Source organism: Nocardiopsis sp. B62, assembly GCF_018070675.1.
Lineage (GTDB): Bacteria > Actinomycetota > Actinomycetes > Streptosporangiales > Streptosporangiaceae > Nocardiopsis > Nocardiopsis prasina.
The window spans coordinates 111,972-227,314 of the sequence record NZ_JAGPXK010000001.1 but is presented as its reverse complement, the minus strand read 5'-3'; the positions used below and the strand labels follow the sequence as shown (position 1 = coordinate 227,314).

The following is a 115,343-nucleotide window of genomic DNA, read 5'->3' as shown; positions in this document are numbered from 1 at the left end:
GTTCCGGACACCCAGGGGTCATCGTCCCGTCGACCGCACCCCGAACCCGGCACGACACCCCCCTTCGCGCCGCTCACACACCCCCGCGAACGCGACGTGGCGCCGCCCCCACCAGGGAGACGACGCCACGCGAACCCCCACTCGGAGCCCGGTGCGGGGACGGGCCCCGCTCACTTGCCGGGGGAGTGGTCCTCACCCTCCGAACCCCCACCGGGCGGCTCCTCACCCTCGAAGCCCTGCGATCCACCGACGGCGGCCGACACCGAGCCCGTCCCGGCCACCCGGTCCAGCTCCTCGGGCGTGGCCCGCCCCTGCACACCGAGCACCCGCCGACTGGGCGGGTTGGCACCGAACACACGACGCGCCTCGTAGGCCAGCACCGCCACCACCACGGCCGCGACCGTCGCCCACAGCGCCTGACGGTGCTCGGGCAGGGTCGCCATCGCCAGGAAGATCGCCACCAACCCCAGCAGGGTCACCCACGTCAGATAGGGAAAACCCCACATCCGCAACGTGAGCCGCTCGGGCGCGTTACGCCGCACCCGCGCCCCCACGACCAACTGCGACGCGCAGATCGTCAGGAACAACACCAGCAGGATCGCGCCGATGGAGGCGACCAGGAACGCGAACACCTGCCCCGGGAACAGGTAGTCGGCGACCACGGCCGCGTACCCCACCACGGTGCCCAGCAGGATCGCCCGCACCGGCACCCCACGGCGGTTGGTGCCCCGGAGCACCCGGGGAGCGTCCCCCTGACGGGTCAGCATGAACAGCATCCGCGAGGACGTGTACATGGCGGCGTTGAGCACGCTCAGCACCGCGATCAGCACCACGATCTCCATGATCAGCGCCGCGCCCGGAACACCCACGATCTCCATGACCACCACGAAGGGGCTGCGGTCCAGATCGGTGGAGTTCCACGGCACGACCATCACCACCACCAGGATGGAGGCCACATAGAACAGGCCGATGCGCCACAGCACGTTGGTGATGGCCGACGCCACCCCCCGCTCCGGCTCGGCGCTCTCACCGGCGGCGATCGTGATGATCTCCACGCCACCGAAGGCGAACAGCACCACCACCGTCGCACCCAGCACCGCCACCCAGCCGTTGGGCGCGAACCCGCCCAGGTCCCACAGGTGGGAGACCGTCGCCCCTTGCGCACCGGTCCACAGCCCCAGCGCGTACAACCCGCCCACCAGCAGGAACGCCACGATCGTGGCGACCTTGATGAGGGAGAACAGCGACTCGGTCTCGGCGAAGACCCGCACCGAGATCAGGTTGGCCACCGTCATGGTGAGCAGCACGATCAGGGCCAGCGCCCAGGGCGGCACGCCCTGCACCCACTGGCTCAGGATCGCGGCCCCGGCCACCGACTCCGCGGCCACCAGCACCGCGTACATCCACCAGTACAACCAGCCGATGCTGAACCCGGCCCGGGGTCCGAAGGCCAGCCGGGCGTAGTCGGAGAACGAACCCCCGGCCGGCACCGACACGACCATCTCGCCCAACGCACGCAGGGTCAGGAACACCAGCGCCCCGGCCAACGCGTAGGACACCACCGCCGCAGGGCCAGCGGTCTGGATCACCGCGCCGGAGCCGATGAACAGCCCGGCCCCCACCGATCCGCCGATCGCGATCAGTGCCATGTGTCGGCGGCGCAGCGAGTGCGCCAGCCCCGACCCGTCGTCTGTTTGTGTCGCCTCTGGGGGCGACTTCTCACTGCCTGTCACGGCCCCACCCTAGGACGCAAGGTTCACCACCATCCTCACTGACCCCACGAAACAACCCATCAACCAACGAATGTGAGGCAGGCCATCTCACGCACGCCCTACCCCGTGCCCCCACACCACCACCGTCACACCACCCCCACCTCACACCCCGCAACCCCGGCGGCCGCCCTCACTCCCATCACCCAAGGACGCACCAGGACACCGAGATCGCCACCCGCACCCACCTGGGAATCCAGACCGTAAAACCCACGCATCCAGCCCCCTCACCGAACGCGGCACACACGACCCCACCCAGACCACCATCGCCGCCCCGACTCCAACCCCATCCGACCCGACCACCAGCCCCCGGAAACCCACGACACACCCACGAAACCACTAACAGAGAGCAACAACACTGTTACTTTCGGCAATCAAAGGTGGCCCAACACGACCCACACCACCCCGGGGAGCACACCCATGTCCAGCACGCCAACCATCGACCTCGACCTCATCACCACCCTCTACACCACCCACCGCGACGACCTCGCCCGCGTCCGCGACCAACAACGCCAGCACTACGCCGACGCCGACCCCGCCATGACCCCCCAACTCGACGACCTCGAAGCCGAGATCACCTACCTCCTCCTACGCCACCACCGCCCCGCCAACGTCGTCGAGATCGGCACCTACTACGGCTGGTCCACCTCCTGGATCCTCTCCGCCCTCCGCGACAACGGCACCGGCCACCTCCACTCCTTCGACATCGTCGACCACGCCACCACCCACGTACCCCACACCCTCGCCGACGACCGCTGGACCTTCACCAAGGGCGACGTCCGCGCCAAGATCACCCACATCCCCTCCAGCACCGACTACCTCTTCATCGACGCCGCCCACAACGGCTGGTTCGCCCGCTGGTACATCCACCACCTCCTGCCCACCCTGCCCGCCCACATCCCCGTCAGCGTCCACGACGTCTTCCACCAGCGCTACGCCCTGCCCTTCACCGAAGGCGCCGTCGTCCTCAAATGGCTCGCCAACAACACCACCAACTACTTCACCGCCTCCGCCGCCCGCGCACCCCACCACCACCAGGCCCTCACCGACCTCAAGACCGAACTCGGCCTCAACACCCCCGTCCGCGACTCCGCCCACAACCCCATGATCTTCTTCCACCTGCCCGAACGCCCCCGACCCGGCCAGGCCATCCCCAGCCCGCCCCGCCCGCGCGCCCACAACGACGACCCCACACATGACCCCACCCACAGCTGAACACCACCCCACCCACCACGAAGGGGGGCGGCGGGCCACCACGGCCCACCGCCCCCCTTGTCACACACGGCCCTCAGACCCCGTCCGACTCCAACTCCGACGGCGGGGAATCGATCACACCCTCACGCGCATCCGAATCCAGCCCGGCCCGCGCCTCACGCACCCCCACCACGTCAGCGGCATCCGACACCATCCGCGAGAAGATCACCGGCTGATCCAGACTCACCATGTGCCCCGCACGCGGAACGTTCACCAAACGCCCCTCCACGCACGCGTCGAAGAACGCCTTCTCATGGATCCGGAAATGGTCCCGCGCCCCGTTCACCAACCACACCGGACCCCCGTACGCCGACAACGCCGACAACGCGTCGATCGTCGCCAACTCGTCGATCACCGCCGTCGCCGCCTCCACGGCCAGACCACCGTCGACCACCGCGTCAGCCGCACCATCACGCAACGTCAACCGATGGAACCGCTCATTGACCGCCGCACCCTTGTCCGGCAACCGCTCCATCAACACCGCAGGAATCCGGTACACCTGCGCCAACGACTGATCCGGCTGCGCCGTACAACTGGCCGCCACCAGACCGGCCACCCGACCCGGAGCCGCCCCCGCAGCCGCGATCGACACCAACCCGCCCATGCTCAAACCCACCAACAGGGCCCGACCACCCACGGAGTCAATGGCCTCCAACAACGTGTCCACCGCACGCCCCACCGAGAAGTCCTCACCCCGACGAGACCCGTGAGCCGGAAGATCAGGAGCCACCACCGTGCGCCCCTGCGCCTGCAGGAACTCCACCTGCGGCCGCCACATACTCGACGACGAACGCAAACCGTGCGCCAACACGATCGGAACACCCATCACCGCACCTACTTCCCGGCCCCGTAGGACACCGTCACCGGAGCATGGTCCGACCACCGCTCCTCACGGCTGGGATAACGCTCCACCCGCCCCGACAGTGCCCGAGCAGCCAAACCCGGAGTCGCCACCTGGTAGTCGATCCGCCACCCCGTGTCGTTGTCGAAGGCACGACCACGATAGGACCACCACGAATACGGCCCCTCCTGGTCCGGATACAGAGCACGCACCACGTCCACGTACCCCGCCTCGTCGAACACCCGCGACATCCACGCACGCTCCTCCGGCAGGAACCCCGAGTTCTTCCGGTTCCCCCGCCAGTTCTTCAAATCCGCCTCGGTGTGCGCGATGTTCCAGTCACCACACACCACCAACCCGCGCCCCCGCTCCTCCACACGCGCACGCCGCTCCACCAGGTACGGCAGGAACGCCTCCATGAAGCGCTCCTTCTCCTCCTGGCGCGGCGTGCCCACCTCACCCGAGGGCAGGTACAGGCTGGCCACACTCACCGCACCGAAGTCCGCCTCCACATACCGGCCCGACTCCGCGAACTCCTCCACACCGAACCCGACCCGCACCTCATCGGGCTCCGCACGAGAATAGAGCGCCACCCCCGCACGCCCCTTGGCCTGGGCCGGACACAACACCACGTGCCACCCCGGCGGAGCCACGACCCCCTCCGGAAGCTGATCGGCCTCCGCGCGGGTCTCCTGCAAACACACCACGTCCGCCTCAGAAGCCGACAACCACGACCCGAACCCCGGATCCTTCTTCGCGGCCGCCCGCAACCCGTTGACGTTGACGCTGGACACAACAAAACTCGACTGGTTCACGCCCCACAGCGTAGCCACCCCCCACCCCCACAAAGGCCCCACGGACCCCCTCACCCCGCATCGCCCACCTCCTCCCGAGCCAGCCGACGCAACACCCCATACGTCCGGTTCGACCCCGCGGCCTCACGCTGCGCCCGCGCCGTCACCTCGATGTAGGCCTGCGACGAAGTCACCGACGAATGCCCCAACAAATGCATGATCTCGGTGACCGAGGCACCGTCCTCCGCCAACCGGGTCGCGAACGTGTGCCGCAACGCGTGCACCAACGTCCCCCGAGCCACCCGATCGTTCACCCCCGCATGCCGGTAACACTGCTTCACCAGATACTGCAACCCACCCCGACGCAACCCCTCACCCCGGTTGTCCACCAACAACGGATCAGCCCCCCGCACCGGAGCGTCGAACCGCACCCGACGCGACTCCAGATAGGCCTCCAACAACGCCTCCAACGGCACCTCGATGGGCAGCACACGCTCACCACCCCCCTTGCCCACCACCCGAATCCGCCGCTCACCGGGCCGCCCACCCAACGACTCCACCCGCAACGACAACATCTCCGCCGAACGCATCCCCGTCAGCAACGCCAACGCCAACACCGCCAGATCCCGCTCCGGCCACGGATCACGCGCACGCCGCGCACCCCGCGCCAAGGCCTCCAACAACCGCTCCGGGGTGTCCTCACCCATCAACGGCTTGGGCCCCGAGGGCTTCACCCGGGGCCGCGGCACCGCCGACATCGGATTGCCCGCCACCACGCGCTCCGACACCCAGAAGGCGAAGAACCCGTTCCACGTCGACCACGCCCGCAACACACTCGAGGCCGCCCGCTCCTCGGCGAAATCAGCGAACGCCTCCCGCAACACCCCCGCGTCCAACTCGGCCAACCCCACCCCGGACGCCTCACGCCCCAACGCCCGCCCCACACACCCCAGGACCCCCACCAGGTCACGCCGATAGGCCGCCACCGTGTGCGGCGAGGGCTTGGCGGCCCGCCGCGCCACCAGATACCGCTCGATCGCCCGCTCCACCGACACCGCATCACCACTCATGCCCCCAGCATTCCCGATCCCGGCCCTGTCCGCGCCCCCAGACCCACCCCGAACCCGCCGCACCAACACCACCGACCCCACTCACCTCGACACCCTGGCCACCGAGGCGAGCACACCACCGCCAGCCAGGACCGGGGCTTCCACGCCCACCGCGAGCAAGCTGTTCGGCACCGCCGCAGTGGCGGGCCTCCATGACATGCACAGGCCGCACGCACGCGAGATCGACGACGCCCTGCTTGGGCCGGTGGACGGGGGAGCGGCAGGGGGACACGACCGGGGCGGGCCGTGCCGCTGTGCCACGCCGCTTTGGGGCCGGCGGCGCCGATCCATGGACGGGGACTCAGGGACTCGGGGGTGGGGGAGGACGGCCATTTCACCTGGTGTGTACGTACGTCCAAGCAGTTCGACCCGATGCCGCCGCAGGGATGTGAGAACGACAGCGGGGGAGTGGGGCGACAGTTACCCCCTTCTGAACTGCGATTATGCGACCGGGGCGGGGGCAGGGGGCTCCTGGCTTCTCCTTCACTCTGGTCGCCGCGTTCGACCTCACCGTCCCGCTCTGGGCGGTGGGACTCGGTGGCCTTCGCTGGCGGGGTGCCCGTGGGCAGGCCGCCCAGGCCTCCACCAGGGACCTACGGGGTTGCGACGCCAGGGGAGTGGGCGGCTCTCGGGTCCCCATGTGAACCGTGCCGAACGGTGTCTCTCGGCTGACCCAGGGGAGTGGTAGCCCGGTTCGTACAGGTGTACAAGCCCTCTCATGAGTCGCAGAAAGGGAACAGGTGTTCGATACGCGGGCACACAGGCACGGGAAGTCGAGGAGCGGAGGCGTGCCAACGAAAGCCGACACGAGGCTCAAAGCAAGCCATCTCGGTCATGTGTCGTCAAACAACCCCAAAAGGATGCATAACACCGTTTATGCATGAAACATGAAGGGGTCCACAGGCAGAAGGGGCTCTGGATCGCCCCGCGCCCATGGGTGAGAAAACACAGTTCAACCAGCATGCGAGCGGAACGAGGCCCGCGCGTCAGATCCCGGGCCTGACTCCCACGCGCGGAGAAACCCCAGATCAGGCCGAGTGCACAGGCAGGCGAGTGGCCCCAGCAAACATCGCCTGAGGGCCTGCCAATCCGACCCTTGGAGCCGGGGAACACGGACGCTGGAGCGAATCCAACAGCGACCCGCCAGGGGGCGGCCTGGTGCGGCGAGCACGCACGGCGCGGTTGTCCACAGGCAGCGACCCTGGGAGTTGTCTGTGCGGGCCTGTGTGACGCAAGCTCGAATTCGGGGGCATCAGGCTCCGCCAGTGAGCGCCCACAGCGCCCCCGAATCGACGCTAACCCGAAAGCACCCAGGGCCGCCAGCGACCATCCGGCTGCCTGTGGACAACCCGACCCGCCCAGCGCCACACACACGCCCGCTCAGCGTTCGGGCTTTTGGGCCCCCGGAGCCCTCGGGATCTCCACGCCGCGGCGCCCACCAGGGGCCGGTGGTGCGCTCCAAGAGCCCCAGTGGCCGCCCACGGCACGAGAACCCCTTCCCCGCAGGCATTTCCGTATCGCCGATAATGCACATTATGTCAAGTAGAGCTTGCTGAGTGCTCCCCGCAACCACCAACACGCCCTGGGCGCCCAAGAAACGGGAAAATCCGCCGAACCGCCCACGCCTTGCCCGTCCACGCCCCCAACGGACCCGATCCACGCCCCGGCCCCGCTTGGCCACTCACTCTCGCGCAGCCCTCGAGGAAACGCCCCACACGAAGCGTGCCCACATGACCACTCAACGCACCCGCCCGCCTCGCGCACCTCGCACCACAACGCATCCGGCACCTGTCCGCCGTGGCCCCCCTTCTGCTGTTCCGGTCTCCTGTCGAGCACCACGCTCGGCCAACCTCACGCATTAGAAGGGGTCGAGACCCGAACCCCGACCACCACCGCAGTCCCCCGTTCGAGCCGCCCGAACTCCGGTCCGGCCCGGACGCCTGCGGGGCATCGCCCAAGCCACACCCACCAAGACCCGCAGGCCTCCCCACCGACCGCCTGACGATGCGGACCTTCACCCGCAGGCCCGCAGGCCCGCAGGGACATCCCCACCCGCCCAGCACCGCTCACAGCACCTCCCTCACCACCTCCTGCGCGTCCTCGCCTTCCAGACCCCGCACCTGATCAGCCAGCTCCACCATGTCCAGGTCGGGCATCTCCATCTCCGGAGCCCCGTCCTTCGACTGGGGTACACGCGCCGTCAGGTACGCCAGGACACCGTCCTCGACCTCCACCAACGCGTTCATCGAGGGGATGGGGGCATCGGAGCCGTCGAACACCGTCACCGATCCGTGCCGCTCGCACCCGTACTGCTCATCGCCCTCCGAACACTTGACCCAGTAGGGAAGCCCCGACTCCCCCGCCTCCTCCACGACCGTGCTCACCTCCAACTGGAACCCCCTCTCCCACACCACCTCGCGAGAAGGCTCGTAGATGATCTTCACCGGAGCCTGCTCGTCCCGCACATGGACCGCCACCGGCTCCCACCCCGGAGCCTCCAACGCCGCGATCGGAGACTCCACAGCGGCCACCGCCCGCCCCAGTTCCTGGTTGTCGCGCACGTCCTCCACGCGCTTCTGCCACCAGGCCACCCCCGTCACCACGGCACACAAAGCCAGCACCACACCGACCGCGACCACCACCCGCATCACTCCGGGTCGCATCGTCCACACCACGGCCGCGCCCGAGTACGCCAGAACAAGACACCAGAACACTGGCGCCACCGGGTTGATCTGCTCCGCCACCCCCCACTCCAGCCGCAGTAACCCCACGAGCACACCGACCACCACGGCCGTCAGCACCACCAATGGCAGCTCCCACGAGCGTGCCGCCCCCTGGCGCCGCATCCACGCACGAAACCCGTACAGGGACCCCACGGTCACCGAGATGCCGACCAACCCGACCAGCGCGCTCACACCGTCCTCATGGGTCAGGCCGAGCAGGCCCAGCACCACCGCGACCGGGATGAGCAACGACCACAGCGGCGCCAGCACCAGAATCCACACCGCCCCCGTCCCCGACGGTGCGGTCTCGCGAACCGGTGCCTCCTCCCCCGCAGCGGCCCACCCAGCACGCTCCTGCGGGTTGGGGCCCACAGCCAGGTGGTCCCTCGGGTTCTCCGCCGCGGGATCGGGATCGGGGTCGGTACTCAACGTCGGTGCTCCTCACGAGTGGGGTCCCTGGGTCCGATGCCCAACCCCCTCGCCGAGTTCGCGCTCCGTTCCCTCACCTCACCTCCGGGCGCCCAGCAGGACCGGCCGACGCTCCTACACTCGAACACACGCCCCGCGGTCTCCACCGCCAACGACCGCGCGGCCTCGCACCCCGAACGTCACACCCTCACCACGAGCAACGGCAGGTCATGGACGACAGCTCGAACACCCACGGCGACCACCCCCACAGGAACCAGTACCTGTCCGCACTGTCACTGCGCCGCACCCTGACCGCGGCCCAGTCACTGACCCACGACGCGTCCGAACCCAGCGGTCCCGGTCAGCCCAACCCACACCCCCGGGGGCTGCCACTCCCCCTGGTCGTGTCGGGCCTCGCCGTCGCCCTGGCCGCCACGACCACCACCCTGTGGGCCCTGAGCCCCTGGCTGCCCTGGTGGGCACTCGCCCTGATCGCACCCCTGGCCGCCGTCCCTGGCCTCGTCATCGGCACCATCGCCATGATCCCCGTCATGGTCTCCACCACCCGAGCGAGCCAGGGCTTCCCCACCGGCCGCGACTGGGTCTCCCCTACGGCCCTGACCTTCCTGGCCTGCACCGCCCCGCTGCTGTCTCCGCTGCCCGCGTGGTGCGGCGCCCTGGCCCTGTGGGCGCTGCTGATCACCGCCGCACTCCTGAGCACCTACCGGGCCCTGCCCGCCTTGGGCCGCGACATCGACCTCGAACGGGCCCGCGCCGCCTGGGACACCCACCCCGACTGAAGCCGCCCCCGCACTCCCGCAAACCCCTGGCCTCGCCCAGCGCCCCCGAGGCTCCCTGGGCACATGGGCCAGCACGTGTGGAACACCAACGGGCACGAAGCCACGACGACGCCTTCGCACCCGACTCCGCATCAGGCCCTCCCACCCGCCGTCGACTTCCTCACCAACCACGCCCTCGGCACCCCCACATCGCGCTGCCGCTGCGCACCCTTCCCCTGAGCAACCAGGGCGCCCCGTCACCGGGATCGAACTCCCCCGCCCAAGGCCGAGCAACCACGCCAAACCCCGCGACGACACCACCCCCTCCCCCTCGGAAGGCATGGCCACCACCCGCGCCCCGGCAGGTTCGGGTCGTCCACGCCGTCCACAACGCCATCACCTGCCCGTTTTCACCCCACCCAGGTCAGGCGTGCGGGCCCACCGTGACGGCACCGAAGACCAACCGCGCCCGCGCCTGCTGGACACGCCCCAACTCCTCCACCCGCGCGGCCACACCCTCACGCTGAGCCGCCGACAGCCCCACCACCGGCTCCACCCGCACCTCCAACCGGTTCCCCGAACGCCTCTGGTGCCACACCCCCGCAGCCCGCCCCTCCAGGAACAACACCGGATAGTTGCCCGCCTGACCTCGCGCCAGCGCCCGCTCGTGTGCCCGGCCGGGAAAGACCACCTCACGAGGGTGCGACCCCACCGTGTACGGATCGAAGTAGGGCAACAGCATCACCTCGGGCACCGGCTCCACGGCCGGTTCGACGTCACCGGCCACCCGCCAGAACCGCTCCCCACCCACCGAGACCGGCTCGACCACCCCCGCCAGGGACTCCAACAGCCGATCCGTCCACCCGCACGGGGCCGCCGCCCACCTGGCCAGGTGCGCCGAACCAGCCGGACCGTAGGCACGCAGATACCCGGTGACCAGGTGCGCCAGCCCCTCCCGCTCCGAGGCCAACACGAAGTCCGGCACCCAACGACGCACCCCCGTGAACGTCACCGCCCGACCTCGGGGCCGACCGAAGCACAGCACCCCGCGAGTGGCCAGCTCCTGAGTGGCCCACCGCCACCGGGGCCACCACCCACCGAACGCGGGCATCACCCGCTCACCCGCCCAGGCACCCACCCGCGCCTCCAAGGCCAGGGTGAGCTCGTCGACGGTCAACTCGTCCTCTTCCAGGACCTCCCCCACCGCCGCCACCAACTCCTCCACCTGCCCCGGTTCGAGCGGCACACCCCCACCACCGCGAGCCCGCTCCACCGCGCCCAGCGCCGCACACCACAACCCCAGATCACGCGAGGGCAACAGGTGCACGGTCCCGCGCGGCCCGTAGGTACGCACCACCTCACGCCGCTCCCACAACGCCTCCCGCACGCGCTCCCGGCTGGCCCCGCCCAACCGCAACCCCACCGACACCTCAGCCGCGCCCGCGATCTGCGCGTGCGCCCCACACATCGCCCCCACCACCTGGGCCACACCCGTCCCCGGACGGCTCAGAAAATGGCGCTCACACCGGCGGGCGATGGCCTCCGACCAGTCGGGCGAACCCGTCGCAGGGGCGTCGGGGACAGGGGACACGGCAGGACTCCTCAGGGTCGACGCTGACATCCGACCACCGTAGACACGGTCCAGGCCAGGAACGGTCCGCCACTCGCCCCCACACACGAAAGGGGGCCCACCCCAAGGTGGACCCCCGCACCCGCCGCGGCTCACGGCAGCCGCAACCACCCCGTACACACCCTCAACCCCGCACCCGACTCCAACCGCTCCAACGCCGCACGCTCCAACCGGGTCCGACGCGGCGCACGCTCCACCTCCACCCGGGGCATCCCGAACACGAACCGGAACACGTCACCCTCCCCGGGCGCCCCCTCGTCCACCAGCGTGAACCTGCGCTGGAACCGCACGATGTTGGACCCCTCCCCCAACGCCCGCTCCCACCACGGATCCAACAGCCACGACGTGCACGTGGCCACCCGAGCATCCACCCCCAACTGCTCCCGCGCGAAGGGGCCCGCCAACGCCAACGCCTCACTCACCGCGTCCGGATCCAACCCACCCGAAGGGATGTGCAACCGCAGCACCGGATCACCCGGAGCCAACCCCGCACCCATCGCCGCGGCCTCCTCCTCCGAATACCAGCGCACCGGCCCCTGATCCCCCAACAGCGCCGGCTCCAGCTGAAGACCCCCCACCCAGAACAACCGGCCACGGAACTGCGCCGCCACCCAGGCCGCCGTCTCCACACTCAACCGACCGAACAACCACCGCGACCGCCGCACCTGTACACCCACATCGGCCAGGGACGCCACCGTCACCGACCGGTCGATGCCGCGCAACGCGTGCCGCCGAAGCTGCTCGGGCACCATCGCCACGAACGCCCACAACGACGCCACCCGCACCCGAGCGTCCTCGGCCTCCACCAGCGTCGGCCAGGGACGCCACACCCCCACCGGCAGATCCGCGTCCGCCCACAACCGCCGGTACATGCACCCCACCAGGTGCCACAGCTCCTCAGGCCACCCGCCGTCCACGCCCGGAGTCCCCGGCCACAACGCCTCCAGCTCCGCACGGTCGTCCTCGGCCAGGACGAACATGTCCAACACCTCGGCGGCCTCTGCCCTCGAGGGCACCCTCAACCCCACCTCCGGCTCCGGCAACCCCTCGCAGGCCTCCAGCCACTCCCTCACACCCGCGTCGAGCCCGAACCGATCCACCACACGCGCACTGTCCATGCGACACATCCTGTCGCCCCCACCCACCCCAAGGGAAGAAGCACACCAACCCCAAAAACCCGCAAAAACACCAAACCACCCGCGCCTCACCCACCCCCGATGAGACCAGACCCACAACACCACACCAGGTGCGCATAGTGTTGTGGTAACCCACCAAGCAACACCACACCCACCGAAAACGAGGAACACCACCGATGTCCGACCCAGCGCAACTCCTGCGCGACTGGATCGCCACCTACGACACCCCCACCACGTCGGTGGCCCACCTCCTCTGCGACCGCCACGACCCCGACACCATCGCCACCACCGAAATCGGCCCCACCCTCGAACCCACCACCCTCACCTACGGCCAACTCCGCGAACGCTCACAAACCCTCGCCACCGGCCTCGCCCACCGCGGCATCCAACCCGGCGACCGCATCGCCACCCTCCTCCCCAAGGGCATCGACCTCACCGTCACCGCCCTCGCCACCTGGCGCCTCGGCGCCGTCCTCGTCCCCCTCCTGTCCTCCTTCGCCCCCTCCGCCATCACCCAACGCCTCACCGACTCCAACACCCGCCTCGTCATCTGCGCCGACGAATACCGCACCAAACTCGACCCCACCCCCCACACACCCGCCCACCCCACCTGGAACATCGCCACCACCGGCACCCACCCCCTCCGCGACGGCGACCACACCCTCACCACCCTCAGCCAACACCCCCCACACACCACCCCCCACACCACCACCGGAAACGGCGACATCGCCACCGTCTACGTCTCCAACCTCATCGGCCCACCCCGAGGCGTCCGCGTCCCCGCCCGCGCCCTGTCCGCCATGCACGCCTACCACCACTTCGGCCTCGGCGTGGACGAAGACGACGTCTACTGGAACACCGCCGACCCCGGCTCCGCCTACGGCCTCTACCACGGCCTCATCTCCCCACTCCTCGCCGGACACAACTCCCTCGCCCTACGCGCCGGATTCTTCGACCCCGAACTCACCCTCGACGTCCTGGGCCTCTACCAGGTCACCAACTTCGCCTCCGACCCCACCACCTACCGCACCCTGCGCGCCGCCACCAAGACCCTCCCGCCCGAGATCGTCGTCCAACGCATGGCCAGCGCCGGAGAACCCCTCTCCCCCGACGTCATCGACTGGGCCACCGACCTCTTCGGCGTCCCCGTCCGCGACCACTACGGCCAGACCGAACTCGGCTGGTGCGCCGGACTCCCCAACGGCGACCTCCCCGACCCCGCCACCACCACACCCCCAGGAGCCATCGGCCCAGCCCTGCCCGGCTGGAACATCCAGGTCCTCGAAGCCATCACCGACGAACCCGCACCCCTGGGCGCCTACGGCCGCATCGCCATCGACCACGCCCAGAGCCCCCTCGACTGGTTCGACAGCTACCTCGGCTACGAGAACACCATCGACATCCGCTTCTCACCCGAACGCACCTACCACCTCACCGGCGACACCGGCATCATGGACCGCCAGGGCAACCTCCACTTCTCCACCCGCGACAACGGCGCCATCATCACCCGCAGCTACCGCATCGGCCCCACCGAGGTCGAAGCCGTCCTCAACGCCCACCCCGCCGTCGAGGAGAGCGGCGTCTACGCCATCCCCGACGACCTCGCCGGACACCTCGTCGGCGCCCGCGTGGTCCTGGCACCGGGACACACCGCAACACCCGAACTCGCCGAGGAACTCCGCGAATGGGTCCGCGCCCGCTTCGCACCCCACGCCGCACCCCACACCGTGGAATTCACCGACGAACTCCCCCGCACCGCCTCCGGAAAGATGCGCCGCGCCCGCCTACGCTGACCACCACCGCACTGGCACGACCCCCGCCGCGCCCCAGTCGGGCCCAGACGGCGGAGGGTCCCCCACCGCGACACCGCGGGAACACCCACGGTGAGCGAGCGCACCGGCCGCGCCACCACATCCCCCTCGCCGCTGAGCGGCACCAGTGGTCCGAGCGGCACACCCACGCCCCCGGGGCGCACCCCACCTGCGCTGTGAGCCCCCACCACCAACGCAGCCGAACGCACCACCCGTACCTGGTGGCGCCCACTTCGCGGAGATCGGCGACACCGTCGCGGCGTCGCCCCCACCCTCCTGGCCGCGCTCCCCGACGCCGTGTCCCGCCCCACCCCTCGCAGATGTGTGCCCGTCCCCGCCCCCAGGTGGCCCCTCAGCGACCCGGCGAACGCATCGGCCCGCCCCGGGACACACCGCGGCCCGGGCAGCCGCCCCTTGAGGCAGCCCCCGGGCCCGGTGTCGCGCTCAACGCACCGGACGGGAACTCACTCCGCCACCCGTGCGGTCCCCTCGACCAACTCGTCCACCCGGGCCGCCAACGCCATGTCCTTCTCCGTCACCCCACCCTCGTCGTGCGTACTCAACGCCAACGAGACCGTGTCGTAGCGGATGTCGATGTCCGGGTGGTGCCCTGCCTGCTCGGCGGCCTGCGCCACCTCGTTCACCAGTGACACCGCCTCCAGGAAACCCACCAACCGTACGGATCGACGGATCACCGACTCCTCGGTGTCCCACTCCCAGCCCACCAGTCGACCCAGCCCGTCCCGGATCTCTTCCTCACTCAGAACAGCCATCGCTCCCCCAACACACTCACCACACGGTCCGTGCCAGGCCCTTACCCACACCGACCCCACCCCCAACAAACGTTGGCCGCCAGAACGGCCCAGGGAGCCCCTGACCACACTGGGCTCGCACGACGGGCCACGTTCGGCTGTGCTCCGGGGCCACTGATGGACCAGGCGTGCGCCGATCCGAATTCACCCCGCGCGACCCCTTCCCTCGGGTGGGCGGTGGTCGGGCCTCGGCGGCCTCGTGGGAACGGGAACGGCATGAGCATGCCGGTGCCGGCCGTCAGGTACACGACCAGGACCGTGCCCAGGGAGAGTGCGATCGTCCGGGGCGATGGTGGTGCGGGGGTGGCGGACCTGACCGCCCAGGGTGGCGATGCCGCGCCCGTTCGGTGGCGGGCTCCCCGTCACGGTGCACGCGATCCAGGACCAGTCGGTGGTACCAGCCTGGGATGAGCACTGACGCAGGGTGCCGGTTTCGGGGCCAATCCACGATTGGCCGGTACCGGTCGCCGTCCGCTGCCGGTTCCGCGAGCGGTGTCCCGCCACACAGGGGGACATCCCTCCCCCAAACGGGACGCAGGGCGAATGCCTTGGGTTGTTCGGTGCGGCGTGAGCCGCTCCTTTGTGTTGTTGCTCTGGCTTTTCCCTGAAAGGGCGCGACACCTTTACGACGTAGATTTATAAGGAACGAATCAGTACCCCGTGAAGCACCCCACGAGATGTCCTGCGTCCTTACCGTCACATCCGCACCCGGCCATCCACGAAACCTTGCAAATCCCCTCTCGGAGCGGTTAGCTCTGGGAAACTCCACCCCTCCCCCTCACCGGCTTCCTCCACCAGCCACGCGCGCCCCTCCCCCCGGAAGCGAGCCCATGCCCAACGAGAAGCGCTCCTCGCTTCGTGCCCGCATGGTCAGCCTGGTGCTCCTCCCCAGCACCGCCCTGCTGGCCCTGTGGGCGGTCTTCAGCACCGTCCTGGCCACGGACATCCGCGATCTGGGCGCCACCACGGCCTTCATCGACGAGGTCGGCGAGCCCGTCGTGGACGTCCTCACCCACCTTCAGCGGGAGCGGCGCGCCACCATGGGCGTGGCCCACCGGCCCACGCGCGGCGAACTCGACCAGCTCGAGGCCGCCCGAACCGCCACCGACGAGAGCGCTCTCACCCTCGACCGGGCCCTGGGCCGGTTCGGCCGCGGCGACCTGCCCGCCGAGGTCCTCACCCTCCAGAGCCAGCTCAACCTGTTGGAACGCCACCGCACCGAGGTGGTCGACACCCTCGATCCCGGAGTCGACGCCCTGGAGGTCGCCGCCCAGCCCTACAACCGCATGATCGAGTCCGGGCTGGAGATCTGGGACGCCCAGGTCGACCGCACCGACGTCGCCCTCTCCCCCCACCTGCGCTCGCTCACCTCCCTGTTGCGCTCCCGCGAGTACCTCAGCCAGCAGGACGCCGTCCTGGCGCACTCCATGGCCACCGACTCCTTCACGGCCCGGGCCCACACACGGTTCGCGTCCGCCGCGGGCGCCCAGCGCCACACCTGGACCCAGGTGGAGCCCGCCACCGGCAGCCATCGCAGCCAGGACTACAAGGAACTCAACGGCTCCGCCCAGAAGCGTTCGGTGTACAACCTCCAGGACATCGTCATCGGCAACCCCGGCGGACCCGACACCCGCGTCCCCGTCGACTCCCGCAGTTGGAGCGAGGCCACCGGAGCCCTCGACGAGCGCCTGCGCGCGGTCGAGCACGCGCGGATGGTCGAGATCGTGGAGACGGGCCACGCGCACTCCCGGGATCTGCTCCTGAGCGTGCTGCTGGTGAGTGTGGTCGCGCTCGCGGTGGCCCTGGCCTCGGTCGTGGTGGCTGTGACCGGCTCCCAGCGGCTCGGGCGCCGTCTCCAGGACCTGCGAACGCACACTCTGCACCACGCCCGCTTCCGGCTCCCGCAGGTGACGGCGCGGCTGCGGTCGGGCGAGAGCGTGGACGTGGACGTCGAGGCGCCCCGGTTGGCGGGTGAGCGGCGTGACGAGCTCGGGCAGGTGGCAGAGGCCTTCGACGACGCCCAGCGGGCAGCGGTGGTCGCGGCCGTGGAGGAGGCGCAGGTGCGGGCGGGCGTGCGCAACGTGTTCCGCAACATCACGCGGCGTACGCAGTCGCTGGTGCACCGGCAGTTGTCGCTGCTGGACCGGTTGGAGCGGAGCGAGACCGACCCCAAGGTGCTGGAGTCGCTGTTTCGGATCGACCACTTCAGCACGCAGATGCGGCGCAACGCCGAGAACCTGATGCTGCTCAGCGGTGACCGTCCCTCACGTCCCGGTGGCGCGTCGGTGGGGTTGCACGAGGCGGTGCGGGCTGCGGCCGGCGAGATCGAGGACTACGCCCGGGTGCGGGTGTTGGCCCTTCCGCGGGTGGCGCTGTCCGGGGAGGCGGGGTCGGATCTGGTACGGCTGGTCGCGGAGCTGCTGGAGAACGCGGCGTCCTTCTCGCCTCCGGGGACGGAGGTGTCCGTGGGCGGTCGGGCGTTGGAGGGCGGCGACTGCCTGGTGGAGGTCGAGGACGAGGGGTTGGGCATGACCGTCGGCCAGCTGGAGTCCGCGAACGCGTTGCTGGCCGAGCCGCCGCGGTTCGATCTGGCGCGGATGCGGGAGGACTCGCAGCTGGGGTTGTTCGTGGTGGCCACCATCGCGGCGCGGCACGGGTTCGTGGTGGAGTTGCGGGCCTGCCCGTACCAGGGGACGAGGGCGCTGGTGCGTCTTCCCGGTCCGGTGCTGGTGGAGCGCGACCACCAGGGCGGACCGATGCGCCGTGTCGAGCCGGTGGGCCCGCAGGGCGTTGGGGAGGGGGTCGATCCCCATGGCGGACGCATCGGCGCGGGTGAGGAGGCCCCGGGCCACTCCCCCACGGCTGGAGCCGTCTCCGTGGCCCCCAACGTCGGTACGCCGCCCTTGGCCCGTCGGGTCCGCCCGGGGGATCGCGGCACGGACGAGGTGGGTTCGGTCGCCCAGGGTGCCCGGCCCGTGGTCGTTCCCGGGAAGGAGGGGCAGAGCGGGCCGACCCCCTCCCCCACGCCGGAGGGCACCTACATGGGGTTGCCCGTGCGTCAGCGTCGACGCTCGACCCCTCCCCCAGCCCCGGGGGTGGCGGAGGCCGGTGACGACGGGCCCGGCCCGGGGCCGGAGCGGGTCACCGGCGGGCAGCGTTCGCTGTCGGAGATCAGGTCCATGATGAGTGCCTTCCAGGCCGGTACGGAGCGCGGACGTGCGGTGTCCACCGGCGAGGAGGCAGCGGAGGGTGTGCCCGAGCAGGGGTCGCGCCACGGTGAGAGTGCGGAAGGGTGATGTCGGTGTCGGCTGGGACCACGGCTGAGGGGCGGAGCGGTGTGGACGGGGCGTCCGCGGGTCAGAGGCTGGACTGGTTGATGGGTGACCTGGTGGAGAGGGTGGCGGGGGCGCGTCAGGCGCTGTTGCTGTCGGCGGACGGGTTGCTGCTGTCGTGTTCGGCTGGTGTGGAGCGCGAGGAGGGTGAGCGGCTGGCGGCGATCGCGTCGGGGTTCGCGAGTCTGGCGCGGGGTGCGCGTGCGCAGGTGGGCGCGGCCGAGGTGCGCCAGTGCGTGGTGGAGATGGACAACGTGTTCTTCTTCGTGCTGCCCGCTGGGCAGGGCGCGCAGTTGGCGTTGGTGGCGGACGCCTCGTGTGACATGGGGCAGGCGGCCTTCGAGGTGAACCGTCTGGTGCGGCAGGTGGGTCCGTACCTGTCGGCGCTGCCCCGGAGGCGGGGAGGTGCGGGGTGAGGTCGGTGCCTGCGGAGGAGGGGTGGTCGGGGGAGTCGAGTCTGATTCGCCCGTACTCGTTGACGGGGGGCCGTACGCGTCCCTCGCGGTCGGATTTCTCGATGACTTCGCAGGTAGTGGCGGTTCCGTCGGTGGATCGGCGGGAGGTGGACCCGGAGTTGGAGCTGATCCTGTCGGTGTGTGCGCGCCCGGTGTCGGTGGCGGAGGTGGCTTCGCGTTCGGGGTTCGCGTTGGGGGTGTTGCGGGTCCTGTTGGCCGATCTCCTGGATCAGGGTCTGGTGGTGGTGCACACCTCGGACTGGGAGAGGGAGCGGCCGGACGCGCGGACGTTGCGTTCCGTCCTGGAACGCATCCGGGAGTTGTGAGGTGTTGATGGAGGGCTCTGTGGCCCAGGGTGGTCCCGTTCCGGACACGTTGAAGATCGTGGTCGCGGGTGGTTTCGGGGCGGGCAAGACGACGCTGGTCTCGGCGTTGAGTGAGGTGGAGTCGTTGCACACCGAGGAGGTGATGACCTCCGAGAGCGTGGGTGTGGACGATCTGGACGGGGTGGAGGGCAAGACCACGACGACGGTGGCGTTGGACTTCGGTCGGATCACGTTGGACGAGTCGACGGTGGTGTACCTGTTCGGGACACCGGGTCAGCGGCGGTTCTCGTTCATGTGGGAGGAGTTGGCGCAGGGGGCGTTGGGCGCGGTGGTGCTGGCTGACACGCGGCGGTTGGCCGACTCCTTCGACGCGATCGACTTCTTCGAGTCGCGTGGGGTGCCGTTCGTGGTGGCGGTGAACTGTTTCGACGGTCAGCGCACGCATCGCGCGGAGGACGTGCGGGTGGCGTTGGACGTGGCCGAGGGGGTCCCGGTGTTGTTGTGTGACGCCCGTGAGCGGGAGTCCGTCAAGGAGGTCGTGGTGGAGCTGGTGTCGTTGGTGTTGCGTCTGGAGTTGTCGGGCGCCTAGCCGGGTGGCGGGGGCTTCGGCCCCCGCCCGGGGCGTCCAGCCAGGCTCTCCCTCAAGTTCAACCTTCCACTCGCCTGTTGATACTTTTGGGGTCCAGCCCCGGGGGTGGAGACAAGAAGTCTCAAATGTCCCAAAGGTTCCACTCAGGTGCCCAGAGCCCGCCGAAGGGCGTCGAGGTGGTCGGCCACCGGACCCAGGGTGAGTATCCCGGTCTGCGCGCCGGCCTCCTCTGCGACGGCCGGGGTGAGCTCGGTCAGGGCCCGCCGCATCAGGGCACGGTCCCCCAGGGCCATGGCGGCACGGGCGGCCAACGCCCAGCGGGCCTCCAACAACAGGTCGCGCGGTGGCTCCGGCAGGCTCGACAGCGCGCTTGCGGCTTCGTCGGTCCGGTGTCGGGCGAGCAGCACGTGGGGGCGGGCCCAGGGTTCGTGGGGGCCGTAGTCGACGTCGGTGCCGGTGGGAGCGGGCAGTCCACGCCGCAGACGCAGGCACAGCAGCGCCAGGGGCTCCAGTCCGTGTTCGAGTCCGGGCATACCCGCGCCGCGCAGCCCGGCGGAGGCGTCGCGCAGGGCGCTGAGAGCGCTCTCTGACGTGACCCGGGGATCGGCGGCGGCCCGCAGGGCCCGGTACCAGCGGGAGAAGACCACGGTCAGCGGGCGTTCGTGGCGCTCCCCCAGCTCCAGCGCGGCCCGGTCGTGCTGGTCGGCGCCCGACCAGTCAGCCAGCGCGGACAGGGACTGCACCCGGATCAGGTGGCCCAGGATCCGGAAGGTGACGAGGTCGTGCCGGGTGGCCAGGGCGATGAGCTCGGAGCCCAGGGCGTCGCGCTCGGGTGCCAGCCCGGTCCGGTGGAAGGTCTGCATGTAGCGGGCGTTCAGGGCGAAGGCCAGCAGGGTGGGGTCGCCCAGGTCCCTGGCGAGCCGTTCCGCCTCGGAGGCCGCCTCGGGTCCCCGTGCTCCACGGGTGCCGCGCGACTCCAGGGCGACGGTGGCTGACAGCCGGGCGCGGGCGCCCTCGTGCCCGGTGTCGGGCAGGGCGGCCAGGGTGCGTTCGGCGGCGGCGACCACCCGGGCGGAGCGTTCGGGGTCGTCCACCCGTGTCCAGTTGGCGGGGACGTCGTAGGTGCCGATCACCCGCGCGGTCAGGAGGGGGTCGCCGAGTTCCTCGGCGGCAGTGACGGCGGCCAGGCGCTGCGCACGGGCGGTGAGCAGCCCCTCGGGGCCGGTGACGGCGAGGTCCCGCAGCAGGCTGACGGTGGACTCGAGCCGGACCCGCGCTCCTGGTGTGACGGTGCGCCGGTAGGCGTCCGCCGCCCGGTTCCACAGCTGGTCGCCGAGGTCGTCCCCCTCGTCCGCGGGCCGTGACGAGCCGGGGCCATGGGAGGGCGGGCCGAGCGGAGGGGTGCCGGTGGTCCCGCGCGGACGAGGCTCCGCGAAGGTGTCGGGGTCCAAATGGGCGGCCTGGCGCAGGATGTCCTGTTCCAGACGGCGTAGTGCGGGTCCGGGGTCCACGCCCAACTGCTCCACGAGCAGGGACCGGGCCCGGCGGAGCACTCCCAGGGCGTCCCCTTGGCGGCCGGTGCGGTACAGGGCCAGGGCCAGCAGTCGCCAGGCGTCCTCGCGCCAGGGGTGTTCGGCCACGTGGGCGTCCAGGTCGGGGGCGGCCCGGGCGGCCAGTCCCAGGTCCAGTCGGGTGCGGGCGAGGTGTTCGAGGGCTCCCAGGCGCAGTTCGGCCAGGCGGGCGCGTTCGGTGCGGGCCCAGGGGGCTTCGGGGAAGTCGGCGTAGGCGGGGCCGCGCCAGGGGTCCAGGGCCTGCTGGAGTCGGGGCAGGGCCTGTTCGGGAGGCAGGGCGGCGGCGCGCTGGAGGCGTTGTTCGAACATCCAGGCGTCGACGGTGTCGGGGGCGGCGTCGAGGGCGTAGCCGGGGCCCCGGGTGGTGAGCAGGGTGGCGGGGGTGCGCGGTGGCCGGTCGGGTTCCAGTGCGCGGCGGAGCGCGGCGACGAAGGTGCGCACGGCGCTGGTGGCCCCGGGAGGCGGGGCTCCCTCCCACAGGTCGTCGACGAGGAGGTCGACGGGCACGACGCGGCGGCGGGCGAGGATCAGTCGTGCCAGGACCGCGCGGTGGCGCGGTCCGCGCAGCGCGAGTTCCTCCCCGGTCCCGTCCCAGGCGGTGACGGGGCCGAGCACCCCGAAGGCGACCCGCACCGGCACCCCTCCCCCGTGTTGTTCGTGTGCGTCGTGGTCAAGGTACCGGCTGGTCAGCGATGACGCGGTCCGGGGCGCGGCGCCTACGCGGGTCCGTGGCGCGCTCCGGCCGGGCCCGGGGGTGTCGATCGTGACTGTTGATGTCCAGTGGGGGGCGGCCTCCGACCGTGAGCGGCGGGGGGTGGTCCCACGGCCGAGCGCACCCGTGCGCCAGCCCGTGCGGTCGCTCATCGGTTGCTCATCGGGGGGCGACAGGCTGGGTTCGACCCCGGAAGGAACGAGTGAGAGGCGGACGTATGGCTCCGGTCATCGAGGGATTCGAGTACGAGCGGGTGGGGGTGGCGCCCGAGGTGTCGCTGAACGTGGCTGTTAGAGGGTCGGGGCCGCCCCTGGTGCTGCTGCACGGGTTTCCGCAGACCCACCTGATGTGGCGGCACGTGGCCGCCGACCTGGCGGCCGACCACACGGTGATCTGCCCTGACCTGCGCGGATACGGGGACAGCGACAAGCCCGAGGCGACCGGGCCCGAGGTCTACTCCAAGCGGACCATGGGCGCGGACGTGGTGGAGCTGGCCCGGGCCCTGGGCCACGACAGGTTCGCGCTGGCCGGTCACGACCGCGGGGCGCTGGTGGCCGTGCGCACCGGCCTGGACCACCCCGACGTGGTCACGCACCTGGCCAGCCTGGACGTGCTGCCGACCCTGGACATGTGGGAGGCGCTGAGCGGGGTGCGCGGCGCGGTCGGCTTCCACCTGTACCTGATGGCCCAGCCTCCGGGTCTGCCAGAGCGGATGATCTCCGCCAGCGCGGAGGAGTTCTTCGGATACTTCCTGGACGCGTGGGCCACCGAGCCGGGCGCGATCCCGGGCGAGGTGCGCCGGGCCTACCTGGACGCCAGTGCCGGGGCGGTGGACTCGATCGTGGCCGACTACCGTGCCTCGGCCGGGATCGACGTCGAGCACGACGAGGCCGACCGGGCCGCCGGGCGACGGCTTCGGATGCCGGTGACGGTGCTCCAGCAGGACTGGGGCACGGCCCTGGGGTACGACGCCGCCGCGCTGTGGGGCGCGTGGGCCAGCGACCTGCGGCACGCCACGGTGAACAGCGGACACTTCATGGCCGAGCAGGACCCGGCCGGGGTGGTGGCGCACCTGCGCGGTCTCCTGGAGCGCTGAGCGGGGCGCGTCCGGTCCGGTCGGACCGGACGCACTCCTCAGTGGCCCTCGCGGCCCCTGCCCCTGCGGTCGACCGGGACGATCATCGGCGTGTGGGTCTCGGGGTCGGGGATGATCCGCACCGGCAGCCCGAACACCTTTTCCACCAGGTCGGCGGTGACCACCGTGGCGGGTTCGCCCTCGGCCACGATCTCACCGTCCTTCATCACGATCAGGTGGGTGGCGTAGCGGCATGCGTGGTTGAGGTCGTGCAGGACCGCGACCAGGGTGTGCCCCTGCTCGGCGTGCAGGTCGGCGCACAGGTCGAGCATGTCCATCTGGTGGGCGATGTCCAGGTACGTGGTGGGCTCGTCCAGCAGCAGCAGCGGGGTCTGCTGGGCCAGGACCATGGCCAGCCACACCCGTTGGCGCTGGCCACCGGACAGCTCGTCCACGGACCGGTCGGCCAGCGCGCTGATCCCGGTGGCCGCCATCGCCTCGGCGACCACGGCCTCGTCCTGGGAGGACCACTGGCGCAGGAAGCTCTGGTGCGGGAACCGGCCCCGGGCCACCAGGTCGGCCACACCGATGCCGTCCGGGGCGATGGAGGACTGCGGCAGCAGGCCCAACCGGCGGGCCACCTCCTTGGCCGGGTAGGAGCTGATGACCTGCCCGTCCAGGAGCACGTTGCCCTGCGCGGGCTTGAGCGTGCGCGACAGCGCGCGCAACAGCGTCGACTTGCCGCACGCGTTGGGCCCGACGATGACCGTGAAGGAGTTGTCGGGGATGCGCACGGCCAGGTCGCGGGAGATGACGCGCTGGTCGTAGGACAGGGTGAGGTCCTGGCCCGAGAGGCGGTTGCTGGCGTCGTCGGTCATCGTTCTCTTTCGGGTGCGGCTCGGCGGTGGCGGCTTGGGAACAGGATGCGGGGCGCGGACGGTCAGGCCCGGCCACCGCGCCATTCGGTGTAGAGCAGCCAGATGAGGTAGCTGCCGCCGATGACGGCGGTGACGACCCCCACGGGTAGCTGGGTGGGAGCCAACAGGCGCATGGCGACGAGGTCGGCCAGGACCAGCAACGCGGCACCCATGAGCGCGGCCCCGACCAGGGTGGTGCCGCCGGTGCGGGTCAGGCGCCGGGCCAGCTGGGGCGCGGCCAGGGCCACGAAGCCGATCGGCCCGGCCACGGCGATGGCCGCACCGGTCAGGGCGCTGGCGGCGGCCAGGGCGATGATCTGCGTGGACTGCGCGTTCACGCCCAGGCCCCGGGCGGTGTCCTCGCCCAGCTCCAGGAAGCGCAGGCGTTGCCCCACAGCGAAGATGACCGGGGCCAGCACCACCAGGCCGATCCACACGGCGGCGGTCTCGCTCCACCCCCGGCCGTTGAGGCTGCCGATCATCCAGATCTGCGCGCCCAGGGCGTCGGTGAGTTCGGCGCGGGTCATGAGGTAGTCGCGTACCGAGGCCAGCATGGCGCTGATACCGATGCCGACCAGGACCAGCCGGTACCCCTGGACACCGTTCTTCATGGCCAGCAGGTACACGACACCGGCGGTGATCAGACCGCCCGCGACGGCCCCCAGTGAGACCACCACCCGTCCGGCGCCCAGGATGAGGATGGCGGCCACGGCACCGGTGGCGGCACCGGAGGTGAACCCGATGATGTCGGGACTGCCCAGGACGTTGCGGGACAGGCTCTGGAAGACGGCCCCGGCGATGCCCAGGGCGGCTCCCACACCGATGGCGGTCAGCGCCCGGGGCAGGCGCACCCCCTGCACGAAGAACACGTCGAGCCGTTCGCCGTACCCCATGAGGGCGGCGGGGACCGCCGAGAGCGGGATCTCGTAGTCGCCGACCGCCACCGACACGACCAGGGTCGCCAGCGTGAGGGCGATCAGGGTCAGGCTGATCACGAGGGTGCGCGGGCGCATCAGGAAGGAGACCCGGCCGCCGCGGGAGCGCCAGGCGCGGGTGCCGCGAGGGGTGAGGCGCTCGGGCCCGCCGGTGCGGGCTGGGTGTGTCAGGGTGTCGCTCACAGCTGGGCCATCTTTCTGCTGCGGACCAGGGCGATGAACAGGGGCGCCCCGACGAGTGCGGTGATGATGCCGACCTCCAGTTCGGAGCTGGGCAGGATGACACGTCCGACGGTGTCGGCGGCGGTGAGCAGGATGGCGCCAAGGACGGCCGCGTAGGGCAGGAGCCAGCGCTGGTCGGGGCCGGTGATCACGCGGGCGGCGTGGGGGATGATCAGGCCCACGAACCAGATGGGTCCGGCCGCGGCGGTGGCGGCTCCGCACAGCAGGATGACGCCCACGGCCGTTCCGGCTCGGATCAGGGGGATCCTGGCGCCCAGGGTGGCGGCGAGGTCGTCACCCAGGGCCATGGCGTTCAGGGAGGGACCCAGGGCCAGGGTCACCAGGATGCCGACGATGAGGAAGGGCGCGACCTGGAGGAAGAGGTCGAGGTCGCGTCCGGTCAGCGAGCCGACCTGCCAGAACCGGATGCGGTCGAAGACGAAGTCGTTGAGGACGATGACGCCGTGGATGATCCCCTGGAGGACGGCGGCCAGCGCCGTTCCGGCCAGCGCCAGGCGCACGGGGGTGGCGCTGGCGCGGCCGCGTGAGCCCAGGGCGTAGACGGCGATCGCGGCGATGGCCGCGCCGAGGAAGGCGGGCCAGACCAGGGAGGAGCCGCTGGCGCCGAAGACGAAGGCGGCCACGACCACGGCCGCCGCGGCACCGGAGTTGATTCCGAGGATGCCGGGTTCGGCCAGGGGGTTACGGGTCAGGGCCTGCATGAGGGCACCAGCCAGCCCCAGCGCGGCGCCGACGAAGATCCCGATGATCGTGCGGGGGACGCGCAGGGTGCGAATGACGTCGTGGTCGTAGGAGCCGTCGTAGTTGGTCAGGGCGGCCCACACGTCGGCACCGGGGATGGGTTTGGCCCCGACAGTGATACTGAGGAGCGCGCAGACGGCGAGAACGCCCAGGGCGATGATGAGGCCGATGGGGCGGATGACGCGTCTGGTGAGGGTGGGGCGCGTTGGCGCGGGCGCGCGCAGGGCCACGGGTTCCCCGTTCGTCTTACTGGGTGTGCTGGGTGTGTTGTGGAGAGGCTCGCCCGTGGTGGGACCGGCGGAGCGTCGCGGAGGTCCTGGTCGGAATCGGCCAAAACCCACCCGGACAGGTTAGCCTTACCTACATCCTGTTCGCACGGAAGGGTCCCCTCAGATGCCCGAACTCACACGCCCGTCGCGCTCTCTGAGCGTGTTCGCCCTGGCCGGGGCCCTGACGCTGACCGCCTGCGGCTCCGAAGGCGTGGGTTCCGACGTCGGTGCCGACGGTGGGTCCGGCGGCACCCGGACGGTCGAGGGCGCCAACGGGAGCGTGGAGATCCCCGACTCCCCCGAGCGGATCGCCGTACTGTGGCGCCCCACCCTTGCGGCCCTGACCCTGTTGGGCCACGACGCGGTCGCAACCATGGGCACCCCCGGTGAGGCCGACCAGGGCCTGGCTCCCTTCCTACCCGAAGACGCGGACGGCGCCGAACTGACCCTGGTGACCAGCTCGCCCGTGGAGGACGACGTCAACATCGAGGAGCTGGCCAACGCCGCGCCCGACCTCATCATCGGGGTGAGCACGCCGAACGGCACCCAGGCCAAGATGGTGGACCACCTGGAGGCGATCGCGCCCACGGTCCTTGTGGAGTGGGAGGGGACCGGTTCCTGGCGCGGTCATCTGGAGGAGGTCGCACGGATCCTGGACGCGCAGGACGGGGCCGAGGAGGCGGTGGCCTCCTATGACGCGGCGATCGAACGGGCCCGGACCGACCTGGCCGGGGCCGGGGTGGATCCGGCCGGGACCGAGTTGTCCCTGGTGCGTCTGCAGAGCGACACCGAGATCCGGTTGGAGACACCGGAGTCGTTCCCGGGGCAGATCGTGGCGGACCTGGGCTTCGCCCGCCCGGACACCCAGGTGGAGGGCGGGGGCGACACCGACTTCATCCCGCACAGCTACGAGGACCTCGACCGGGCGGACGGTGACGCGGTGTTCGTCCTGGCCGGTTCCGGGTATCCGGACGCGCCCACCACCTTCTCCGGCGGACTGTGGGCGAACCTGGGGGCTGTCGAGGACGAACGGGTGTACCGGGTGGACCACGACTTCTGGGGGTCGGCCAACTACCACGGGGCCCACCGGATCATCGAGGACGTCACGGCGGCGCTGACGGGCGGGGCCGACCCGGCGGTGTAGGGGCCGGTACGGCCGGGCCCGGTTGCCTCGGTGGTGGGCAGCCGGGACCCGTGCGCTCAGGCAAAGACGTCCCAGCCCATGCGGGCGAGCAGGGCGAGCACCACCACGAGCAGGACCCCGCGGACGAACCCCGATCCCCGCTGGAGGGCCATGCGGGCGCCGACCTGGGCTCCCAGGATCGTGCAGACCGCCAGCCCGAGGCCCAGCAGCCAGTCCACGTGGCCGCCGAGCCCGAAGACCACCAGGGCGCCGAGGTTGGTGCACACGTTGACGATCTTGGCCGAGGCGGAGGCCTGGAGGAAGTCCATGCCCAGCACCGCGGTGAAGGCGATGATCAGGAACACGCCCGTGCCGGGGCCGATGATGCCGTCGTAGAAGCTCACGCCGACCCCGGCCAGGGCCAGGGCCGCCAGGATCCGGTTGCGGGTGCGCAGGGCCGGGTTGGGTGAGGTGCCCATGGCGGGTCGGAACACCACCAGCAGGGCGACCCCGGCCAGGACGACCATGATGATCGGTTTGAGCACGTCGGCGGTGAGCGCCGTGGCCAGGGCGGCGCCCAGCCCGGAACCGAGCAGGGCCAGCCCGGCGGTGGGGACCACAACACGGCGGTCGATCCTCACCTTGCGGGCGTAGGCGATGGCCGCGGAGGTGGTGCCGAAGACGGCGCCGAGCTTGTTGGTGCCCAGCAGCGTGGCCAGGGGCGCGTTGGGGGCGGCGACCATGAGGGCCGGGAGCAGGAGCAGGCCCCCTCCCCCGACGACGGCGTCGATCCAGCCCGCGGCGACGGCTGCGAGCAACAGCAGTCCGAGGATTTCGGGGTCCATCACCGGAGCCGTGCGGTGTGAGAAGAGAGGATCATCGGGTGTCTTCCATGACGGGGAACGGGGCGCGAGCCAATCTAGCCACTGACGCGTACCGCTTTGTCACGGGACCGGAGCGGTGGTCCCCTTACACAGGTTGGAATGGTTTCGTGCGTTGCTGCCTCGTTGCTTCCAGGGGCGCACACCCATTGGAACGGCCAGCTTTACGACGTAGATTCACTTTTGGCCGAAGAGAAGCGGTGACGCCCGGGTGCAGGGGGCGTCACCGCGGCTGGGCGGTCCCCGAGGGCCAGGCCCCCGTGCCTGTCCCTCGGGGCGAGCTCAGAACTCCTCGTGGGCGAACCAGTCCCGGGCCTCGGCCAGCACTTCCGGCGTCAGCTGGTGTCCCCCGGCGTGCTCCCGGACCAGGACCCGCGCGCCCCGCTCCCCCAGCTGGGAGGCGAGCAGGCGGGACTGGTCGATGGTCGTGATGGGGTCGGCCACGCCGTTGCCGAGGAACACCCGCGTCCCCGACAGGTCCACCGGAGCGGGTTCGCGCCCCTGGAGCGGGGCGCCGCCCGCGAACAGCGCGGCGCCCGCGACCAGTCCGGGGTGGAGCAGCAGCAGCCCGGCACCCGTGTTGGCACCGTTCGAGAACCCGCTCACCACGATCCGCGCGGGGTCGAGGTCATAGGCCTCGGTGGCGGCCTCGACGAAAGCGGCCAGCTCGGCGGTGCGCCCGATGAGGTCGTCGACGTCGAAGACCCCCTCCCGCAGACGACGGAACCAGCGGTTCATGCCGTTCTCGTCGACCCTGCCGCGCGGGGACAGCAGCGCGGCGCCCGGCGCCAGGGCACGTCCCAGGGGCAGCAGGTCGTGTTCGTCGGCGCCGGTCCCGTGCAGGAGAAGCAGGGTCGGCGCGTCCGGCGCGGTGGCCGGTTCGAAGACGTGGACGAAGTCCTCGACCGAGGTCGCGGGTGTGGTCACTGGTCGACCTCCACACGCGGCAGGCGGGCGGCGATCTGTTCGTGGCTGGGCTCCAGCCACGGCGGCAGCTTCAGCGAGCGACCCAGTTCGAGCAGGGGTTCGTCGTAGTCGAACCCCGGGCCGTCGGTGGCGATCTCCAGCAGCACGCCGCCGGGCTCGCGGAAGTAGATCGACGTGAAGTACGTCCGGTCGCGGATCTCGGTGACCCCCACGCCGTCGTCCTCCAGGCGCTGGCGCCAGGACTCCTGCACGGGTGTGTCCGGGGCACGGTAGGCGACGTGGTGGACGGTTCCGGCGGCGACCACGCCCCGCTCGGCCCGGGGGTCGGCCACGACGTCGACGATGGTGCCGACGCCGTCGCCGGTGTCGTTGGTCCGGAACCGCATCCGGTTGCCGTTCTCGCTCTGCAGGTGGAAACCGAGCTGGTCACCGAGCATCAGGGCGGTGCCGTCCGCGTCGTGTTCGGTGAGGGTGACGGCGCGGATACCCCGGATGGCGTGGTCGACGGGGACCGCTCCCCCGTCCCAGGGGTCGGTGTCGTGGTGGTCGGCGCTGGCGGCCAGCTCGATGACGAGTCCGTCCGGGTCCCGCAGGGTGAGGACGTCCTCCTCACCGCGTTCGGTCGGGCGGGAGGCGGGCACGTTCAGCGCGGCCAGGTGCCCGGCCCACCAGCCCAGGGAGCCCTCGGGGACGGAGAAGGTCGTGGTGGTGGCCTGACCTGCGCCGATCCTTCCCTTGGGCGCGTCGGGCCAGGGGAAGAAGGTCATGATGGTGCCGGGATTGCCCGCGCGGTCCCCGTAGTAGAAGTGGTAGGTCTCCGGGGCGTCGAAGTTGACCGTCCGCTTGACCATGCGCATGCCCAGCGCGTTCAGGTAGAAGTCGGCGTTGGCCTGTGGGTCGCTCGCGATCGCTGTCACGTGGTGAATCCCCGAGGGACGCACGTCCATGTCCTTCACCCTTTCTCGTCCGGCTGGCCACTCAGTGCAACAAGTTGAATCTTAAACTACTTGTGGTCCGCTGTCTCCCCCTTCCCTTCCCACACGGGTTCCCCCTCCATCACGGCGCGGGGGAACCTTCTCCGGCCCGGGTGCCGGACGCGCGTCCGACGGTCGGGCACTTCTCCCCAACCGTCGGATGCGGCGCATTCGGTGACGTTCCGGAGGCACCCTTCCCCGTCCGTGTACTCCACGGTTACGGTGTCCTCATGAGCACGAGCGACCCCACCCGCATCCTCCCCTCGGGGATCTGCCGCCGCGGCCATCACGAGTGGCGTCACGACCCACCGGGTGGCAGGCGTCTGGTGTGCGTCCGCTGCAAGTCCATGAGCATGAACAACTTCGGCGCCCCGTGCCGGACCGACTGCGCGGACTGCGACCGCGTGGCCGTTCGGGCCGTGGAGACTCAGTAGTTCCGGGACCGAATGGCCCCGCAGTTCGAGCACTGCTCCGTTCCGCCGTTGGGACCTGAGGTCCAGTCGTGATCGCATGCGGCCATAGATCCTCCTCGTTTCACGGGAGGACCTACCCACACCGGCGGCGTGCCGCCACCGGAGGCACCGTCAGTACACGGGACTGATCGCGGTCTCGCGAAGCACGGATCCGGAAAGCAGCTTGTCGCAGACCGCCCGCCAGCCGGGATGGTCGTCGACCAGGACATGACCCTCGGGCGGATGGAAGCCGTCGAGCATCCGGTCCAGCTCCGGGTCGGAGAAACCGGAGAACTCCCGCACCCGCCGGACGGGCATCGCGTACCCCACCTCACCGCCCCCGGCCAGGTACTCCTCCACGAGGGCCCCCTCACCCGGGCTCTCGCGCTCGGCGATCCGCGCGATCTCGCGCGGGGTGTCCACGATCGCCGCCCCCAGGTCGATCACCGCGCACAGCCGCCCCTCGGGGCGGGTGAGGTACACGAACCACTGGGCGGGCGCCCCGGTGAGGAAGCGGCGCCGGAACTCGTGGGTCCTGTCGCCACTCCACATCCGCTCGTACCGCTGGGCGTCCAGGCTCATCACCACCGGCACCGGGGAGAGTTCGGGGAGACCGAACAACGACTCGTGAACCAACGGGCCACCTCACGATCGCAGGGACGAGTGGGGCCACAGTAGCCATTGGAATCCTGACCTCGCAGGCGGTTGCCCAAGTTCTCACCTTCGCCCGCCAGGCCACCACACGACCCGCGGGTTCACGGGGTCGGGCGCCCCACCCCGTACAGGTACAGCAGGGCCGTCATCGAGGTTCCCGCCACCAGACTCCTCCCCGCCACGAGTCCGGGCACGTCGGCGAGCGGCACCCACTCGACGCGCTCCGACTCCCAGTCCTGCGCGGGATCGCCCACGTACTCGGCGGTGTCGGCGAAGAAGACGTGGTGGGCGGAGTCCGAGATCCCCGGGGTGGGCTGGACGTACACCAGCGGACACAACGGTCCCGGCCGCCAGCCCGTCTCCTCCAGCACCTCACGCGCCGCCGCGTCCTGGGGACTCTCACCGGACTCGACGCCGCCCATGGGGATCTCGTAGGCCCACGTGTCGGTGATGAACCGGTGGCGCCACTCCAGGAGCACCCGGTCCTCCTCGTCCATGACGACCGCGCCCGCCCCGGGCGACGTCCGGATCAGCCGGTGCTCCAGGTGCCGCCCGCCGGTGATCTCCACGTCCGCGATCCGGACGTCCAACCACTGGTCGGTGTACAGCGGCTTCTCGGAGTGAACGGTCCAGCGCACGGTTCTCCCCCGGTGTCGTGTCGGCGCACAGCGGACCCACCCAATCACGGCCCGGCCTGGAGCGGAGCTCTGTAGCCTTCCTCACTCACCCGATCCCTTGTAGCGAATATTTCCTATCGCCTAAGTTGATTTTCAGGTCAAGAGTTCCAGCGCGAAGTTCCGGCTCGCTGGACGGCAACCCTCCTGCACGGTGGGGTGCCCCGGAGACGACGACCCGGCTGCGTGAGGCGGCAAGCGTGCGACACCCACTACATCGTCGCCGACGGTCCCCCCTCGCAGGCCTACGACCCGCGGGTGCTGAGCTCGGTGTACGGGTTGGACGTGCGGGTGACCAGCGGCGAGGGTGGAGTGGTGGAGGTACGGCCGTCCGTGCTGGAGCCCTCCCCTGCCGGAGCGAACGGAACGGACGGGCCATGAGCGGTACACAGGACACCGGCGCACCGGCGCGCGACGACCTCGCCCGGAGCGCCGGGCACGGTGCGCACGAGCGCTACGACGCGGTCGTGGTGGGCGGCGGCCCCCGAGCCGTCGCGGTGGTGGTACGGCTCGCCGCCCGGCTGGGCGGGGGCGAGCGGCCCGTGCGTGTGGCCGTGGTCGACCGGGTGGAGGTCGGTCCTGGCGCCACCTGGCGCACCGACCAGTCGCCCCTGCTGCTAAACAACACCTACAGCGCGCACACCACGATCCACGCTGACGAGAGCACCCCCATGGACGGGCCCGTCGTGCCCGGCCCCGACCTGGTGCGGTGGGCCTCGGACGACCGTGTCCGGGCCGACCGCCCGGCGTGGGCGGCGCGGGAGATCGCGGAGCTGCGTCCCTGGACCTACCCCTCCCGGCGTCTCCAGGGCGTCTACTACGACGAGCAGCTGGCGGACGCGGTGGCGACCGGCCGGGTCGAACTGACCCCCGTCCTCGGCACGGCCGTGGACCTGGAGTCCGCCGGGAGCGGTTGGCGCACCGTGGTGCTGGAGGACGGCCGCAGGCTGGCGGCGCCCTCGGTGGTCCTGGCCCAGGGCATGGTGCAGACGCGTCGTTCGCCCCGGGTCCGGTCCCTGTCGACGTCAGCGGAGCGGCACGGACTGGTGTACGTGGAGCCGGGCATGCCCGCCGAACGTGACTGGGACCATGTGCCGGGCGGTGAGACCGTGCTGGTCACGGGGCTGGGCGCGAACTTCTTCGACGTGGTGGCGCTGCTGACACAGGGTCGGGGCGGACGCTTCGTCCCGGCCGGGGATCCCGCGCGTCCGGCCCGGCTGCGCTACCTGCCCGGCGGGGACGAACCGCTGCTGGTCGCGGGGTCGCGCCGCGGGCTCCCCTACCGCGCCAAGGCCGCCTACGCCGACGGTTTCCCACCACGCTACGAGCCGGTGCTGGCGACGCGGGAGTGGTTCGCGCGGGTGGCCACCGGGTCCTCGCAGGACTTCCGGACGGCGGTGTGGCCGCAGCTGGCCCGCGAGTTCGCCTGGGCCCATCTGTCGGTGCTGTTGGAGCACCGGCCGGAGGCCGTGCGCGATGGCCTGGGGCGCGGTGAGCTGCTGTCCGCGCTGGAGGAGGCCGACGCCGACGGCGTGGACGCGGTGGTGGCGGAGGCGGTGACCGACCCTCGGCTGCGTCTGTGGACGGGACGGCTGGACCGGCCCTCACCGTCGTCCCCCGGAGGGGCGGCGATGTCGGAGGCGAAGTGGCGTGCGGAGGTCGCGCGCTTCGCGGAGGAGGAACTGGAGACCATCGACGACCCCGAGAGGAGTCCGCGCAACGCCGTGAACCGGGCGATGGCGGCGCTGCGTGGGCCGGTGCAGCGCCTGGTGAAGCTCGGCGCGCTGGACGGCGTGAGTGTGGCGCGCGACGTCGCGGGCTGGTTCACGCCGCTGGGACTGGCCCTGGCGTCGGGGCCGCCTCCGCACCGGGCCGCCCAGGTGCTGGCGCTGATCGACGCGGGCGTGGTGGAACTCCTGGGCGAGGGCTCCTCCGTGGAGTTCGAGGACGGGCTGTTCGTCGGCCGCTCCACGTCGGTGCGGCGCGCACCCGTGCGGGCGCGGGCCTTCGTGGAGACGCGCATGTCCAAGGGGGTGGTCACCGACACCGACGATCCGCTCTTGCGGACACTGCTGGGTTCGGGGCGGGCGCGTCTGCACCGGTGGCCCGGCTCGGGCGGCGCCGCGGTCTCCAGCGGCACACTCGACGTGACCTCTGAGGGGTTCCACCTCGTCGGTGACGACGGCGCGGCGGACGAGCGCGTGACGGTGCTCGGCATCCCGGCCGGCGCCGTGCAGCCCGGGTCGGCCATCGGGGCCACGCCCGGTGTGCCCTCGCCGCTCCTGGCCGGGGCGGACGTGGCCGCCGCCGGGATCCTGGCCGCCCGTGCCTCCCTCGGAGCGGGCGAGGCGGTGGCGGCGCGGGGCTGACGCGAGGGGCCTTCGGTCCGGTTCGTCCGCGACCGAAGGCCCGACCTCACGCTCCCGGGGGCGGACCCAGGCCGCTGAGCGCCGCGAGCGTCATCGCCCGCACCCCCGTGGACAGGGTCGGCTCCACCGCCGGGGCGAAGTAGGGCGAGTGGTTGCCCGCCCCGGCGCTCTCGGGTGCGGGCGCGGTGCCCGGGGCGAGGGCCCCCAGACCCCAGAAGACCGACGGCGCCCCCGCGTCGGCCCCGAAGTGGCCCACGTCCTCGCTGCCGATCATGCGGTCCAGGGGCACCACCCGGTCCGTGCCCAGCACCTCGCCGAAGACGTCCTCGAGTGCCGCGGTGGAGGCGGGGTCGTTGACGGTGACAGGAAAGGCGCCCAGGCGTTGGTAGGTCGGAGGCACCGGTGCTCCGGAGACCGCCGCCTCGCCGTCCAGGACGCGGCGCGCGGCCGTCAGCACCCGGTCGAGCACGTCGCGGTCGAAGGCGCGCGCGTTGAGGGTGAGCACCGCCTCGTCGGGGATGACGTTCTCGGCGTGCCCGGCCCGCAGGCGCGCCACGGTCAGCACCGCCTGTTCCTCCGGGTCCAGTTCCCGCGCCACCACCCCTTGGAGGCGCATGACCGAGGCGGCCGCCATCACGACGGGGTCGACGGTGCGGTGCGGCTGCGAGCCGTGCCCGCCGCGGCCGGTCAGCGTCACTTCCAGGTTCTCGGTGGCGCCCAGCACCAGGCCGGGGCGCAGGGCGAGAACCCCTGCCGGGAGGGGGAACACGTGCTGGGCGAACACCGCGGACGGGGTGCCGAAACGGCGGTAGAGGTCGTCGTCGAGCATCGCCCGCGCCCCGGCCCCGTTCTCCTCCGAGGGCTGGAGGACGGCCATGACCGTCCCGCTCCAGTTCCCCCGCGCGGCGGCCAGGACGGAGGCCGCGCCGACCAGGCAGGTGACGTGCATGTCGTGCCCGCAGGCGTGCATGAGGGGGGTGCGGGGGTCGCCGGGGGCGCCCACACGCGAGGCGTAGGGCAGCCCCGTCAGCTCGCGGACCGGCAGGGCGTCCATGTCGGCGCGAATCAGCACCGTGGGACCGGGGCCCGAGCGGAGCACGCCCACCACGCCGGTTCCGCCCACGCCGGTGGTGACCTGGTAACCCGCGTCCGCCAGGGCGGCGGCGCCCACGGCGGCGGTCCGCTCCTCGCCGAAACCCGGTTCGGGGTGGGCGTGCAGGTCCCTGTACAGGTCGGCCAGCGCCGCGGGGTCGGTTCCGGGTGCACCCGAGCCGTAGCGGGAGAGCACGGCGCGGGCGCGCGCCCCCTCCACTGCGGTCACGGCAGCTCTCCCTCGCCACGGGCCGCGTCGTCCTCCACGGCCGCCACCGCGTCCAGCAGAGCGGCGCGGGCGCCCGTCAGCTCACGGTCCGTGGCCGGGACCGAGGGGAAGCCGTCCGGCAGCAGGTCCAGGGCCTCGCCGAGCACGCGCACGCGGCGCCCGTGCCGGGCGGGTGCGGGCAGGCGGAACAGGGCCGCGATCAGCCGGTCTGCGGTGGTCTCGTCATAGAGGGCGTCCCACCGGTCCCGTTCGGGACCAAGGACGTGGGCTCCGTTCGCGGGGGTTCCCGCGGCCCTCAACTCGACGGTGCCCTCGGGGTCCACGGCGGCCCTGGTGCCCTGGCCGGTCACCGCGACCCCGTAGTCGCGGGCCGCGGCGCCGGGGCTGACAACACCGCTCACGACGTCGCGCAGGACCTCGGACTCGGGTCGCTCGAAGGGGTCGCCGTAGCCTCCGGCACCCGAGGTGCGCAGCGTCACGGTGTCGCCCCGGCGCAGGGCCAGGACGTCGATCTTGCCCACCCGTCGCTCGACGCCCTCGGCGGAGGCGACGACCAGTTCGGCGGGTGCTCCGGCGCCGCCGCCCTCGCGTCCCCAGGGGCGGAAGCGGAGCCGTTCCAGTCCGCGGGCCAGCAGCCGCGAGTCGTCCCGGGTGACGCGGAAGGAAAGCTCCAGCCCGCTGCCGCCGCGCCAGCGTCCCGCACCGCCGGAGTCGGGGCGCAGACCGTAGCGGAGGATCTCCACACCGATCTCGGTCTCGACGGTCTCCACGGGGTTGTTGGACAGGTTGGAGATACCGCTGTCGCGCCCGTCCACGCCGTCGGCGCCCTCCCGAGCGCCGGTGCCGCCCACCATGGGTTCGAGGACCTGGACGTTCTGGCCCCCCGCGTGCCGCTCGGCGACCACGACCGGGACGACCAGGCCGCTGCTGGCCGCGGGCATGACTTCGGGCGCGGCCAGGGCCAGCGCCCCGCCGAGCGCGTCGTTGACCCGGGAGGCGGTGGCGTGGCGGATGCCGACGGCGGCCGGGTGGAGCGCGTTGACGACCGAGCCCTCGGGGGCGCTGACCCCGACCGGGGCGATGAGCCCGGCGTTGAGCGGGGCCCGCGGGTCCAGGGTGCAGATCAGTGCCAGGACCCGGGTGGTGATCCACGCGTGCGCGGTGCCGTGGCTGGCGATGTTGAAGGCCGCCTCGACCTGGGGGTCGGAGCCGGTGAAGTCCAGGTGCAGGCTGTCGGCGGAGACGGTCACCGCGACGCTCACTCGCACGGGGACCGGGGTGAGCGCGTCGTCGTCGAGGTAGTCGGTGAAGCGGTAGGTGCCCTCGCGCAGACGGGACAGGGCCGCGCGCGCCCGCCGGGCGGTGTACTCGACGAGGTCGCCGTGGGCGGCCAGGACGTCGGCGGACCCGTGTGTGTCCACGACCGCCGCCAGGCGTTCGCCGCCGGTGCGCAGCGCGGCCAGCATGGCCTGGAGGTCGCCCTCGTTGGCCTCCGGGGACCGGCTGTTGGCGGCCAGGAGCGCGGCCACGTCACGGGCGGGCTCTCCCGCACGGACCAGTTTGACCGGGGGGATCTGGAGTCCCTCCTGGTAGATCTCCTGGTTGGTGGGCGACAGACTGCTGGGCACACGGCCGCCGATGTCGGAGCAGTGGATGAACGCCCATCCGTAGCCGATGACCGCGCCGTCGTGGAAGTAGGGGCGGATGAGCTGGATGTCGGTGAGGTGCGTGGCCAGGCCGCCGGACCGGTAGGGGTCGTTGGTGACGATGACGTCGCCGTCCTCCAGCGGCCCGACCGCCTCGATGGCGGCGGTCAGGTCGAGGCCGACGAAGCCCGAGACGCCGATGCCGCGCGGGTAGGCGGAGAAGCGGCCGTCGGGGCCCGCGAGTGCGCAGCAGAAGTCGGCGGTCTCCTTGACGTACAGGGAACGGCTGGTGCGCTGGAGCGTCAGGCACATCTCCTCGGCGAGGGCCGTGAGCTTGTTGCCGATGATCTCCAGGGTGATCGGCGGGAGTTTCATGATCGGCTCCTCAGGCGCAGGTGACCGGACGGTTCGACCTGGGCCGACCATCCGGGTGGGACGAGGACGGTGCTGTCGTCCTGGACGATGACGGCCGGTCCGGCGAGGCTGTGGCCGGAGCCGAGGGCGGCGCGGTCGTGGACGGCGGCCCGCACGTCGCGGCCGTGCACGGTGACGGTGCGGTGGCCGCGTGGTTCGACCGCACCGGTCGCGGCCACGGCCCGGTCGCCTCCCGGGTCGGGGCGGGGGGCGACGACCGCGAGGCGGACGGTGCCCACGCGGATCGCGGCGCCGGTGTCGCGGAACCCGTAGAGGCGCTCGTGCTCGGTGTGCAGGGCCTCGGCCAGGACGGCGGCGTCCAGGTCGGAGAGGTCGTCCCCCTCGCCCAGGGCGACGCGCAGCTCGTGGGCCTGCCCCAGGTAGCTGAGGTCGGCGGAGGCCTCCAGCCGGACCGGTCCGGCCTCGTGGCCGCCCTGGTCGGCGAGCCAGGATCGGGCCCGCTCGGCGAGGTCGTCGAGGACGGAGCGGACCGCGACGGCGGACTCGGGGTCGAGGGGTCGGCGCAGACTCCGGGCGAAGTCGCGGCGCAGGTCCGCGCCGACCGCGCCGAGGGCGCACAGGGTGGCGGCCGAGGCGGGCACGAGGATGTCGGTGATGCCGACCTCCTCCGCGAGGAGGGCCGCGTGCGTGGGTCCGGCGCCGCCGTAGGGCACGAGCGTGAAGTCCGCGGGGTCCAGTCCCCGGCGGGCCAGGGTCTTGTGCAGTTCCACGGCCATCCCGGCGGTGGCGATGCGCAGGGCGCCGTCCGCGATGGCGCGGGCCGTCCGGTTCCCCTCGACGCCGTCGAGAGCGCGGGCGAGTTCGGCCAGGGCGGCCTCGGCGGAGTCCCGGTCCAGCGCCATGCGCCCGCCCAGGAACTCCTCGGGATCGATGACTCCGGTGACCAGGTAGCAGTCCGTGATGGTGGGGCGCAGGCCACCGCGACCGTAGGCGATGGGGCCGGGGTCGGCTCCGGCGCTGTCCGGTCCGGTCTTGAGCAGGCCGAAGTCGTCGACCCGCACCACGGAGCCGCCGCCCGCGCCGATCGCGCCGACCGCCACCACCGGCAGGATGAGCGGCATGCCCCCGATGGTGGTGTTGACGGCGAACTCGGGCGCGCCCCCGACGGTGACCGCGATGTCGCTGCTGGTTCCGCCCATGTCGAACGTCACGACGTCGGTGGTCCCGGCCGCCTGGGCCAGGCGGGCCGCCGCGGTCACCCCCGCCGCGGGGCCGGACAGCACCGTCTCGATGGGCCGCGCCCTGGCCGAGGCCAGGCTGAGCGAGCCGCCGTTGGAGGCGGTGATGAAGATCGGGGCGCGCACGTCCAGGTCGGCCAGGAGTTCCTCGAGCCGGTCGAAGTAACCGCTCATCAGGGGCTGGATGTAGGCGTTCATGCAGGCCACGAGTGTGCGTTCGTACTCGCGGACCTCGGGCCAGACCGCGGCGGAGGACACCAGCGGCACGTCGGGGGCCAGGGCGGCCAGGCGCGCGGTGAGGTCGGCCTCGTAGTCGGGCGCGGTGTGTCCGTGGAGCACCACCACCGCGGCGGCGTCGGCTCCGGTGGCGGAGAGTTCCTCGGCGGCGCGGGCGAGGTCGGCGTCGCCCGGGTCGCGCAGGACGCGCCCGTTCGCGTCCAGGCGGGCGTCCACCTCGATGACGCGTTCACGCGGGACGAGTGGTTCCTCCTTGGCGGCGTGCAGGTCGAAGGAGGACGGCATCCGGCTGCGACCGATCTCCAGGATGTCGCGGTGGCCCCGGGAGACGATCAGCGCGATGCGGGCCCCGCGCCGCTGGATGATGGCGTTGAGGCCGATGGTGGTCCCGTGCGCGATGTCCACGACGTCGGAGGGGGACAGCCCGGCGGCCGCGGTGGCCGCGCTCAGTCCGCGCGCCACCGCCAGGGCGGGGTCGGAGGGCGTGCTCGGCTCCTTGTGGTGGGCGGTGCCGCCGCCAGGGAGGGTCAGCACGACGTCGGTGAAGGTGCCGCCCACGTCGATGCCGACCCGGGGTCCCCGGGGTGGGTCGGTCCCCGCGCCGGTTCGGGTTCCGGTCGCCGCGTCGTCGTTCACACTGCCTCCGTGAGTCGGGTCATCCGGTCGACGACCACCATCACCGCGACGCTCGCGAGCATGAGCAGCGTGGAGACCGCGGCGACCGAGGGGTCGAGTTCAAACTTCACCGCCGAGAAGACGCGCACCGGGACGGTGGTGGTGTTGGCTCCCGAGATCAGGACCGACACCGCGACCTCCCCGAGCGAGGTGACCGCGGCGAACACCGCGCCGGCGAGGATTCCGGGGCGCAGGAGCGGCAGCGTCACGGTGAGGAAGACACGGACGGGTCCGGCCCCCAGGGTGGCGGCGGCGCGTTCCAGGGCGGGGTCCAGGCGTGCGGCGCTGATCATGATGGTGCGGACGGTGAAGGGGAGCGCGACCAGGGAGTGCGCCAGCCACAGCCCCGGAACGCTGTTGAGCAGTCCCAGCCCCTGGAAGTAGTAGAGGAGCCCCAGGGCGATGATGATCTCCGGGACCATGAGGGGCGCGAGCGCGGTGGCCTCCACGAGCCGCCGCCCGGGGAAGGTCCCGCGGGCGAGTCCGTAGGCGGCCAGCGTGCCCAGCACCGTGGTGGTCGCCACGACCATGAGCACCAGCAGTCCGCTGAGGCGGAACGAGACCGCCCAGTCCGGTGAGGACAGCACGGAGGCGTACCAGCGCAGGGACACGCCCTGCGGCGGGAACTGGAGTGAGGCGGTCGGGTTGAGCGAGCTGACGGCCAGCACGACCAGCGGGGCCGCCAGGAAGAACAGGATCAGTCCGACGGGCAGGCCGAGCGCGACCCGCCCCGCGATCCGGGCCGGGGAGCCGCGTCGGCGCGCGCGGGGCGCGGCGGTGGACTCAGCCATCGTGCCTCCTCTCCCAGAAGCGGAATCCGGCGCCCATGGCGGCGACGCACACCAGGGTCAGCGCCAACAGGGTCAGGCTGAGCGCGGCCGCGACGGGGTAGTCGTAGACGCTGGTGATCTGGCTGTAGACACGCAGTCCGGCCAGCGGCTGGTTGGCGCCGCCCACCAGGAGCGGGGTGATGTAGATGCCCATGGCCAGCGGGAAGACCACCATGCACGCGGCGGCCACGCCGGGCAGGCTCAGCGGCAGAGTGACCCGCGCGAAGGTTCGGGCGGCGCCCGCTCCCAGGCTCTGCGAGGCACGCCGCAGGTGGGGGTCGATACTGCCCAGGGCGGTGGTGAGCGGAATGATCGCGAAGGGCAGCAGCACGTGGGTCACCGAGACGACGACCGCCGTGTAGCTGGTGAGCAGGGGCAGCGGCTGGTCGGTGATCCCCGTTCCCACGAGGAGGCGGTTGACCGCGCCGTTGGCCGAGAGCAGCACCACCCAGCCGTAGCTGCGCACCACGACGCTGGTGAGCAGCGGAGAGAGGACGATGACGAACATCAGGGTGCGCGTCAACCCCGTGCGGGTCCGGGACAGGGCGTAGGCGACCGGGTAGCCGAGCACCAGGCACAGCGTGGTGACCAGGAACGAGGTCTGGAGGCTGCGCACGAGCGCCTGGGAGAAGAAGGTCTCGGTGAACACCCGCTCGTACTGGACGAGTGAGAACTCGGGGAGCGGGTTGCCGCTCCCGTCGACCGGATGCAGGCTCAACGACAGCACCCGTACCAGGGGCACCAGGAACACCAGGAGCAGGAACACCGCCACGGGCAGTACGAACCCCACACCGGACAGGCGTTCCCGGGTCGCCCTCATCAGGCGCCGCCCGTGTCGCGGAGCCGGATCACGCTCTCGGCGTCCCAGTGCGCGGTCACGCGCGCCCCCACGGCGGGGGGCTCGGTGTCGGTACGGGCTCCCAGGGACAGGGACTCCCCCACCCGCACCCGCGTCTCCCAGCCGTCGCCGAGGAAGGCCCGGTGGACCACCTCGCCGTAGGCGCCGCCGTGTCCGGCGGCCCCCAGGGGTCGCTCTCCCCCGGAGACACGGACGCGCTCCGGCCGAAGGGCCAGGGACACCTCGCCGGTGGGCGGCTCCGCCAGGCCGGTGCGGACCAGTGCCCCGTCGACGCGGACGCCCTCGGCCCCGCCGACGCCCTCGATGACGTTCGCGGCGCCCACGAACTCGGCCACGAAGCGGCTCACCGGGGCCGCGTAGACCTCCTGTGGTGTGCCCTCCTGCTCGACGCGCCCGCCGTTGAGGACCACGATGTGGTCCGACAGCGACATGGCCTCCTCCTGGTCGTGGGTCACGAACACCATGGTGATGCCGAGCCGCTGTTGGAGGGCCCGCAGGTCGACGCGCATCTCGCGGCGCAGCTGCGCGTCGAGGTTGGACAGCGGCTCGTCCAGAAGCAGGACGTCGGGCCGGGTGGCCAGTGCCCGGGCCACGGCCACCCGCTGCTGTTGACCGCCGGACAGCTGCCGGGGGCGGCGCCGCGCGAAGGCGGCCAGGCCCACCAGGTCCAGTGCCTCCGCCACGCGCCGGTCCCGCTCCGGACGCGGCGTACGGCGCGCCCGGAGACCGTAGGCGACGTTGTCGGCCACCGACATGTGCGGGAAGAGGGCGTAGTTCTGGAAGACCATGCCCAGGCCGCGGCGGTGCGGAGGCACCGCGGTGACGTCGCGGCCGTCGATCGTGATGGAGCCGCCGTCGGGCTCGACGAACCCGGCGAGGGCGTGCAGCAGGGTGGTCTTGCCGCAGCCGCTGGGCCCGAGGATGGACAGGAACCGGCCCCGGTGGAACGCCAACCGGTCGATGTCCAGGATCCGTGTCCCGCCGTAGGCCGTGGTGAGCGACTCGACGACGATGTGTTCGGCGTGGGGGTCGGTCACTGGAAGATCTCGTTCCATCGCTGCTGCCAGTCGTTGAGGTTGGGTGTGGCGGCGCCGTAGTCCACCCAGGTGAAGCCCTCGTAGACGTCGGTGCCGTAGCTGATGCGCTCGTCGAACTCGGCGGAGTGGTCGATGCCGGTGTTGCCGCCGCCGTAGAAGGTGCCCTCGGCGAACGGCTTCTGGTGTTCGGCGGAGGTCAGGTAGTCGAGGAACGCGTAGACGTTCTCGCGGTTCTGGGTGCCCTCGGCCACGTAGTAGGAGGTCAGGGCGCCCACAGCACCGGACTCGGGGTAGGTGAAGCCGATCGGCTGCCCCTCCTGCTCCATGGCGGTCGCGCGCCCGTCCCAGAACGGGACGATCCAGGCGTCGCCGTTCTGGAGCACGGTGCCGACGTTGCCGGCGTCGGAGGGGTAGGCGGACACGCAGTCCTGGAGCTCCTCCAGGCGTTCGAAGGCGCGGTCCACGGCCGCGGGGTCGGACAGGTCCCCGCCTTCGGAGGCCACCAGGCCGGAGAAGAACTGGAGGCCGATGTTGTAGGTCAGCGGGGGCAGGGCCACGTGGCCGCAGTACTGCTCGTCGAAGATGTCCTCCCAGTCCTGCGGGGGTTCCTCGACGAGGTCGGTGCGGTAGACCAGCCCGGCCGAGCCGGTGGTCAGGGGAGCCCCGTAGGAGGTACCGTCCACGGTGGACTGCTCCACCAGCACCGGGTCGAGTTCGGACCAGTGCGCCAGGGCGTCGGGGTCCAGGGGCTGGACGAGGTCGTTGGTGACGGCCTGGTGGAAGGTCTCCGAGGTGAGCGCGACCAGGTCGAAGGGGGGATTCTCGCCCCCGGCGGCACGCATCTGGGTGACCCACTCGCCGTCGGCGCCGGTGACCACGTTGACCTTGATCCCGGTCTCCTCCTCGAAGGGCTCGACGAAGGAGGAGGTGAAGAGTTCGCCCCAGGGACCGGCGAACGCGGTGACGGTGATCTCGCCGCCTCCGGAGCCGTCCTGGGCGGAGGTGTCGATCCCGCCGCAGGCGGTGGCACCGACAAGCAGCAGGGCGCCGCCCGCGGCGTGGAGAGGGAGTCCCAGTCCTCGGGGTACTCGCATCGTTCTTCCTTTCACCGTTTCGGGATCGAGGTACACGGCGGGGCGAGTGGAGGAGGGACTCCTGCGCTTGCCGTCGGAGCGCCGATGCTCCGAGGACCGTGTCCTCACCCGGGGCACCCCACCGCAGCGGAGGGTTGCCGTCCAGCCAGCCGGGGCTTGTCGCTGGAACTCATGACCAGCAGGAACGTACCACGAAAACCACTTTTCCTACCAAAAAGGTTACAAGCACCACTTTTCCCAGGGGCACCACTGGCCCCAATCCGCGGCCTCCGGTAGCGGAACGGTTCGAACGGTGGTGGATGATGCTGGAGGCACGAAACCGTCGTACAGGAGAGCACTTTGGGCCAGAACGCGTACTTCGTCCGGGCCGGCACCGACCGATACCTGCCCACCGAACACGTCAGTGGCGCCTGGAACACGGCCGAACAGCACTTCAGCCCCCTGGGCGGGCTGATCGCCCACGTGATCGAGTCCCACTCCGCCGGGAGGGGACTGCTGCTCTCGCGGATCTCCTTCGACATCCTGGGCCGACTCCCGATGGTCGAGTGCCGCGTTGAGGTGGAGACCCTCCGCCCCGGGCGCACCATCGAACTGGTGGAGGCCCGCGTCTTCGCCGAGGACCGTATGGTGGTGCGGGCCCGGGCCTGGCTCCTGGCCCCGGGAGACACCAGCGAGGTCGCGGGCGGCGCCGCCGGTCCGCTGCCGGCCCCGGAGGGACTCAAGCAGCGCCAGATGAGCTCGCTCTGGCCTGGTGGCTACATCGCCTCGCTGGACGTGCGACCCGTCGGCGAACCCGGGCGAGGCCGTGGCACGGCCTGGCTCACGACCGGAGTGGAGCTGGTCCAAGGCGAACAGGCCGGTCCGGTGGCCTCCTACGTCGCCTTGGTGGACACCGCCAACGGCGTCGCCGTGCGACAGGCGCCGACGGAGTGGATGTTCCCGAACGTGGACCTGACCGTGCACCTGCACCGCCGACCGGAGGGCCCCTGGGTGGGGCTGGACACCCGGGTGGTGTTCGGGCCCGAGGGTCTGGGGCTGACCAGCACGGTGCTGCACGACCGGCTCGGCGAGGTCGGGACCGCCGAGCAGTGCCTCACGGTGCGCCCGCTGAGCTGAGGGAGCCCGTGTCGGCGAGCGCCTGTCGGCCGTCCGGGTGGCTAGGTGCAGGGCATGGCTCGACCACGCGGACTGGCCGGTTGGGAGATCGGCGAGCACATCCGTGAGTCGTTCATCCTGGTACCGGTGTCGGGCATGGTGCTCTTCGCCCACCGGACGCGTTCGGACGTCCGGGCCGTGCGGGGCACTCAGACGGGGTCGGGGGTGGACAGGCGGCGCAGGCGCAGGCCGATCAGCCCCGCGAGGGCGGTGAGGGTCAGGGCCAGCGTCACGGTGCCGTTCCAACCGACCGCGTCGTAGACCACTCCGCCGAGCCAGCCGAAAAGGCTGGCGCCCAGGTAGTAGGCGAGGGTGTAGACGGCCGCCGCCTGAGCACGCCCCGCGACCGCGTGCGAGCCCACCCAGGCGGAGGCCGTCGCGTGGGCGCAGAAGAACGCGAAGGTCAGCACGAGCAGAGCCACCAGCAGCAGGAGCACCGAGGTGGTGAAGAGCCCGCCCAGGCCGAGCAGGAGCATCAGGGTGGCCGTGGTCAGGACCCCGTACCTGCCCCAGCGCTGGGTGGCCGAGCCCGCCATGCCCGAGCCGAGCATCCCGGCCGTGTAGGACAGGAAGAGCAGGGACGCGACCGCCTGGGACAGGCCGAAGGGCTGGTCCGTGAGGCGGAAGCCGAGGACGTTGTACACGGCCATGAACGCGCCCATGAGCAGGAGCGCCTGGGCGTACATGGGGATCAGTCCCCGCGTGGTCAGGGCCGCCTTGAGGCGTCCCCCCAAGCGGTCGCCGGTGCCTGTGGGACGGGCGCGCGGACCGGACTGTCCGCGCGGCAGGACCAGGACGAACACCAGGAGGGCTGCCAGGCCGAGGAGGGTGTTCGCGGCGATCCCCCACTGCCAGCCGCCGTGTTCGGCGGCGAACCCGGCGAGCAGGCGGCCGCCCATACCGCCGAGCGGATTCCCTGCGATGTACAGGCCGGTGGCCCTCGGTGCGTCGCGCGGGTGGATCTCTTCGGCGAGGTAGGCCACGGCTGCCGCGGAGACCCCGCCGAGGGCGGCGCCCTGGAGGGTGCGCAGGAGCAGCAGCATCCAGATGTCGGTGGAGAAGGGCACGATGGCGCCCAGGATGGTGGCCAGCAGCAGGGAGAGCACGATGACGCGGGCGCGGCCGACGCGGTCGGCGACGCCGCTCCAGATCAGGGTGAACCCGGCCAGGCCTCCGGTGGACAACGAGACGGCGAGGGCGGTCTGCCCGGCGGAGGTGCCGAAGCCGTCGGCGATGGCGGGCAGGATCGGTTGGACCGACCACAGTTGGGCGAAGGTCGCCACGGCGGCCGCCACGAGGGCGATGACCGTGCGCCGGTAGGCGGCCGTGCCCGCGCGGGGGCGCGGGTCGAGGTTCGTGGGGGAACTGGTCACGGTCATGCTTCAACGCTAGGAAGGCCGCTTTCATACGTCCAATGCATGCTTTCACGTTGTTGCATACTGATGTGTATGGATGACCCGGATGTGGACGCGCTGACCCGGACCCTGGCGCCCCGTTTGCGGATGGTCGCGGCGGTCGCCCGGACCGAGCACATCACCCACGCGGCCGAGGCGCTGAACATGCCCCAGCCCACGCTGAGCAGGGCTTTGGCCCGCTTGCAGGAGGAGTTGGGGATCGCTCTGGTGGAGCGCACGGGGCGGGGCGTCCGGTTGACGCGCGCCGGTCGGTTGCTGTTGCCCCACGTGGAGCGAGCACTGGACGATCTGCGGCAGGGAGTGGCCGAACTCACGGGCGCCGAGGAGGGTCGGGTGGCGCTGACCTTCCTGCCCACGTTGGGGGTGGAAGTGGTGCCCGTGCTGTTGCGGGGGTTTCGCGCCGAGCATCCGGGCGTGCGGTTCACCCTGACCCAGGAGGCGTGGGCGGAGTCGTTGCGCCGGGTGGCCTCCGGCGGCGCGGACCTGGCGCTGACCTCACCGTTGCCGTCGGGTCCGGGGCTGGCCTCGGCGGTGCTGCACACGCAGTACCTGCGGTTGGTGGTGCCCGAGCACCATGTGTTGGCGGGTGCCGGGGACGTGTCCCTGGCCGACGTGCGCGACGAGTTCATCCTGCTCAAGCCGGGGCGCGGTGTGCGGCACCTGACGGACCGGCTCGGTGACCGGGCGGGGTTCACGCCCAGGGTGGCCTTCGAGGCCGACGACATCGCGACGGCCAGGGGGCTGGTGGCCGCGGGACTGGGAGTGTCCGTGCTGCCCGCGCGGCCGAAGGGGGCGTTGGGCGGGACCGTGGAGCTGGCGATCCGGGACGGGCAGGCCGAACGGCCGGTGGGGGTGGTCTGGCCCGAGGAGGGATCCGGCGGAGGGTACGAACCCCCTGCGGTGGCGTCGTTCCGCGACTACGTGCGGCGGGTGGGCCCGAGGGTCATCCCCGATCTCACGGGATGACGGCGCCGCCACCCCTGAAGGCACGGCGAAAACCCTTTGTGGGGGCGTCGTTCCGGGCCCAGGATGGGGCAGCATGAACGTGCACCGCGGCCCCGCCGAGGCCACCGCCCCGCCCGCCGCCCGTCCCGTCGCCCTGGTCACCGGGGTGGGCCGCACCGTGGGCATCGGCGCGGCCATCGCCCGGCGTCTGGCCGCCTCCGGCTGGGACGTGGCCCGCAGCCAGTGGACCCCCTACGACGACCGCATGCCCTGGGGTGTGGAGAGCGGCGCCACCGACACGGTCGACGCCGACCTCTCCGCGCTCGGGGCGGCCACGGTCGCGGTCGAGGCCGACCTCTCCGACCCCGAGACGCCCGCGCACGTCCTCGACGAAGTCGAACGACGACTGGGACCGGTACGAGCACTGGTGATGTGCCACTGCGAATCGGTGGACTCGGGACTGCTCGACACCACCGTGGAGAGCTTCGACCGCCACTTCGCGGTGAACGCCCGCGCCTCCTGGCTGCTGGTGCGCGAGTTCGGGCGGCGGTTTCGCGACGAGCACGGCAGTGGCCGGATCATCGCCCTGACCAGCGACCACGTGGTGCACAACCTCCCCTACGGGGCGAGCAAGGGCGCTTTGGACCGGATCGTGCTGGCCTCGGCGCGCGAACTCGCCTCCCTCGGGGTGACGGCCAACGTGGTCAATCCGGGACCGGTGGACACCGGGTGGATGCCCGACCGGGTGCGCGAGGAGTGCGCCGCCCACACCCCGTTGGGGCGCCTTGGCACCCCGCGCGACACCGCGCACCTGGTCGACTTCCTGTGTTCACCGCAGGGCGGCTGGGTCAACGGCCAGCTCCTGCACAGCGACGGCGGGATCTCGGCCTAGAACGGGTGGCGGGCGGGATCGGCCCGCATGGTGATCCACTGGGTCTCGGTGAAGGCCTCCAGATTGGCTCTGGTACCGCCGAAGCGCGCTCCCGTGCCGGAGAACCCGACCCCGCCGAAGGGCGCCACCGCCTCGTCGTCGACGGTCTGGTCGTTGATGTGCACGATCCCGCTGGGGATGCGGTCGGCGATCTCCATGCCGCGCATCGGGTTGGTGGTGACCACCCCCAGGGACAGGCCGTACTCGGTGGCGTTGGCCAGTCCCACCAGTTCGTCCACCGTGGAAAAGCGCACCACCGGGGCGACCGGGCCGAACACCTCCTCCGCGTAGGCGGGGGTGTCCGGACCCACCCGGTCCAGGACGGTGGGCCGGTAGTACAGGTCCTGGTAGGTGCCGCCCGCACGCAGTCGGGCCCCGGCCTCGACGCTGCCGGTGACCAGGTGGTGGATCCTGTCGCGCTGGGCGGAGTCGATCACGGGTCCCAACGCCGCGCCGTCCACCTCGGTACTGCCCACGACCAGGGCGTCGGCCCTGGCCGCGAGACGCTCCACGTAGGCCTCGGCGATCGACTCGTGCACCAGGTGGCGGCCGGTGGTCATGCAGATCTGCCCCTGGTGCAGGAAGGACCCCCACGCGCCGATGGACGCGGCCTGCTCCACGTCGGCGTCGTCGAGGACGACCAGCGGGGAGTTGCCGCCCAGTTCCAGGTGGACGCGCTTGAGGTGGCGGGCCGCCGCCTCGCCCACTCTGCGTCCGGCCGGAGTGGAGCCGGTGAAGGAGATGACGCGCACGTGGGGGTCGGCGACCAGGGCCTCTCCGGCGCTGGCCCCGCCCGGCAGGACCTGGAACACGCCCTCGGGGACGCCCGCGCGGCGGAAGACCTCGGCCAGGACGGCACCGCCGCAGATCGCGGTGCGCGGGTCGGGTTTGAGGATGACGGCGTTGCCCAGGGCCAGTGCCGGGGCGACCGATCGGACACCCAGGATGAGCGGGACGTTGAAGGGGGCGATGACTCCGACCACGCCCGCGGGGACCTGGCGGGAGAAGCTGAAGCGGGGCTTGGCGGTGCGCAGGATCTCGCCGTGCGGTTGGGAGACCAGCGCGGCCGCCTCGAAGCACCACCCGAGGCGACGTGCACCTGGAACCCGGCCATCCCGGCGGCGGCCCCGCCCTCGCGGCGCAGCCAGCCGGTGATCTCCTCCTTGTGGGCCTCCAGCAGGTCACCCGCGCGGCGCAGGACGGCGGCGCGACGCTCGTAGGAGGTGGCGGCCCAGTCGGCCTGGGCTCGGGCGGCGCGCGCGGCGGCTTCCCGGACGTCATCCGCGTCGGCGAGGCCGGTGCGGCCCAGCACGGTGCCGGTGGAGGGTGAGACGACCTCGGCGTCCCCGCCCCTGGCCGGGGTCCACGCCCCGGTGAAGACGGCGGACGTGTGGTCCTCGGCGACGAGCAGGCTCATGGTGGTACTCCCTACGGATTTCGGGTTCGGGCGGCGGTGAGGTCGGGGGAGAGCTCGGAGTGCTCGGCTCGGTTGGGGCGGAACTCGTCGGGATCGCCCTGTTCGACGCCGGGGTGGATGGGGTCCACGACCGGGCCGGGGCGCATCGCGGCTCCAACTGCGAAGGGCACGACCTTCCGAGTTCGCTCGGATACCGAACATGTGTTCTGAAAGTGAACATAGGTGTTCCGCGTCACGGGGTCAATGCGCCCGCCACGCAGGGGGACACGGGAACAGCACGGGATCGGACGGCCACACCGGACCAGGGCCCCTTCGGAGCCCGGAACCTCCGATTCCCGCGCGCCTCTCCTCATGCGGAGCGGGAGACGGGGCGAGGGATACGGGCGGACGCGAGGGTGCGGAGGGCGAAGTGGGCGAAGGTGCTGGCGACGACACCCACCCCGACCACGAGCGCAGGGCAGGATAGGGTAGCCTAACCAAACAGCCACACGGCGGGGCGCTCCCCTGACGCGGACCCCGTGTGCGCGCAGCAGTGAGCACCATCCGATTGGACGTGGACCCGTGCGGCTACCCACCGCCCCGGACGGCCGACGAGGCTGTTCGGCCCTGGCCCGCTACACCGACGAGCAGATCGCGGGCACCGCCGGCCGTACCGGCGGATGGCTGTTGATCGAGCACGACGGACCCTGGCGCCACCCGGCCTTGGCCAGTGAGGGCCTGGACAGGGACGTCGTCTCGGAGCTCTCGCGACGCATCGCCGGGCGCGACGTCCGCCCCCAGCTCATCAAACGCCCCGGCGCCCGGGACCGCGCCCGTATCGGCCGCCCGCTGCGCGCCTACCTTGTCCACACCAGCCGCACCCACCCCTGGGTGCGCAGGGTGGACTTCCACGACCTCGCGGAGCTCCTGGCCATCGACGTCACCGCGGCCGAACGCCCCGAACCGCCCACGTTCGGCCGCCCCGTGGACCACACCCTCTACCTGGTCTGCACCCACGCCAAGAAGGATCCCTGCTGCGCGATGCTGGGCCGCCCGGTCGCCGCCGCCCTGGCCGGTGGGGAGGCCGAGGTCTGGGAGACCACCCACGTGGGCGGTGACCGCTTCGCCGCCAACCTCGTGGCCCTGCCCCAGGGTGTCTACTTCGGTCGGCTGACCCCGGAGGGGGCCCAGGACACGGTCGCCGCCTTCGAGCGCGGGCTGGTCCTGCCCGAGAACTACCGGGGCCGCTGCACCGACTCCTCCCCCGCTCAGGCCGCCGAGGCCGCGCTGCGCGCGCGTCTCGGATTCCCCGTGGGCGTCGACGCGCTCACCCACCTCACCGAGGAGGCGACCGAGACGGGCGCCCGGATCACCCTGGGCCACGACGGCGGCCTGTACTCGGTCGAGGTGGAGACCGAGGAGGGCACGGAGTGCCCCAGCACGTGCTCGGCGCTCTCCCCCACGCGTCCGGTCTTCCACCGGGTGCGCAACATCAGCGGGGAGCGCAGCGGCGCCCCGGTCTGAGCCGGGGCACGGGAGCCGGGGAACGAGAGCCGGGGACCGGCCCCGTGGCGCGGGACCGGTCCCCGGTCACGTCGGGATCCTCACCCCGAGCGCGCGATGGCGATGGTCGCCCCGAGGCGGTGCCCCGCCTCGTAGAACATGTACTCCCTGCCGCCGTCGATCGCGTAGGAGGGTGCGGCCGAGCGCCCCGAGTCCGGCGGACCGGACAGCGGGGTGTGCACCACGCCCATGTGGCGGCGCGTCCCGAAGTCCCGGCCCACCTCCGTCATCCGGATGTCGCCCCGGTCGGTGTGGTAGACGACGTAGGTGCTGCCGCCCCTGATGACCAGGTGCGGGCCGGACAGGTTGGCAAGCCCGACGTCGGCGTGGCTGACCAGCGGTTCGGGGTCGAAGTCGAACGTGATGCCGTCCGCCGACCACCCCCAGCCGATGGACCGGTTGTCCCCGGTGCTGTTGCGCATGAACACCATGACGTAGCGCGCGCCCCGGTCGGGCAGGGGGTGGTCGAAGACGCGCGCGTAGGAGGCCTCGGTGGTGCCCGGGACCATGCTCGTGGTCAGGACCTCGCCCTCGTAGGAGAAGTTCACGCCGTCGCTCGAACGGGCCAGGCGGGTGGTGTGGTTCTCCCCGTGGAAGTACAGCCACATCTCCCGGTGTTCGGCGTTCCACAGCGCGTGGGGTGAGGACACGTGGCTGACCCTGTAGTGCGGCTCCCACACGTTGGAGACGATCGGGTTGCCCGGGTGTTCGGTGAAGGGGCCCTCCAGGTCGTCGCCGTAGGCGAGGCAGAGGCCGCCGGGGTTCTCGTGCGGGGCGTAGTAGAGCAGGAAGCGGCCGGGGGCGTCGGGCAGACGTCCGCCGGTCCCCCGGACGCAGGGGAAGATCAGCTCACCGGTCGGGTTGTAGGCCAGCGACGAGGTGTCGAGCGCCTCGCGCAGGAACGTGAACGGGGGCAGGACGTCGGCGGCGGTGGTCGAAGCGTGGGCCGTGGCCACCGGGACCGCCCCCGTGGCGAGGAGGGCGGCGGCGCCGGTCCCGAGCAGCGCCGTGCGGCGGTCGACGCGGCCACTGGCGGACGACGGGCGTGGCGGGGGCTGGTTCTCAGGGTTCGCGCGGGCGTCGGGCATGACGGATCCCTTCCGGAGCGGGGGTCGGGGGACGCGCTCCAGAGCCCCGAGTGTTCACCAGCGCCGATACGCCGGTCAAGGGCCTAATACGTATTAGTGAAACCCTGCGGTCACCTCCCGGAAATCGGCGTTCCTCCCCTTGACACCGAGCATGTGCCAGCTCACAGTCATGGACTAATGCGCATTAGCACGTCCCCTCGGAGGAGTGACAGGTGAACCATCCCAGGCCGACCGGACGGCGCAGACCCCGCCAGTCCGACATCGCCAGGCTGGCGGGTGTCTCCCAGGCCACCGTCTCCCTGGTCCTGCGCGGCACACCCGCCGGCATGGCCCTGGCCAGGCCCACACGGCAGAGCGTCCTGGACGCGGCCGAGGAGCTCGGGTACGTGCCCGACCCCGTCGCCACCCGGCTGGCCTCGGCCACCAACGCCATGCTCGGCCTGTACACCTTCAGCTCGACCTTCCCCACGGACGTGGCGCACTCCTACTACCCGATCCTGGTCGGGGTGGAGGAGGAGGCCGCAGCCCAGGGACAGGACCTGATCCTGTTCACCGGGTCGGCCCGTGCCGCCGAGCGGGCCGACGACCCCGCCGCCGTCCGTCGCGTCCGGGTGGCCGACGGCTGTCTGTTCTTCGGTCGGCACGTGCCGGAGGAACCCGTTCGGCGACTGGTCGAGGACGGATTCCCCTTCGTCTACATCGGCCGCCGCGACGAACCCGGCGTGCCCTACGTCGGGGCGGACTACGTGTCGGCCTCGGCCGGGGTGGTGGCCCGGCTCGCGGCCCTGGGCCACCACACCCTGCGCTACCTGCGCGAACACGACCAGGCCCCGGCGTCGACGGACCGCGAGGAGGGGGTCCTGAAGGGGGCCCGGGAGGCGGGGCTGGACACCGCCGACCTGGTGGTGCGCACTGACGGCAGCGACCTGGACACCCTGCTGCGGGAATGGCGCGCGGCGGGCGTCACCGCGGTGGTGGTCGAGCAGACCGACACCGGGGCCGCCCTGGACGGGCTGGGCGCCGCCGTCGACCGCGCGGGACTGCGCTGCCCCGAGGACCTCTCCCTGGCCCTGCTCGGCGCGCCCACCGGAACCCGGGGCACGGCCCCGGGAGGAGGTGCGGACTTCGGTGGCTTCGTCGTACCGATGCGCGCGATGGGACGTGACGCGGTCCGCCTGCTCCTGCGCCTGATCGAGGGTGACCGCTCCGGGCCCACCCGGCGACTCCTGCCCTGCGAACCGGTCGAGGGCGCCACCCTCGCCCGGCCCCCGATGACCCACCCCCGAAAGGACTGACATGACCCGCAGCAGTACCGAGATCCTCGTGGTCGGCGCCGGACTGGGCGGGGTCGCCGCGGCCCTGGCCGCCGCCGACTCCGGCCGCCGCGTGGTGCTCACCGAGCCGACCGACTGGATCGGCGGCCAGCTCACCTCCCAGGCCGTGCCCCCCGACGAGCACCCGTGGATCGAGCGGTTCGGGTGCACGGCCTCCTACCGACGCCTGCGGGAGGGGATCCGCGACCACTACCGGCGCGTGTACCCCCTGCGCGCGGAGGCCGCAGCCGAACGCGATCTGAACCCCGGCGCGGGCCGGGTGAGCAAGCTCTGCCACGAGCCCCGCGTGGCCCTGGCCGTACTTGAGGAGATGCTGGCCCCACACCGCTCAGCGGGGCGCGTCACCGTCCTGCTCCGCCACCGCCCGGTGGAGGTCAGTGCTGACGGCGACCACGTCCGGTCGGTGGTCCTGGAGGACCACGAGGGCGGGCGGCACACCGTCGAGGCCGCCTACGTCCTGGACGCCACCGAGGACGGGGACCTGCTGCCGATGGCCGGGATCGCGCACGTCACCGGGGCCGAGGCCCGCTCGGAGCACGGCGAGCCGCACGCACCCGAGACCGCCGATCCCGCCAACCTCCAGGGCATCACCTACTGCTTCGCGGTGTCGCACCACGAGGGTGAGGACCACACCATCAAGCGCCCGGCCATGTACGACTTCTGGCGCTCCTACCGGCCGGACTTCTGGCCCGGGCCGCTGGTGGGCTTCTCCGCGCCCGACCCCCGCACCCTGGAACCGGTCGCCCGGACCTTCGTACCCAACCCGGGGACGGATCCGCTCGCGATCGACGCCGACCAGAGCGCCGACGCCGGGGACAAGGAACTGTGGGGGTTCCGCAGGATCCTGGCCCGGGGGCTGCACACGCCCGGCGCCTTCGAATCCGACATCACCCTGGCCAACTGGCCGCTGAACGACTACTGGCTCCTGCCCGCCCTGGAGATCGAGGGGGTGGTGGACGCCGACACCGTGCGCCGGGCCCACGAGGAGGCCCGCCAGCTCTCGCTGTCGGTCCTGTACTGGCTCCAGACGGAGGCTCCCCGGGCGGACGGTGGCACCGGCTTCCCCGGGCTCCGACCCCGCCCCGACGTCACCGGCGCGCCGCACGGACTGGCCAAGGCGGCCTACGTGCGCGAGTCCCGGCGGATCAGGGCCGTCACCACGGTCACCGAGCACGACGTCTCCCTGGACCTGCGCGGACCGCACGGCATCGTGCGGCGCCACGACTCGGTGGGGGTGGGCAGCTACCGCATCGACCTGCATCCCTCCACGGGCGGCGACAACTACGTGGACATCGCCAGCGTGCCCTTCGAGATCCCCATGGGAGCGCTCCTGACCGAACGCGCGACCAACCTCCTGCCCGCCGCCAAGAACATCGGCACCACCCACATCACCAACGGCTGCTTCCGTCTGCACCCCGTGGAGTGGAACGTCGGCGAGGTGGCCGGGCGCCTGGCCGCCTTCGCCCTGGACCACGACACCACGCCGCACGCCGTGCACGACAAGACCGACCTCCTCCGGGACTTCACCGCGCTGCTGGACCGCACCGGCGTGGAGCGCAGCTGGCCCGACGTCCGCGGCTACTGACGTCAGCGGACGCTGAACCCCCCAGGCACCACCGCACAGACAGGCCCCCCATGAGCGACCCGACACCACCCCCGGCCCGCGACCCCGTACGCGTCGGCATCGACGTCGGCGGAACCTTCACCGACGCCGTCGCCGTCAGCGCCACCACCTACGCCCTCCTGGGGCAGGTCAAGGTACCCACCAGCCACGACCACGCCGACGGCGTCGCCCACGGCATCATGACCGCCCTGGAACGGCTGCTCGACGACATCGGTGTGAGCGCCGACGACGTCGGCTTCCTCGCGCACGGCACCACCCAGGCCACCAACGCCCTGTTGGAGGGCGACGTCGCCACCATCGGGATCGTGGGGGTGGGCACCGGGTTCGACGCCCTGGCCAACCGGCGTCTGCGCTCCCTGAGCAAGCTGCGGCTCGACTCCGGCCATGCTCTGCCGGTCCGGTACGCCGCCCTGCGCGAACCCGAGAGCTCGGAGGCCGCGCTGGCCAGCGTCGACGCGGTCATCGCCGAGGGCGCGGAGGTGGTCGTGGCGGTCGAGCCCTTCAGCGTCGACGACCCCCGGGGCGAACGCGCCGTCCTGGAGGCCGCCGCCAGCCGTCACCTGCCCGCCACCGCCACCCACGAGATCACCCAGCTCTACGGCCTGGGCAAACGGGCCCGCACGGCGGCGCTCAACGCCGGGGTGATGCCCCGTATGCTCCTGACCGCCGACCTCGTCGAGAGCAGCATCCTCAGGGCAGGGGTGAGCGCCCCGCTGATGGTGATGCGGTGCGACGGCGGCGTGATGTCGCTTCCGGAGATGCGTCACCGCCCCCTGCTCACGGTCCTGTCCGGCCCCGCGGCCGGGGTCGCCGGGGCGCTCATGGGAGAGAAGGTCAGCGAGGGCGTCTTCCTGGAGACCGGCGGCACATCCACCGACATCAGCGTCATCCGGCGCGGTCGCGTCCAGATCCGCCACACCGAACTGGGCGGCAAGGAGACCTACCTCTCCGCCCTGGACGTGCGCACCGTCGGGATCGGCGGCGGCTCCCTGATCCGGATCAGCGGTACCGGGCCCGCCGGGGTCTCCCTGATCGACGTGGGCCCGCGCAGCGCCCACATCTCCGGCCTGCCCTACGCGTGTTTCGCCGAGCCCGCCGAGCTGGAGGGCGCGCGCCTCGTCACGATCAGGCCCCTGGAGGGCGATCCGGCCGACTACGCGGTCCTGGAGAGCGACGGAGGCCGGTTCGCGCTGACCGTCACCTGCGCCGCCAACGCCGCCGGACTGGTCCCCGAGGGCGACTACGCGCGTGCCGAGTCCGCCACCGCCCGTACGGCCCTGGAACCGCTGGCCGAGGCCTTGGGCACGGATGTGGAGGGCGCGGCCCGTCAGGTCCTGCACCGGGCGACCGACCGCGTGTCCGAGGTCGTGGACGCCCTCGTGGACGACTACGGCCTGGACCGCGACGTGTGCTCGATGGTCGGCGGTGGCGGAGGTGCGGCCACCGTCACCCCCTACCTGGGCGAACGCATGAGACTGAACGCACGCATCGCCGCGCACAGCGAGGTCATCAGCCCGCTGGGGGTGGCCCTGGCACTGGTCCGCGAATCGGTGGAGCGCATCATCCCCGGCGCCACCCACGCCGACGTCCTGGCGGTACGGGCCGAGGCCGAGCAGGCCGTCCTGGACCAGGGCGCCGACCCGAGCGCCATCGAGGTGGACGTCACCGTCGACCCCCAGCGCAACCTGGTCACCGCCGTGGCCACCGGCGCCACCGAACTACGTGCCAAGGACCGCTCCTCGGTGGCAGGCGAGGCCGCCACCCGCGCCGCCGTCGCCGCCAGCCTGGACGCGCGTCCCGAGGAGCTCACCGAGTACGCCGCCACCGACCAGTACCGGGTCCTGGGCCTGGTCCGTCGCCCCGGTGGCCCGTTCGGCCGCTTCGGCCGGGAACGCACCCACGTGCGCGTGGTCGACTCCGAAGGGGTGGTGCGCCTGCACAGCTCCGACGCCGAGGTGGACACCCTCGTCGCCGGTCAGGCCGAGGGCGGGCTCAAGGACCTGGTGGCCGAACGCACCGTCTATGGCGACGGCGGCGCCGTGCCGCCCGCGGTGTGGCTGCTGCTCGGCCCCAAGCTGGCCGACCTGTCCGGGGTGATGGACTCCGGACACCTGCTGGCGCTGGCCGCGACGGAGATCGCCCGACGCGGCCCGGAGGAGAAGGTCGTCGTCCTCATGGAGCGGCGCCGATGAACACCCCGACGCCACCCACACCACCGCACAAGGGCAGTCTGCGGGAACGCTACGCGCGCATCGCCGACCAGAGCGAGGAGGAGCTGGCGGCCGACCTGCTCTCCCTCACCCCCACGCACGGCGGACGCGACCGCGAACAGCTCCGCGGCTGGGCCGCCACCGCCCTGGAGTTCGGCCGCGCGATGGCCGACTCCCGTGGCGGAACCTGGGCACCGCCTGAACCGCGGATCACCGAGAGGGAGCGGGGCGGAGTCAGCTCCCGCGAGGTCCTGCTGGCCGAGTACCTCCACCGAGGGGCCCGCTCCCAGGTGGTCGTCTACACCGACGCCCTCACCTTCGCCCAACGCGTCGCCCGGGCCGCGGGGTGGAGCGAGGACTACACCCGCGACGCCGTACGGCAGGCCGCACTCGCCCACGAGGAGGCCCACCGCATGCTGCACGGCGAACTCGGCCGGGAGCTGCGCCGCCAAATCGACCACACAGCCCTGCGCTTCGGCCCGCTGCGCCTGCGCGGCCACGTGGTCGGCGCCGACGAGATCACCGCGCACGCCTACGCCCACCGCCGCTGCTCGCTGCGCCGCAGCCCGCTGGCGCTCACCGCGGCCATCGCCGCGGCCCTCACCCACCGGAGTCCGCACCCACCGGGCTCCCGCACCACCCCCGGAGACCGCCCGTGACCGCCTTCGGAATCCTGCTCGCCATGGCGGTGGGTGTCGGCCTGATGCTGACCCGCCGCCTGCCCACCGCATTCGCCCTCGTCCTGCTGTCCGTGGCCATCGCGCTGATCGCCGGAGCGCCGCTCACCGGGGAGGAGGACAGCGTGGTCGGGACCGTCCTGCAAGAGGGCGCCCCGCGACTGTCGGCGACCATGATCGCCATCCTCCTGGGCAGTTGGCTCGGCACCCTGATGTCCGAGACCGGCATCGCCTCCACCCTGGTCCGCAAGATCGTGGAGTTCGGCGGCGAACGCCCCTCGGTCGTGGCCGTCGGGGTCTTCTTCATCGCGATCCTGTGCGGCAGCATCACCGGTTCCGCCCCCGCCGCGATGCTCGCCGGGGTGGTGGGCATCCCGGCGATGATCGCGGTCGGGGTCACCCCCACCGTCGCGGCCGGGACCGTGCTGGTGGGTATCACCGCCGGCGTGCCGCTGGAGCTGATCAACTGGCAGTTCCTCTCCGACGCCATCGGTGTTCCGGTCTCCACCGTCCAGTACTTCCAGCTGCGTCTGTTCCCGATCGCCCTGGCCGGAGGCCTGGCCTACATCCTGATCGAGATGCGCCGCAAGGGTGCCCGGCACACCTGGGCGGTACGCGTTCCAGCTTCGGCAGGAGGCGGCGGCGCGGACCAGCCCGTCAGCCGACGGGAGAAGGCGGCCGAGCGCCGACGCCGTCGCGGTGACGCCCCCTGGTACGCGCTGGTCACTCCGCTCGTGCCGATCGTGCTGGCGCTGGGGTTCGAGATCCCCATCATCCCGTCGCTGCTGGCCGGTGTGGTCTTCGCCCTGTTCACCGCCGTCCCCTGGCGGGAGATGACCGCCACAGCGCTGCGCACCCTCTACCAGGCCTTCGACGTGGCGGCCCCGCCGATCGTGCTGTTCATCGCGATCGGCATGCTCCTGGCAGCAGTGGGCCTGCCCGGCGCGGTCACCGCGCTCAGCCCGGTCGTCACCGCGGTCAGCCCGAGCAACCCCTGGCTGTTCGTCCTGGTCTTCGCGCTGATGGTCCCGCTGAGTCTGTACCGCGGACCGATGAACATCTTCGGCCTGGGCGCGGGCGTGGCAGGCGTGCTCATCTCGGGCAACATCTACCCTGCGGCGGCGGTCCTGGGCCTGATGGCCTCCTACGGGCAGGTGCTGGGCGTCTCCGACCCCACGAGCACACAGACCGTGTGGGCCTCGCAGTACGCGGGGATCCGACCCGAGCGCTCCATGCTCTCCACCCTGCCCTACACCTGGGTGATCGCCGTGGCGGGGCTGGTCCTGGTGGTCTTCCTCTACCTGCTCTGACCCGCGGGAAAAAGGGCAAGGGGGTGGTGGGACCGCTGCGGTCCCACCACCCCCTCGGGGTCAGCCCGCAGGTCAGCCCCAGAAACCGAAACTGAACAACAGGAAGTTGGTGGCGGCCATGGCCGCCAGCGCCAACACCGCGCCCACCACGAACGACGTCCGCAGCGAGCGGATCAGGTACTCCAGGGACACCATGTTGTTGAGCAGGAAGTAGCCCAGCATCATCGCGTGGAGGAACCCGTCCACGCTCCACGGCTCGAAGTAGAAGACCGTCCCGGTCCACATGTCGGCCTCGGCCGTGAACCACGCCCAGGCCAGCGACGCCCCGTACCCCAGGGGGATCTGGATCAGCGGGATGATCATCAGCGGCAGCAGCTTCACGAAGCCCCACAGCCCCGGCTGGTCGGCGCGGCGCGCCTCGGCCTGGGCCCGGCGGGCGGCGTCCTGCTCGGCCCGCATCCGGTCGCGGTGGGCGCGCTCGGCCTCCTGGCGGCGCCGCTGCTCCTCCTGCTGTTCCTGGGACCGGCGCTGCTGCTCCTGCCGCTGGCGCTGCTGCTCCATCTGTCGCTGACGCTGCTGCTCCGCCTGGCGGTACTGGCCGTCCTGCTGCTGACGGGGGTCGGTGCGCTGGTCGCGGCGCCCGCCGTAGAGGTCCGCGTAGGGGTCCTCCTCGCTCGGTCCGCCCTGGCCACCCTGACCGTACTGCTGGGTCTGCTGGTGCTGCTGCGTCGGCTGGAACTGGGCCGTGGGCGGGACCTGGCCGGGCTGGCCCGGCGCCTGGGTCCCAGGGAAGCCGGCAGTGGGTTGGTGGGGAGCGCCCGGCTGGTTGCCCAGCACCGAGGTCGCGCCCGCCGAGGGGTCCTGGGTGCCGTACCCGCCCGACGGCGCCACCTGCGTGGAATGGTCGTCCCCGAAGGCGCCCGCCGCGGCGGCTCCGGCCACCGCTCCGGCCGCGCCGCCAAGCGCGGCGGCCCCGCCCGCGCCGAGGGCCTCGGTCCGCTGGTGGCCGCCGGTCGCGCCGGGATCGCCCGCCGAGGTCGCCAGGGCCTTGTTGACCTTGGCCACCTGCTCCTGCACACCCATCATCACCGCCGGGGGGAGCCAGGAGGACCCGGCGTGCACGTCACCCAGGTAGTCGAGGATCTCGCCCGGTCCCGGCCGCCCCCGCACGTCCTTGGACAGGCAGGCCGCGATCAGGTGGCGCAGCGACTCCGGGACGGCGGACAGGTCCGGTTCCCGGCTGATGATGCGCATGACCATCGTGGGCATGTTGCCCTCGCCGAACGGCCCGGTCCCAGCGGCCGCGAAGGCCAGCACCGCGCCATAGGCGAACAGGTCGCTGGCGGGGGTGAGTTCGGAGCCCTGCACCTGCTCGGGGCTCATGAACCCCGGCGTGCCGATCACCGACTGGGTCGCGGCGGTGCCGTCGGTGGCCCGCGCGATACCGAAGTCGATCACCCGGGGCCCGTCCTCCGACAGGAGCACGTTGCCGGGCTTGAGGTCGCGGTGGATCAGCCCGACCCGGTGGATCTCCGCCAACGCCTCGGCCAGACCCGCCGCCAGGACCCGTACGCTCGCCTCGGGCAGCGGGCCGTGGGCCTGCACCGCCTCGTCAAGGGGAAGCGAGGGCACGTAGGAGGTCACCAGCCAGGGCACCTCGTCGTCGGGCCCGGCGTCGATGACCGGGGCGGTGAACGCCCCGCTGACCTGACGCGCAGCGGTGACCTCGCGGGCGAACCTCTGCCGGAAGGAGGGGTCGCTGGCCAGGTGCGGGTGGATGCGCTTGATCGCGACCGCTCGGCCGCCGGCCGAGCGCCCGAAGAACACCTGACCCATGCCACCGGCGCCCAGGCGACCGATCAGCCGGTACCGACCGACCCGCTCCGGATCAGAGTTCTCTAGCGGCCCCAACGTCCTCAACCTCCGGCTCTGCGGCGTCTTCCTACCGAACGGGGCCCCAGTCTAGGCCTTGGCCGCCCCCGCCCGACCACCGTCACGATGTGTGATCCGCCCCGGTGCCCCGGGGTTCGCGCGAACCCGCAGGAGGGAGCCGGGGGACCCGCGCGGAGAACGACGGGAACGGAGTGAACGAGCGGCCCCCGGGGCGCGGTTCCCACCTGGCCACAGACGGCCAACTCCCGCGTTCGCCCCGGGTACGGGGGCCGGGAGGCCTAGGCTCGGAGGGTCACCGAGAGGAGCCATCAAGCATGCGGACACTCGACACCCTCCGTATCGACGCCCAGCTCCGCCTGGCCCACGGCGTGTCGTGGCTCACCGCCCAGCGCGGCGACCACCCCAGCCGCCTCCTGCACTGGCCCTGGCGGCAGAACCCCTACCCGACCTACCGCAGGATGCGCGAAGAGGGCCCGGTGGTCTCCAGCAGGCTCGGGTTCAGTGCCGCCACCACCCGGGCCGCCGTGGACGAGATCCTGCGCTCGCGCGACTTCGGCGTGGAGCCGCCCGAGGGCGTCGAGGTACCCGACCAGCACCGCGCCGTCGACCTGTCCTTCCTCCAACTGGACCCGCCGGACCACACCCGGTTGCGCAAACTCGCCCGCCCGGCGTTCAGCCCGCGCCGCATGACCGAGTACCGCGCCGAGATCGAGAGGATCACCGCCGACCTCCTCGACGCGGTCCCGGCCCGCGACGGGTTCGACCTCATGCGCGACTTCGCCCAACCCCTGCCCATCAAGGTGATCAGCCGCCTGTTGGGAGTCCCCGAGCGCGACGACGCCGACTTCGTGCGGATCGGCTACGTGATCGGCGGGGCACTCGACGGGGCCAGCTCGGCGCGTCACCTGCGGGAGATCCAGGACGCGACGGCAGAATTGGACCAGTTGTTCGCTCGTCTGATGGCCGACCGCCGAGCCGAACCACGCGAGGACGTGGTCTCCACCCTGGTCAGGCAGACCGACGACGGGGAACTGACCGCCGCCGAGCTGACCGCGATGTGCCGTCTGCTGCTGGTGGCCGGGTTCGAGACCACGGTGAACCTGATCGGGAACGGGGTGATGGCGCTGTTGCGCCACCGGGAGCAGTGGGAGCGGCTGGTCGCCGATCCCGCACTGGCCACCGGGGCCGTGGAGGAGGTCCTGCGCTTCGACTCGCCGGTCCAGCTCACCGGACGCTGGTCCCGGACGGACACCGAGGTCCAGGGGATCCCGGTAGGGGCCGGAGAACAGATCATGTGCCTGATCGGATCGGCCAACCGGGACCCGGGGCACTTCACCGACCCCGACCGGTTCGACATCACCCGGGCCGACGCCGCTGAGCACCTGTCCTTCTCCGGTGGGGCCCACTACTGTCTGGGCGCTCCACTGGCCCGGCTGGAGGGCGAGATCGCGCTGCGCGCGCTGGCGGAGCGGGCTCCCGGGCTACGGCCCACCGCGATGCCCACCCGGCGGGGCACGCTGACCGTGCGGGCCCTGTCCGAGTTCCCGGTGTCCACCGGGAGCCGGTAGAGGGTGGGGACCGACGGGGTTCGGGGGGCCGTCCGGAACGGCTGGCGTTCGGCCACGCGCGGAAGGGGTGTCCTGCTTTCGGCGGGAGCGGTCTGCGTGGTGGTCTTCCTGGTGGTCGCGGTTCTGGCGTTGGTCCTCCCCGGCCCCGTCCGGGAGCCGTCGAGTGAACTCCCGGCCCTGGCGGGTTCGCACGGGATCGAGCTGGGCGTGGCCGTGGCCGTGAACCCGTTGACCCACGAAACCGAGTACCGGGACGTGGTGACCGACCACTACACGTCGGTGACGGCCGAGAACACCATGAAGTGGCAGTACGTCCAGCCCGAGCGCGGCACCTTCGACTGGAGCGGGCCCGACGCGGTGGTGGGTTTCGCCGAGGACCACGGGCTGTCGGTGCGGGGGCACACGCTGCTGTGGCACAACCAGCTGCCGGCCTGGCTGGCGCAGGGGTCCTTCGACCCCGACGATCTGCGCGAGGTGATGAGGGAGCACTTCGGCGCGGTGATGGGCCGCTACCAGGGGCGGGTCGCCTCATGGGACGTGGTCAACGAACCCTTCGAGGACGGCTCCCCACAGCTGCGCGAGAACCTCTGGCACCAGACACTGGGCGAGGACTACGTCGCCGAGGCGCTGCGGGCGGCGCACGACGCCGACCCCGAGGCGAAGCTCTACATCAACGAGTTCGGGGTGGAGGGCAGCGGCGCCAAGGCCGACGCCCTGTACGAGCTCGCCTCGGACCTGCTGGACCAGGGCGTGCCGCTGCACGGGATCGGGTTCCAGGGCCACTTCGTGCACGGGGACGTGCCCGAGGACCTGGCCGAGAACATGCGGCGCTTCGCCGACCTGGGCCTGGACGTGGAGATCAGCGAACTGGACGTGCGCGTCCCCGAACCGGCCAGCGACCAGGACCTCTCGGCCCAGGCCGACGAGTACCGGCACGTCCTGGAGTCCTGCCTGGCGGTTTCGCGCTGCGTGGGCGTGACCGTGTGGGGAGTGAGCGACGCGCACTCGTGGATCCCCGAGTGGTTCCCGGGGTACACGGCCGCGCTTCCCTTCGACGACGACCACGCTCCCAAGCCCGCGCTGGCCGGTATGGTCGAGGCCCTCCGCCGAGGCCGTCGGGCCCATGGGCGGGCTCGCGGGAAGGTGACGGTGTTCGGTATGCGTTAGGCACGTGCCCCGCCGACACTCCTTCGTCATGCCCGAACACGACGACGAAGGAGACCGGGACCATGGACGAGACCACTCCCCCGATCCCCGTTCCGCCAGCGCTCGCCGCGACGCTCGACGGGTTCTTCGGCCCCGCGTGGGCCCGGGACCTGCCCCGGTTGGCCGCCCGCCAGTGCGACCGGTGGGGGCTGCGACCCACGGGGGCACCCATGCACGGCGCCGTGGCGCTCGTCGTCCCGGTGGAGCGGGCGGACGGTTCCCCGGCCGTGCTCAAGGTACAGCCGGTGGACGAGGAGACCGAGGGCGAACCCGTGGCGCTGCGCGCCTGGGGCGGCGACGGCGCGGTGCGGCTGTTGGACCACGACTCCGGCACCGGGGCGATGCTGTTGGAGGCGCTGGACCCTACCCGGCGGCTGGACACCGTGCCCCTGGACGAGGCGCTGGGGGTGATCGGCTCCCTGCTGGGCCGACTCGGTGCCCGACCCGGGCCGCCCGGGACGCGCGACCTGGGGACGATGGCGCTGCGTATGGCGCGCGACGCCGAAGCCGTGGTCGGCTCCGAGCGTGTCCGGGCGCGGACCCGGGCGCGCCTCGGACGGTGGGCGGGGCTCGCCCGGGAGCTGGCCACCGAACCGGGCGACCGGCTGCTCCACTGGGATCTGCACTACGGGAACGTGCTGGCGCCGCTGCCCGGTTCGGGTCGGGGGCCGTGGCTGGCCATCGACCCCAAACCGCTGGTGGGCGACTCGGGCTTCGAGCTGCTGCCCGCGCTGCGCAACCGGTGGGAGGAGGCCGAGGCCACCGGCGACGCGGTCCGGGAGACCCGGCGCCGCTTCGACCTGCTGACCGAGGTGGCGGGGCTGGACCGGGAACGGGCCCGCGCCTGGACGCTGGTGCGGGTCCTGGAGGACACCCTCTGGGAGATCGAGGACGGCGCGGCGCAGATGTCCGGGTTCCAGGTCGCGGTGGCGCGGGCCCTGGACACCTGACCCGCCAGGTTCACGGCCGCCGGAGGTCCACTCCCAGGCGGGAGCCGATCCGCCGGGCCACAGCCCCTCCAGGGGCGCGACGACGTGGGCGCGGCCGAGTTCGCGCCTGCCGCCGAACTCGACCCTGTGGGCCACCGGGCGGAGGGCCTCGATCCCCTCGGTGCACAGCGCGGTGCTGTTCGGACCGTCGAGCGCCTCAACTGGACGGGACGGGGGCGACGCCCACCAGGTCCGCCTCTCCCCTCGGCGCGGACCACTGCGCGGGCGCGCCCGAGGCGGCCCGGCGGTGTTCGGTGGGCGTGGTGCCGCGCAGCCGTTTGAAGGCCGCGCTCAGGGCGAAGGCGTTGGAGTAGCCGACCCTGCGCGCGATCGCCTCCACGGTGGTCTCGGACTCGCGGAGCAGGTCGGCGGCCCGCCCCACCCGCCAGTCGGCCAGGTAGGTCATGGGCGGGACTCCCACCAGCGCGCGGAAGTCGCGGGCCAGGGTGGCGCGGGAGACCCCGCAGTGTTCGGCCAGCAGGGCCACGGTCCAGGGGCGGTCCGGGCGGTTGTGCATCAGGCGCAGCGCCTGGCCCACCACCGGGTCGTCCATCGCGGTGTACCAGGCGGGCGGACGGGCACCGGGGCGGTCGAACCACGCGCGCAGCATGGTGATCAGGGCCAGGTCGAGCAGGCGGTCCAGGACGAGTTGCTGGCCGGGGGCGGGACAGCCGATCTCGGCGGTGATCAGCTCTCGGAGCCAGTCGTGGCACTCGTCGCCCGGGACGACCAGGACCGGCGGCAGGGCGCAGACCAGACGTTGGCTGAGGTCGCCGGAGACCTCGTAGTAGCCGCTGAGCAGCAGGTCCGGGGACTCCGAGGATTCGCCGTAGGTGCGCAGCCCCTGGCTGGCCTCCTCGGTCAGGGCGGCGCCGTCCGGCCCCAGGCAGGTGTCGCGGTCCAGGACCGTGCAGGTGACGGGGGCGTCGGCGGGGTGGGCGACGGTGTGGGGACCGGGGGCGCGCAGGATGGCGGTGTCCCCGGCGGCCAGTTCGAGCGGCTCACCGTGCTCCGGGACGATCCAGGCCCCTCCTCGCACCATGGTGACCAGTGTGAGCGGTGAGCTGTGGGCGAAGCGCACAGCCCAGGGCGGATTCATGACCGACCTGCTGAAGAGCGCCCCTCGGGCGCGGACCCCGTCCAGGAGGTCCGAGAGTGCGTCCATACCCGCAAGCGTAGACGATGGAATATCCGCTTGAGCTTCTGGACCATGGATCGTCTCAGATCATCGGGGTTGAATCAGGGGCATGACAGAGCACACGACACAACAGACGACACGTCCGGTCCTGGTGACCGGAGCGACGGGGATGACCGGCAGTCGGGTCCTGGCCCGGTTGCGGGAACGGGGCGTGGCCGTTCGGGCGGCCTCCCGTTCCTCCGAGTGGGGGTTCGACTGGAGCGATCCGTCGACCTGGGACCGGGTCCTGCGCGGAGCCGGGGCGGTGTACCTGGTGCAGAACGACCTGGACCCGCGCGCTCCGGAGTTCGTTGAGCGCGCGGTCGCGCTCGGGGTGGAGCGGGTCGTCCAGCTGTCGGCGCGTGGCGTCGACGGGCCGAACTACTTCGAGTATCTGAACGACACCCCCGCGCACCTGGTGGGAGAGCGGGCGGTGAGGGCCAGCGGCCTGGAGTGGACGATCCTGCGTCCGGGCTGGTTCTCACAGAACTTCAGCGAGGGACTGCTCTCGGACGGGGTGCGCTCCGGGGTGCTGCGGCTGCCCACCGCCGACGGGGCGACCACCTGGATCGACACCGAGGACATCGCTGCCGTCGCGGTCGCGGCCCTCACCGAGTCGGGCCACCACGGACGTACCTACGAGCTGGGCGGACCCCGGGCGCTGAACCTGTCGGAGGTGGCGGCCGAGATCTCCCAGGCACTGGGCCGCACCATCCGCTACGAACCGGTGTCCGAGAAGGAGTACGCGAGCGGCCTCCTGGCGCAGGGCTGGTCCGAGGCGGGGACCGATGACATGGTCATGGCGCTCTCGGCCATCCGGCGCGGCCTGGAGTCCACGTACGTCCCCGGTGTCCGTGAGGCGCTGGGGCGTGACCCGCGCGGCTTCTCGGACTACGTGGCCCGCACCTTCCACGAGGGCTGGGGGCTTTCCTGACGCGCTCCGCCCATGGGACGCACTCCGGGCACGGGGTCGCCGATCCCGACTACGTCCCGGTGGAGTCCGGGTCGGACGCGGACGCCTCACCGGCCATCCGGCCTCCGAGGCGTCCGTGCGCGACAGCGGGGTGGGGCGGAAGATCCCGCGTCCCGGGTGGTTGTCTCCCCCATCCCGCGCGGCACGGAACGCCCACCTCTCCCCCGGCGCCCGGGAGGCGCTGGGGCGCGAGTCACGTTCTTTCGAGGAGTTCGCGGGGGACGCGGTGCGGGGCATGGGAGAGGTGAGACGAAGCGCCAGCTTTACGATGTAGATTCTTAACGGCGCCCCGTTCCGCGGGAGTCCTCCTCGCGGGGTGGGGTCGCCGCTTGGTGCCTAGTCCGTGACGGTGATGCCCAGCGACCCCAGGATCATCCCGGCCTGGGCGGGACCGATGGTGGCGCCGCGCAGGAAACCGGCCTGCTGGAGCTCCAACTCCCCCAGGTCCACCCCGCGCAGGTCCGCCCCGGTGAACCGGGCGTTGACCAGATTGGCCCCGCGCAGCCGCGACTCCACCCACACCGTCTCGCGCAGGTCCGCCGAGGCCAGGTCCACCTCGTCCATGCGCAGACCCTCCAGGGTCTGACCGCGAAGGACCAGCCCCTTGCAGCGGGCCAGCATCAGGTTGCACTGGGCGAAGGAGTAGCCGATCCCCCGCAGCGAGTTGAGCCCCGCGCCGGTCAGCCTGCACCCCGTGAAGACGGTGTCGGTGAGCAGCGCGCCCTGCCAGCGGGTGTTGGCCAGGTCCATGCGCTCGAAGCGGGTGTCCGTGCACTCGGTGTTCGCGAAGGAGGCACCAGGGGCCCCTCCCCCGGTGAACACCGCCCCCTCCAGGACGGCGCGGTCCAGACGGGCCCCGTCCAGGCGGCAGTCGACGAACCGCGCGTCCACCAGGTGGGCGTCGCGCAGGTCGGCGCCGCTGAGGTCGCAGCGGGTCAGGACGCGCGGGGCGCCCGGGTCCTTGGACAGGGCGTCGCGCAGGTCGTGTTCGGACAGGTCGGCGTCGGTGGTCTCGGACTGCCCGAGAAGGTCGGTGCTCACGCTCCGGACTCTAACGTTCACCACCGACAACGGGCGCCCGTGTCGGAGCACTCAGTCGCGCAGTTTGAGTGCAAGGAACAGGTCGACCCGGTGCTCCAGACTGCTGAGGTCGCGGCCGGTGAGTTCCTCGACCCGGCCGATCCGGTACCGCAGGGTGTTGACGTGGACGTGCATGGAGGCGGCGCAGCGCTGCCAGGAACCCGAGTGGGACAGGAACTGCTCCAGGGTCTCCACGAGCTCGGACCGGTGGTCGCGGTCGTACTCCAACAGAGGTCCCAGCAGTCGCTCGCGGTAGGAGGTCTGCACCTCCTCGGGCACCGAGGCCAGCAGGAGTTCGTGTGAGTCGATCTCGGCCCCGGCGATCACCCGGGAGCGCCCGCCCCGCAGCTCCGCGAGGCGGCGGGCGTGGCGGGCCTCCACGGCGGCGCCGCGCAGCTCGGCCACGCCTTGGGAGGCCGAGCTCAGCCCCACGGCCAACCGGTAGTCGAGCAGCCCTCCGTCCAGGACGCGGGCCCGGTGGACCAGTTCGGACCGGATGGCCTCGGCCCTGGCGCGGGCCTGCTCCTCGGGGCCCTCCACGGGGACCACGGCGAGGGCGTCGTTGTCCCCGGTGACCACGGCTCCGGGGTGGTCGGCCACGAGTTCGGCGACCACGCGGCGCGCCAGGTCGGGCACGCGCGGCTCGGGGAGCATCATGGCACTGACCACGACGTGCACGCGGTCGTCGGGCTCGGGGGCCCTCTCCTCACCGGTGCCGCGCATCAGGGCGGTGACCTCGTCGAAGCGCTGGGCCGCCAGGAGCCGGGGCAACCCCTCGAGGTGCCGCGCGGTGGTGAGGGAGCGTTCCTCGTCGCGGCTGCGGGCCAGGACGCTGACGGAGACGAGTTCGGCGACCGCCTCGTGTTCCTCCTCGCTCCAGGACTCATGGTCGCCGGTGCACACGAGCAGCCAGTTGGAGAGCGGGTGCGACTCCTTGGTCCGGATGGGGACGACTGTCAGGGCGCGGCCCTGCCCGCCCGCGGAGCCCCGGGTGGTGTGCGGGAAGGACGACCAGGTCAGAGCCTTGGCCGCGAGGTCCTCGCGCTCCTCGGATGCCAGGGCCCCACCGGAGGAGGCGACCTGCCGACCGCTCGCGGAGACCACCCACGCGGTGACCCCGGCCTGCCGGGCGGCGGACGCGAAGGCGTCGGGGAAGTCGGCCCCCGAGGCGACCTCGGCCATCAGGCGGCGCTGGCGGTCCCGGGTCTCGGCGATCGTCGTGAAGCGGCGCTGGGTGAGGGAGCGCAGCACCTCCTCGGTGACCACGCCGAAGGAGGTCTCCGGGGGGATCTCCACGAGGGGGACGTCGTGGGCCGCGCAGGCGGCGACCAGGTCGTCGGGGACCTCTCCCAGGGCGGTGCCCGCCCCCACCGCCAGGGCCCCGGCGCCGACCACGGAGGCCACGAAGGTCTCGGAGTCCTCGGGGCGGGTCCGCCACATCATGCCGGTGAGGACGAGTTCCCCGCCACGCAGGTAGCGGGCGGGTTCGAGCAGGTCAGTGGTGTAGGCCCACCGGATGTCGCGGTGGGCGTGCTCGGCACCCGCCAGGAACCGCAGGTGCAGTCGCCTGACGGCGAGCAGCTCACTGATCTGCATGGGCTTCCCTCTGTCGGTCGGGTGGGGCGGCTTCCCCTGATGGTGGCTTCGTACCAGGACAGTGTGCCCCCGAACCAGGGCGTTCGACGACATCACCGGCGGTTCCGGGGTGTGACTCCGACACTGCTTGTAGGAAACGCCCAACTCCGCCCGTTCGTTCCGCGGACTCTTCATGTCATCGACGGCTGGTCGGACGCCGGAACAGGGTGTTCTACTTCACAGCATCGCCCACCAAGGAGAGGTCGCGACAGAATCGACGCGACCGGACCGCACTGCGCAGGACGAGGACGAGCATGGAATTCCTGAGGCCATCCACGCTGGTGGAGGCCCTAGAGGCCAGGAGCGCCCACCCCGACGGTGTGCCCATCATGGGCGGCACCGACGTGATGGTGGAGCTGAACTTCGACAAGCGCCGCCCCTCGGCGCTGATCGACCTGACCCGGGTCCCCGAGCTGACCGAGTGGGGGGTGGACGGCGACCGCACGCGCCTGGGCGCCGGCGTTCCCTACACCCGGATCATCGAACACCTGTCGGGCCGTGCGCCCGCACTGGCCAGGGCCTCGCGGTCGGTGGCCTCCCCCCAGATCCGCAACCGGGGCACCGTCGGCGGCAACCTGGGCGGTGCCTCCCCCGCCGGGGAGGCGCACCCGCCGCTGCTGGCCACCGACGCCGAGATCGAGCTGGCCTCGGTGCGCGGCACGCGGCGTGTCCGGGCCCGCGACTTCTATCTGTCGTTCCGGACCACCGCGCTGCGGCCGGACGAACTGATCACGGCGGTCCTGCTGCCCGAGGCCGCCGGCCCCCAGCAGTTCGCCAAGATCGGCACCCGTAACGCCATGGTGATCGCGGTGACCTCCTTCAGTCTGGCTCTGGACTCCGAGCGGCGGACCGTGGGCACCGGGATCGGTTCGGCCGGCCCGACGCCGCTGCGCTCGGAGGCGGCCGAGGAGTTCCTGGAGGCCGAGTTCGACTGGGAGGACGGCCGTCCCCTCTCTGAGTCCGTGGTCCGCCGCTTCGGCGAGCTCGTGGCCGCGGCCTCCCGTCCCATCGACGACCAGCGCGGCACCGCCGAGTACCGCAGGCACGCCCTGTCGGTCATGGCGCGTCGTGCGCTGAGCTGGTCCGTCACCGACTACCGGAAGGGGTCCGCGCGATGCGCGTGAATCTGAACGTCAACGGTGAGGACGTCACCGCCGACAACGTGTGGCCGGGCGAGAGCCTGCTGTACGTGCTGCGTGAGCGCCTGGGCCTGCCGGGCAGCAAGAACGCCTGTGAGCAGGGCGAGTGCGGTTCCTGCACGGTCTACTTCGACGGTGTGACCGCGTGTTCGTGCATGATCGCCGCCGGACAGGCCGAGGGGCGCGAGGTGCGCACCGTCGAGGGTCTGGCCGAGGGGTCGGGCAAGGGCGGCGACCGGACCCTGGGCGTGGTCCAGGAGGCCTTCGTGGAGGCGGGCGCCGTCCAGTGCGGGTTCTGCACACCGGGTCTGCTGGTGCAGACCGACGACCTGCTGGAGCGCACGGTGGGCGCGGGCGGGCAAGCGCCCGGGGACGCCGAGATCCGTGAGGCGCTGGCGGGCAACCTGTGCCGCTGTACCGGGTACGAGAAGATCATCGACGCCGTGCACCTGGCGGCCGGGCGTCGTGCCGAGGAAGCGGGGAGCGGCTCATGAGCCGGACCGTCATCATCGAGCGCGCACACGTCGTGACGGTGGACGGCGCGGAGTACGCCGACGGGCACGTGGTGTCCCGGGACGGTGTGATCACCGCCGTGGGCGCGGGACCGCCGCCCCGAGTGGAGGGGGAGGTCGAGCGGATCGACGGGCGCGGCTGCGTGGCCACGCCGGGTCTGGTCAACACCCACAACCACCTGTACCAGTGGGCCACCCAGGGCCTGTTCGCTGACGGCACGCTCTTCGAGTGGCTGGTGGGCTCCTACGAGATCTGGCACCGGCTGGACGCCGACGTGGTCTCGGGGACGACCTCGGCCGGTCTGGCCCACCTGGCGCTGTCGGGGTGCACCACCGCCTCCGACCACCACTACATCTACCCGGCGGGGCGCGGCGACATCGTCGCCGCCGAGGTGGAGGCCGCCCGTGAGGTGGGCGTGCGCCTGGACCTGGCGCGCGGTTCGATGGACCGGGGGCACAGCCAGGGCGGCCTGCCCCCGGACAGCGTGGTGGAGACCCTGGAGGGCGCCCTGGCCGGTACGGCCGCGGCGATCGACGCCCACCACGACGCCTCCGCCTCGTCCATGACGCGGGTCGCGGTGGCGCCGTGTTCCCCGTTCTCGGTCTCCCGGGAGCTGATGACCGGCGCCGCCGAACTGGCCCGGGACCGGGGCGTGCGCCTGCACACCCACCTCGCCGAGACCCTCGACGAGGAGGAGCAGTGCCTGGCCGAGTTCGGGTGCACCCCCGTGGAGTACGCCGAGAAGCTCGGTTGGCTGGGCGAGGACGTGTGGTTCGCGCACGCCGTGCATCTGTCGGACGCGGCGATCGGCCGGATCGCGGCCACCGGGACCGGTATCGCGCACTGCCCGACCTCCAACGCCCGTCTGGGCGCCGGTATCTGCCGGGTTCCGGAGCTGCTGGATGCCGGGGCGAAGGTGGGCCTGGGCGTGGACGGCCCGGCGTCCAGTGAGTTGACGGGGCTGGCCGGTGAGATGCACCAGGCCCTGCTGATGGCCCGTGCCCGCAAGGGCCCCCAGGCGCTGACGGCGCGCCAGTCCCTGGAGCTGGCCACCCTGGGCGGCGCCCGGGTGCTGGGCCGCGACGCGGAACTGGGCTCGCTGACCGTCGGCAAGCAGGCCGACGTCGCCCTGTGGCGGGTGGACGGGTTCGGCCACGACGTGATCGCCGACCCGGTGGTGGCGCTGACCTTCGGCCCCGTGCCGCCCCTGGAGCGGCTCCTGGTCGGCGGGAACACCGTCGTCGACCGCGGTGAGCTGCGCACCCTGTCCGCCGAGACTGCCGCCGCGCGGGGTCGTGCGGCGCACCGATCCCTCATGCAGGAGGCGAACCGCTGATGAAGGCGACGACCGAGACCGTGACCACGGACCTGTCCAGCACCACGAAGGACGGCCTGGGCGCGAGCCCCCGCCGACCCGACGGCACGCTGAAGGTCACCGGAGAGTTCGCCTACTCCTCGGACCTGTGGATGGAGGGCATGCTGTGGGGCGCGACCCTGCGCAGCCCGCACCCGCACGCCCGCATCCTGGGCATCGACGTCACCGAGGCCCTGCGGCTGCCGGGTGTGGAGGCGGTGCTCACCCACGAGGACGTGCCCGGCGCCAAGCGCTACGGCCTGGAGTACCAGGACCAGCCGGTGCTCGCCTTCGACAAGGTGCGCTACAAGGGCGAGGCGGTGGCCGTGGTGGCCGCCGACCACCCCGAGACCGCGCGCCGGGCCATGGAGCGCGTCCGGGTGGACTACGAGGTGCTGCCCCCGGTGAGCGACTCGGTGCGGGCCGCCCACGACCCCGAGTACCCGCTCGTGCACGAGGAGGGCACCCTCCCGGTCCACGAGGAGTACCGCCAGAGCGGCAACCGGGTGCGCCACCAGCCCATCCGCAGCGGCGACTTCGCCGCGGCCGCGGAGTCGGAGCAGGAGCGGCTCCGGGTCCTGGAGCGCCTGCGCGCCGAGGCCGACGCGGTCGTGGAGACCGAGTACGAGGTGGGCATGCAGGACCAGGCCTTCCTCGGCCCGGAGTCCGGCATGGCGGTGCCCGCCGAGGACGGCGGCGTGGACCTGTACGTGGCCACGCAGTGGCTGCACGTGGACCAGAAGCAGATCGCCCCGGCCCTGGGCCTGCCCCAGGACAAGGTGCGGCTCACACTGGCCGGTGTGGGCGGCGCCTTCGGTGCCCGTGAGGACCTGTCCATGCAGATCCACGCGGCCATGCTGGCGCTGCGCACCGGCAAGCCCGTGAAGTTCGTGTACAACCGCGAGGAGTCCTTCTACGGCCACGTGCACCGGCACCCGGCCAAGATGCGCTTCGAACACGGGGCCAGGGCCGACGGCACGCTCGTGTACGCCACCCTGGAGATCATCGTGGACGGCGGCGCGTACGCGTCGGCGACCCCGGCGGTGGTGGGTGTGGCCTCCTCACTGGGTATCGGCCCCTACGAGGTCCCGCACGTGATGGTGGACGCCTACGGCGTGTACACCACCAACCCGCCGTGCGGCGCCATGCGCGGGTTCGGCGCGGTGCAGGCCTGCTTCGGCTACGAGTCGCAGATGGACAAGCTCGCGGCGGAGCTGGGCATGCACCCGGTGGCGCTGCGGGTCAAGAACGCGATGGCGCAGGGCTCCCGGATCATCACCGGCCAGGAGATCGACATGCCGCTGCCCATGGTGGAGATGCTGGAACGCGCCCGCGACCTGCCGATGCCCGTGGAACGGGCCTCGTTGGAGGACCCCTCCGACCAGCGCACCCTGCCCGGCGGCGTGGCCGGAACCACCCGCGGCGAGGGGGTGGTGCGCGGCGTGGGGTACGGGGTCGGCCTGAAGAACCTGTGCTTCTCGGAGGGCTTCGACGACTACTCCACGGCGCGGGTGCGCATGGAGATCGTGGGCGGCGAGCCGGTGGTGCTGGTGCACACGGCGGCCGCCGAGGTCGGCCAGGGGCTGGTGACGATCAAGGGACAGATCGCTCGGACCGAACTGGGGGTGGAGAAGGTGGCGATCGCCCCCTCCGACACCCAGGTGGGTTCGGCGGGTTCGTCCTCGGCCTCCCGGCAGTCGTACATGACCGGCGGCGCTGTGAAGATGGCCTGCGAGGCGGTCCGGGGGGCCGTGTTCGCGCTGGCGCGGGAGCGCGGGATCGTTCCGGCGGAGGTGGCCGACTCCGAGCTGTCGCTGGTCGGCGGCAAGGTCGTCTCGGAGAGCGCCGGGGTCCTGGTGTCCCTGGCCGACCTCCTGGGCGAGTCCGCCAGCGGCGGGACGGTCGTGGAGGAGACCCGCGAGCACCACCACCGGCCCACCGAGGTGCTCGACCCGACCCTGGGGCAGGGGGACTCGCACACGCAGTTCGGCATGTGCGTGCACCGTGCCGTGGTGGACGTGGACGTCGATCTGGGCCTAGTGAAGGTGGTGGCCCTGGACGCGGTCCAGGATGTGGGCAAGGTGCTCCACCCGCAGCAGCTGGCCGGTCAGATCCAGGGCGGCTCCGCCCAGGGGCTGGGGTTGGCGCTGATGGAGGAGATCCAGGTCAAGGACAGCGAGATCCGCAACCCGTCCTTCACCGACTACCTCATCCCGACCATCCTGGACATGCCCCCGATGCGCATCGACGTGCTGGAGCACCCGGACCCGCACGCCCCGTACGGACTGCGTGGAGCGGGCGAGCCGCCGACGCTGTCGTCGACCCCCGCGATCGTGGCCGCCGTGCGCGCCGCCACCGGGCGTCCGCTGACGCACGCGCCGGTGCGGCCGGAGGACATCGTGGGCATCGAGCTGTGACCCGTGGCCGCCGCGCGCGGCGGCCACCTCGGGCGGGGTGACGTCGTCGCCCCGTCCCCTCAGTCGCCCGCCCCGGATCTCCGACGCCCTCGGCCCCGGGGCGGGTCGTCAGGAAGGAAACGACCTGACGCCACCCAAGGTTGACTACGCGAAGTAGCGAACCCCCCACCCATGGTGCTATCCACCGTGCTCATATCCCTCCAGGAGGGGACGTGACCAAATCCAACGACACCGGCGCGCGGCCGGGCCCGCGCGCCGGTACGGATCGATCCTGGCTCGACCGGTTCTTCTTCGTCTCCGAGCGGAACTCCACGTTCGGGCAGGAGGTCCGCGGCGGACTGACCACGTTCATGGCGATGGCCTACATCATCGTCCTGAACCCGATCATCCTCGGCGGCGTGGCCGACGTGAACGGCGACCACCTGTCCGCCGCGCAGCTGACCACCATGACCGCTCTGGCCGCGGGGCTGGTCACCATCATGATGGGCGTGGTCGGCCGCGCGCCGATCGCCTGCGCGGCCGCTCTGGGCGTGATGGCGGTCGTCGCCTACCAGGCGGCACCGCAGATGGCCTGGCCCGAGGTGATGGGCCTGGTCGTGTGGCAGGGCGTCGCCATCATCCTGATGGTCGTCACCGGTGTGCGCACCGCCGTTATGAACGCGCTCCCGCACGACCTCAAGCTGGCCATCGGGGTCGGCATCGGGCTCTTCGTGTCGCTGATCGGCCTGACCAACGCGGGGTTCGTCAGCGCGAGCGACGGCGGCAGCCTGCTCCAGATCGGGGCCGCGGGCGGTGGCGGACACCTGGACGGGTGGCCCGTCATGGTGTTCGTGGTCGGGCTCGTCCTGGCCAGCGTACTGCTGGCCAGGAAGGTGCCCGGGGCGATCTTCTACGGGATCGTCGGCGCGACCGTCCTCGCCGTGGTCCTGCACTCCGCACTGCGGCTGGACCCCGGCTCCTGGGGCGGCGGCGTTCCCGCGCTGCCCTCCAGCCCGGTGTCCACGCCCGACTTCGGCCTGCTCTTCCAGGTGGACATGTTCGGCGCGTGGACCACGGCCGGGCCCACCACCGCCGGGGTCATCCTCTTCACGCTGGTGCTGGCCGGGTTCTTCGACGCCCTGGGCACCATCCTGGCGATCGGCACCAAGGCCAACATCGCCGACGCGGACGGGCAGATGCCCCGGGTGAACCAGATCCTGGTCACCGACGGCGCCGGTGCCGTGACGGGTGGTCTGACCAGCTCGTCGGCGACCCTGGTGTTCGTGGAGTCCACGGCGGGCGTGAGCGAGGGGGCGCGGACCGGTCTGGCCAGCGTGGTGACGGGTCTGCTGTTCCTGAGCGCGGTCTTCTTCGCCCCGGTGTTCGGCATGGTGCCCGCCGAGGCGGCGTCCGTGGCGATGGTGCTGGTCGGCGCCATGATGATGATGCACGTGGGACAGATCGCGTGGAAGGACGTCTCGGTGGCCATCCCGGCGTTCCTCACCATCGCGATCATGCCGTTCGCCTACGACATCGCGAGCGGGATCGGGATCGGGATCATCGCGCACACCGTGATCAAGTCGGCGCGGGGCCGGTTCGGCGAGGTCGGCTGGCTGATGTGGATCCTCAGCGCGGTGTTCGCCTTCCACTTCGCGATGCACGCCCTGGGGCTCTAGGGCCTGTTTTTCTGGATGCTTCCGCTCGTGTCGGCGGAGCCGACATCGATGCGGGCGGCCGTCTCCCCTGCTGTGCGCTGCTACGCAAGCTCCGCGGCCTCGCACAGCGGCCGCCCAGGCAATCTCTCGCCAGACGATGAGCGAGGTCAGCCCGGGGTTGGCTGTCCGAGTGATGTCGGCGCAGCGAGAGGCCGCCCGGTGGTAACGCGAGGACACCGCGCCGCAGGCGTCCGTCGAGGGTGCTGGCGGGCGACGGGTGGGAGGAATGATCCAAGGAACAGGGCCGGGGCGGGGCGGCCGCGACACGGCGGCCCCCACCTGCGCGCGGCCGGTCCGCCGTCCACCGACGGCGGCCCGGCCGTCCCCGTTCCGGAACGGAGGGTTACCGTTCCGGCTTCGACTCGGAGTCGTCCCGGTGCGCCTCGGAGGCGGGCGCGGAGACCGCGACGGTCTCCGCCTCATCGGGACGTTCCCGGTCGTCCTCCGTCTCGGTCTCCACCGGGGCGGGGGGCTCCTTGCCGTCGAGGACGGCGCGCATGCGCTCCATGTCGAGCTGCCCCTCCCACCTGGCGATGACGAAGGTGGCCACGCAGTTGCCGAGCAGGTTGATGGACACGCGCATGGTGTCCATCAGGCGGTCCGCGCCCAGGAGCAGCGCCACGCCTGCGGCCGGGAAGGCGCCCAGCGCGGTGGCGGTCGCCGACAGGGCGAGGAAGGCCGATCCGGGGACCCCTGCCATGCCCTTCGAGGTCAGCAGGAGGATGAGCACCATCATCAGCTGGTCCGCGATGCTCAGGTCCGCGCCGAAGGCCTGGGCGAGGAAGAGCGCGGCGATGGGCAGGTAGATGGCGGCGCCGTCGAGGTTGAAGGAGTACCCGGTGGGCACCACGAGGCCGGTGGTCGCCTTGGAGCAGCCCGCGTTGGTCAGCTTCTGCATGATGCGCGGCATGACCGCCTCGGAGGAGGCGGCGCCGATGGCCAGGGCGAACTCCTCCTTGGTGTAGCGCAGGAACTTCCACAGGTTGACCCCCGCCAGCACACGGGCGATGACCGCGAGGGCGAGCAGGAAGACGGCCGCCGCGGAGTAGCAGGCGATGATGAGCATGCCGAAGCTGCTGAGCGAGGACAGGCCGTAGGCGCCGATGACGAAGGCCATCGCGCCCAGGGCGCCCAGCGGGGCGACGCGCATGATCCAGCCGATGCAGGTGAAGATGACGTCGGTGAAGCGGTCGATGAGGTCGAGGATCGGCTTGCCCCGCTCCCCCAGCTTCGACAGGGCCAGCGCGACGAACACGGCGAAGAACAGCACCTGGAGGAGTGAGTTCTCGGCGAAGGCGCCGACGACGCTCTCGGGGATGACGTCCAGGAGGAACTGGGCGAACCCGGGGATCTCGCCGCCCTGGGTCACCTCCTCCAGCGCGCCGGTGTCGAGGTCGGCGGGGTTGACCTCGAAGCCCACACCGGGCTTGAGGAGGTTGGCCACGACCATGCCGTAGAGCAGCGCGAAGGCGGTCACGACCTGGAAGTACACCAGCGCCTTGATGCCGATCCGGCCCACGGCGCCCAGGTCTCCGACCTTCGCGATACCGGTGACGATCACGCAGAAGATCAGCGGGGCGATGAGCATCTTGATCAGTCGGATGAAGCCGTCGCCAAGCGGGCGCAGGCTCTCACCGAACGAGGGCCACAGGTGTCCGATCAGCACACCCACCACGACGGCGACGATCACCTGGAAGAACAGGGACCGGTAGAAGCGGGGGCGGGGGCGTTCGGGGGCTTCGGCTTCCGTGGCTGCTGCCATGCGGGCCCTCCACAGGGGGTTCATTGAATTTCGGAAACTCTATTCCTCATGGCGGAATAGAGATTCCGCCAGAGTAACGGGCGTCACATAGAACACGCAAGGAACATCGGCACAAACCGGCAGGTAACAACGGTGGCGCCTCCCAGGGCCTTTGACACCGGACTTTTCGCCGCCTTAAGTTGTCAATGTCAACTTCCGTCCCCTCCCCGGGAAGCCGCCCATGGACACCAGCGTCAACGGGGCACCCTCCCCCGACCCCGACCCCGACCCCGGCCCCGGCCTCAGCGCCGCCGACCACCTGCGCGACCGACTCGGTCTGACCGGCACCAAGATCGCCTGCGGCTCCGGCGTGTGCGGGGCCTGCACGATCCTGGTCGACGGAGCACCCACCGCCTCCTGCCTGCTCCCCGCCGACCACCTCACCGGCCGGTCCACCACCACCGTGGAGGGCCTGGACGGCGTCCACCCCGCCCAGCGCGCCCTCGCCGCCCACGACGGACTCCAGTGCGGCTACTGCACACCCGGTTTCGCCGTGGAGGCCTCGGTGTTCGTGGACACCTGGCGTGCCGAACACGGGGACACCCGCCCCGACCGCGCCGCCGTCGCCGACGCGCTGGCCGGACACCTGTGCCGCTGCGGCGCCTACGAAGGGATCTTCGCGGCCGTGGCCGCCGCCTGCGCCGGGGAGTTCGACACCGAACCCGACCAGGCCCCACCGCGCTCCGACGCACCCGACAAGGTGACCGGACGCGCCCGCTTCAGCGCGGACCACGCCCCGCCCGGCACCTGGGAGGGCGTGATCGTGCGCTCCAAGGTTGCGCACGCGCGGGTGAACAAGGTGAGCGCCGACCCCGGCCCCGACGGATCCCCTCCGCCCCTGGTGGACCTGCTCGGCGAGGAGCGCGTGGTGCGCTACGTCGGCCAGGCGATCGCGGCGGTCGCCGCTCCCACCCGGGCGCTGGCGCGGGAACGCGCCGAGGCGGTGCGGGTGGACCTCGATCCCCTGCCCTCGGTGACCGACCCCCGGACCGCGACCGCCCCCGACGCACCCGTGCTCTACCGCACCAAGGAGGAGCGCGCCGCCGCGCCCGCCTACGGTGAGGCCCCCACACCCCCGGCGCCCTGGAACGGGAACCTCCGGGGACCAGGGGTGATCAGCTGGCGCGGACCCACCGCCGTGGCACGGCTGCGCGCCGCCGGACGCCGCCGGGACCCGCTGCTGGTGGCCGAGGAGTACACCACCGCCGCCCAGGTGCACAGCCCGCTGGAGCCGCACGTGAGCGTGGCCTCCTGGGTGGACGGGGACCTGTACCTGCACGTCTCCACGCAGGCGGTGAGCAGGATCGCCGACAAGGCGGCCAGCCGATGGGGCCTTCCCCGGGAGCGGGTGCACCTGGTGGCCGAGTACGTGGGCGGCGGGTTCGGGGCCAAGAACTCGCTCTCCCCGGACGTGGTGTCCGCCGTGGAGCTGGCCCGAGTGACCGGCCACCCGGTGCGGGTGAGCCTGGACCGCTCCGAGGAGCTGACCGACGCCGGGCACCGGCCCGGGACCCGGACCCGGGTGGCCCTGCTGGCCGGAGGCGACGGTTCCCTGCGGGCGCTGAGCGTGGACTCCTACGGCGACGGCGGGGTCTCGGTGGGCTCCAGCACCGCCGCCCTGGCCGCGCTCATGTACGGGCGCTCACCCCGCCGGATGCGTGACTACGACGTGGTGACCAACCGGCCGCCGGGAGAGCCCATGCGGGGGCCGGGTGGACCACCGATGGCCTGGGCCCTGGAACAGGCCGTGGACGCCATGGCTCACCGGCTGGGCGAGGACCCCCTGGCGCTGCGCCGCCGCTGGGACGGCAACCCCAAGCGCCGGGCACTGTACGAAAGGGTCGCCGACCTTCCGCTGTGGCGGGACCGGCCGCGCGGTGCCCGCACCGGCCGGTTCCGGCGCGGAGTGGGGCTGGCCGCCGCTGGCTGGCCGTACCTGCTCGCCCCCGACGCCCGTGTGGAGCTGGTGGTGGACGGCGGTTCCCTGGTGGTGCGCTCGGCCACCCAGGACATCGGTACGGGCATCCGCGCCGTGCTCGGTGGTGTGGTCGCCGAGCGGCTCGGTGTGGACGCGGCGAACCTGCGGGTGGAGATCGGTCGGAGTTCGTCGGTGCACGGCACCGGTTCCTTCGGCAGCCGGACCACCACCTCCATGGGTCCGGCCGCCGTCGACGCCGCCGACCGGCTCCGGGAGGCCCTGCGCGAGCGCTCTCCCGACGTGCCCGCCGAGGGTCCCGTCCCCGAGCACGTGTTCAAGGAGGCGCTGGCCGCCGCCGAGGGCGTGAGCGTGGTCGGTGGGCGCCGCCGGGACCGCTGGGGTCAGCTGACCCCGAACATGGGCGACCTCGCGGTCGGGCGCGGGATGAGCGGCGCCGTCCACGTGATGGAGGTGGAGGTGGACACCCGGCTCGGCCGGGTGAGACCCACGCGTTGTTGGGCGGGGATCGCCGCCGGACGGGTCTACGAGGAACGACTGGCCCGCAACCAGTGTGAGGGGGCGGTGGTCCAGGGCGTGGGCTACGCGCTCTACGAGGAGCGGCGCGACGACCCCGCCACGGGGGTGGTGCTCTCCGACGACCTGGAGGACTACCGCCTGCCCGGGATGGGGGACGTGCCGGAGACCGAGGTGTACTTCCACGAGGAGGGGTTCGAACACGTGGTGGGCGGTGGGATCGGTCTGGGCGAGGTCTCGGTGGTGGGTGTGGCGGCGGCCCTGGGCAACGCCGTGCACGACGCCACCGGCTGGCGCCCGCACGAACTTCCGCTGCGACCGGACCGACTGATCGGAGGACTGCGTTGAGCACCACGCGAGGGCCCGTCATCCCGACCGTCACCCGCCCCACGAGTGTGGCCGGGGCCGCCCGGAACCTGGTCGACGACGGCGCGCGCCCGCGCGCCGGGGGCACCGACATCGCCGCCTGTGTGGAGGTCGGGGTGACCGCGCCCGGCCCCCTGGTGGACCTGTTGGACGTACCCGAACTGCGCGGGGTCCGATGGGCGGACGACGGCTCGGCACGGATCGGCGCGATGACCACCGTCGCCGAACTGGGCGCCGACCCGCTCCTGGCCGGGGCCTTTCCGGGGCTGACCGCCACCGCACGGGCGCTGGCCACCCCGCAGATCCGGGGCACGGCGACGGTGGGCGGCAACCTGCTCCAGCGCAACCGCTGCACCTACCTGCGCAACCCGGCCTTCGACTGTTTCCAGACCGGGGGTGACTCGTGCCCGGCCCGAACCGGTGACCACCTGCGCGGCGTGGTGGTGGACCAGGGCCCGTGCGTGGCCCCGCACCCGTCGTCGCTGGCGGTGGCGCTGCTGGCGTACGACGCGTCCGCGGTCGTGGTGGCCGGGCCGGGGGCCGGGGACGAGGCCGAACGGGGCCTGGCCGAGCTGTACGACGGCTCCGACCCCACGCGTGACCACGTGCTCGCCCCAGGCGACCTGCTGGTCGCGGTGGCCCTGCCCCGCCCGGTGCCGGGTGAGCGCGCGGCCCACCTGCGGATGGCGGGGCGTTCCAGGGCGGAGTGGCCGCTGGTCGAGGTGGTGGCCCGGCTGGAGTGCGCCGAGGAGGGGCGGGGGCCGGTGACCCGCGCGTCGGTGGCCGTGGGAGGGGTGGCCCGCACCCCGCTGCGGCTGCCCGGGCTGGAGCGGGCCCTGGTGGGTTCGGTGCCCGGTGAGGCCCTGGATGAGGGGGTGGAGCGGGCTCTGGAGGGAATCGCGGATCTCTGTTCCCCGCTGCCCGCCACCGGCTACAAGGTCCACCTGCTCCGGGACACCGTACGGGACGTCCTCGAAGACGCCCTGGAGTCACCGCGCCGGTGACACGGGCACGGAGCACGTGATCGGCAGAGCGGGTCCGGGTGGGCAGCCGCGACGTGGCGGCCCACCCGCCCCAGGTCAACCCGAGTGGTCGGCGGCGGGGAGGATGAGTTCGTCCTGACACGTGGTTCCATCGAGGTGCTCGCCGACGAGTGGAGCGCCCACGTGAAGCGGTCGCTGGCCGACGACCCGACGCGCCAGGCCGAGGAGATCCGCGGCGGAGTCGTGTGAATCCCGCACGTGAGCCGTGTGGGACGCCGCGTCGACCCGCCTGAGCGACCCCGGCACGCCCCGAGGGCCCGCCGACACGGCGGGCCCTCGGGGCCGATGTCCGGTCTGTGTCCGACCCGCGTCAGCCGCGCACGAGCGCCTGGTGGGCCAGCTCACGGCACACCACCGCGAAGTCCAGCCCGGCGGCGGCCGCCGCCATCGGGAACGTGGAGGTCTCGGTCAGCCCGGGGGCGACGTTGGTCTCCAGGAAGGTCGCCTCACCATTGGCGTCCACGATGAGGTCGGTCCGGGAGAAGTCGCGCAGCCCCAGGGTGCGGTGGGCGGTCAGGGCCACCTCGGTGGCGGCGGCGACCACGTCCTCGTCCAACCGTGCCGGGCAGAAGAACTCGGTACGACCGGCGGTGTAGCGCGCGGCGTAGTCGTACACCCCGCCGTCCGGGACGATCTCCACCGGGGGCAGGGCCACGGGGCCGTCACCGGTGTCGAGGACGCCGATGGCCAGCTCGGTGCCCTGGACCTGCTCCTCCACGAGCGCGGAGTCGCTGTAGGCGAAGCAGGACACCAGGGCGGTCGACAGCTCGCTGACCGAGGTGACGGGGGTCGCGCCGAAGGCCGATCCGCCGCGGTCCGGCTTGACGAACAGCGGCAGTCCGAGCCGGTGGGCCAGGCGGTCGAGCAGCGCCGGGGCACCCAGGTCGTGGAAGGCCGACTTGGGCAGGGTGGCGCCGCGCGGGACCCGCACGCCCTTCTCGGCGAGCAGGGCCTTGGCCGCGGGCTTGGTGTAGGCCAGGCGGCAGGCGTCGGGCCGGGCGCCCACGTAGGGAACGCCGGCCAGTTCCAGGACCTCGCGGATCGCGCCGTCCTCGCCGGCGGCTCCGTGCAGGACGGGGAAGACCACCCGGGGCGGGTCGGCGGCGAGCCGGTCCAACAGTCCGGAGTCGACGTCGGCGACCTGGACCTCGACGTCGAGTCGGCGCAGGGCCTCGGCGACGCTGCGGCCGGAGTGGACGCTCACCTCGTGTTCGGGGGACAGGCCTCCGGCGAGGACGAGGACCCGGTCAAGATCGGCCACGGCGCGGACCTCCTTCTGTGCTGTCATGGTGCTGTGCCCTTACGAGAGGATGTCAGGGCAGGTCAGGGGTGGGTGCCTGGCTGCCTTCGGTGGGCGTGGCGATCGCGGGACCGAAGGTGTCGCGCAGGTCGATCTCACCCTCGATCGCGGTCACGAGGCGGCGTACGCCCTCGCGGATCTGTTCGGGGGTGGGGTAGCAGAAGCTCAGGCGCATGCTGTCCCGGCCGCGTCCGTCGGCGAAGAAGCCGGTGCCGGGCACGTAGGCCACGCGCTCGTTGACCGCGCGCGGCAGCATGGCCTTGGCGTCGATGCCCTCGGGCAGGGTGGCCCACACGAAGAACCCGCCTTCGGGGCGGGTCCACGTACAACCGGCGGGCATCATCGCCTCCAGGGAGCCGAGCATCGCGTCGCGGCGCTCGCTGTACATGGAGTTGAACGCCTTGATCTGTTCCTTCCAGGGGAAGGTCCTCAGGTAGCGGCGCACCACGAGCTGGTTGAACGTGGAGTGGCTGAGCATCGCGGACTCGGCGGCCAGGACCAGTTTGGCGCGCACGGCGGCCGGGGCCAGGGCCCAGCCGATGCGCAGGCCCGGGGAGAGGGTCTTGGAGAGCGAGCCGAGGTAGATAACGTTGCCGCTGCCCTGGGAGTACAGGGTGGGCTCGGGCTCGCCGTCGTAGCGGAGCAGGCCGTACGGGTTGTCCTCGACCACGAGCACGTCGTGGCGCTCGCAGGTCTCCATGACCCGGGCGCGGCGCTCGGCGCTCATGGTGATCCCGGCGGGGTTCTGGAAGTTGGGGACCGTGTAGAAGAACTTCACCGGCCGCCCGTCCAGCTCGGCGCGGACCAGCGCCTCCTCCAGCTCCTCGGGGATGACGCCCTGGTCGTCCATGCCCACGTGGCGGATGTCGGCCTGGAAGGCGGCGAAGGTGTTGATCGCGGTGACGTAGGTGGGGGCCTCGGTGAGGACCACGTCGCCGGGGTCGACGAAGACCCGGGTAATCAGGTCCAGGGCCTGCTGGGAGCCGACGGTGACGATGACGTCGTCGGGGCTGGCCTGGACGCCCTCCAGCGTCATGTACTCGCAGATCTGTTCGCGCAGGACGGGGTCGCCCTGGGCGGAGCCGTACTGGAGCGCGGTGGCGCCCTCCTCGGAGACGACGTCCTTGACGAGGTCGCCGAGCTGTTCGAGGGGCAGGGCGGCCACGTTGGGCATGCCGCCCGCGAGGGAGACGATCTCCGGCCGCGAGGCGACCGCGAAGAGTGCCCTGACCTCCGATGCGACCATGCCCTGTGCTCGGTGTGCGTAGCGGCCGACGTGCGGGTCGATACGCGAACCCTGTTGGCTGGGCTGCTGCTCTCGGTGGTCAGCGGACACGATCCACCTCCGAAGGAAGGACGGTCTGTGGGCCGTCGGTGCGGGACGATCCGGGGATCGTCGTTGATCCCTGGTTCGACGCCGGGGACGACCCGTTGGTTCACCGTTGGTCCCCGGTGGCCTCGGGGCCGTGGGGTGCGTGACGGTGCGGCGTTCGGCTGGAGTGAACCGTGGTGGAACACGGTTCGGGAAATGTTGCGAGTCTAGCCCAGCGGCGGTGACTGCGGGTTCGACCGGGTGTGGCCTCCCCTTTCACGCACTCGCTCCGCCGGGCTGTTCCGTTGTCTCCCCGGCACGGTACCCACTCGCGTGTTCCGACTCACACAGGGATGACTCGAACATGACGCACTTTTCACCCTTGTCGCCCGAGTGGGACATAGGCCACTTACTCCGCATCAGCGACATTGGTTCGGTGGACCAGTGCGCCGGACACGGCGCCACGACCCCAGGGGGAAGTCATGGGAGTCCGCTCGACCACCGTCACCGCTTCACTGGCACTGCTGCTGTGCGCGCCGCTCACCTCGTGCACCGCCGACGAGGCACCGGAGCAGAGCCCCGACGCCGCCCTGCTGGAACTGGAACGAGCAGCCGACGCCCTGTCCGTGTCGGTCCTGCGCCCCGGAGCCGAGCGCGCCTTCGCCCGCAAGGGCCATCCCGTGGCCGCGCCCCTGGACTGCACCGCCGTACCCGAGGGCGGCCCGTCCGCCGAACCCTCCGAGGACCTGGCCGAGGACGCGGTCACGGCGGGCGGCGCGGAGACCTCCGCTTCCCCGAGCGCCGAGGGCGCGCCGGATCAGGGGGCGCGCGGGGGCCGACTGGAGGTGCGGTGCACCGGCCAGAGCCGGGACGGGGAACAGATCAGCTTCGAGGGCCGTCTGCTGATCGAGGCGCTCGCCGAACGAGAGGTCGGCGACGACAGCCTGCAAGGGGCCTTCACCGGTCTGGTCGGTGAGGAGGAGGTCTTCACGATGGACTGCTTCCAGTGCTCGCCCGCCAACGCGAAGCCGCCGGAGAAGGACGCCGCGGCCTCCGGGCCGCCCGAGGGGGCCGAGCCGCCCACCGAGGAGGAGTGACCCGCACGAACCCGGCACCTGTGTGAAGGTACGGCCCAGGGATGCACACATCCCTGGGCCGTACCGTCGTGTGCGCGGTGGCCCCGGAGTCTCCCCCGATACTCACGGGGCACCAGCCCGTCCGCGCGTCCGCTGTCAGCCCTCGTCACCCCCCTCAAGGCGCGAAGGACGCGGACGCGTCCCGCACCGGTGGACAGCCCGCCGTGCCCTCTCTTGCCCGGAGGCCGCCCACCGGTGAGCGGGCCGCGCGGAAACAGTTGACCCCATCCAGGCGTCGTCGGCAACGGTTGCAACAGGTTGCGACGTCATCGCCCAGAGCGATCGAACAGGTCCTCCCTGCGCACGCGCTCCCGCAGTTCCCGCACTCCCGGGGCGGACGATCCGGGCAGCAGGTCCACCGGCGGCTCCGGAGTGAGCACGCGGACCCGCACGTCGTCGGAGAAGCGGTAGGGGCGGCTCTCTATCACCCCGCCCAGGTTGCGCCGCACCCGGGAGAGCTCGGCCCGCACGGTCACCACGTGCCGGTCGGAGCCGAACACGTCGTGCGACAGCTGTACCCCGGAGCGTCCGTCACGGTGCACGGCCAGCAGCAGGAGGAGTTCGGTGTGGCGCGGTGACAGCCGCTGGGACCACTCGCCGCTGTCTCCGGCCACCGACACGGTGGCGGCGGGACGGGACAGGTCCAGGGTCACGGTGGAGGGCACGGCCCGCTCCCCCGGGCTCGGCCGGATCAGCCAGCCCCCGGGCAGTGGCTCCAGGGCGCACTCCCCCAGCGCCGGAAGCCAGGCGGTCCCGGTCTCGCAGTGCTTGGGCAGCAGCACCCGCCGGACCGGCTCCATGTGGACGGCGGCCGCCGTCCACCCGGTGTCGTCCACCACCAGCGCCGGGCGGGTGAGGCCGGCCAGCAGCGGCGCCGCCACCGAGCGCAGCCGCTCGAGGTGACCGTGGTGCAGGCCCTGCAGGTGCGCCTCCGCCAACTGGGCGACCGCGCTGACCAGGGCCAGGGTGGAGGGGTGGACGGTGGAGACGGGTCCGGTCACGTCGATGGCTCCGAGCAGGCGCCCGTCACGGGGGTCGTGTACGGGGGCGCAGGCACAGGTGAGCGCGTGCAGGCTGCGCACGTAGTGCTCGGCGGAGTAGACCTGGAGAGGCCGTCCCACCACGAGCGCGGTGCCGATGGCGTTGGTGCCCACGCTCCCCTCGTTCCAGTAGGAGCCCTCCACCAGCCCGACCCTGTCGCTGATCGCGCGCATCCGGTTGGAGCCCTCCCTCCACAGCACCTGCCCGGCGGCGTCCGTCACCAGCATGATGTGCTCGGCCTCGTCGGCCACCGAAACCAGGGAGCGGCGGATCAGCGGGAGCACCTCGGAGATCGGTGAGGCGTCCCGGAAGCGCTGGAGTTCGTCCAGCCGGGCCACCTTGGGCGGCGGCGCGCTGTCCGGATCGATGCCGAACTGGCGCATGCGCCCCCAGGAGTCCTCGATCACGGGGCGCAGCGGCGCCGGTGTGGGACGTCCGGTGAGCCGCGCGTCGTGGGCGCGCCGGAGCAGGACCGCGTGTTCGCGCGCGTTCGCCCCAAAGGGGAGCGCGGTGTCCAGCGAGGGGAGGCGCACGCCCTGGCCACGGCCCAGGGGCTGGCCCCGCCCGTTCACAGTGGACTCCGGCGCAGTGTGGTTCCGCCACGGAGCAGGCCCCGGGCGACACGACTCCGCGCGTCGGGTGGGGCCCCGTGTCCGGCCGATCCCCACCCGCCCGTGGCCCGGGAGCCGATCCGCTGCGCAAAGGCGTTCATGTGGCCCCCAGGTCCTCAGGTTCGTCAAGGAGACCCCCAGTTTCCTGGTTCGGGTCGGGCAGGGCCAACGGAACCGGGAGACACGTTCTATTCGGAGGGTGTTTCGGACAGAACCTTCCGATTCCTGCAGGGACCGCCGCCCCTCGCGCCTCGCTGTTCACCATGGTCACCCTGCTGAGAGGAGCTTCGCCGCCCGAGTCCGCGGAACCGCCGGTGCGGGAGCGGCCGTGACCGGAAGCGGCCAACCACCCCACGGGACGGGACGCCTCTGCTACCCGCGCCTGCGGACCGTCGGTCCCCGGTCGCCCTCGGTGTGGCGGGTGAGGGCGAACCACAGGCGCATGCGCTGTTCGGCGTCGGTCAGGTCCACGCCCAGGTCCCGCTCGATCCTGCCAATCCGGTAGCGGACGCTGTTGCGGTGCACCCCGAGGTCGTTGGCGGCGCGATCCCAGTTGCCGTGGCGGGCCAACCAGGTGCGCAGGGTCTCCCGCAGGGTGCGGGCCGCCCTGGTCTCCCCCGCCAGCGGCCCCAGGAGCGCCCGGCTGAGGTCGTCGGCGTCGGCCGGGTCCAGGAGCGTGTCGAAGGGGTCGGTGTCGTCGCCCCAGAGCAGCGGGGCCCCCAGGGCACGCGCGCGGACCAGCAGGGCGGCCGCCTGGCGGTCGGCCCGGGGCAGCTCGCCCGGGGGCACGGGCGAGCTGAGCGCGGCGGTCCACCCGTACGACCGCAGCAGGTCAAGGTGGGCGCGGTGGGCGTCCTCTCCCCGGTCCGCGAGCACGGCGCGCACGGTGTCCCCCGTCGCGGCGCCGTCCCCGTCCGCCCGCACCCGGTCCACCAGGCGCGTGCCCAGCGGCGGGTCCGCCGACTCGGCGCGATCCCCCGCACCCGGGGCCCGGGCACGCAGCACACGGTGGAGCCCGGACCGGTCTCCCCTGCCGCGCGGACCGGTGAGTTCGGTGAGCAGGGGCAGGCTCTCCTCGTCGAGGTCACCGTCCAGGAGGAGGCCGATGAGCAGCCTCCCCGGGAGCGCGGAGGTGTCGTCCGCCGTGCGGGAGAGCAGGTCGAGCAGGGCGGTGGCGGTGCGCAGGAGGGCGCGGTCGGTGATGCCCAGGGGCGTGCGGCGGCCCACCAGGACCACTCCCGACTCCTCGGGCGGGGAGCCGACGGTGTGCAGGAAGACCTCGTCGGTTCCGCTGAGAGCCTTGGCGCTCCGTGGTCCCGCCGGATCGGTGAGGCGGTCCAGGAGGGGGCGCAGGGCGGGGTCCTCGACGCGGGGAGCACCGGGCGTTCGGTGGGCGGGCGCGGCCGGGTCGGAGGGCTCCAGGACCGCCCAGCCGCCCAGGGATTCGGCGAGCACGGTGAGGACCCGCTCCACGGGGGCGGGGGCGGCGACCGCTCGGGCCAGAGCCTGGTGGGCCTCGCCGAGGCGGCGCACGTCGCGCAGGTGGCGTTCCGCCAGCTCCTCGCCGACCGCGCGGCTCACCGCGGCGAAGGGGGTGGGGCCTGGCACCTCCAACAGCGGCAGCCCCTGGGCGCGGCACTGCTCGACCAGGAGAGGGGGCACGGTCGCGTGGACCGGGGCCACCCCGAAGCCGAGGGCGCCGACCCGCGCGCGGACCAGGGAGCCCACGTAGGCGAGCACCCCGTCGCGGGTGTCGGGCAGGTTGACCCCTGCGGTGAGCAGGAGTTCGCCGCCGCGCAGGTAGGCGGCGGGTTCGACCATCTCGCTGGCCACGGCCCAGGTGATGGCGGGGTCCCCCGCGTGGACCACGGTGGTCAGGGCGAGGTCGCGACGGCCCGTGACCACGCTCAGGGGCACGTCGTGGCTGTCGGGGCCACTCACTGCTTCGCCCATGTCTCCCTGTCCGCGCCCGCCACGCACGCTTTGGATGGTTCGTCCAAAGGACGGAGCCGACCCGTACGGTTCGGCTACTGGAGCGGAGCCTAGCCGCTCCCTACGCTGGCCGGGACCGCACCCTCGACAGGAACGGACCTGATGAACAGCCCGATCGGCCCCACCGACTCCAGCCTCGTCCCACGCTTCGCGGGCCCGGCGACCTTCGCCCGGCTGCCCCGCATCGACCAGGTCGAACGCGCCGACGTGGCCGTCGTGGGCGTCCCCTTCGACACCGGGGTGTCCTACCGGCCCGGGGCCCGCTTCGGTCCGTCCGCGATTCGTGAGGCCAGCCGCCTGCTGCGCCCGTACAACCCGGGACTGGACGTGGCGCCCTTCGAACGCCTCCAGGTGGTGGACGGCGGCGACATCGCGGTGAACCCGTTCTCGATCGGTGACGCCGTGGAGACCCTGGACCAGGGTGCCTCGGCCTTCGTCGAGGCGGGGACCAGGCTGGTCACTCTGGGCGGCGACCACACCATCGCGCTGCCGCTGCTGCGATCGCTGTACCGCAGGCACGGTCCGATCGCCCTGCTGCACTTCGACGCCCACCTGGACACCTGGGACACCTACTTCGGCGAGCCCTACACCCACGGCACGCCGTTCCGTCGCGCGGTGGAGGAGGGCATCCTCGACACCGAGGCGATCGCGCACGTGGGGACGCGGGGTCCGCTGTACGGCAAGCGCGACCTGGAGGAGGACCGCCGCTTCGGGTTCGGGATCGTCACCTCGGCCGACGTCATGCGCAAGGGCGTGGACGAGGTCGCCGACGCCCTGCGCCAGCGCATCGGGAACCGGCCGCTGTACGTGTCCGTGGACATCGACGTCCTCGACCCGGCGCACGCCCCCGGCACCGGAACCCCCGAGGCCGGTGGTCTGACCAGTCGAGAGCTCCTGGAGATCCTGCGCGGGCTGGCCGACCTCAACCTGGTGGGCGCGGACGTGGTCGAGGTCGCCCCTGCCTACGACCACGCCCAGATCACCTCGACGGCCGCCTCGCACGTGGCCTACGACCTGGTCAGCCTGCTGGCCCTGAACCACCAGAGGAGGTCCGAGGGCCAGGTGTACTGACCATGGAGGGCGGTGGCACCCACCACGCCCGCCACACACGAAGAGGGCCTTCGGTATCGGTGTGGATCACCACGTCCACACCGATCCGCCCGAAGCCCTCGATGCCCCACACCACCCATGCCGACGCTCGTTCGACCCCCGCCGGGCGCCTGGCCCCGGCTCGCCCCGTGACCGAGGACAGCTGGCCGGGCGGCCCCCGCCGTCAGGTGCCGGACGTCTGGCGATCGCGAAGGTGCGACCAGGTGAGCGCGGTGACGTGCCCGGCCATGGTGTCGGGGGTCTCGTCCGGGTGGTCCAGCAGCCAGTCGGCGAAGGCGTCGGCCGTGCTCACCGCCACGCGCGCCAGCAGCTGGGCGTCGCGGGGTTCGAGGGAGCCGTAGCCGTCCCGGGTGCAGGAGGTGATGAGCTCGGCCACCTCCGCGGTGACGCGGTCGCGCAGCCGGGTGGTCTCGCCCGCGAAGGGTTCGCCCTGGACGGCGGCGCGCCGGTAGAGGACGGTCCAGCTCTCGCGGTTGTCCACGACAAAGGTGAAGAAGGCCTGCATCCCCCGGCGCAGCGGATCGTCGTCCTCGGGGGCGCCGGGGTCGTGGACGGCGGTTCGGACCGCCTCGACCAACCGCTCCATCTCCCGGCGCACGCAGGCGACGAAGATTCCTTCTTTGGAACCCAGGTAGTGGTACACCGTCGGTTTGGAGGTCCCGGCGGCCGCCGCGATCTCGTCGACGCTGACCGTGCGGTAGTCGCCGCGGGAGAACACGGAGACGGCGGCGTCGATCAGCTGCTGTTCCCTGACCGCGCGCGGAAGTCTGCGTTGTTTGGTCGTCACGTGAACCGAGCCTAAGGGGGCCGGTGACGGCGGCCGTGGGTCGTGGGTCCGGGGTCGCCGGGACGGATCCGAGGCGCCGGACCGGCGTGGGCGTGACCTGTGCGGCCACCACCGGGGCGGATCGGGCACGTGGCGCATCCCACAGCGGCCGGGGCCCGGGGGCGGACGCCCGCGCGGGTGCGCGGAGTCCGCCCGTGGCCGGTCAACCGGATGGGTCACTCCGTGGGCGCGTCCCGCAGTTCGAGCGTGCAGCACTTGGCCCCGCCGCCGGCCTTGCGCAGCTCGTCCAGTTCCACCGGGTGGACCGTGAGGCCGAGCCCCCGCAGGCGGTCGGCGAGCGCGGTGGCCTCGGCCGCGATGACCACGTTCCGGCCGTCGCAGACCGCGTTGAGTCCGAGCACCGACGCGTCCTCCTTCGTGGCGACGAGGGCGTCGGGGAAGAGCGAGCGCAGCACCCTGCGGCTGCCCTCGGAGAAGGCGCCCGGGTAGTAGACGATCCGGTCTCCCCCCAGGGCGAACAACGCGGTGTCCAGGTGGTAGAAGCGCGGGTCGACCAGTTGCAGGGTGACGACCGGGCGACCCAGGAGGCGTTCGGCCTCCTGGTGGGCGGCGGCCTCGGTGCGGAACCCGGTGGCGGCCAGAACCACGTCGTCGAGCGTGATGAAGTCCCCCTCGCCCTCGTTGACGTACTTGGGCTCCAGGGTCTCGGTGTACCCCTCCTGGCGGAACCAGTCCAGGAAGGCGGGGCCCTCCGGGGTGCGCTCGGCACTGGCGAACCTGGCGCCGTAGACGCGCCCGTTCACGACCAGCGCGCCGTTGGCCGCGAAGACCATGTCGGGCAGCCCCTCGATCGGCGCGATCTCGCTGACCCGGTGCCCGAGGGAGCGGTAGAGGTCCCGCAGCCCCTCCCACTGGCGGATGGCCCGGGGGCGGTCCACCCCGACCGCCGGGTCCATCCAGGGGTTGATGGCGTAGTCCACCGCGAAGTAGGTGGGTCGGCACATCAGGTAGTGCCGTCGTGAGGGCGCGGCCGTGGGGCCGTCGGGTCGAACCATGGAACCTCCCCGTCGAGGCGTGCCGGAGACCGGACGGTGCGCGCCGGTCCGGGCAGTGACCGGACCGCGTCCTCCGGCGGACAGAGGGGAGATACCCGCCCCGAAGCCCCGCCAACACAGGCTTTCCACAAACTGGACGGACTCCGGCGAGAGGGCCGGGGCAGGCCCTGCGAGGCGGCACCCGAGCAGGAGACCGACCAGCCGGTTTGCTAGGGTCGCGGGACTTCCGCGATTGGAGAGCTCACCATGAGTACCACCGTCAGGGCAGCCGTCTTCCTCGCCACCGGAGCACCCCCCGAGATCCGCGACGTCGTCCTGCCGGATCCGGGGCCCGGCCAGGTGCGGGTGCGGATGGTCGCGGCGGGCGTGTGCCACTCCGACCTCTCGCTGTCCGACGGCACCCTCGCGCAGACCTGGCCCGCCGTGCTCGGCCATGAGGGCGCGGGCACCGTGGAGGCGGTCGGCCCCGGGGTGAGCGGGGTCGTGCCGGGGCAGCAGGTGATCCTGAACTGGGCGCCGCCCTGTCGGGCCTGCTGGTTCTGCGAACAGGGCGAACCCCACCTGTGCGAGCACGCCCTGGACGGCACCCTCTCCCCCTACGCGGCGCTCACCGACGGCACGCCCGTCTACCCGGGGCTGAACACGGGGGCGTTCGCCGAGGCCACCGTCGTTCCGGCCACCGCCCTGGTGCCGTTGCCGGACGGTGTCGACCCGGCGGTCGCGGCGGTGCTGGGCTGCGCGGCGCTCACCGGTTGGGGCGCGGTGAACAACGCCGCGAAGCTGCGCCCGGGCCAGTCCGCCCTCGTACTGGGGTTGGGCGGTGTGGGGCTGTCGCTCCTCCAGGCGGCGCGGATCGCCGGTGCCGACCCGCTGATCGCGGTGGACGTGTCCCCGGACAAGGAGAACCTGGCCCGCTCGCTGGGCGCCACCGACTACCTGGTCGCCGATCCGAACACCCACCGGTCCGTGCGGGGACTCACCGGCGGACGCGGGGTCGACCACGCCTTCGAGGTGGTGGGGCGGGCCGAGGTGGTGCGCACCGCGTGGAACTCCGCGCGCCGGGGCGGAACAGTGACGGTGGTGGGCGTGGGGTCGCACCGGGACGAGGTGTCCTTCAACGCCCTGGAGCTGTTCCACCAGGCCCGCACACTCCAGGGCTGCGTGTACGGATCCTCCGACCCGGCCCGGGACATCCCTCTGCTCGCCGGAGCGGTCCGCTCGGGCGACCTTCGACTGGCGGCCATGGTCACCGACGAGATCCCGCTGGAGGGAGTCCCCGACGCCTTCGAGCGCATGCGCCGGGGACGGGGCGGGCGGTCCCTGGTCCGCTTCGGCGCCTGAGCGCGCTCGACCGGATTGTCACCCCCTGACAAAGGATGTGGCGGGGGACACACACCCGCCTTGCCGCGCGAACCACACGGGTGCACAGTCGGGACCATCGAGCACGCCGCGCCCGCCGGGGCGCGGACGACCCCCTAGGAGATCCTCATGAGTACCGGAGCCGACCAGGCCGACGTCGTCGTCGTGGGTGCGGGGCTGGCCGGGCTGGCCGCCACGGCCGAACTGGCCGACGCGGGCAAGCGGGTGATCCTGCTGGACCAGGAACCCGAGCAGTCCCTGGGCGGCCAGGCCTTCTGGTCGTTCGGCGGACTGTTCTTCGTCGACTCCCCCGAACAGCGGCGCATGGGCATCCGGGACTCCAGGGACCTGGCCCTCCAGGACTGGATGGGTACGGCCGCCTTCGACCGCCCCGAGGACGAGTGGCCGCGCCGGTGGGCCGAGGCCTACGTGGACTTCGCCGCCGGGGAGAAGTACTCCTGGCTGCGCCAGCAGGGGCTCAGGATCTTCCCCCTGGTGGGCTGGGCCGAGCGCGGCGGCTACCTCGCGGACGGACACGGCAACTCGGTGCCGCGCTTCCACATCACGTGGGGCACGGGCCCGGGCGTGGTCGAACCCTTCGAGCGCCGGGTCCGCGCGGCCGTCGAGCGCGGCCTGGTCTCGCTGCGCTTCCGTCACCGGGTGGACGAGCTGGTCGTGACCAACGGAACGGTCACCGGGGTGCGGGGCACGGTGCTGGCCCCCAGCGACGTGGAGCGGGGCCGGGCCAGCAACCGGGACGCCGTGGGCGAGTTCGAGGTCGGTGCGCAGGCGGTCGTCGTGACCGCAGGGGGGATCGGCGCCAACCACGACCTGGTCCGCCGGAACTGGCCGAAGCGACTGGGAACCGCGCCCCGGCACATGCTGTCGGGGGTGCCCGCCCATGTGGACGGGCGCATGCTCGGCATCACCGAGGAGGCCGGCGGCGAGATCATCAACCGGGACCGGATGTGGCACTACACCGAGGGCATCCAGAACTGGGATCCGATCTGGGACAGACACGGCATCCGCATCCTGCCCGGCCCGTCATCGCTGTGGCTGGACGCGACCGGCAAGCGGCTTCCGGCCCCGTACTTCCCGGGGTTCGACACGCTGGGCACGCTGGACCACATCATGAGCAGCGGCCACGAGTACACGTGGTTCGTGCTGTCACAGAAGATCATCGAGAAGGAGTTCGGGCTCTCGGGCTCGGAGCAGAACCCGGACCTGACCGGCAAGGACGTCAGGCTGGTCCTCCAGCGGGTGCTGCCCGGCGCCCCGGGCCCGGTGGAGGCCTTCAAGCAGAACGGGGCCGACTTCGTGGTCGCGGACCGGCTGCCCGAGCTGATCCGGAAGATGAGGGAGGTCGCGGGCGACGACGTGCTCGACGCCGACACCGTGACTCGCGAGGTGGTGGCGCGCGACCGGGAGATGGTGAACACCTTCACCAAGGACCTCCAGGTCATGGCGATCCACGGGGCCCGCAACTACCGGGGCGACAAGCTGGCCCGGGTGGCCAGGCCGCACCAGATCCTCGACCCCAAGGCCGGTCCGCTGATCGCGGTGCGCCTGCACATCCTCACGCGCAAGACCCTCGGGGGCCTGCACACCGACCTGGACGCCCGCGTGCTGAGGACCGACGGGACACCGCTGCCGGGGGTGTACGCGGCCGGTGAGGTGACCGGGTTCGGCGGTGGCGGCGTCCACGGATACCGGTCCCTGGAGGGCACCTTCCTGGGCGGCTGCATCTTCTCCGGCCGTACCGCCGGCAGGGCCGCAGCGGCCGCCCTGGGCTAGGCGGGGGACGGGGAGCGGGGGCCGCTCCCACCCTCGTCCGTTTCCAGGCCGGACGCGCACGGAGCAGGAGACCGGAGCCGAGGGACGACGTCCATTCCTCCCCTCGGCAGGGGGGAGCCGGGTGCCCGTCGGACACCCGGCTCGTCATTCCTGCTCCGGCCCCGTTCCCCGGTCCCGCGGAGCCTCCTGGCCCTCGGGATCGTCCTTGCGGGGGCGCCCCCTGCGGGGGATGTCCTTGGCCTCCTTCGGCATGCGGCCCGCCTCGTCGAGGGCGCGGCGCAGGAGGAACTCGATCTGGGCGTTGGTGCTGCGAAGCTCGTTACCGGCCCACCGCGCGAGCGCGTCGTGGACGGCGGGGTCGAGCCGCAGCAGCACCTTCTTGCGCTCGGGCACGGCACCTCACCCGGATCTACTGGTAGAGAGTCCCCGTGTTGACGACGGGACTGGCGGGACGGTCCGAGCACAGCACCACGAGCAGGTTGCTGACCATGGCCGCCTTGCGCTCCTCGTCGAGCTCCACGACGTCCTCGTCCGAGAGGCGCTCCAGAGCGCGGTCGACCAGCGTGACGGCGCCCTCGACGATCTCCGCGCGGGCCGCGATCATCGCGCTGGCCTGCTGGCGCTGGAGCATGGCCTGGGCGATCTCCGGGGCGTAGGCCAGGTGGGTGAACCGGGACTCCACGATCTTCACGCCCGCCGCGTCGACCCGCTCGGCGACCTCCTTGGACAGCTGCTCGGTGATGGCGTCGGCGCTGTCACGCAGTGAGGGCACGGCGTCGTCGCCGTAGGAGTCGTAGGGGTACTTGCCCGCGATGTGACGGACGGCGGCCTCGGTCTGGGTGGAGACGAACTGGATGAAGTCGTCCACCTCGAAGGAGGCGCGCGCGGTGTCCTCCACCTGCCAGACGACGACGGCGGCGATCTCGATGGGGCTGCCGGAGGCGTCGTTGACCTTCATGACGGAGGTCTCGTGGTTGCGGATGCGTGTGGAGATCGCGTTGCGCACGGTGAGCGGGTTGACCCAGCGCAGACCGTCGGTGCGGATGGTTCCGACGTAGCGGCCGAAGAACTGGACGACCTGGGCCTCGTTGGGCGCGACCATCGTGAGCCCGACGGCCAGCACGACGCCCACGACCGCGATCACGACGCCGACGACGACCAGGGACCAGTGCAGGCCGATCAGGGGAAGGGCCGCGATCGCGGCTCCGCCCAGGAACAGTACGAGGGACACGACGAACATGGGGATGCCACCGGACCCGAAGGCCTCACGTTCCCTGTACTGCGGCGCTGGCCTGACAACACTCGGCGTCTCACTCATCTGTCGGCCTTCCTTCCATCGGGGCTCAAGACTTCGGTGATGACTTGAGCATAGCATTGTGATATCACTTTTAATGAACGGCCTCCCCCCGGGGCCCTGACTGAGAGGAGACGTGGACGCGATGAGCACCGACGCTCTGCGCCTGCGACCGCCCAACCACCGTGTGGACCGGCGCGCGATCTGGTGGTGGACGACGCGGGCCCTCGCTGTGACGGTCGTCCTCACCGTCATCCCGGTCGTTCCCGCGCTGATCTGGGAACCGGTGCGCTTCTGGTTCCTGGTCTCCGCCGGGGTCGTCGGCGGGATCGGGCTCCTGATCACCGTCGTGATGCCGCAGTGGCGGTTCCGGGTGCACCGCTGGGAGGTCACCGACACCGCCGTCTACACCTCCAGCGGGTGGATCTGGCAGGAGTGGCGGGTCGCCCCGATGTCCCGGATCCAGACCGTGGACACCGAACGGGGACCGCTCCAGAGAGCCTTCGGGCTGTCGAGCGTGACCGTGACGACCGCCTCGGCCGCCGGGCCGATCGAGATCAGCGGCCTGGACCACCAGCTGGCGACCGAGGTGGCCGACCAGCTCACCGACAGCACCGAGGCGATTCCGGGGGACGCGACATGACCTCCCACGACGACCACCGCGCCGAGGAGGGCCCTCCCGTGGAGTCCGTCCACGGCGCGGCCGCCCCGCAACACCCCGTACCCCCCGTGGAGGGCGCCGAGGACGGTTGGGAGGGGCTGAGCCCGCTCAGCGTGTGGGCCAGCGCGGTCATCGCGTCCCTCTTCCTGGTCCCGGCGGCCGTCGTGGGCACCATCGTCCTGGTCGTCGTGGGGCTCTCCTGGTGGGCACTGGCACCCCTCCCGGCGACCCTGGCCTTCGTCGGCGTGATGACGTACCTGGACATGGTGCGCCTTCGTGCGGTGCGCTACCAGGTCACCGCCGAGCGCATGGAGATGCGCTCGGGAGTGATCGCCAAGGCCTACCGGTCCATCCCCCGCGAACGCGTGCGCACCGTGGACGTGGCCGCCCCCCTCCACACGAGGATCTTCGGCCTGTGCTCGGTGACCGTGGGGACCGGTGAGTCGGCCGGTTCCGGCGGCGGGGACCAGCTCAAGCTGGAGTACGTGACCGCGGAGCAGGGTGAGCGTCTGCGCCGGGAACTCCTGCGCCGCACCGCCCCGTCCACGGGCTCCGTGGGCGCCGGGGGCTCCGAGAACGGCTCGGAGGAGGTCCCCGACGACGAGGAGACCGAGCTCGCCCGGCTGAACCCGCGCTGGTTCGCCTACGCGCCCGCCACCTCGGCGACCTTCGGTATCGGCCTCGGTGTGATCGCCGCGTTGCTCGGCATCAACGCCCAGAGCGGCGGCCACGGCTGGAGGTGGATCTCCGAGCAGGCCAACCTGCCCAGCGCCGAGGAGATGTCCGGGTTCGTGATGGGACAGCTGCTGCTGGTCGTCCCGGGCCTGCTGCTGGCACTGCTGGTGTCGGGCGTGGCCGTCCTGCTCCTGGTCGCCGTGGAGACCTGGTGGGACTACCGGCTCGTCCGTGAGCCCGACGGCACCGTGCGGCTGCGGCGGGGTCTGCTGACGAGCGTGTCGCTGTCGGTGGAGGGCCGCCGCCTCAACGGTGTGGTGCTCCACGAACCCTTCGTGCTGAGGTCGGTCGGCGGGGCCTCCGTGCGCGCGGTGGCCACGGGTCTGTCCGCCGGTGACGCGGAGAAGACCGAGGCCAAGAGCCGCCTGTCACCCGCCATGCCCGGGAAGCGGGCCCGTGAACTGGGCGCCGACCTGATGAACGAGCCGACCTCGGCGCTGGACGTGCCGCTGGCCCGCCACCCGAGGGCGGCCCTGCGCCGCCGGTTCACCCGGGCGGCGGTCTGCTCGCTCGTGGGGGTGGCCCTGGCCGGTGGGCTCGCCTGGCTCCACCAGGTGGCCACCCAGGCCTGGTGGGACGCCCTGCGGTCGGCGGAGGAACAGTTCATACCGTTCCCGTTGGCCACTCCGACCGTCGAGGCCACCCCGGGCTGGGGCTGGTTCGCGGCGGCGCTGTTGTTCGCCGTGGCGGCGTTCTGGTTCGCACTCGGCTCCTACCGGGGTCTGGGCCACGGCCTGCACCCCAGGTACCTGGTGGTGCGCAAGGGGATGGCCTCCCGCGACACCGTGACACTGGAGCGGGCGGCGGTGATCGGTTGGCGGATCACGCGGTCACCGTTCCAGCGCCGGCTCGGACTGGCCGACGTGGCGGCCACCACGGCTTCCGGCGAGGGGATGTACACGGCCCTGGACGTCGGGCTGGGGCAGGGCCTGGGCTGGGCGGACGAGGCCGTTCCCAAGCTCCTGGCGCCGTTCCTGGTGCGTACGGGCGGCGACGGCGAGCGCTCGGAGTCCGGGACCTCCGTGCTGCCCTAGCGTTCGGGGGTCGACCCCCGACCGCACTCGTCCGGAACCGTGTCCCGGCGCCCCACTTCCCCGGGGCGCCGGGACACGCGTCGTCTCCGGGCACGGTCGCGCCCGAGGTTCGACGGGTCAGGGCACGGGATTGTCGAAGATGGGTTCGCCGTCCACGCGCAGACCGCTGGTGTGGGTGAGCGCCATCTCCACCATGGGATAGACCTCGAACAGCCGCCGCATCCCGAGCGCCTCCAGCACCCGCTCGGCGATGGGCGCCGGTTCGGCCAGGACCACGTGCCTGCCCTGCCCGGTCAGTACCTGGTAGACAGCGACCAGGGCGCGCACTCCGCTGGCGTCGAAGAAGCCGATCCGCGACATGTCCACGACCAGACAGTCGCACCGCGAGGCCTGCGCGGCCTGGAGCAGTCGCTCCCGAAGTCGGTCGGCGGTGGCCAGGTCCACCTCACCGTGGACGCGCACCACCGTCACTCCCGTGCAGGGAAAACGTTCCTGGGCCGAGAACGGGCCATCCTTCGCCACTCGGGCCACCTCTCACCGGACGTAACCTTTCCACTACGCAACCGCGTACGAGATCGTAACCTCTCCAGTGAGCTTCCGGGAGGGTTTCCATGAGAAAATCCGCCGGAATCTCGCCGATATGACCCGACCCTCACCGGGGTGTCACCATCTCCCGTGTTTGGCCGAGTCGTCGTGGGGCCCCGCGTCCACAGGACCCCCACTCCTTTCTCTCGGACACTCCCGATCCGGCCCCCGCACCGTGCTTTCCGCGCGTTCGTGCGGTAAAAGCGGTACTTGGACACCCGTGTGTCGGCCGGTGGCACCGTTCCCCCTGCGGGAGGGGCACCGACGGCCCTCATGGACACGAAGAGAGCGAAGGGAGGGAGCGGTACGCGGCTGCCCCGAGCAGACCGTCGACCGCGACCCCAATGACCGAAACCGCTGACACCCAGCCCGGCTGGTTCTCCTCCGAGGAGCTGGACAGCGTCCGCGCCAGCATGCCCGTGCTCTACGTCCAGGCGGTGCCCGTGCGGGTGGACGAGTCGGGGTCGGTGACCCACGTGGGGTTGCTGATGCGCGCCGACCCCGACGGCAGCTTCAACCGTTCCGTGGTCTCCGGGCGGGTGCTCTACCACGAGCGCGTACGCGACGCGCTCCTGCGCCACCTGGAGAAGGACCTGGGTCCGGTCGCCCTGCCGCGCATCCCCAGCTCACCTCAGCCGTTCACCGTCGCCGAGTACTTCCCCACCCCCGGGGTCACCCCGTTCCACGACCCGCGCCAGCACGCGGTGGCCATGGCCTACGTGGTGCCGGTGAGCGGTGACTGCCAGCCCCGCCAGGACGCCCTGGACCTGGTGTGGTTCACCCCCGAGGAGGCCACCAGCCCGCAGGTGCGGGCGGACATGCCCGGCGGGCAGGGCGTGCTGGTCCGCCAGGCTCTCGCCTACGTGGGACACGCCCCGTGACCGATGCGGCCGTGGCGGCTCCCGCCACGGTCGGCCCCTCCTGACGGCCCCTCGCTCGCTCTGGGCCCCGTGTCCGCGACGGACTCGGGGCCCGGGTTCGGCGACGATCGCCGACGTGACTCCGAATCTCCTACGGGGAGTGGGTCTAGGCTGGAGGCCATGCTCGAATCCCTCGTCGCCGACGCGCTCTCCCTGGTACCCGAGGACCCGCCCGAGGGTCCCGCACGCGTGATTCTCGGCCTGACCGGCGCCCCTGCCGCTGGCAAGTCCACCCTGGCGCGCTATCTGGTGCACGCGGTCGACGAGCGAGCGGGCGCGGGCACCGCCGGGTACCTGCCCATGGACGGATTCCACCTGTCCAACGCGCAGCTGGAGCGGCTGGGCCGACGCGATCGCAAGGGGGCGCCCGACACCTTCGACGCCCACGGCTACCTGGCGATGGTGCGCCGACTCCTGGCCGAGACCGACAGCCCGGTGTACGTCCCCGACTACGACCGCAGGCTGCACGAACCCATCGCCGCCCAGCACGCGATCGGACCCAGCACGCGGCTGGTCGTGACCGAGGGCAACTACCTCGCCAGCGACGAGGAGCCATGGACCGGGGTGCGCGGGCTGTTCGCCGAGCTCTGGTACGTGGAGGCGGAGGACCGCGTGCGTGAGCGTCGGCTGCGTCGCCGTCAGATGGCCGGTGGCGCGAGCGTGAGCGCCGCCCAGGAGTGGGTCGAGCGCAGCGACCGACCCAACGGCGAGCTGGTGAAGGGGCTGCGGGACCACTGCACCCGGGTCGTGCGGGTGAGCGGGGTTCCCAGGCTCGGTTCACGGGACCGCTACTCCGCGCGCTGAGACCCCTCCCCCTGTCCGCGCGAGGAGCGAACCGTTGGCCCCGGGCGAGCGCCCACACTGGTGAACCACCAGTTGGCCATAAACAACACGGTGTTTGTTCGTGCGATCCGACAGCGCTCCACGACCCCCTCGAGGAGAGAGATGCAGAGCCCCCCGCACCGCACCCGGCACTTGCTGTCTCCGACCGCCCCCGGACGGCTCCCGCTGGTCCTGGGAGCGACCGCCCTGGTACTGACCCTGACCGGATGTTCCCACCTGCCCGAGAGCCTCGGCGGCACGGCGGGCGAAGGTCCGGAACAGCCCCGGGAGGGCCCCGGCCAGACGGACGGGGCCGCCCACGACCTGACCGACGCCGAGGCCAGCCTCCGAACGGCCGTCGAGCGCGTGGAGACGGCCGACGACTACGAGGTCCAGGTCCGCCAGTCCCACGAGAGCGGCGACCCCTTCCGTGACCGCAACGCGGGACACCGGTACACGAACGCCCCCGAGGAGATCCTGCACTCGTGGCTGAGCGCGGAGTCCGCGCACGTGACCTACTACACCGAAGCCGGGCACAGCCTGCGTGTGTCAGGGGACGACTACTACGCGGCGGTCAGTGACCCCTCCCCCGCCGACGAGTTCCACGCGGACCCCGCGGTCGCCGCCGCCAGTCTGTCCCAGATCCTGGACACCTCCACGAACCTCGCCCACGTGGGCGAGGAGGAGATCACCGTGGAGTACACCACGGGCAGCCGAGAGGACGGTTACGAGGAGATCCGGGAGACCGTCGCGGGCCACGGTTACGGCGGCACCTTCGCATCCACGGTGTCGGAGTTCGCCCCCGGTTCGTCCCCCGTCGCGCTCGAGCTGACCGAGTACCCCGACTCCCCGTTCACCGTGTGGCTGGACGGGGAGGGGGTCCCAGTGCGGCTGGAGTTCACCAGCGGCGAGTTCACCCACACGCACACCTTCGTCGGGTTCAACGAGGGGATCGGGGAGACGGAGCTGACGATGCCCGCTCCCGGAGACCCCGCCTTCGGGTGAGGGCGTCCGCTCGACGGGAGAGGCGGCGCGCGGACCAGCGGACCAGCGCCAGGTACTGGTCGGCCCGGCCCTGCCCGCCCCTCAGACCGCCGTAGGCGGAGGAGACCACGTACTCCTTGTACAGTGCGGCCAGGCGGCCGGTGAGCACGAAGCCGACCGGTGAGTCGTCCGGGCGCACGAACTGGATCAGCCCGTCGCGGCGGCCCAGGCTGACGCACTGGAACAGGTAGCCGTACGACGTGTGGCCGGGCTCGGTCCCGGCCACACGCGCCGTGGCCGTGTCCGCCGCGATCCACCCCATGGGCAGCCCCATGGCGCAGGACATCCGCAGGGCACCTCCGCGCGGGCCCGGAGCGTGCGCGGCGTCCCCCACCACGAGGACGTCGGGGTGGGAGACCGAGCGCTGGGCCCCGTCGACCACGGCGCGCCCGTCGGCGTCGACCTCAATCCCGGTCCCAGCGGCGGGCCCCGCGATCCCGAAGCCCGCGTTCCAGACCACGAGGTCGGCGCGCACGCGGGAACCGTCGGCCAGGCGGAGTCCGGCGGCGTCGACCTCGCACACGGAGGCGTGTTCGCGGACGGCCACGCCCAGGCGGCGCAGGACCCGGCGGACATGGGAGCGCCCGCGCGGGCTGGCGTCGGCGGCGACGCGGCCTCGGGTGACCAGTTCGATCCGCACGTCCGGGTGGCTCTCGGCGAGTTCGGCGGCGACCTCCAGGCCGGTGAATCCGCCACCGACCACGGTCAGGGCGCGGGGCCGCTCCTCGCGGATCCGTCGTTCCAGGGCCCGGGCTCCGGACAAGGTGGCCACGTGGTGGGTGTGTTCGGCGACGCCGGGGACCCCGGCGTCGCCCTCGTGACTGCCGAGGGCGTGGACGAGGGTGTCGTAGCCGAGTTCGCGCTCAAGCGGCGCAGTGCCGTCCTCCCGACCCGTGCGGACCCGGACCGTACGCCGTTCGGTGTCCACCTGCTCGACCAGCCCGACGACCAGGTCGATCCCGGTGCCGTCCAGGGAGGTCGTCAGGGGGTGGACTCCGACGCTCTGTCCCGCGGCGACCTGGTGGAGGCGAACGCGTTCGACGAAGTCCGGGGCGGCGTTGACCAGGGTGACGCGGGCGTCGAGCCCGTTCCCCCGGATGGTGTGCGCGGCCCGTCCGGCCGCGGCGAGCCCGGCGTAGCCCGCGCCGAGCACCAGGATCTGGTGTGTCATGGGTCCTCCTCGATACTTCGAGCGGTGTCGAACCACATGACGGGACGGGTGTCCTGAAACGTGACACGGGGGCCGGTGAGAGGGATCACCGTGGAGGCGGGAGGACCGGCAGGGCAGTTGATCCCGTTTCGTCCGCTCTCACACGAGGACGCCCACCCCCACCCCAAGTGTCCACATGTTGAGACAAAAGTTCCATATAGCGTCCACCGCGGCTAGCATCCCTCCAACAACCCGCACTGACCTGGAAAGAACTCACTCATGAAGGACGTCGCCGAAGACAACCCGGCGCCGGAACGGCCACAAGCCGAGACGGCCGCGCCACCGACCAACCCGAAGCGGAAGGTCCTCACGGCGAGCCTTGTGGGCACGTCCATCGAGTTCTACGACTTCTACATCTACGCGACCGCAGCGGTCCTGGTCTTCCCCTACCTGTTCTTCCCCGAGGGCGACCTGATGGCGGCCCGCCTCCAGTCGCTGGCGACCTTCGCCATCGCCTTCGTGGCACGCCCCATCGGCTCCTGGGTGTTCGGCCACTTCGGCGACCGGATCGGCCGCAAGGCGACACTGGTGGCGTCCCTGTTGACCATGGGCGTCGCGACCATCGCGATCGGCCTGCTCCCGACCTACGCGCAGATCGGAGTCGCGGCGCCGCTGCTGCTGGCGCTGTGCCGGTTCGGCCAGGGTCTGGGCCTGGGCGGCGAGTGGGGTGGTGCGGCACTGCTGGCCACCGAGAACGCTCCCCCCGGCAAGCGCGGCTTCTACGGGACCTTCCCGCAGATGGGCGCGCCCATCGGCTTCTTCCTCGCCAACGGCGTCTTCCTGATCCTCAGCCAGACCATGACCGACGAGGCCTTCCTGGCCTACGGCTGGCGCATCCCGTTCCTGCTGTCCACCGTGCTGATCATCGTCGGCCTGTGGGTGCGGCTCACCCTGCACGAGACGCCCGCCTTCGCCAAGGTCATCGCCTCCGGTGAACGGGTCAAGACCCCCATCGTCGAGGTCTTCCGCCACAACTGGCCCGCCGTGGTCATCGGCACGCTCATCATGCTGGCCACCTACGTGCTCTTCTACCTCATGACGGTCTTCTCCCTGGGCTTTGGCACCGACGCGGAGACCGGCCTGGGCTACGAGCGCACCGACTTCCTGGTCTTCCTGCTCATCGGCGTCCTGTTCTTCGCGCTGTTCACGCCGATCTCCGGGCTGCTCGCAGACCGGTTCGGCCGCAGGCCCGTCCTGATCACGGTCACCTCCGCGATCATCGTGTTCGGCTTCGCCATGGGCCCGCTCATGGGCAGCGGCGGGACCGTCGGCGTGATGGCCTTCCTGATCATCGGCCTGTCCCTGATGGGACTGACCTTCGGCCCCATGGCGGCGGTCCTGCCCGAGCTGTTCCCGACCAAGGTCCGTTACACGGGCGCCTCGGCCGCCTACAACCTGGCGAGCCTGCTGGGAGCCTCGTTCGCGCCCTACATCGCGACCTGGCTCGCGGGGACCTTCGGCCTGGCCTGGGTCGGCGGTTACCTGATCCTGGTCGGCACCATCACCCTGGGCGCGCTGATCGTCAGCCGCGAGACCCGGCACGACGACCTGGACACCATCTCCGCCAAGGTGACCAAGTGACCGGGTGAGGGGGGATCCCTCCCAAGGAACACCGGATGGGCCGGTGCGGCAGAGCCGCACCGGCCCATCCGTCTGTCACGGGCACCCGGTCCGCACGGCCGCCACCTCGTGTTCCTCCCGCCTTCACAGCGCACTTATCCATCGGGAGGTACACGGAAGGGTGTACCAAGCGGCCCGGAGCGACCCGGGACCACGCCCCTGAACCGGTGAACCCCCGCGGCCCCCGTGCCGCCCACCCACCGGACGGACTCCCCGTCCTCCTCACCTGGGAGGCCCCATCCTTCACCGAACCACCGTCCCCCTGAGCGCGGCGCTCGTACTCCTGGCCACGGCCGCCTGCGGCGCCCCGAGCACAGACCTCGACGATGCACAGAACACCAGCAGCACCACCCCGACCGCGGACGACGTCAACGGCGACGGCTACACGGACCTGCCGATCAGCGGACGCACCGGAGACCCGGAGACCGGCCAGCCCTACGTGGGCGTACTGCTCGGCGGATCGGACGGGCTGTCCCCCGACCGCTCCGTCACCCTGACCCGTGAGGACCTGGGTCTGGCCGACGACGGCGAGCTCCTCACCGTCCTGGACACCGGTGACCTCGACGGTGACGGCCACACCGACCTGCTCGTGGACGCCGGAAGCGGCTACGTGGTGTGGGGCGGACCCGAGGGCCCCTCCGGAGAGGCCCAGCCCCTGCCCTGGCTGGAGATGGACGACCCGAGGGGCATGTACGCGGTGTCCCTGGTCGTCGGGGACTTCGACGGTGACGGGAACACCGACGTCACCGTCCTCGACCACCTCCAGGGCTCCCCGATGGACGAGTTCGAGACCACCTTCCACCGGGGCCCCTTCGAGCGGGACGGCTCCGCCGCCGAGAGCCGCGAGGTGACCCTGCCCGACGACGCCGCGGACGCCGAGCTCGACGTGATCGACGCCGACGGCGACGCGGCGCTGGACCTGCTGCTGGTACGCAACCGCGACGAGTCCCCCGCACCCCACCTGGTACTCCGTTCCGGACCGGACGGCCCCGCCCAGGAGGTCGTCGGCGACACGGGGCTGAGCCACGCGTACGCGAACGGCGACTTCGACGGCGACGCCCACCCCGACCTGCTCATCGGGGTCAGCGGCATTCCCAACAACGAGCCGGGGTACGAGGACGAACTGCACCCGGGGTACGTGGACGCCTACGCGGGCGGGGACGGCTTCCTGGACGCCGAACCGAGCCGCCTCACCCTCGACAGCGAGGGCGTTCCCGGCGAAGCCGAGGACGGGGACGGGTTCGGCAACGGCCTCCTGGTGGGTGACGTCGACGGCGACGGGTACGACGACGCGGTGGCCATGACCGGACCGTTCCACTCCCACGAGACCGCCACCCTGCTGTTCGGCGGCCCGGAGGGCCTGACCGGTGAGCGGGCGGCCGCCCTGACGGTCCCGGAGCGCGGCGACCTCGGCTCCTACCACCACCACGCGCTGGCCGACTACGACGGTGACGGGCACCCGGACCTGCTGCTGAGCACCGTGCGACCGTCCATGCCGGAGGGCGTCACGGGGTACGTGCTGTTCCCGGGAGGACCCGGCGGCTTCGACCAGGAGCCGGTCGAGTTCACCACCGAAGGCTTGTAGGGCAGCCGGAGTCAGGGGACGGGAGTCCGTCTTCGGACAGGGGCCGGTTCGGGTTGTGGAAAACGCCCGAACCGGCCCTTCGCGTTCTAGTGTGGAATTCGCGCCCTCTCCCTCCGACCCCCCGGAGTACGCACGTGTACGAAGCCGCGCTCAAGCTGGGCGTCTCGGTCGTCAAGGCCGCCTGTGGCATCTGGATCGGCAACCCGATCGCGGAGAACGCCGCGACCACCGTGGTGGACCTGGTCCAGGAGAAGGTCACCGGCAGACGCGACCAGCGCAAGCTGGAGCGCAAGTTCGCGGAGATCGAGGAGAGCATCGCCGACCGGGTCGTCGGTTACCTCGACCACGAGTTCCAGGGTCTGGCCGAGAACGAGCGCGAGGCGGCGGTGCTGGCCGTCGCGGACGCCTTCGAGCGGGCCGGACTGACCGACCGCGTGCTGTTCGAGCAGGACCTGGACCCCCTGTACCTGGAGCGGTACGTGCGGGCCAGGGCACCCGGCGCCACCAGGGACCTCAGCGGGCAGGCGGTCGCCCTCTTCGACCGGGTCCTACCGGAGTCGTGTGCCTACGTGATGGCCACCCTGAGGACCCTGCCGCGCTTCCAGGCCGGGGCGTTCAGCGAACTGCTGCGCCGGGAGAGCCTGGTCCTGGGCAAGCTGGACGAACTGCTGGACCGCATCCCGGAGGCGGAGGGCCGGGAGGGGAAGGGCCGGGAGGAGGACGCCGAGGCTGCCTTCGTGACCGCCTACCGCAGGACGGCCGCCGAGCGGTGGGACGTTCTGGAGCTGTTCGGCACGGACGCGCGGACCCAGCGGTATCCGCTGACCCTGGCGTACCTGAGCCTTCGGGTGTCCTGGCACCAAGAGGAACAGGCGTGGGACCCGACACTGCACGCTGATCCAGCACTCTCGGGCGACCTGCGCGTGGAACAGGCTCTGGCCTCGCACAGGCGCACCTTCCTGCGCGGACCGGCCGGAACCGGCAAGACCACCCTGATGCGCTGGGTGGGGGTGCGTGCCTGCCGAGGCGACTTCCCCGAGGCGATGTCCGCCTGGAACGGGCTGATCCCCTTCATGGTTCCGCTCCGTCAGTACGTGGGCGAGAAGCTGCCCGAGCCCGCTGACTTCGTCCGGCACACCGGACGCCACCTGGCCGACCAGGCTCCGGTGGGGTGGGCGAACCGTGTGCTCGCCGAGGGCAGGGGGATCGTGCTGGTGGACGGTGTGGACGAACTCCCTCAGACCCAGAGAGAGGCGGCCCGGCACTGGCTGCGGGATCTCATGTCCGACTTCCCCGAAAGCCGGTACGTGGTCACCACCCGGCCCGGGGCCGCACAGGAGACATGGCTGGAGGCGGACGGGTTCGTCAGTGCCGAACTCCAACCGCTCACCGACGACGACGTCGGCTCCTTCATTCACCACTGGCACGAGGCGGTACGCAGCGAGATCGCCGACGAGGCCGAACTCGAACGCCTGGACACCTACGAACACGAACTCACTCGCAAGGTGTTGGGGCAGCGGCACCTGCGAGCGATCGCGGCGACGCCGCTCCTCTGCGCGCTGCTGTGCGCCCTGTACCGAGATCGGCACACATCGCTGCCCAGGGACCGGATGGAGGTGTACGAGGCTGCGCTGGCGATGCTGCTCAAGGACCGCGACCAGCAGCGCGGAATCGAGGGAGTGGAGCTGTCCCGGAGCGAACTGGTGCTGCTACTCCAGGAACTGGCCAAGTGGCTGATCATCAACGGCAGTTCGGACGCACCGACCGCCACCGCGCAACGCCAGGTCACCAAGGTGCTGCGAAGCATGCACCGGGTCACGGAGGAGCCGGGAGAGGTCTTCACCCACCTGATCGTGCGCAGCGGGCTGCTCCAGAGCCCGACGGTCGACCGGGTGAGCTTCCTCCACCGCACCTTCGAGGAGTACCTGGCCGCCAAGGCGATCGTGGAGGAGGACAGCTTCCCCTTACTGGTCAGCAAGGCGCATGACGACCAGTGGCACGAGGTGGTGGTGATGGCCGCCGGGCACGCCACCCCGACGCAGAGGGAGGAACTGGTCACCGGGCTGTTGGAGCGGGCTGACCAGGTGAAGAAGCATCACGACCGGCTGCTGTTGGTGGCCTTCGCCTGCCTGGAGACCTCTCCTCAGCTGGCCGAGCACCTCCGGGAGGCGGTGGAGAAACGGGTCCAGAGCATCCTGCCACCCAGAACCAAGGAGCACGTTCACGCCTTGGGGCTGGTCGGTGAGTCGGCTCTGCAACTGCTCGCGAGAACTCCGGCACAGAACGCGAGACAGGCAGCGAAAATCATCGAGGCGGCCTCGCTGATCGGCGGCCCGGAGTCAGCCTCCATCATCGGCCAGTGCCTATCCTTTCAAAGCTATGCCATATTCAGAGCCATGAGTGACGCTTGGCGCCGGGGAGCTTCGCCCGAACTGGCACGGATTCTACCAGAACACATCGACACCCACTATCCCTTTGCACTCACACTCCAATCCCGCCACCTGAATCTATTGACAGAGAATGCACGTGAGTCAAAAACGGTATCCATTGAAGGCGCAGATGGCGCAAATCTTCAACCGCTCACCCAGATGCACCAACTCGTCAACGTGCACCTCACAACCAGGGAGAATGAGCACTGGAAAAAGATTGACCTGAACCCACTGCGAGGACTGGATAAGCTGCGGAGATTCTCCAACCATGGAAACACGTCACTCGCCAACATAGAACCACTGACCAATTGCCCCATTTCCATGCTCTCCGTAAGCAACCCCGACAAAATTGTCGATATTGAAGCAATGAGTGAATTTCACGATCTCCAAGAGCTGCAATTCAATGAATCACTTCCCCTGCCCCCATTGAGCGAAATCATAGCCCAAGAGAACCGGAAGATCGGAATTACACTGAGATCACACATTGAAATAAGCAACCTGGACTACCTGAAATCGATACCCAACAAAATCAGAACACTCATGATATCCGACTGCCCCAACCTCAAAGACATCGAAGGGCTACTTAGCCAATCCGACTCCCTCGTTGAACTTTATTACACCGGGACCCCAACTAGCGCAATATCGCCAAACGTCACCAGAAAACTGGCCAAGCTAAATGAACTAAGCATGGGTGATTCAAACGGTGGTGAATTCGAAGAGTCGCTGACTGTCCTGCCTTCCCTGCGGAGCCTCCAACTGTCCTATGGCAGTTCCCCTTGGTCTGCACCCCGATGGATTCGCGACCTTCCCGAGCTGCGCAACCTACGCTTGACAGGCTGGGGTTCTGTGGACCTGACCTCACTGACTGGGATATCCGGTCTCACCGTCAGAGTTCCTTGGTCGCGTTCCGTCAAAGTGACCGGGGCGGAACTCCTCGGGGAGGGCTCACGTGTGGTGCGTGATACTCCCTACCTGTTCAGGCGGCAGGGAGGCGCAGGGACAGCTTGACCATGCTCAGGGTCCAAGGTCATCTCTGGATGGGCCCTTTGGCCCTTGTGTCCCTGATCGTCGCAGTTGGGAGAACCGCCTGGTCAGCGCGGGTGACCTGGAACACCGAGCTGACGCGGACGCAGCGACGAGCCCCGAGGACGCACACCTAGACTCGGGGGCGCCCCAGGACAGCTGCCGGAAAGAGTCCCCCATGCGCGCGACAGACGGCGACGCCCACCGCCACCTCAGCGAGGACCGGCTGTCGCTTCCGGAGGTGCGCCTGGACGATCTCCTTGACGAGGTCCGGTCCCGGATGACCGAGATCTCCCGGACACAGGAACGCATCCGCACGCTCCTGGAGGCCGTCGTCTCCATCGGCGAGGGCCTGGAGCTCGAACCCCTCCTGCTGCGGATCACCGAGACCGCGACCAGCCTGGTGGAGGCCCGGTACGGAGCGCTCGGGGTGATCGGCCCGGAAGGGGACATGAGCCGGTTCATCCCCGTGGGGCTCGACCCCGACGAGATCGACCAGATCGAGCACTGGCCCAAGGGCGAGGGCATCCTCGGGCTCCTCATCAAGGAGCCCAGACCCCTGCGACTGCGGAACGTGCGTGAACACCCCGAGTCGCGCGGTTTTCCCGCCGGTCACCCGCCCATGCACACCTTCCTCGGGGTACCGATCCGGATCCGGGACCAGGTCTTCGGCAACCTGTACATGACCGACAAGCTCGGAGGCGCCGAGTTCACCGGCGACGACGAGCTGCTGCTGCGCGCGCTGGCCACGGCTGCGGGCACCGCGATCGAGAACGCGCAGCTCTTCGCGCAGACGCAGAGCCGGGAGACCTGGCTGGACGCGTCCGGGCAGATCACCACCCGGCTGCTGTCCGGCGCCGCCCCGGAGGAGGTCCTGCGGCTGGTGGCCCGCAGGGCAAGAGTGATGGCCCACGCGGACCTCGCGGTGATCGCCATGCCCGGTGAGGAACCCGAGACGCTCACCGTGCGGGTGTGGGACGGCCCGGACGACCCGTGCGCGCCCCCGGACTCCGGTGCGCGGGGAGCCACCCTGACCCGTGAGGCCGACACCCTGCTGGGCCGGGTCTACCTGAGCGGGACGCCGGTGCGGACCGACGTCGTCGAGTTCGACCACCTCGGGGTGGGTTTCCTGAGCCGGATGGGGATGGGTCCGGTGCTGGTGCTGCCCTTCGGCCCGCCGGACGGTGCCAGGGGTGTCCTGGTACTGGCCCGTGACCAGGACCGGGAGCCCTTCCAGAGCAGTTGGTTGAGCATGTTGTCGTCGTTCGCCAACCAGGCGGCGGTGGCCCTGGAGCTGGCCGAGGCCCGATTGGACTCCGAGCGGCTGAGTGTGTTGGAGGACCGGGACCGGATCGCCCGGGACCTGCACGACACGGTCATCCAACGCCTCTACGCGACCGCTCTCACCCTGATGGGTACGGTGCGGCGGATCGACGACTCCACGTCGGCCGGTCGTGTCCAGGCGGCGGTCGACGATCTCGACGACACGATCAGGCAGATCAGGTCCACGATCTTCGCTCTCCAGAGCTCCGGCGGTGACGACTCCGCGTCCCTGCGTTCCCAGGTGCTGGCCGTGGTCAACTCGGCCACGGAGTCCCTGGGGTTCGCTCCCCGCCTGCTCACCCAGGGCCCCGTGGACAACGGGGTGGACGATCGGACCGGCGAACACCTGGTCGCCGTGCTGCGGGAGTTGTTGTCCAACGCCGCGCGTCACTCCGAGGCCGCCTCGGTGGACGTCCAGGTGTCCGTCGGTGACGACGCGTTGGTGCTGCGGGTGTCCGACGACGGTCGGGGGATTCGGGAGGGCGGCCACCGCAGCGGTCTGCGCAACATCGCCTCGCGCGCGCAGGAGCTGGGCGGGGCGGTGTCGGTGGTCTCCGGTCCGGAGCAGGGCACGCAGGTGGAGTGGTCGGTTCCGGCCCGGCACGGGGCCGAGGAGAGGACCGTCTAGGGCGTCCGGCCCCGGTTCCGGTGGGTCAGGCGGTCTGGTTCATCGACAGCCGCACGGCGTAGGCGGCCGCCTGGGTGCGGCGGGCCATGCCGAGCTTGGCCAGCACCCGGGAGACGTAGTTCTTCACGGTCTTCTCGGCCAGGTACATCCTGGTGCCGATCTCCCGGTTGGTCAGCCCCTCCCCGATGAGTTCCAGCACGCGCCGTTCCTGCTCGGTGAGTTCGCTCAGCGGGTCCTTGCGTACGGCCTCCGCGCGAAGCCGTTCCAGCATGCGGGTGGTGGACTCGGGGTCGAGGAGTGAGCGTCCCTCGGCGACCGTGCGGACCGCGCCGACCAGGTCGGTGCCGTGGATCTGCTTGAGGATGTAGCCCGAGGCTCCCGCCATGACGGCTCCGTAGAGGGCCTCGTCGTCGGAGTAGGACGTGAGCATGAGGATGCGGGTGTCGGGGAGCGTCGAGCGGATGTCGCGGCAGACCGTGACACCGTCGCCGTCCGGCAGGCGGACGTCGAGCACGACCACGTCGGGTTCGAGGGCGGGGACCCGGGCCAGGGCCTGGGCGGCGGTTCCGGCCTCGCCGACCACCTGGATGCCGTCCTCGTCGTCAAGGAGTGCTCCGACCCCTCGTCGGACGATCTCGTGGTCGTCCACCAGGAACACCCGGATCGTTGCGTCGCCGGCCATCGGGGCACATCTCCTCAGCGCTGGATGCGGTGACCGGGGACGGCGTCGCCGTCTCGGGTCGTGGTCGCACGGGGTCGTGGTCGCACCGTTGCGGTCCCGTGGCGGTGCACGGGTGAACGGGGGCGAGGGCGCGTGCCCTCGGGCGTGCGACGTCACGGTGCGCCTACCAGCCTAGACAGTTCAGATTGGTGACATATGAGTCGAACGTCCTTTTCTGTTTGGGGCGACTGTCCTGACGGGTAGTCCGCAGGTGAGGACCTTCGCCGTCGCTCAGGGGGCTCGTGCCCCTGCCGCTTCGGGGGACGACGGGCGACGATGGCGGAGGCCGGTACAGAGGGCATCGCACATCGGGGGGTCGTGATGACTGGAACAGGCGATACGGACGCGTCCGCTCAGGAACGGAGCTGGGTGGCCGGACAGGCCTCACCCCCGGAACAGCGCAGCGCCGAGGAGGGCACCGAGCGGCTCTCCGGGACGAATCAGTTGACGACCGGGGCCGACCTGGCCGACGACCAGCACTCGGCCTTCACGGTCCTGGAACGCCAGACCTGTTTCAACCTCCTGGCCACACGGGACCTCGGACGGGTCGCCTTCACCATCGAGGGGGACGCCGCGCCGACGGTGCTACCGGTCAACTACGCGATGGTCGACGACACCATCGTCCTCCGGTCCACGCTGGCCGGGACGATCATGCGTCACGCGCGGGGATACGCGGCGTTCCAGATCGACCACTTCGACGAGGATCGGCGCGAGGGATGGAGTGTGCTGGCCTCCGGTCGCTGCCGCTGGGTGCGTGACCCCGCCGAACTGGAGCGCATCCCGCAGGGGCGGCTCCCCCAGCCCTGGGCCGAGGGGCCGCGCGACCAGGTCCTGAAGATCACCCCGGGCCGGGTGACCGGGCGCGAGGTCCACCACACCTGAGAACGGGACACCGGGATCATGACGGGGTGAGCGCGGACGCCGGACGTCTGGTGTGTTTGGCACCAATCGGGGTATCGGTGGCGACATGGGAGCGCAAAGCCCGTTTCACCCCCGGTGTGTCCCTGACCCCGACGCGCGCCGCACGGAGACGATCACCTCGTGCGTCAGCGGTCATCACTGCCATCACGGTTCCGGCTCCGGAGCGGCGACGAACACGTCCACCCGCCGGGTGGGTGTCCGTTGAGGCCCCTGTGGGGGCGGGTCGCCCTGGGTGCGGGCGCGGCCGTCACCGCCACCCTCTTCACCGTCTCCGGTACTCCGTTGCTGCTCCAGCAGGCCACGGCGCTGACGCTGCCCTCCTCGTCCGCACCGGCCACACCGACCACGGACGGCGACTCCGAGAGGCTGAGGCTGCGTGTGCTGTCCTCCCGTCCCGGCACGGTCACGGGAGGGACGGCACTGGTGCGCGTGGAACCGCCGCCGACGGTCCAGCCGCACGAGGTGCGCCTGGAGGCGGACGGGACCGACGTCACCGACGCCCTGCGCCCGGTTCACCTGCCCGAGGGCGGGCACGCGCTGGAGGGTCTGGTCACGGACCTTCCCGAGGGGACGACCACCCTGGTGGCGGCGCTGGCCGGGGAGGCGGAGGCGGCGCTGTCCCCCGACTCCCCCGCCGAGGGACGTGTCGTGGTCACCAACCACCCCGTCGCGGGGCCGGTGTTCGCCGGGCCGCACCAGGACCCGTTCGTCTGCCAGACGGAGGACTTCGCCCTCGCCTGGGGCGG

91 protein-coding genes, 1 pseudogene and 2 riboswitches (1 of these 94 only partly in view) are annotated in these 115,343 nt (G+C 71.7%); of the genes and pseudogenes, 48 read left to right on the top strand and 44 right to left on the bottom strand.

What is annotated here, in order from left to right; genetic code table 11:
- Positions 1–170 precede the first annotated feature (170 nt).
- Entirely contained in the window at positions 171–1,649 is a 1,479-nt protein-coding gene (locus KBX21_RS00970) for an amino acid permease (protein ID WP_210840828.1), read from the bottom strand.
- Between the two features lie 540 nt (positions 1,650–2,189).
- Here KBX21_RS00970 and KBX21_RS00965 point away from each other — a divergent pair.
- Positions 2,190–2,984 carry a class I SAM-dependent methyltransferase gene (locus tag KBX21_RS00965; protein WP_210840692.1) on the top strand — a complete coding sequence of 265 codons (795 nt, stop codon included), beginning with the start codon at positions 2,190–2,192 and terminating at the stop codon, positions 2,982–2,984.
- 73 nt (positions 2,985–3,057) lie between these two features.
- On the opposite strand, the gene KBX21_RS00960 is transcribed toward KBX21_RS00965, so the two are convergent.
- From KBX21_RS00960 to KBX21_RS00945, 4 genes are all read right to left on the bottom strand, one after another.
- Complete coding sequence (locus KBX21_RS00960; RefSeq protein WP_049579957.1) at positions 3,058–3,849, bottom strand: alpha/beta fold hydrolase; 792 nt, start codon at positions 3,847–3,849, stop codon at positions 3,058–3,060.
- A gap of 8 nt (positions 3,850–3,857) precedes the next feature.
- Positions 3,858–4,679 carry an exodeoxyribonuclease III gene (locus tag KBX21_RS00955; protein ID WP_210840691.1) on the bottom strand — a complete coding sequence of 274 codons (822 nt, stop codon included), beginning with the start codon at positions 4,677–4,679 and terminating at the stop codon, positions 3,858–3,860.
- A 50-nt stretch (positions 4,680–4,729) separates the two neighbouring features.
- A complete protein-coding gene (locus KBX21_RS00950; RefSeq protein WP_210840690.1) occupies positions 4,730–5,728 on the bottom strand; it encodes a tyrosine-type recombinase/integrase in 999 nt (332 codons plus the stop codon).
- Between the two features lie 2,105 nt (positions 5,729–7,833).
- Positions 7,834–8,919 (bottom strand): hypothetical protein, encoded by a 1,086-nt coding sequence (locus KBX21_RS00945; protein WP_210840689.1) that lies wholly within the window; start codon positions 8,917–8,919, stop codon positions 7,834–7,836.
- 209 nt (positions 8,920–9,128) lie between these two features.
- Between KBX21_RS00945 and KBX21_RS00940 the strand changes: the two genes are divergently transcribed.
- Entirely contained in the window at positions 9,129–9,698 is a 570-nt protein-coding gene (locus KBX21_RS00940) for a hypothetical protein (protein ID WP_049579842.1), read from the top strand.
- A gap of 403 nt (positions 9,699–10,101) precedes the next feature.
- On the opposite strand, the gene KBX21_RS00935 is transcribed toward KBX21_RS00940, so the two are convergent.
- On the bottom strand, positions 10,102–11,268 hold the full coding sequence (locus KBX21_RS00935; RefSeq protein ID WP_307869121.1) for a winged helix DNA-binding domain-containing protein: 1,167 nt from the start codon (positions 11,266–11,268) through the stop codon (positions 10,102–10,104).
- Between the two features lie 131 nt (positions 11,269–11,399).
- Entirely contained in the window at positions 11,400–12,425 is a 1,026-nt protein-coding gene (locus KBX21_RS00930) for an acyltransferase domain-containing protein (protein WP_210840687.1), read from the bottom strand.
- Between the two features lie 194 nt (positions 12,426–12,619).
- Here KBX21_RS00930 and KBX21_RS00925 point away from each other — a divergent pair, with 194 nt between their 5' ends.
- Complete coding sequence (locus tag KBX21_RS00925; protein ID WP_210840686.1) at positions 12,620–14,236, top strand: AMP-binding protein; 1,617 nt, start codon at positions 12,620–12,622, stop codon at positions 14,234–14,236.
- 482 nt (positions 14,237–14,718) lie between these two features.
- Here the strand turns inward: KBX21_RS00925 and KBX21_RS00920 are convergent, their stop codons facing one another.
- Positions 14,719–15,027, bottom strand: a complete 309-nt coding sequence (locus KBX21_RS00920; RefSeq protein WP_049579978.1) for a 4a-hydroxytetrahydrobiopterin dehydratase — start codon at positions 15,025–15,027, stop codon at positions 14,719–14,721.
- A gap of 869 nt (positions 15,028–15,896) precedes the next feature.
- On the opposite strand from KBX21_RS00920, the gene KBX21_RS00915 reads away from it, so the two are divergent.
- The 4 genes from KBX21_RS00915 to KBX21_RS00900 are packed head-to-tail and all read left to right on the top strand — an operon-like array spanning position 15,897 to position 19,768.
- Entirely contained in the window at positions 15,897–18,362 is a 2,466-nt protein-coding gene (locus tag KBX21_RS00915) for a nitrate- and nitrite sensing domain-containing protein (protein ID WP_210840685.1), read from the top strand.
- Entirely contained in the window at positions 18,362–18,814 is a 453-nt protein-coding gene (locus tag KBX21_RS00910) for a roadblock/LC7 domain-containing protein (protein ID WP_049571812.1), read from the top strand. The genes KBX21_RS00915 and KBX21_RS00910 overlap by 1 nt, the downstream gene beginning before the upstream one ends.
- Positions 18,811–19,179, top strand: coding sequence for a DUF742 domain-containing protein (locus tag KBX21_RS00905; RefSeq protein WP_017543389.1), 369 nt, complete (start codon positions 18,811–18,813; stop codon positions 19,177–19,179). Before KBX21_RS00910 ends, KBX21_RS00905 begins: the two co-directional genes overlap by 4 nt.
- 7 nt (positions 19,180–19,186) lie before the next feature.
- Positions 19,187–19,768: an ATP/GTP-binding protein gene (locus tag KBX21_RS00900; protein WP_026129038.1), complete on the top strand. Its 582-nt coding sequence runs from the start codon at positions 19,187–19,189 to the stop codon at positions 19,766–19,768.
- 143 nt (positions 19,769–19,911) lie between these two features.
- Here the strand turns inward: KBX21_RS00900 and KBX21_RS00895 are convergent, their stop codons facing one another.
- Positions 19,912–21,972, bottom strand: coding sequence for a BTAD domain-containing putative transcriptional regulator (locus KBX21_RS00895; protein ID WP_210840684.1), 2,061 nt, complete (start codon positions 21,970–21,972; stop codon positions 19,912–19,914).
- A gap of 296 nt (positions 21,973–22,268) precedes the next feature.
- Here KBX21_RS00895 and KBX21_RS00890 point away from each other — a divergent pair, with 296 nt between their 5' ends.
- Entirely contained in the window at positions 22,269–23,147 is an 879-nt protein-coding gene (locus KBX21_RS00890; RefSeq protein ID WP_210840683.1) for an alpha/beta fold hydrolase, read from the top strand.
- Positions 23,148–23,185: 38 nt separating this feature from the next.
- On the opposite strand, the gene KBX21_RS00885 is transcribed toward KBX21_RS00890, so the two are convergent.
- The 3 genes from KBX21_RS00885 to KBX21_RS00875 form a co-directional block, all read right to left on the bottom strand.
- A complete protein-coding gene (locus KBX21_RS00885; RefSeq protein ID WP_049571805.1) occupies positions 23,186–24,004 on the bottom strand; it encodes an ABC transporter ATP-binding protein in 819 nt (272 codons plus the stop codon).
- Positions 24,005–24,066: 62 nt separating this feature from the next.
- Positions 24,067–25,161, bottom strand: a complete 1,095-nt coding sequence (locus KBX21_RS00880) for an iron chelate uptake ABC transporter family permease subunit (RefSeq protein WP_210840682.1) — start codon at positions 25,159–25,161, stop codon at positions 24,067–24,069.
- Positions 25,158–26,192, bottom strand: a complete 1,035-nt coding sequence (locus KBX21_RS00875) for an iron ABC transporter permease (RefSeq protein ID WP_049571799.1) — start codon at positions 26,190–26,192, stop codon at positions 25,158–25,160. The genes KBX21_RS00880 and KBX21_RS00875 overlap by 4 nt, the downstream gene beginning before the upstream one ends.
- 163 nt (positions 26,193–26,355) lie before the next feature.
- Between KBX21_RS00875 and KBX21_RS00870 the strand changes: the two genes are divergently transcribed.
- Complete coding sequence (locus KBX21_RS00870; RefSeq protein ID WP_210840681.1) at positions 26,356–27,375, top strand: iron-siderophore ABC transporter substrate-binding protein; 1,020 nt, start codon at positions 26,356–26,358, stop codon at positions 27,373–27,375.
- 56 nt (positions 27,376–27,431) lie between these two features.
- On the opposite strand, the gene KBX21_RS00865 is transcribed toward KBX21_RS00870, so the two are convergent.
- The 3 genes from KBX21_RS00865 to KBX21_RS00855 all read right to left on the bottom strand — a co-directional run bounded on the left by KBX21_RS00865 (position 27,432) and on the right by KBX21_RS00855 (position 30,109).
- Positions 27,432–28,199, bottom strand: a complete 768-nt coding sequence (locus KBX21_RS00865; protein WP_210840680.1) for a TSUP family transporter — start codon at positions 28,197–28,199, stop codon at positions 27,432–27,434.
- Positions 28,200–28,517: 318 nt separating this feature from the next.
- Positions 28,518–29,162, bottom strand: a complete 645-nt coding sequence (locus tag KBX21_RS00860) for an alpha/beta hydrolase (protein WP_210840679.1) — start codon at positions 29,160–29,162, stop codon at positions 28,518–28,520.
- Complete coding sequence (locus KBX21_RS00855) at positions 29,159–30,109, bottom strand: ring-cleaving dioxygenase (protein WP_210840678.1); 951 nt, start codon at positions 30,107–30,109, stop codon at positions 29,159–29,161. The genes KBX21_RS00860 and KBX21_RS00855 overlap by 4 nt, the downstream gene beginning before the upstream one ends.
- A gap of 257 nt (positions 30,110–30,366) precedes the next feature.
- On the opposite strand from KBX21_RS00855, the gene KBX21_RS00850 reads away from it, so the two are divergent.
- Positions 30,367–30,570, top strand: coding sequence for a hypothetical protein (locus tag KBX21_RS00850; protein ID WP_049571784.1), 204 nt, complete (start codon positions 30,367–30,369; stop codon positions 30,568–30,570).
- A 150-nt stretch (positions 30,571–30,720) separates the two neighbouring features.
- On the opposite strand, the gene KBX21_RS00845 is transcribed toward KBX21_RS00850, so the two are convergent.
- Both KBX21_RS00845 and KBX21_RS00840 read right to left on the bottom strand, forming a co-directional pair.
- Positions 30,721–31,224 (bottom strand): hypothetical protein, encoded by a 504-nt coding sequence (locus tag KBX21_RS00845; protein WP_247665022.1) that lies wholly within the window; start codon positions 31,222–31,224, stop codon positions 30,721–30,723.
- 119 nt (positions 31,225–31,343) lie between these two features.
- A complete protein-coding gene (locus KBX21_RS00840; RefSeq protein ID WP_049571781.1) occupies positions 31,344–31,880 on the bottom strand; it encodes an NUDIX hydrolase in 537 nt (178 codons plus the stop codon).
- Positions 31,881–32,015: 135 nt separating this feature from the next.
- Positions 32,016–32,123: riboswitch (SAM riboswitch) on the top strand.
- Between KBX21_RS00840 and KBX21_RS00835 the strand changes: the two genes are divergently transcribed.
- Together KBX21_RS00835 and KBX21_RS00830 are read left to right on the top strand one after the other, a co-directional pair.
- Positions 32,103–32,297 (top strand): hypothetical protein, encoded by a 195-nt coding sequence (locus KBX21_RS00835; protein ID WP_210840677.1) that lies wholly within the window; start codon positions 32,103–32,105, stop codon positions 32,295–32,297. (Overlaps the previous riboswitch by 21 nt.)
- On the top strand, positions 32,294–34,285 hold the full coding sequence (locus tag KBX21_RS00830; protein WP_210840676.1) for an FAD/NAD(P)-binding protein: 1,992 nt from the start codon (positions 32,294–32,296) through the stop codon (positions 34,283–34,285). Before KBX21_RS00835 ends, KBX21_RS00830 begins: the two co-directional genes overlap by 4 nt.
- Positions 34,286–34,331: 46 nt before the next feature.
- On the opposite strand, the gene KBX21_RS00825 is transcribed toward KBX21_RS00830, so the two are convergent.
- The 7 genes from KBX21_RS00825 to KBX21_RS00795 are packed head-to-tail and all read right to left on the bottom strand — an operon-like array spanning position 34,332 to position 43,597.
- Positions 34,332–35,606 (bottom strand): amidohydrolase, encoded by a 1,275-nt coding sequence (locus KBX21_RS00825; protein ID WP_199776555.1) that lies wholly within the window; start codon positions 35,604–35,606, stop codon positions 34,332–34,334.
- Positions 35,603–37,627 (bottom strand): hydantoinase B/oxoprolinase family protein, encoded by a 2,025-nt coding sequence (locus tag KBX21_RS00820; RefSeq protein WP_210840675.1) that lies wholly within the window; start codon positions 37,625–37,627, stop codon positions 35,603–35,605. The genes KBX21_RS00825 and KBX21_RS00820 overlap by 4 nt, the downstream gene beginning before the upstream one ends.
- The gene (locus KBX21_RS26400) at positions 37,624–39,738 is read right to left on the bottom strand and encodes a hydantoinase/oxoprolinase family protein (protein ID WP_049571773.1); all 2,115 of its coding nucleotides are present in this window, start codon (positions 39,736–39,738) and stop codon (positions 37,624–37,626) included. Before KBX21_RS26400 ends, KBX21_RS00820 begins: the two co-directional genes overlap by 4 nt.
- Positions 39,735–40,568: an ABC transporter permease gene (locus KBX21_RS00810; RefSeq protein ID WP_210840674.1), complete on the bottom strand. Its 834-nt coding sequence runs from the start codon at positions 40,566–40,568 to the stop codon at positions 39,735–39,737. Before KBX21_RS00810 ends, KBX21_RS26400 begins: the two co-directional genes overlap by 4 nt.
- The gene (locus KBX21_RS00805) at positions 40,561–41,427 is read right to left on the bottom strand and encodes an ABC transporter permease (protein WP_049571766.1); all 867 of its coding nucleotides are present in this window, start codon (positions 41,425–41,427) and stop codon (positions 40,561–40,563) included. The genes KBX21_RS00810 and KBX21_RS00805 overlap by 8 nt, the downstream gene beginning before the upstream one ends.
- Positions 41,427–42,503 carry an ABC transporter ATP-binding protein gene (locus KBX21_RS00800; protein ID WP_210840673.1) on the bottom strand — a complete coding sequence of 359 codons (1,077 nt, stop codon included), beginning with the start codon at positions 42,501–42,503 and terminating at the stop codon, positions 41,427–41,429. The genes KBX21_RS00805 and KBX21_RS00800 overlap by 1 nt, the downstream gene beginning before the upstream one ends.
- Positions 42,500–43,597 carry a PotD/PotF family extracellular solute-binding protein gene (locus tag KBX21_RS00795; RefSeq protein ID WP_049571759.1) on the bottom strand — a complete coding sequence of 366 codons (1,098 nt, stop codon included), beginning with the start codon at positions 43,595–43,597 and terminating at the stop codon, positions 42,500–42,502. Before KBX21_RS00795 ends, KBX21_RS00800 begins: the two co-directional genes overlap by 4 nt.
- Before the next feature lie 58 nt (positions 43,598–43,655).
- Positions 43,656–43,774, bottom strand: a riboswitch (SAM riboswitch).
- Between the two features lie 162 nt (positions 43,775–43,936).
- On the opposite strand from KBX21_RS00795, the gene KBX21_RS00790 reads away from it, so the two are divergent.
- On the top strand, positions 43,937–44,713 hold the full coding sequence (locus tag KBX21_RS00790; protein WP_210840672.1) for a thioesterase family protein: 777 nt from the start codon (positions 43,937–43,939) through the stop codon (positions 44,711–44,713).
- A 188-nt stretch (positions 44,714–44,901) separates the two neighbouring features.
- Here KBX21_RS00790 and KBX21_RS00785 read toward each other — a convergent pair whose 3' ends face one another.
- The gene (locus KBX21_RS00785) at positions 44,902–46,131 is read right to left on the bottom strand and encodes an MFS transporter (protein WP_210840671.1); all 1,230 of its coding nucleotides are present in this window, start codon (positions 46,129–46,131) and stop codon (positions 44,902–44,904) included.
- 69 nt (positions 46,132–46,200) lie between these two features.
- On the opposite strand from KBX21_RS00785, the gene KBX21_RS00780 reads away from it, so the two are divergent.
- Positions 46,201–47,133, top strand: coding sequence for a LysR family transcriptional regulator (locus tag KBX21_RS00780; RefSeq protein WP_210840670.1), 933 nt, complete (start codon positions 46,201–46,203; stop codon positions 47,131–47,133).
- A 73-nt stretch (positions 47,134–47,206) separates the two neighbouring features.
- Positions 47,207–48,004, top strand: coding sequence for an SDR family oxidoreductase (locus tag KBX21_RS00775; protein WP_210840669.1), 798 nt, complete (start codon positions 47,207–47,209; stop codon positions 48,002–48,004).
- On the opposite strand, the pseudogene KBX21_RS00770 reads toward KBX21_RS00775, so the two are convergent.
- Both KBX21_RS00770 and KBX21_RS00765 read right to left on the bottom strand, forming a co-directional pair.
- Positions 48,001–49,460 (bottom strand): annotated as a pseudogene (locus tag KBX21_RS00770) (aldehyde dehydrogenase family protein). The gene KBX21_RS00775 and the pseudogene KBX21_RS00770 sit on opposite strands and share 4 nt — an antisense overlap.
- An 11-nt stretch (positions 49,461–49,471) precedes the next feature.
- Entirely contained in the window at positions 49,472–49,630 is a 159-nt protein-coding gene (locus KBX21_RS00765) for a hypothetical protein (protein ID WP_210840668.1), read from the bottom strand.
- Positions 49,631–50,021: 391 nt separating this feature from the next.
- On the opposite strand from KBX21_RS00765, the gene KBX21_RS00760 reads away from it, so the two are divergent.
- The gene (locus KBX21_RS00760; RefSeq protein WP_210840667.1) at positions 50,022–50,963 is read left to right on the top strand and encodes a sucrase ferredoxin; all 942 of its coding nucleotides are present in this window, start codon (positions 50,022–50,024) and stop codon (positions 50,961–50,963) included.
- 80 nt (positions 50,964–51,043) lie between these two features.
- On the opposite strand, the gene KBX21_RS00755 is transcribed toward KBX21_RS00760, so the two are convergent.
- The gene (locus KBX21_RS00755) at positions 51,044–52,090 is read right to left on the bottom strand and encodes a hypothetical protein (protein WP_210840666.1); all 1,047 of its coding nucleotides are present in this window, start codon (positions 52,088–52,090) and stop codon (positions 51,044–51,046) included.
- Between the two features lie 212 nt (positions 52,091–52,302).
- Here KBX21_RS00755 and KBX21_RS00750 point away from each other — a divergent pair, with 212 nt between their 5' ends.
- The 5 genes from KBX21_RS00750 to KBX21_RS00730 are packed head-to-tail and all read left to right on the top strand — an operon-like array spanning position 52,303 to position 59,245.
- The gene (locus tag KBX21_RS00750) at positions 52,303–53,385 is read left to right on the top strand and encodes a LacI family DNA-binding transcriptional regulator (protein WP_210840665.1); all 1,083 of its coding nucleotides are present in this window, start codon (positions 52,303–52,305) and stop codon (positions 53,383–53,385) included.
- Between the two features lies 1 nt (position 53,386).
- Entirely contained in the window at positions 53,387–55,009 is a 1,623-nt protein-coding gene (locus KBX21_RS00745) for an FAD-dependent oxidoreductase (protein WP_210840664.1), read from the top strand.
- A 50-nt stretch (positions 55,010–55,059) separates the two neighbouring features.
- Positions 55,060–57,240 (top strand): hydantoinase/oxoprolinase family protein, encoded by a 2,181-nt coding sequence (locus KBX21_RS00740; protein WP_210840663.1) that lies wholly within the window; start codon positions 55,060–55,062, stop codon positions 57,238–57,240.
- Complete coding sequence (locus tag KBX21_RS00735) at positions 57,237–57,917, top strand: hypothetical protein (protein WP_210840662.1); 681 nt, start codon at positions 57,237–57,239, stop codon at positions 57,915–57,917. Before KBX21_RS00740 ends, KBX21_RS00735 begins: the two co-directional genes overlap by 4 nt.
- Positions 57,914–59,245, top strand: coding sequence for a transporter (locus tag KBX21_RS00730; RefSeq protein ID WP_049571730.1), 1,332 nt, complete (start codon positions 57,914–57,916; stop codon positions 59,243–59,245). Before KBX21_RS00735 ends, KBX21_RS00730 begins: the two co-directional genes overlap by 4 nt.
- 72 nt (positions 59,246–59,317) lie before the next feature.
- Here KBX21_RS00730 and KBX21_RS00725 read toward each other — a convergent pair whose 3' ends face one another.
- Positions 59,318–61,156 carry a serine/threonine-protein kinase gene (locus KBX21_RS00725; RefSeq protein WP_210840661.1) on the bottom strand — a complete coding sequence of 613 codons (1,839 nt, stop codon included), beginning with the start codon at positions 61,154–61,156 and terminating at the stop codon, positions 59,318–59,320.
- 296 nt (positions 61,157–61,452) lie between these two features.
- Here KBX21_RS00725 and KBX21_RS00720 point away from each other — a divergent pair, with 296 nt between their 5' ends.
- The 3 genes from KBX21_RS00720 (at position 61,453) to KBX21_RS00710 (ending at position 64,862) form a co-directional block, all read left to right on the top strand.
- Positions 61,453–62,706 carry a cytochrome P450 gene (locus KBX21_RS00720; protein ID WP_210840660.1) on the top strand — a complete coding sequence of 418 codons (1,254 nt, stop codon included), beginning with the start codon at positions 61,453–61,455 and terminating at the stop codon, positions 62,704–62,706.
- 96 nt (positions 62,707–62,802) lie between these two features.
- Complete coding sequence (locus KBX21_RS00715; RefSeq protein WP_307869120.1) at positions 62,803–63,873, top strand: endo-1,4-beta-xylanase; 1,071 nt, start codon at positions 62,803–62,805, stop codon at positions 63,871–63,873.
- Between the two features lie 62 nt (positions 63,874–63,935).
- Entirely contained in the window at positions 63,936–64,862 is a 927-nt protein-coding gene (locus KBX21_RS00710) for an aminoglycoside phosphotransferase family protein (protein WP_210840659.1), read from the top strand.
- 196 nt (positions 64,863–65,058) lie between these two features.
- On the opposite strand, the gene KBX21_RS00705 is transcribed toward KBX21_RS00710, so the two are convergent.
- Positions 65,059–66,066 (bottom strand): AraC family transcriptional regulator, encoded by a 1,008-nt coding sequence (locus tag KBX21_RS00705; protein WP_210840658.1) that lies wholly within the window; start codon positions 66,064–66,066, stop codon positions 65,059–65,061.
- An 82-nt stretch (positions 66,067–66,148) separates the two neighbouring features.
- Here KBX21_RS00705 and KBX21_RS00700 point away from each other — a divergent pair, with 82 nt between their 5' ends.
- Positions 66,149–67,012 carry an NAD(P)H-binding protein gene (locus tag KBX21_RS00700; protein WP_210840657.1) on the top strand — a complete coding sequence of 288 codons (864 nt, stop codon included), beginning with the start codon at positions 66,149–66,151 and terminating at the stop codon, positions 67,010–67,012.
- 375 nt (positions 67,013–67,387) lie between these two features.
- Here KBX21_RS00700 and KBX21_RS00695 read toward each other — a convergent pair whose 3' ends face one another.
- Both KBX21_RS00695 and KBX21_RS00690 read right to left on the bottom strand, forming a co-directional pair.
- On the bottom strand, positions 67,388–68,092 hold the full coding sequence (locus tag KBX21_RS00695; RefSeq protein ID WP_049571714.1) for a pentapeptide repeat-containing protein: 705 nt from the start codon (positions 68,090–68,092) through the stop codon (positions 67,388–67,390).
- Positions 68,093–68,143: 51 nt separating this feature from the next.
- Positions 68,144–69,727 carry a PucR family transcriptional regulator gene (locus KBX21_RS00690; protein ID WP_210840656.1) on the bottom strand — a complete coding sequence of 528 codons (1,584 nt, stop codon included), beginning with the start codon at positions 69,725–69,727 and terminating at the stop codon, positions 68,144–68,146.
- Between the two features lie 293 nt (positions 69,728–70,020).
- On the opposite strand from KBX21_RS00690, the gene KBX21_RS00685 reads away from it, so the two are divergent.
- The 5 genes from KBX21_RS00685 (at position 70,021) to KBX21_RS00665 (ending at position 76,844) form a co-directional block, all read left to right on the top strand.
- Positions 70,021–70,890 (top strand): xanthine dehydrogenase family protein subunit M, encoded by an 870-nt coding sequence (locus KBX21_RS00685; RefSeq protein WP_049571708.1) that lies wholly within the window; start codon positions 70,021–70,023, stop codon positions 70,888–70,890.
- Positions 70,881–71,399 (top strand): (2Fe-2S)-binding protein, encoded by a 519-nt coding sequence (locus tag KBX21_RS00680; RefSeq protein WP_049571705.1) that lies wholly within the window; start codon positions 70,881–70,883, stop codon positions 71,397–71,399. Before KBX21_RS00685 ends, KBX21_RS00680 begins: the two co-directional genes overlap by 10 nt.
- A complete protein-coding gene (locus KBX21_RS00675) occupies positions 71,396–72,754 on the top strand; it encodes an 8-oxoguanine deaminase (RefSeq protein WP_210840655.1) in 1,359 nt (452 codons plus the stop codon). The genes KBX21_RS00680 and KBX21_RS00675 overlap by 4 nt, the downstream gene beginning before the upstream one ends.
- Complete coding sequence (gene pucD / locus KBX21_RS00670; RefSeq protein ID WP_049571698.1) at positions 72,754–75,189, top strand: xanthine dehydrogenase subunit D; 2,436 nt, start codon at positions 72,754–72,756, stop codon at positions 75,187–75,189. Before KBX21_RS00675 ends, pucD begins: the two co-directional genes overlap by 1 nt.
- A gap of 212 nt (positions 75,190–75,401) precedes the next feature.
- On the top strand, positions 75,402–76,844 hold the full coding sequence (locus tag KBX21_RS00665; RefSeq protein ID WP_210840654.1) for an NCS2 family permease: 1,443 nt from the start codon (positions 75,402–75,404) through the stop codon (positions 76,842–76,844).
- Positions 76,845–77,226: 382 nt separating this feature from the next.
- Here the strand turns inward: KBX21_RS00665 and dctA are convergent, their stop codons facing one another.
- Positions 77,227–78,645, bottom strand: a complete 1,419-nt coding sequence (dctA, locus tag KBX21_RS00660; protein ID WP_210840653.1) for a C4-dicarboxylate transporter DctA — start codon at positions 78,643–78,645, stop codon at positions 77,227–77,229.
- 220 nt (positions 78,646–78,865) lie between these two features.
- Here dctA and KBX21_RS00655 point away from each other — a divergent pair, with 220 nt between their 5' ends.
- From KBX21_RS00655 to KBX21_RS00645, 3 genes are all read left to right on the top strand, one after another.
- Complete coding sequence (locus KBX21_RS00655) at positions 78,866–81,484, top strand: molybdopterin cofactor-binding domain-containing protein (RefSeq protein WP_210840652.1); 2,619 nt, start codon at positions 78,866–78,868, stop codon at positions 81,482–81,484.
- Positions 81,481–82,506, top strand: a complete 1,026-nt coding sequence (locus KBX21_RS00650) for an FAD binding domain-containing protein (protein ID WP_210840651.1) — start codon at positions 81,481–81,483, stop codon at positions 82,504–82,506. The genes KBX21_RS00655 and KBX21_RS00650 overlap by 4 nt, the downstream gene beginning before the upstream one ends.
- Positions 82,507–82,590: 84 nt before the next feature.
- Positions 82,591–82,734, top strand: a complete 144-nt coding sequence (locus KBX21_RS00645; RefSeq protein WP_210840650.1) for a hypothetical protein — start codon at positions 82,591–82,593, stop codon at positions 82,732–82,734.
- A gap of 121 nt (positions 82,735–82,855) precedes the next feature.
- Here the strand turns inward: KBX21_RS00645 and KBX21_RS00640 are convergent, their stop codons facing one another.
- Entirely contained in the window at positions 82,856–83,806 is a 951-nt protein-coding gene (locus KBX21_RS00640; RefSeq protein ID WP_210840825.1) for a D-alanine--D-alanine ligase, read from the bottom strand.
- A gap of 52 nt (positions 83,807–83,858) precedes the next feature.
- Positions 83,859–85,091, bottom strand: coding sequence for a PLP-dependent aminotransferase family protein (locus KBX21_RS00635; RefSeq protein WP_082206552.1), 1,233 nt, complete (start codon positions 85,089–85,091; stop codon positions 83,859–83,861).
- A 548-nt stretch (positions 85,092–85,639) separates the two neighbouring features.
- Here KBX21_RS00635 and KBX21_RS00630 point away from each other — a divergent pair.
- Positions 85,640–86,254 (top strand): hypothetical protein, encoded by a 615-nt coding sequence (locus tag KBX21_RS00630; RefSeq protein ID WP_049575185.1) that lies wholly within the window; start codon positions 85,640–85,642, stop codon positions 86,252–86,254.
- A gap of 305 nt (positions 86,255–86,559) precedes the next feature.
- Here KBX21_RS00630 and KBX21_RS00625 read toward each other — a convergent pair whose 3' ends face one another.
- On the bottom strand, positions 86,560–87,906 hold the full coding sequence (locus KBX21_RS00625) for a GAF domain-containing protein (RefSeq protein ID WP_234004029.1): 1,347 nt from the start codon (positions 87,904–87,906) through the stop codon (positions 86,560–86,562).
- A 411-nt stretch (positions 87,907–88,317) separates the two neighbouring features.
- Positions 88,318–89,898, bottom strand: coding sequence for a PucR family transcriptional regulator (locus tag KBX21_RS00620; RefSeq protein ID WP_210840649.1), 1,581 nt, complete (start codon positions 89,896–89,898; stop codon positions 88,318–88,320).
- A gap of 141 nt (positions 89,899–90,039) precedes the next feature.
- Here KBX21_RS00620 and speB point away from each other — a divergent pair, with 141 nt between their 5' ends.
- Positions 90,040–91,008, top strand: coding sequence for an agmatinase (speB, locus tag KBX21_RS00615; protein ID WP_049575188.1), 969 nt, complete (start codon positions 90,040–90,042; stop codon positions 91,006–91,008).
- A 202-nt stretch (positions 91,009–91,210) separates the two neighbouring features.
- Here the strand turns inward: speB and KBX21_RS00610 are convergent, their stop codons facing one another.
- Both KBX21_RS00610 and ddaH read right to left on the bottom strand, forming a co-directional pair.
- Positions 91,211–91,834, bottom strand: coding sequence for a TetR/AcrR family transcriptional regulator (locus KBX21_RS00610; RefSeq protein ID WP_049575192.1), 624 nt, complete (start codon positions 91,832–91,834; stop codon positions 91,211–91,213).
- 215 nt (positions 91,835–92,049) lie between these two features.
- On the bottom strand, positions 92,050–92,889 hold the full coding sequence (gene ddaH / locus KBX21_RS00605) for a dimethylargininase (protein ID WP_049575196.1): 840 nt from the start codon (positions 92,887–92,889) through the stop codon (positions 92,050–92,052).
- A 246-nt stretch (positions 92,890–93,135) separates the two neighbouring features.
- Here ddaH and KBX21_RS00600 point away from each other — a divergent pair, with 246 nt between their 5' ends.
- Both KBX21_RS00600 and KBX21_RS00595 read left to right on the top strand, forming a co-directional pair.
- Positions 93,136–94,230, top strand: coding sequence for an alcohol dehydrogenase catalytic domain-containing protein (locus tag KBX21_RS00600; RefSeq protein WP_210840648.1), 1,095 nt, complete (start codon positions 93,136–93,138; stop codon positions 94,228–94,230).
- Positions 94,231–94,377: 147 nt separating this feature from the next.
- Positions 94,378–96,042: an FAD-binding dehydrogenase gene (locus tag KBX21_RS00595; protein WP_210840647.1), complete on the top strand. Its 1,665-nt coding sequence runs from the start codon at positions 94,378–94,380 to the stop codon at positions 96,040–96,042.
- A gap of 144 nt (positions 96,043–96,186) precedes the next feature.
- Here the strand turns inward: KBX21_RS00595 and KBX21_RS00590 are convergent, their stop codons facing one another.
- Positions 96,187–96,435, bottom strand: a complete 249-nt coding sequence (locus KBX21_RS00590; RefSeq protein ID WP_210840646.1) for a hypothetical protein — start codon at positions 96,433–96,435, stop codon at positions 96,187–96,189.
- Between the two features lie 16 nt (positions 96,436–96,451).
- A complete protein-coding gene (locus tag KBX21_RS00585) occupies positions 96,452–97,360 on the bottom strand; it encodes an SPFH domain-containing protein (protein ID WP_049575212.1) in 909 nt (302 codons plus the stop codon).
- Positions 97,361–97,481: 121 nt separating this feature from the next.
- Between KBX21_RS00585 and KBX21_RS00580 the strand changes: the two genes are divergently transcribed.
- Together KBX21_RS00580 and KBX21_RS00575 are read left to right on the top strand one after the other, a co-directional pair.
- On the top strand, positions 97,482–97,979 hold the full coding sequence (locus KBX21_RS00580; protein WP_049575216.1) for a PH domain-containing protein: 498 nt from the start codon (positions 97,482–97,484) through the stop codon (positions 97,977–97,979).
- On the top strand, positions 97,976–99,766 hold the full coding sequence (locus tag KBX21_RS00575; RefSeq protein ID WP_210840645.1) for a PH domain-containing protein: 1,791 nt from the start codon (positions 97,976–97,978) through the stop codon (positions 99,764–99,766). Before KBX21_RS00580 ends, KBX21_RS00575 begins: the two co-directional genes overlap by 4 nt.
- Positions 99,767–99,883: 117 nt before the next feature.
- Here KBX21_RS00575 and KBX21_RS00570 read toward each other — a convergent pair whose 3' ends face one another.
- Positions 99,884–100,237, bottom strand: coding sequence for an STAS domain-containing protein (locus tag KBX21_RS00570; protein ID WP_049575223.1), 354 nt, complete (start codon positions 100,235–100,237; stop codon positions 99,884–99,886).
- A gap of 458 nt (positions 100,238–100,695) precedes the next feature.
- Between KBX21_RS00570 and KBX21_RS00565 the strand changes: the two genes are divergently transcribed.
- The 3 genes from KBX21_RS00565 to KBX21_RS00555 all read left to right on the top strand — a co-directional run bounded on the left by KBX21_RS00565 (position 100,696) and on the right by KBX21_RS00555 (position 103,098).
- Complete coding sequence (locus tag KBX21_RS00565; RefSeq protein ID WP_017543466.1) at positions 100,696–101,232, top strand: NUDIX hydrolase family protein; 537 nt, start codon at positions 100,696–100,698, stop codon at positions 101,230–101,232.
- A gap of 159 nt (positions 101,233–101,391) precedes the next feature.
- On the top strand, positions 101,392–102,075 hold the full coding sequence (locus KBX21_RS00560; protein ID WP_210840644.1) for a nucleoside/nucleotide kinase family protein: 684 nt from the start codon (positions 101,392–101,394) through the stop codon (positions 102,073–102,075).
- 141 nt (positions 102,076–102,216) lie between these two features.
- Complete coding sequence (locus tag KBX21_RS00555) at positions 102,217–103,098, top strand: hypothetical protein (RefSeq protein ID WP_210840643.1); 882 nt, start codon at positions 102,217–102,219, stop codon at positions 103,096–103,098.
- Here the strand turns inward: KBX21_RS00555 and KBX21_RS00550 are convergent.
- Positions 103,034–104,308, bottom strand: a complete 1,275-nt coding sequence (locus KBX21_RS00550; protein WP_210840642.1) for an NAD(P)/FAD-dependent oxidoreductase — start codon at positions 104,306–104,308, stop codon at positions 103,034–103,036. The two genes, KBX21_RS00555 and KBX21_RS00550, sit on opposite strands and share 65 nt — an antisense overlap.
- Before the next feature lie 258 nt (positions 104,309–104,566).
- On the opposite strand from KBX21_RS00550, the gene KBX21_RS00545 reads away from it, so the two are divergent.
- From KBX21_RS00545 to KBX21_RS00530, 4 genes are all read left to right on the top strand, one after another.
- Positions 104,567–105,928 carry an MFS transporter gene (locus KBX21_RS00545; RefSeq protein WP_199776621.1) on the top strand — a complete coding sequence of 454 codons (1,362 nt, stop codon included), beginning with the start codon at positions 104,567–104,569 and terminating at the stop codon, positions 105,926–105,928.
- 478 nt (positions 105,929–106,406) lie between these two features.
- Positions 106,407–107,552: a VCBS repeat-containing protein gene (locus tag KBX21_RS00540; protein WP_307869119.1), complete on the top strand. Its 1,146-nt coding sequence runs from the start codon at positions 106,407–106,409 to the stop codon at positions 107,550–107,552.
- Between the two features lie 134 nt (positions 107,553–107,686).
- Positions 107,687–110,989 (top strand): NACHT domain-containing protein, encoded by a 3,303-nt coding sequence (locus KBX21_RS00535; protein ID WP_210840641.1) that lies wholly within the window; start codon positions 107,687–107,689, stop codon positions 110,987–110,989.
- A gap of 193 nt (positions 110,990–111,182) precedes the next feature.
- The gene (locus KBX21_RS00530; RefSeq protein WP_210840640.1) at positions 111,183–112,955 is read left to right on the top strand and encodes a GAF domain-containing sensor histidine kinase; all 1,773 of its coding nucleotides are present in this window, start codon (positions 111,183–111,185) and stop codon (positions 112,953–112,955) included.
- 25 nt (positions 112,956–112,980) lie between these two features.
- Here the strand turns inward: KBX21_RS00530 and KBX21_RS00525 are convergent, their stop codons facing one another.
- The gene (locus KBX21_RS00525) at positions 112,981–113,637 is read right to left on the bottom strand and encodes a response regulator transcription factor (protein ID WP_049575248.1); all 657 of its coding nucleotides are present in this window, start codon (positions 113,635–113,637) and stop codon (positions 112,981–112,983) included.
- A gap of 360 nt (positions 113,638–113,997) precedes the next feature.
- On the opposite strand from KBX21_RS00525, the gene KBX21_RS00520 reads away from it, so the two are divergent.
- Positions 113,998–114,558, top strand: a complete 561-nt coding sequence (locus KBX21_RS00520; RefSeq protein ID WP_049575251.1) for a pyridoxamine 5'-phosphate oxidase family protein — start codon at positions 113,998–114,000, stop codon at positions 114,556–114,558.
- A gap of 240 nt (positions 114,559–114,798) precedes the next feature.
- Positions 114,799–115,343 carry the 5' end (the start) of a DUF6351 family protein gene (locus KBX21_RS00515; protein WP_210840639.1) on the top strand. It continues 1,711 nt past the right edge of the window, so only the first 545 of its 2,256 coding nucleotides appear in the window; its start codon is at positions 114,799–114,801; the stop codon falls past the right edge of the window.

Excerpts from the sequence above, each read along its gene's own strand:
- KBX21_RS00970 (WP_210840828.1), bottom strand. The coding sequence starts at position 1,649 with ATGGCACTGATCGCGATCGGCGGATCGGTGGGGGCCGGGCTGTTCATC.
- KBX21_RS00965 (WP_210840692.1), top strand. The coding sequence starts at position 2,190 with ATGTCCAGCACGCCAACCATCGACCTCGACCTCATCACCACCCTCTAC.
- KBX21_RS00960 (WP_049579957.1), bottom strand. The coding sequence starts at position 3,849 with ATGGGTGTTCCGATCGTGTTGGCGCACGGTTTGCGTTCGTCGTCGAGT.
- KBX21_RS00950 (WP_210840690.1), bottom strand. The coding sequence starts at position 5,728 with ATGAGTGGTGATGCGGTGTCGGTGGAGCGGGCGATCGAGCGGTATCTG.
- KBX21_RS00940 (WP_049579842.1), top strand. The coding sequence starts at position 9,129 with ATGGACGACAGCTCGAACACCCACGGCGACCACCCCCACAGGAACCAG.
- KBX21_RS00930 (WP_210840687.1), bottom strand. The coding sequence starts at position 12,425 with ATGGACAGTGCGCGTGTGGTGGATCGGTTCGGGCTCGACGCGGGTGTG.
- KBX21_RS00925 (WP_210840686.1), top strand. The coding sequence starts at position 12,620 with ATGTCCGACCCAGCGCAACTCCTGCGCGACTGGATCGCCACCTACGAC.
- KBX21_RS00920 (WP_049579978.1), bottom strand. The coding sequence starts at position 15,027 with ATGGCTGTTCTGAGTGAGGAAGAGATCCGGGACGGGCTGGGTCGACTG.
- KBX21_RS00915 (WP_210840685.1), top strand. The coding sequence starts at position 15,897 with ATGCCCAACGAGAAGCGCTCCTCGCTTCGTGCCCGCATGGTCAGCCTG.
- KBX21_RS00910 (WP_049571812.1), top strand. The coding sequence starts at position 18,362 with ATGTCGGTGTCGGCTGGGACCACGGCTGAGGGGCGGAGCGGTGTGGAC.
- KBX21_RS00900 (WP_026129038.1), top strand. The coding sequence starts at position 19,187 with ATGGAGGGCTCTGTGGCCCAGGGTGGTCCCGTTCCGGACACGTTGAAG.
- KBX21_RS00890 (WP_210840683.1), top strand. The coding sequence starts at position 22,269 with ATGGCTCCGGTCATCGAGGGATTCGAGTACGAGCGGGTGGGGGTGGCG.
- KBX21_RS00885 (WP_049571805.1), bottom strand. The coding sequence starts at position 24,004 with ATGACCGACGACGCCAGCAACCGCCTCTCGGGCCAGGACCTCACCCTG.
- KBX21_RS00870 (WP_210840681.1), top strand. The coding sequence starts at position 26,356 with ATGCCCGAACTCACACGCCCGTCGCGCTCTCTGAGCGTGTTCGCCCTG.
- KBX21_RS00865 (WP_210840680.1), bottom strand. The coding sequence starts at position 28,199 with ATGGACCCCGAAATCCTCGGACTGCTGTTGCTCGCAGCCGTCGCCGCG.
- KBX21_RS00855 (WP_210840678.1), bottom strand. The coding sequence starts at position 30,109 with ATGGACGTGCGTCCCTCGGGGATTCACCACGTGACAGCGATCGCGAGC.
- KBX21_RS00850 (WP_049571784.1), top strand. The coding sequence starts at position 30,367 with ATGAGCACGAGCGACCCCACCCGCATCCTCCCCTCGGGGATCTGCCGC.
- KBX21_RS00830 (WP_210840676.1), top strand. The coding sequence starts at position 32,294 with ATGAGCGGTACACAGGACACCGGCGCACCGGCGCGCGACGACCTCGCC.
- KBX21_RS00820 (WP_210840675.1), bottom strand. The coding sequence starts at position 37,627 with ATGAAACTCCCGCCGATCACCCTGGAGATCATCGGCAACAAGCTCACG.
- KBX21_RS00810 (WP_210840674.1), bottom strand. The coding sequence starts at position 40,568 with ATGGCTGAGTCCACCGCCGCGCCCCGCGCGCGCCGACGCGGCTCCCCG.
- KBX21_RS00805 (WP_049571766.1), bottom strand. The coding sequence starts at position 41,427 with ATGAGGGCGACCCGGGAACGCCTGTCCGGTGTGGGGTTCGTACTGCCC.
- KBX21_RS00795 (WP_049571759.1), bottom strand. The coding sequence starts at position 43,597 with ATGCGAGTACCCCGAGGACTGGGACTCCCTCTCCACGCCGCGGGCGGC.
- KBX21_RS00785 (WP_210840671.1), bottom strand. The coding sequence starts at position 46,131 with ATGACCGTGACCAGTTCCCCCACGAACCTCGACCCGCGCCCCCGCGCG.
- KBX21_RS00780 (WP_210840670.1), top strand. The coding sequence starts at position 46,201 with ATGGATGACCCGGATGTGGACGCGCTGACCCGGACCCTGGCGCCCCGT.
- KBX21_RS00775 (WP_210840669.1), top strand. The coding sequence starts at position 47,207 with ATGAACGTGCACCGCGGCCCCGCCGAGGCCACCGCCCCGCCCGCCGCC.
- KBX21_RS00755 (WP_210840666.1), bottom strand. The coding sequence starts at position 52,090 with ATGCCCGACGCCCGCGCGAACCCTGAGAACCAGCCCCCGCCACGCCCG.
- KBX21_RS00745 (WP_210840664.1), top strand. The coding sequence starts at position 53,387 with ATGACCCGCAGCAGTACCGAGATCCTCGTGGTCGGCGCCGGACTGGGC.
- KBX21_RS00740 (WP_210840663.1), top strand. The coding sequence starts at position 55,060 with ATGAGCGACCCGACACCACCCCCGGCCCGCGACCCCGTACGCGTCGGC.
- KBX21_RS00735 (WP_210840662.1), top strand. The coding sequence starts at position 57,237 with ATGAACACCCCGACGCCACCCACACCACCGCACAAGGGCAGTCTGCGG.
- KBX21_RS00720 (WP_210840660.1), top strand. The coding sequence starts at position 61,453 with ATGCGGACACTCGACACCCTCCGTATCGACGCCCAGCTCCGCCTGGCC.
- KBX21_RS00710 (WP_210840659.1), top strand. The coding sequence starts at position 63,936 with ATGGACGAGACCACTCCCCCGATCCCCGTTCCGCCAGCGCTCGCCGCG.
- KBX21_RS00705 (WP_210840658.1), bottom strand. The coding sequence starts at position 66,066 with ATGGACGCACTCTCGGACCTCCTGGACGGGGTCCGCGCCCGAGGGGCG.
- KBX21_RS00700 (WP_210840657.1), top strand. The coding sequence starts at position 66,149 with ATGACAGAGCACACGACACAACAGACGACACGTCCGGTCCTGGTGACC.
- KBX21_RS00690 (WP_210840656.1), bottom strand. The coding sequence starts at position 69,727 with ATGCAGATCAGTGAGCTGCTCGCCGTCAGGCGACTGCACCTGCGGTTC.
- KBX21_RS00685 (WP_049571708.1), top strand. The coding sequence starts at position 70,021 with ATGGAATTCCTGAGGCCATCCACGCTGGTGGAGGCCCTAGAGGCCAGG.
- KBX21_RS00680 (WP_049571705.1), top strand. The coding sequence starts at position 70,881 with ATGCGCGTGAATCTGAACGTCAACGGTGAGGACGTCACCGCCGACAAC.
- KBX21_RS00675 (WP_210840655.1), top strand. The coding sequence starts at position 71,396 with ATGAGCCGGACCGTCATCATCGAGCGCGCACACGTCGTGACGGTGGAC.
- pucD (WP_049571698.1), top strand. The coding sequence starts at position 72,754 with ATGAAGGCGACGACCGAGACCGTGACCACGGACCTGTCCAGCACCACG.
- dctA (WP_210840653.1), bottom strand. The coding sequence starts at position 78,645 with ATGGCAGCAGCCACGGAAGCCGAAGCCCCCGAACGCCCCCGCCCCCGC.
- KBX21_RS00655 (WP_210840652.1), top strand. The coding sequence starts at position 78,866 with ATGGACACCAGCGTCAACGGGGCACCCTCCCCCGACCCCGACCCCGAC.
- KBX21_RS00635 (WP_082206552.1), bottom strand. The coding sequence starts at position 85,091 with ATGGTCGCATCGGAGGTCAGGGCACTCTTCGCGGTCGCCTCGCGGCCG.
- KBX21_RS00630 (WP_049575185.1), top strand. The coding sequence starts at position 85,640 with ATGGGAGTCCGCTCGACCACCGTCACCGCTTCACTGGCACTGCTGCTG.
- KBX21_RS00620 (WP_210840649.1), bottom strand. The coding sequence starts at position 89,898 with ATGGGCGAAGCAGTGAGTGGCCCCGACAGCCACGACGTGCCCCTGAGC.
- speB (WP_049575188.1), top strand. The coding sequence starts at position 90,040 with ATGAACAGCCCGATCGGCCCCACCGACTCCAGCCTCGTCCCACGCTTC.
- ddaH (WP_049575196.1), bottom strand. The coding sequence starts at position 92,889 with ATGGTTCGACCCGACGGCCCCACGGCCGCGCCCTCACGACGGCACTAC.
- KBX21_RS00600 (WP_210840648.1), top strand. The coding sequence starts at position 93,136 with ATGAGTACCACCGTCAGGGCAGCCGTCTTCCTCGCCACCGGAGCACCC.
- KBX21_RS00595 (WP_210840647.1), top strand. The coding sequence starts at position 94,378 with ATGAGTACCGGAGCCGACCAGGCCGACGTCGTCGTCGTGGGTGCGGGG.
- KBX21_RS00585 (WP_049575212.1), bottom strand. The coding sequence starts at position 97,360 with ATGAGTGAGACGCCGAGTGTTGTCAGGCCAGCGCCGCAGTACAGGGAA.
- KBX21_RS00580 (WP_049575216.1), top strand. The coding sequence starts at position 97,482 with ATGAGCACCGACGCTCTGCGCCTGCGACCGCCCAACCACCGTGTGGAC.
- KBX21_RS00575 (WP_210840645.1), top strand. The coding sequence starts at position 97,976 with ATGACCTCCCACGACGACCACCGCGCCGAGGAGGGCCCTCCCGTGGAG.
- KBX21_RS00565 (WP_017543466.1), top strand. The coding sequence starts at position 100,696 with ATGACCGAAACCGCTGACACCCAGCCCGGCTGGTTCTCCTCCGAGGAG.
- KBX21_RS00560 (WP_210840644.1), top strand. The coding sequence starts at position 101,392 with ATGCTCGAATCCCTCGTCGCCGACGCGCTCTCCCTGGTACCCGAGGAC.
- KBX21_RS00555 (WP_210840643.1), top strand. The coding sequence starts at position 102,217 with ATGCAGAGCCCCCCGCACCGCACCCGGCACTTGCTGTCTCCGACCGCC.
- KBX21_RS00550 (WP_210840642.1), bottom strand. The coding sequence starts at position 104,308 with ATGACACACCAGATCCTGGTGCTCGGCGCGGGCTACGCCGGGCTCGCC.
- KBX21_RS00545 (WP_199776621.1), top strand. The coding sequence starts at position 104,567 with ATGAAGGACGTCGCCGAAGACAACCCGGCGCCGGAACGGCCACAAGCC.
- KBX21_RS00530 (WP_210840640.1), top strand. The coding sequence starts at position 111,183 with ATGCGCGCGACAGACGGCGACGCCCACCGCCACCTCAGCGAGGACCGG.
- KBX21_RS00525 (WP_049575248.1), bottom strand. The coding sequence starts at position 113,637 with ATGGCCGGCGACGCAACGATCCGGGTGTTCCTGGTGGACGACCACGAG.
- KBX21_RS00520 (WP_049575251.1), top strand. The coding sequence starts at position 113,998 with ATGACTGGAACAGGCGATACGGACGCGTCCGCTCAGGAACGGAGCTGG.